A 115,343-nucleotide genomic window follows, 5' to 3' on the forward strand; every position below is an offset into this window, starting at 1 on the left:
CATGCGCGCATCGACCACGAAGAGTAGGCCTTGTCACCAATAACAAGTTCAAAGAAAGGTTTGTCGCTGTGGACGTGATAGGCCATGGGAACTCCTAAAGACGAACGCTAAGGCCGTCTTTCAATGCAAGCTTTTGCGCGCGAAGTGCGGGGATAAAACCAATCAATGTTCCACCAATGAAAGTCACTAACATGAAGTACACTTCCACCGAGGTCAAAGCAGGTCCCGCAAGATACAATCCAAATTCTGATTCAAGCCAAGGCTTCAAGCCCTCCATCAAACCGATGGAAACAGCCATGCCTAAAACGATTCCGCAAATCGTCAGCATCGCAGATTCAAAGACTAACAAGCCCACAATTTGATTGGGTCTGGCTCCAATAGCACGCAAGATCGCCATCTCGCGACGACGCTCGTTCAATGTCGTCGTCAGTGCGATCAACATTGCCATGAAACCAACAACGACCACCATCCACGAAACGATACGCAAAACATTTTCTGCGTAAGAAAGACCGCCCCACAGTTCAGACAATGCCACCCCTGGGATGATTGCCATCAAAGGTTCGTCCTTGTATTCATTGATCTGTCTTTGCATTTTCAAAACGTCCAAGCGAGATTTCGCCCCCACAAAGAACGCTGTGATCGCATGAATTTTCAAATCTTCTTTTTTAATTTTGCTAGCAGGAATTACCTTGTCAGCTGTCGGCATCGCGCCGTTTTGCCAATCGATGTGCAAAGCTTCCATGCCCTCAAGACTAATATAAACCGCGCGGTCTAACGGAGTCCCCGTTTGCTTCATCACGCCGACAACCTCAAAAGGCTTGTCGTCATGCTTAAGGATTGCCTCACCACGAGTCACACCATGAGAAATAATAATCTTATCGCCTAAACGGTAGTTCAACTTCCGTTGAACATCCGATCCAATCACAACATCCCAAAGGCCTTGAAGTCCGTGTCCTTCCTCAAGTTCAACACCATGATTGCCGCGATAGTGATAATGAGTAAAGAAGTTCTCGTCCGTTCCCACAACGCGGAAGCCGCGATGAGAATCACCCAGGGAATAAGGAATCGTCCAGTCAATGGCAGGATTCTTCTTTAAGTCTTGATAGCTTTCCCAACTGACATTGTTAGTAGCTGTTCCCATGTTAAACACAGAATACAAAAGCAACTGCAAAGAACCACTGCGCGCACCCACGATTAAATCTGTTTTCGAGATCGTTTGTGTAAAGCCTTCTTCGGCCGCACGTTTCGCTCGTTCTACGGATAACAACAAGGCCACACTCAAGGCGATCGAGATCACCGTTAAGATCGTTGCGAAAGCTCTATTCTTTAAAGATTTAAGTGCTAGCTTTAAGAATACCATCACACGGCCCTGTTGATAGTTTGCAAAGAAAGAGATCTAGAGAAGAGTTTTTCAATGGTGCGATCATGGGAGACAAACACAACAGTCGTTCCATAGAGCTCAGCCAACTCGAAAAGCAATTTCAAAAATTTCTCGCGGTGATCGGTATCAAGTGCTGATGTCGGCTCATCCGCAAGCAACAAAGCCGGTTTTCCCAGCAACGCACGGGCCACAGCCACGCGTTGTTGCTGTCCCACACTCAATTCGGTCACTTTGTTTTCAAGAAGATCACCGATACCCAGGTTTCCGCACAAAGCGCGGATCACCATTTCGTTATCGACACCACCTAAGCGAGCGCGACGTGCAGGGCTCAGATGTAAGGGCAATTCGATATTCTCGCGAACCGAAAGATAAGGAATCAGATTGAAGCTTTGGAAAATATATCCCAGGTTTTCAGCACGGAATGCGTCGCGGTCGGCGTCACTCATTTTTTCTAGGTCCTGACCCAAAATTCGAACGCTGCCTTGAGAAGGCTTTAAAACTCCCGCCAAACATTCAAGCAAAGTGGTTTTGCCTGTACCACTGGGACCATACAAGAAGAGCTCTTCGCCCTTTTGAACCGAAAATTCGGGAATCACCAGTGTCGGTTTTTGCTGTCCCGCATAGGTGAACTGTAAATCTCGAATTTCAATAAGGGCGCTACTTGAGTTCAATACTTTCTCCGCCTGTCTTCACTTCTTGAGATTTTTGAACTCCCTCGGCAATTACGTCAACCTGAACTGTCTTAATGCGTGGGAAAATTTTGGCAACATTAACCATTACACTTGTCCCCACAGGGGATTTCTCGCAATTGACGCGAAATTCAGCATCAATGTCGCTGTGATTCTCTCTTTGATCGACCTCAAAGATCTCTTTTTTGATCTCGCATTTCAACGAGGGATCCAAAACAAACATCTCTGCGATCTTGTCTTCGAGTTTTTGCAGGCCCGCTTCTTTGGCTTTTTTATCTTTGGCCGTTTTTGGCATGTACTCAAAGCCATAAATAGCCGAGGACGGCAGACTCATTTCAATTTTTCCAGTTTTACCCTCGAAAGCCAGGGCCGCTTTAGCCACGCCATGAACATGGGCTTTCTCTTCACGGGCCGCAAACGCCAACACAGAGAATAGAAGTACTTTAAACATAAAGGTCTCCCTTTGTTATTTGTACAGCTCAACACCCTCGCCGATGATTTCAAAAGAAGCATCGCCATACATTGATTTTTTCGTCACGATATTAAAAATTCCGTACACCCAAATCGGCTCTGAAACCGCTTGAGTTCCTTTTTTCATTTTCACGTAAATCATCTGATTCGGCGGCGGCGGTGGAACGTGGATGCAGGCCTGTGCATTCGGCACAAGTAAGAACTCCACCACGTCGCGCTGATTGTCTTCAAGGGGAACCATGAAGCCTGGAATTTTCACGGGCTTGCCATTCAGGGCTTCCAATTCCTTGGTACCGTGGCCGGTGATGTAATCCATCTCGCTTAGAAGTCTCCAGTCCACTTCTGTCCCAGAAAGCTGTGCCGAGTGCCCGCCCATGTTCTGATAAATCACGGCGCCAAGGACCACGGCCAAGATGAAAATGCCACCCAAAACCCAATTCTTCATATCCTTCTATTAAAGACCCGGGCCACCCTAAAAGCAATAGCTTTACCTCTATTACGCGTGTCTGATATAACCAGTTTTGCCTATCTAGAGGCACGAACAAAAGGTCAGAAAATTATGAGTGAAAAACTTCAAAGAGTTAGAGGCACAAGGGATCTTCTTCCAGAGGACAGTCTTGTTTTCCGTTTTGTCGAAGAATCAGCCTACGAGAAAGCTTTGCTTTACGGTTTCGGGGAAATTGAAACTCCGATTTTTGAATTTTCTGACGTTTTTCATCGCACTTTGGGCGAAACTAGCGACGTTGTAAATAAAGAGACTTATGACTTTAAAGACCGTGGCGGCGAAAGCCTCACTTTAAGACCTGAGGGAACAGCCGGTGTAGCTCGTGCTTTTATCTCGGAAGGCATGAGTCACAACCTTCCTTTAAAATTTTATTACTCGGGCCCGATGTTTCGTTATGAGAGACCTCAAAAAGGCCGCTACCGTCAGTTCTATCAATTAGGCGCAGAATGTCTAGGTTATGAATCCCCTTTGGCCGACGTAGAGTGCATCAGCTTTGCTTGGGACCTCTTGCAAAAAATCGGTATTTCTGCGGATTGCACTCTTGAGATCAACACTTTGGGCGATACAGAAAGTCGTGCCGCCTACCGCGATGCTTTGGTGCAATACTTCACGGCTCACCAAGACCAATTGTCTGCAGATTCAAAAATGCGTCTAGAGAAAAACCCTCTACGTATTTTGGATTCCAAAGATGAGGGCGATAAAAAATTGAACGCAACTGCACCGAAACTTGAACAGTATTTAAACGAAACCTCGCAAACATTCTTCAAAAAAGTTTTGGCAGGCATCGAACGTCTGGGCATCCCGTACAAAGTGAACGATCACTTGGTGCGCGGTCTTGATTACTACTGCCACACTGTTTTTGAATTCACGACTTCAAAATTGGGCGCGCAGGGAACCGTTCTTGCCGGGGGTCGCTACGATGGCTTGATCGAAACTATGGGAGGACCGAAAACTCCGGGTGTTGGTTGGGCTGCGGGCATTGACCGTCTGGCTGATCTGACTCCGAAAGAGCTTGCGGTAAAGAAAGAAGTTTTGATTGCTGTGATTGGAGCCGACGATCAAGGTGAAGACGAGGGCGTTAAAGTTGCTCACGAACTTCGCAGTCGTAACTTGAAAGTTGAAAATATTCTTTCAGGCAAGATGGGTAAGAAAATGCAGAAGGCCAACAAATTGGGTGCACACTATGCTCTGATCTTGGGTGGTTCTGAAGTGGAAAACAAACAAGTCACGATCAAAAACTTTGGTTCGGGCGAGCAAACAACAATTGCACGTGCGGATCTCGCCAACTACGAATTCACGATCTTATAGAAAAAGGGCCGAAAGGGCCCTTTTTAAAAAATTATTTGCGATTTAATTTAATTGATTGTCCCCGTCCCCAGCCAGGGATTTTCAGCGAACTTGCGCGAGTCCATACAAACATCAAAATCAAACCAACGCCGAACATCGTGATACTTAACCACTGACCGCGAGTCAGTCCTAGCCAACGGAAACCCAATTGCACGTCAGGCATACGGAAATATTCGTCTGTGATACGCACGACTGCATAAATCAAGACAAACGTGGCTGCGATAAATCCAGGCTTGCGTGGTTTTCTCCATAATAAGAAAAGAATCAAGAACGTTAGTAAGCCTTCCCCTACAGCTGCAAAAAGCTGAGACGGATAGCGAGGTGTCAACAAAGGAGCAATGGCTTCTTTCGCAGCCGTGTTGCCCGACTGAATTTGTTCGATGATCTTGTTCATGATAGCATAAACTTGATCACGCGCATTTTGATCAAAACGGAATTTACCAAGAAGCTCGAGCCAAGTTTCACGACTGACACCGATTTTTTCAGTCACGGAAGCCAAATCATTCATGCGACCGAATTCTTGGGACGGCCACAAGTAAATGTCTTGCGGGAATTTTACCGCCAATGGGAATGAAGGGTCACAAGGACGTCCTACCAATTCCCCGTTAATGAAATTCGCGATACGACCAAAGAACACTCCGATCGGCCCTGAGACTGCCACAAGGTCAAAAAGATAAAGAGCATTCACAGAGTACTTACGTGCAAACAGCAAAGCCGCAACCACGATACCGATCATACCACCGTGGCTCGCCATCCCACCTTCGTTCACGGCAAGGACTCCCCAGAACGGGAATGTGGATTTGAACTTAGTGAAAAGATCGGGTCCATAGAAAATCACATAACCCAAACGACCGCCCACCAAAGTACCGATGGCTGCATAGGTAACAAAGTCACCCACCATTTGCGGAGTCAAACCCGCACGTTGTCTGCGCGCCAACCACTTGATCATCAAGTACGCACAAATAAAACCCATCATGTAAGACAAACCATACCAACGAACACCGAAGTCGCCGGAAATTCTGAGTGCGAAAGGATCTAAATCGTGAACCACAGCCCATCCTTCTTACAGCGTTTTGCAACGCTTTGAGACGTTTTCCCTGTATCAACACGGGATTTTTTAGACGATGCACCAATTAAGCGAGAAAATGGGACTATGTCCAGAATTTCATCCCTGCTTCTGTCGTGCATTATCCTCTTTTTGGCCTCTGCTCCGGCGTTGGCTAAGACGGATTGGCTCACAGGATATGACTTCACTCAAAGGGCTGCGGACCGCGAAAAAGGCCGTTGGTCCCTTTCCGATTGGCTGGCGATTAAAGATCGCAGTCGTATGATGGATATGTGGTTGTCCTCCAATGCCCCTTCGCCATTCGAATTTATGCTCGGTGCCTCTTATCTGAGCTACAAAACAGACCTGCATGATGGCTCAGACCCGACCTCCCACACTTCTTTCGCGGGAGAAGTCTCTGCCTATGCCCAATTAGTGGGCTTAACTGGAGAGTACGAACACAATTCTGCTGAAAATTTCACCAATACCACCGGGCTCTTTAATTTGCGGGTTTTCGGGAACTCGATCCAGAATAGCTCGTTAGTTTTGTCCTATGGTCTGCGAACTCACGAATTCATAACCACCACAGGAACGTCAGATCGCATGGTGCAGCAACTCGCCCAAGTAGAGCTGCAATTATATTTCACGAAGTACTTTGGTTTTGATGGCAAGTATCGTTATTTCCTTCCCACCACCGACGATAACTTAGGTGATGTGAAGGGAGACTACTCCGAAGCGGGACTCTTTATAGACTTTAAAGCCCTGCGAGTTTTCGGAGCCTGGTATAAGGAGAACCAGAAAAACACCCCTGCATCTTCGACGACAGAGTCGACCACAGATCGCACGGGAATCAGGTCAGGCATCAAAATATTCTTTTGATGTATTCTTCGTATAGAAAGGAAAAAGGCCTGCTCTTGCAGGCCTTTTGTTATTGGCGGTCCTACTTCATTTCAATGAGCTTGTTATCGCCCGTAACGAAGTAACTCTCTGTCGATTCTTCATGAGCCAATGGAGAATCCACCCGCCATTGCATGTTCATCTGCATACCCGCATTCGGATCTTGTTTTGTTCCTTGATTGAATACCGCCGGAACATTCGCAGTCGCATCGAACTTAAAGCCCCATGCGACACTCAAGTTTGCAGGAACAAATGTTGCGTTCGTGATATATTTGCCGATGCCGTCCACATTACCGTTCGCTGTGAACATCACACGGTAAGTGAAATCAACAACTGTCATGCCATAAGCATTTTCGTATTGAACTTGATATGACTTCGATTTTGGTACAGACCAACCAGACATATCTGTCCAGCAAGTCACACCACGAGGAAGAGCATTTGCTGTTGTCATTTGTACGTTCACAACAGGTTTGCCAGCTTCAACAATAGCCCAGATTTTTTTACCGATGTTGATGATTTGATCCACCCAAACTTGAAGCTGATCAATCGGACTTAATGAAACAACCACTGGATCGCCCGTGCGAGAAATAAGAAGCGGACGGCTTGAACTGCAATCCTGAACTAAGCCCGTCGCAGCCAATGTGGATGCACCTGTATCTGCAACTTCTTTAACAGTGACCTTTTTGATCTGAAAATATGTTTTATCAACTGCGAATGCAGGCGACGTCATTCCCAAAACCAAAAGACAAGACATGAAAGAACGAACCATGGACCCCTCCTATGTTGGCTAGAAGTTGTATCAAGTTCGTTTTTTACATTTCAATGCAAATGCATTGTGTTACCAATCATTGGTAACACGTCATCTTTACCTTTTGTTAGATTAGTTGGCACTCAGGCGTTGCGCTTAAGAACAGCCGCAAAGAATCCGTCAAAGCCTTCGCGATCAGGACGTGTGTGAATCTGTTTTACCAGAGTCCAATCTTTACCGTGCTCAGCAATGAACTTCTCAACCTGCTTTTCATTTTCTGAAGGAAGAATCGAGCAAGTGGCGTAAACTAACACCCCACCCTTCTTCGTCATCTGACAATAGCTCGTCAGAATTTCATACTGAAGACCATGTAAACGTTCGATTTCTTCTGCGGTCAACTTCCATTTTGTATCTGGATTACGACGAAGAACCCCCATGCCAGAGCATGGTACATCAAGCAACACGCGGTCCGCTTGTTCAGCCATACGCTTGATCACTTTGCTAGAATCAATCAAACGAGTTTCAATGATGTCCACACCATCACGGCGGGCGCGCACCTTCAGTTCTTGCAATTTCCAGTCATGAATATCCATAGAGATAATACGACCTTTATTCTTCATTAACGAAGCCATGTGCAAAGACTTACCACCGGCACCGGCGCATGCATCAACAACGCGCATGCCAGGTTCAATTCCTAACAATGGAACCACCATTTGCGAAGCCGCATCTTGAACTTCGAACATGCCTTTTTTGAAGGGCTCTGTGATGAAAACGTTTTTGCGCTCTTTTAATTTTACAGCGTAAGGAAGATCCGGGCTTACCTTTTCAGCTTTGATCTCGATGGCATTCAAAGCATCGATGACTTGGTCAGCCGTCGCACGCAGAGCATTAGCGCGCAAGAAAACTTCAGCGGGCTTGTTCAACGCGGGAACAACTTTTTCCCACTCTTTATCGCCCAATTCTTTGCGACCGTAAGCATCCATCCAATCAGGAATAGAATTCGCCACCGCGAAATTGCCAGCGGCTTCTTTTTCCATGCGGCGGATGTAGTCGTAATCAAGACCCTTGAATTCTTCCCATGGAGGCAGGTCAAAACCTTGGCGCAACCACTGCACACCCACGATTCGCCAAGCATCGTCGGCCCCCGCCATGAATTCTAGCAAGCGATGCCAGCGCACCACTTCGTAAATTGTTTCAGCGAAAAACTTGCGATCTCTGGAGCCCCATTTGGGGTGAGCTTTCAGATTTCTTTGAATCACTTTATCAGCATACTTATCGTCGAGGAAAACCTCTTCCAGAGCTGTGATAACTGTTTCTACGAGATGTCTATGAATTTTCAAAATGTATCCTGTTAGAACGTGCTGCTAGAACATAACTTCTAGAATGTAAATACAAGGCCGCCGGCCAAGAACGTTCCATTCAATTGACCAGAGCTAGTTAAAAGAAGATGGTTCTTTAACCCGGCCTCAATGAAGAATCCAGTGTTTTCATAGATATCGAAAAATCTCGCACCCACCACCAATTGGTAGTCGAAAGACAGAGGAGATTTATCGTGAGCTTGCTTCAAGAAAACCCCTAGGCCAGCACCCGCTCCGAAGTAAAGCGGAAAGCGAGAGCTCGCATCTGGGAAGGTGATCATCGGCATGAATGAAAGCTTGCTCGCGTCCTCTCCGCCAACGTCGTATTCGTTGTAACCAATGCGCAAATTCAAATCCATGGACTTATACCACTCGCCCACGCGGTAAGTGACATCCAAACCATTTCCACCGACCCCGTTTTGTTGGCCGTCTTTACCCCAATCGTAAGATTGTGAGGAAACGTATCGACCGAAAGAGATCGCTAAATAGTGATCGCTCACTCCGGCAACTTGGGAGCCTGATCCCGAATCGTCCGAGTTGCCTTTTTGAAAATATTTTGCAGCGGCATCACGACCTACACGAGGTTGGTTCTGAGCCATAGCCGCCGAGCTGAAGAAGCCTAGGAAAATCAGGGGCAAAATTGCAGAAATCGTCGTCTTCACACGCACCTCTTTTGAAAGGGGATTTAACGGCTTTATCATACCTGGTTTTTACCTGGTCAAGTAAGTCCATGACGCATTGGGCAATTAACCCTTGTCCGTTGACTCGAAAGAGCCTGATCCATACTCTCCGTCCTAATTTAGCCGGGGAAGATCAATCATGAAATGCCCATTTTGTGGCCACGCCGATGACAGAGTTCTAGATACAAGAGTGCAGAAAGATGGCAGCATTCGCCGCCGTCGTGAATGCCTTGAGTGCAAGGCTCGTTTCTCTACTGTGGAAACAATCATGCTGGCGTACCCGTTCATCATCAAGAAAGACGGACGCCGCGAGCCTTTCGCGAAAGAAAAAATCTCTAAAGGGTTGCAGGCCGCAGTTCAAAAACGCCCTGTCAGCCTGGCTCAACTAGACGCCGTGGTGGAAAGAATTTCTGCCTGGGTGATCAACCGCGGGGAATCCGAAATTTCCTCTCGCTTGATCGGCAAAAAGGTCATGGCGGAGCTGAAGCAACTTGATGACGTTGCTTACATCCGTTTTGCCAGCGTTTATCGTACCTTCAAAGACGTTCAAGAATTTGTGGAGACACTTGAAGACGCCGAACTGCTTGATTTTGTCGATGCAAGTAATCCACAATTAAGCCTTACTGCGATGAACTTTGTTGAAAGCGAGAAAAAGCCAAACCATGAAACTGACAGCAAGACGCCAAGCCCGAGAACTCGCGCTACAAATCCTGTTTCAAACTGAGTTCGCACCTCAGATTAATATCCAAACCTTTCTAGCGGTTTTTGAACAAAGCTTCGATCCAGATGTGATCGATTATGCTGATCAATTGATCAATGGTGTGCTTAAAAACAAAGCTGCTATTGATAGCAAGCTTCAAGCATCTAGTGCTCACTGGAAAGTCGAACGTATGGCGACAATTGATCGCAATATCCTTCGCGTTGCGGTGTACGAAATGAAATTGGCTGCTGAACCGATCAAAGAAAATATCGCCATCAATGAAGCCGTTGAGATCGCGAAAAAATACGGAACATCTGAATCAGCCAGCTTTGTGAACGGTCTTCTTGATCAAGTGAGCAAGGTGAACTAATGGCCATGAGCGTGCTTTCCCAAGCGAGTGCATTTAATCCCGGATCGGATCTGTGGATTGTCCCTCACTTGGAAAAGTCCCAATGGACGGCACGCCTGGACTGGTATCTGAATTTTCAAATCTGCAAATCGTCTCGTCATAAGCATGCGCAGACGGATGCCTTTGTGAATGAAGTTCTTAAAGAAACCGAGCTTGAAAAGTTTTATCGCCCGGTTTCTGCGCAAGCCCCTTTGATGATTGCCTCTGAACAACTTCTTCCCAATAAGTGGGTTGTGGTTCTGCCATGGGCCGAGGACATGTCGTCATGGAGCAAAGAAGTTTTCCAAATTTGGAATGGCCTCAAAGAGCCGACTCTTCGCATATTCCTGCCACCTGGACAAAGTGCTGGGAACTTCCAGCAGTCTTGGGTGCGCAATTCAAGCTTCGAAGAATTCACTGTGGTGCTTGATTAAACGATAGTTTCCCCGTCAGAATAGAAGAGTATGGCACTTCGAAGGAATCGAAGTGTAAAGCTGACCTACTTCGGCAAAACCGAACTGCAGACCAGCAAAGGAACGTTTATGGAAAAACTATCACAAGCCTTAGCCTCTAAGATCACTCATTTTCAAAAAAGACTTCAGTCTTTCCTAGAAAATGATTTCGATCCCAACTCGGAAGAACACGAACGTCTCAGAAAAGAATTTGAAGTCTCTCGTGATGAAGCTTTAGTTCGCGGCATTTCGCAAGGTTTGCCTGAGGATCATATCGATCGCGCTATCGTCGTCTTTTCTCGCCTTGCGATGCTATTTGATGCGGGTGTTTTGCTGGAAAACAACGACAGCGAGTGGAAGGCTCAAGCGGCTTTTCATAAAGGCGTGACAGAGCTTCTGAAGAATAATTCTAAAAACGTATTGAAGCTTCCCGCTGTGAACTTGATGACTGTTCTAAAAACTGACGCGTCTTCATTGTTGCAAAAAATGAATTTACAACATCTAGATCCGCAACATCGCGATTCATGCTTGCTTATCAAAGTGACTCCGGATTTTGCTTTTGTTCTTCTTTCTAGTCTTCCGGATCTTTGGTTGAAAGAGCATATCGAAAATGTACGCCGCGCTTTAATCAATGGATTTGCTGACTGATGAGCGACCAACAAACCTATACAATCTATATTCTTTCAGATAGTACAGGCGAAACTGCTGCGACGATGATTCGCGCCGCCTCGGTTCAATACTCAACAAAAGATATCAATATCATTCGCTGCAAGAACGTACGCACGGAAGCGCAAGCAGAGGCCGTGGTCGAAGAGTGTTTCGAGCGCCGTGGAATGTTGGTTTATACTGTTGCCAGCGAAACTCTTCGCAACAAAATTCGCGAATTTGCGTCGGGCAAAGGAATTCCTTATTTTGATTTGCTGGGTCCTCTTCATGGCACTTTGGATACGTTCTTTGGCGAGCACTCAGAGTCTGCCGTAGGCGCCTTACGGGCCGTAGATGAAAGATACTTCAAACGCATTGAGGCTATCGAATACACAGTTAAACATGATGATGGCAAAACTTTTGCTGAACTAGACAAAGCCGACATCGTGCTTGTGGGAATTTCCCGCACCAGCAAAACGCCGCTGTCAATTTTCCTAAGCCACAAAGGCTGGAAAGTCGCCAATGTTCCGATGGTCTTGAACACACCGCTGCCTGAAGAGCTCTTTAAGATCGATCAGCGTCGTGTCGTGGGACTGATTATTGATATGGAATCACTACAAAGAATTCGCAAAAGCCGTCTTGAAAAATTTGGTCAAGATCCCGGAGGCTCCTATGCCTCTATGTCGAATATTGCGAAGGAAATCGAATATGCGGAATCGGTCTTTAAACAAAATCGTCGCTGGCCGGTCTTCAATGTCACAGAACGCGCCTTGGAGGAAACTGCCAGCGAGATTGTTCGCATTATCGCTGCCCGCCTTGGACTGCCGGACAGCGTGATTTTCTAAACCGCTTTTTGCAAAGATTCCTCTAACGGAAGACTCAAAACCGCATTCTTGTCGTGCGGTTCTTTTTTTGCTTCTCCATAGACAAACAAATTCAATTCTTCAGTGGCTGCTTTCATGATAGTCGCCTGGTCACTGATCTCACTTGCTGTGCCTGCGATTTCCTCTGAAGACGCGGCATTTGTTTGAACTGCTTGATCTAATTGGTTCATGGCTTTAGAAATCTGATGAATACCAGCAGATTGCTCTTCACTGGCCGTAGAAATTTCTAGATTCAAATCAGACACCTTCTTCACCGAAGACACGATGGATTTCAAAACTTCACCAGAACTGTCAGCTTTTTTTGTTCCGCGATCAATCTTCGCCACTGATTCTTGGATCAAGGAAGTAATATCCTTCGCTGCCACCGCGGATCGTTGCGCCAGGGTACGAACAGCTTCCGCGACAACCGCAAAGCCACGACCATGTTCGCCGGCCCTTGCTGCCTCCACTGATGCGTTAAGGGCCAGCAAATTTGTTTGAAAAGCGATGTCATCAATCACGTTAATGATCTCTTCGATTTTTTTCGATGAATCGGAGATTTCGCTCATCGCCTGAATAAGCTCTGTCATCTCAGCCTCACCACGAACCGCAGCATCAGAAGAGGCCAATGATAAGGCCGCTGCTTGCTTTGCATTTTCTGAATTCATTTTAACCATGGAAGACATTTCTTCCAAGGAAGCAACTGTCTCTTCCAGTGAAGCCGCGGAAGCACTTGCTGACTCAGATAAGTTTTGCCCCGCTTGGGACAATTGGTGAATTGCCGAGGTCACTTGCTCGCCGGATTGATGCAAACGATTTGAAAGAATGCCCACTGATTTCGCAATGTATTTCGCCATGAGCTGAACAGCTACCAGCAAAATCAAAGTTCCGATGATAGCGATGATCACTTGGGTCCACACCATGGTGCGCGCAGGTCCCATCACCGTACTCATAGGTGTACGGATCATCAAAGTCCATGTCTCGCCGGTTTCAGCGATCTTCATCGGAGTCACCACGAAAAGACAGTCTTCACCGACCTGTGGATCCATTCCTGTGATGACAAGCTCTGTTCCATCAGCCACAGCCTTTTTGAACTTCTCTGGCTCGAACGGAAACTTTGCTTCTTGAGTGATGAGCTTTTCATCAGGATGAGAGGCATAGTGATTTCCAGAAGAAAGAAGATAGGCTTCCGAAGTCGAGAACGGTTTGATAGCGGCCACTTTCTTTTGAACATCTTTTAATGACAAATCCACGCCGGCCACGCCAAGGAATTTGCCGTCATGGATGATTGGTACAACCGTTGAGGTCATTAAGACCATTTGACCGTCTATTTTATACAAATAGGGTTCGATCAATGACTCTTTCATTCGAGCTTTAGGAATGAGGTAATAATCACCGTCACCTGGCTTGTCGTAACCAAGAAGCGGAGTCAAAGAAGCCTTGCCACCTTCCCAATTCAAGTAAGGAACAAAACGCCCCGTTTGGTCATTACCTGGTGTACCTGCATATTGGGAATCTTTTCCATCCCATGCATTGGGCTCCCACCCTGTCCACGTGCCGACAAGGTTTTTATTTTGCTGAAGAAGTTCTTTCAAAACCTCATGAATAGGCTCACGAGATGTGTAACCGTGATTTTTGAATGCAGACAACTGATGAGCCATCGTGCGCGCAACATCGAAACCCCTATCAATTTCAAGACGCATTTCATTCGCATAAGAATGGGCTGTTGCCACAGTTTTATTGACGGCTTCCTCTTTGGCTGTCTTCAAACTGTTCTGCGCCACAAGGAAATTCATCGCCACAAAAACGAACAAGGCGATAAGAATAATTGGTACAGAAAGTTTCACTTGAATAGAGTGATGCTTCTTCATGGAGGGACCTCTTAATTCCGGTTTTTCAATTGAAGAAATATTCGGAAAATTAATTAATTCCCTAGAGACAAAATCCCCAGTGTTCACACGAATGTAGCATTAAAACTCGACCAAGATCCCTAAGCTTTTTCTTGTTGAGAAAGCGTTTGATAGAAGACCTCGACCAATGCCTTATTCTCGGAGTTTTTCTTATAATAGAACATCAAGTCCAACTCGTAATGCAGATCCTTGACGTACACACGATTCAAACGACCCGAACGAACTTGCTTTTTGATGGAATGTGCTGGAAGGAATCCCCATCCCAATCCTGACTCAATCACGCGCTTTAAAGTACCTACGTTTGATGATTCAAAGATCGCGGTGCTATTGCTCGCTCCTGCAAGCTTTTCCTGCAATAGACTGTTGAAGTGCGGAAATTCGTCTGTGAAATTGACGAGTGGGAATGCTCCCAAATCTTTGGATTGAATTTGTTGTGGCATTTTTTCGTCTTTACTGGAGCCGACAAGCCACATCTCTTCTTTCAATAGGAATTTTTGCTCGCTGTTTTCAACCTCAGCGTTAAATTCCGTTTTTGCGTCAGGCAATATGATAATGTCGTACAAAGATTTCTTAAAGGCCTTGATCAGTTCTTCACCGCGATCGTACTCAATTTTCAAACTGAGCTCTGGATTATGGCGCATCAAACGAGCCACGATCGGACTCATGAGTTGCAAACCAATTGAGTTCAAAGTTCCAATGCGAAGTTGTCCCTTCATCTGATTCCCTATGGATTTGATCGCGATCTCTGCCTGTTGAGTCAGATGAATAATCTTTTTCGCGTATTCGTAAAGGACTTCTCCTTGTGGGGTGGCCTTAATTTGGCGAACACCGCGAACAAGAAGCTCGACACCTAGATCTTCTTCTAGGTTTCGAATCTGCTGACTGACCGCCGGCTGAGTCAGATAAAGTTTGTCTGCCGCTGCTGTCATGCTGCCTTCGGCGATGACCGTCACAAAGGTTGTCAGTTGGTAAAGGTTCTTCACGAGAATTTTCTCCTTTGCTCTTTGATCCGCCGAGAAATTGTTATTATACTAATTTGCAGTAACCAACTTGAGGTCTGCATGAAGTATAAAGTATTCGCATCACTGGTCGTTATTCTACTCAGTTTTACAGCGCATGCAAAAGTCTTTCGTAATGCCTATATCGCATTCGAGATGCCAGAATCTTGGAAATGCAACCTAGAGCAAACGGAATGGGTCTGCCGAAGCGAACAATCCAAAGAATCTAAAGAGGCGATCATCATTTTGACCGCTAAAGAAGTGGGCCCAACGGACACCTTCCCTCTCTATGAATCGCACTTGAACACTCCCATCGCTATCAATGTGAAAGGTGTCACTCAAGAATCTAAGATCGTTTATAAAGCCAAGACAGTTCAAATTAATGATCAAAACTGGATTGATTCATTGCACTTGGGTTCTGAAGTTCCAAACTACTTCACTCGCTATCTTGCGACGATCAAAGATAAGATCGCGATTCTTGTCACATTCAGCGCTCACAAACAGTTTTATACAAAATATAGCCAAGACTTCTTCAAGGCTGTAATGAGCCTGCGCGTGATTGCAACAAAAAACATCACGGCGCGTCCCGACCTTGGTCCTATTCGCCCAGGTTCTGAAACTCTGGGTGCACCGATTGGCTCGGCCATGCCAGCTGATATGTACCAACAAGAAGATGGTCAGGGAAAAGGCGGCAACAAAGCTCTTCTTCTTGGCGGCGCTGTGATCCTTGCGGCCCTGGGAATTTTGATCTTCTTAAGAGCCAAGCGTAAAAAACGTAAAAAATAATTTCCAAATTCGGCGGCCTACCCTAGCGCCGCCGAAAACTCTGCCTCGGCCCTATCTTTTTTAAATACTGAATTTAGACACTCACCCACCGCTTTCCAAGTGACTGCGCGAAGGCCTATTTGCGCGTAAATCAAAAGCCCATAAAAACATGTATTAACTACAATTTTGTAGTAACTACACTTTTTTCTTTAAAAATCATCATGTCGTGGCGTATAACAAACAAAACATCAGTAGGAGTGACTCTAAAATGGGACTGCGTGAAACAAAGAAAGCCAAGACTCGCAAGTTGATCTCGGATATTGCCTGCGAACTTTTTCTCGAACGCGGTTATGCTAACGTCACAACCGCAGAAGTGGCCAAGAAAGCAGAAGTCGCGGTGACCACCCTCTTCAATTATTTCCCCACGAAAGAATCTCTGATCTTTGATCGCGAAGAAGAATACGACAAAGATATTCTTGCCGCTGTCCGTAACCGAAAAAAGGGCCAAACTATTCTAGATGGTCTTCACAAATACTTCCTTGAAAGCGGTCTCTTTAATCCGCCCAATAAAAAAATTGCAGCGGAATTCATGAAGCTAATCAAATCGTCTCCAGAACTTTCAGTTTATTTCCGTGCGATGTGGAGCCGATATGAACACACCTTGGCGAGGGAAATTCACAACGAGGCCGGTGTCAGCAAAACGGAGGCAGAATGCATTGCCAAGTTGGTTCTTGAGGGTGTCAGTTTCGCTAGCAATTCATCTTCTCCGAAAGAGGCCTTAAACCTGACGTTTAAAGTTCTTAAGAATGGGTGGAATAAATGAAGCCTGATCCATCAAAGTATGATGTGATTATTGCCGGGGCTGGCCCCGTGGGTCTTTTCTTAGCCTGCGAATTGGCTTTGGCAAAATGTTCAGTGCTGATCCTTGAAAAATCTGAAAATCCTCATTCTCTGTTAAAGAAGATTCCTTTCGGAATTCGCGGTCTTTCAGCTCCAAGTATCGAAGCTTTTTATCGCCGTGGCTTGCTTGATAAATTCAATCTGCATAAACAAGTCAAAAGCCCCCATATGAATTCGGGACAAGGGACTCGGCGCCAAGTAGGACATTTTGCGGGCATTCCACTACATGAAGATGACATAGACACCTCACAATGGAAATATCGCCTACCAAGCTCGACGCCGGCAAGTTTGATTTCCGAGATGGATGAAATCGAAACGATCCTAACTCACCATGCGGAAACTTTAAATATAGAAATCAAATATGGTCATCCCGTCTCCTCGGTTCAGCAAGACAAGACCATCACAACAGTTCAAGCAGGTGAAATAATATTCCAAGCTTTATGGGTTGTCGGTTGCGACGGCGCCCGCAGCATGGTTCGCAAAGCTGGAAGTTTTGAGTTTGCAGGAACAGAGCCTTATTTTACGGGCTACTCCACTTATATCGAAATTGCCGATCCAGAAAAATTAAAATCCGGTCGTGTAATGACCGAGCAAGGTATGTACTTGCAGTCACAACCCGGCTACGTCGTGATTCAAGATTTTGATGGTGGTGCCTTTCATGGTTCAGACCGGCCTCTTACATTGGAACACATTCAGAAAGTCCTGCGTCGTGTTTCAAATACCGATGTAACAATCAAAACCTTGCATACAGCAACCACATGGACTGACAGAGCAAGACAAGCCACCTCCTATCGCAACGGCAGAATTTTACTTGCCGGCGACGCCGCACACATTCACTCTCCACTAGGCGGCCAAGGCCTGAATCTTGGTTTAGGCGACGCGTTGAATTTGGGGTGGAAATTAGCCGCCACAATAAAAAAAACTGCACCAGAGGGACTGATCGATAGCTATCACCTAGAACGTCATCCCATCGGGGAAAAAGTTCTCGCTTGGTCTCGAGCGCAAGTAGCGATTATGAATCCAACTCCCGAGGCGCGTGCCTTGAATGCAATCTTTCGCGATATAATGAATACTCGCGACGGTGCCACTTATGTGGCGGGAAGAATCTGGGGTCTCTTGACTCGCTACGATCTGGATAGTGGTCATTCTCTAATAGGCTGCAGTGTTCCTAATTTTGAATTTATGGACGGCACCAAGCTCGGCGAGTTCATGCACGACGGCCACGGCGTCCTGCTTGACTTCCATTCTAATAAGTCACTAGAGAAAATCGCAGATGAGCACAGCACACAGCTGAAATATATTTCAGCTGTAGCAAAGGAGCAATTCGGCCTAAATGCTTTATTGATTCGACCCGACGGAATTGTTGCCTGGGTTGCTGAAGGCCCCGTGGATGAGTTATTACTTCAAAAATCGATGGCTCGTTGGTTTACGAAAGAATAAAAATTATTTCGCCCGCTCAATTAATATGGACTAATTCTTCGGCCAAAAAATTCATCGCGAGACGAGCAGAAGCCGATAAAGTCTTACGACTTGGATAAATAATTTGAATATTTTTGGTAAACGATTTTGAGTAACTCCACTTATACGCTGATAGTACTTGCGTAAGGGAACCATCTTCCAAATAGGGCCGGGCAAGCCATATTGGAACAAGGGCAATCCCAAGGCCCTGGCGTAAAGTTTCGATCAGGATATCTCCTTGATTGACCCTTAAGGAGCCGTCGATTTCAATGAATTGAATCGCAGTGCCTTTCGAGTAGTACCATCTTGGGCCTCTGTTTTTATAATCCGAAATTAAACAATTATGATCCTTTAAATCCGCAGGCTTTGCCGGCAGACCCATTCGATTTAAATATTGAGCGGAAGCGCATAAGACTTGTGTCGTCGAAGCCAAATTCTTGGCAACAAAATGAGAGCTTCGCCCTTCTCCGATGCGTAATGCAAAATCAAAGCCCTCAGCGGTTAAGTCCTCAAATTGGTTACTTGTTATCAAGGTGATTTTAATATCGGGAAAGCGCTGATGAAAACGTGCGATTGGCGACGCTAATAAGGCTCTTGCAAAACTGACCGGCGCCGCAATTTTGACGGTTCCCTTAGGGGTCTGCAGCGTCGAAGTTTCAGTCTTTGCCTCTTCGAGGTTGAGGAGCATCGCCTTGAACTTTCGCAAATATATTTCACCAGCGGCGGTCAGAGATACTGAACGTGTTGTGCGATGAAGAAGCTGAACGGCCAGTTCTTTCTCCAACTCCTCAATTTTGCGAGAGATAGAAGAGACATGAACCTTTTCCTTTTCCGCCACTTTAGAGAAACTTTTTTCCTGGGCGACAGAGATGAATATTTCGAAAGATTTAAGCTGCTGCATAGGATCAGGATGTCCTATATTTGCATATTTCGCAATAATGCCTTGCTTAGAGCATCGTTTATTGCGTCAAAAAAAGACTCTATAATGACTCAAGAAAGAGGAGATTTTTATGAGCCTAGAAGCCAACAAAAAAACGGTTCAACGATTCAATGATGAATGCATCGGCAAAGGAGTCTCATTTGAGGAACTTTTATCAGTGAACTTCATCAACAGAACGGCTCCGCCGGGCGCCGCAAATGGACCTGAGTCAATTCAGTCTTTTTTTAACGACAATATAAGACCAGGCCTTTCCAATCTTCACGTGGAAATTCACGATCAAATAGCAGAAGGCGACAAAGTCGTAACGCGTAAAACTATTCACGGAGTTCACACCGGATCTCTGATGGGAGTTGCTCCGACGGGACGCTCTGTCTCTATAAATGTTATTGATATTGTCAGACTTGAGGATGGCAAGTACGTCGAGCACTGGGGGATTAATAACTTAAAAGAAGTTATTGCGACATTGATCAGTTAATCCATTCCAGGAGGCTGCGGCATTAGACATCGAGCATGCCGCAGCTGGCTCTCTGAAAGGGGGATCAATGAAGCTTAATAATTTCTGGAGAATATTTTTGGAATTGAGGAATAATCGACTCATTTCCATAAATAACAGCTTTAAACTTAGATGGATCTAAATGACGTCGGAAAGCCTCGTTCAAAGCTTCTGTTTTGATGTCGGCAATATTCTTATTGAAATCCGTTAGGTAATCAAAAGAGATTCCATAAAAATCAAGCACCAACAAGTTGTATGCCAATCTATCTGAAGTTTCGATCGCGCGAGGGAATTGACCAATCATTTGATTCTTGCCGGCATCCACCTCTTTATCAGTAGCCCCTTTGTCTAGAAACTCGTGAACAACATTCAAGGACTCGTCAAAAGCTTTTCCAGCAGATTCATTTTTAGAGAATGTGCTGATCTCAAAGTCACCTCTGTCTTTACGAACATCAAAATAAGAAGAAATAGAATACGTCAAACCAAGGTCATCACGAACCTTTTGATTCAAACGACTGGAAAATCCTCCGCCCAAAACTTCATTCCCTAAACGCAGAGTGAGGTAGTCAGGATCCAAACGATCAATACTCACCTGAGCCATACGGATTTGAGTCTGCTGCAAGCCTTTCTTGACATAAAGACGAACTTGCAATTTATCGCTTGCAGGAGCCGCCGACACAGTCACATTTGGAATAGAACGCTTCGTCCATTTTCCGTAAGCCTCTTTAACTTTGTTTTCAAAATCGTCGTTGTACATTCCAACGACCGCTAACGTTGCGTTGTTCGGACGATAGAATGTTAGATAGTGTCGGATGATATCTTGTTTCTTGACGCTTTTAATTCCCTCTTCCGTTCCATTCACGTCGCGGCCATAAGGGTGATTTCCAAAAACAAAGGCATCCATTTTTTCATCAGCGTAAGCCGACGGGTTATCGATTTTCTTTTGCAAACCCGCAAGAATTTGCGAGCGCATTCTATGGATCTCGGAATCCGTAAATGCAGGATTCATTGTAATATCAGACAACAATTTCAACAGATCTTCCGCAGAATTACTTAAAGAGTCCGCATAAATCGTCGTCACGTCCGCGCCCGGAGTGATATCCAAAGTTGATCCCATGTCACCAAACTCATCGGCAATCACACTGGCGTTTCGAGTTTGTGTGCCCTGCTCTAGCAGGTATGCTGTCATCGCATTCAGACCTGGTTGCTCGGCGGGCTCTTGCATTGAACCTGTTCTAAGGAGCATTGTCATACTCACTCGAGGCAACGTGTTGTCACGGATGAAGATCACTTTGAGTCCATTCTCTAGAGTGACCTCCTTGAATGGACGAAGAGTGAACGACCCAGCGGATTTACTCACATAACCATCCGAAGAGGTTTGGGTCTTCTTTACACCCGTAGAGCATGCAATCAAACCGGAACACAAAAGTGGAAATGAAAGTGCGATTGTTAACTTCTTCATGTTTCGTTTCATGTCCTATTCCTTCTTCTTACCTTTTGGTTCCAACACGATAACTGAACGTTGAGTTTGATTTGTGTATTTATCTGCCGCTTTTTGGATGTCTTCCGCAGTCACAGCTTCGTATTTATCCAAATCTGTGAACAATGTTTCATAGCTGCCCGTCACAATTTCATTCACAGCCAGAGCACGTGCTTTACCATCCATTGTTTTCAAGCTGTCGACCAGATCCTTCATGACCTGTGTTTTTGCTTTTCTCAATTCCTTATCAGTCACTTTCTGGTTACGAAGCTTCCAAAGTTCATTGTAAGTGATATCCAACGCTTCTTGGACTCCTAAGCCTGGCTTCATATTCACACCCACGGCTAAAACACCAGCCTCCTTCATCGCATAATTGAATGAATAGGCCGAAGTAGCGATTTGTTTTTGATAGACCAAGCGTTTGTACAGACGGCTTGAAGTTCCATTTCCTAAGATATTAGCCGCAAGATCTAACGGATACATATCAGGCTCTCCTTGACGTGGGCTTTGGAAAGCCACGACGAAAGAGCTATTTTGCACATCCTTCTTCAATGTCGCATTCTCCTGAGCCTCTTGAAGTGGTTCACGAGGATAGTTACGACGCGGAAGCGGTTTATATTCAAGTTGTCCGTAATATTTCTCAATCAAACTTTTAACTTTGTCCGTCTTGAAGTCACCAACGATCACAAGGACAGCATTATTAGGAACATAGTAAGTGCTGTAGAAGAAACGAAGTTTATCAACATCATAGTTGTTGATATCCTTCATATACCCAATCACTGGCCAGTGATATGGATTGTATTTAAACACGGTGCTCATCATCAGTTCGCGAACCAACCCCATCGGATTGTTATCAACTCGCCAACGACGCTCTTCCTTAACGACTTCCTTCTCACTCTTCAGATCCACAGGATTTAAAGCCAAAGAGCTCATGCGATCCACTTCCATGTCCATCACAAGTTCTAGCTTTGAACTCGGTAGATTTTCAAAGAAGCCCGTATAATCATTTGTTGTAAACGCATTATTCACAATCCCATTCTCATGAAAAATGCGATCAAAGGATTTACCATCATATTTTTTCGCGCCCTTGAACATCATGTGCTCTAACATGTGAGCAGCCCCGGTCACACCCGGAGACTCGTCACGGGACCCCACACGATACCACGTGTGATAACTGACCATCGGCACAGAGTGATCCTCAGAAAGAAGAACTGTCAGACCATTTTTCAAAACCACCTTCGTTACCGGCAAAGAGATCTTCATATCTCCTTCTTTTTGCCATCCTTGGATAGCGCCAATGACATCAGTTTTTGGTCCTTTATCAGCATTCGGAATAGGCTCTACGGCATGTGCTGCAAGAGAAGCACAAAGGCCCACAAGCAAAGTAGAAAAAAGTCTCATAGTTGCTCTTTCGGTAGGAAGTTCAGAGCGCATCGCGCTCGACTTCAGTGTGAAACTGGCCCTGGCCGAAGACAACTATTAGAGAATTTTTAAGACTTACGACACGGGAAATTTTCGCCGAGAGTTGCTGGACTTAACTCCAGAGTAGCAACGAGGTTGCCACCCCCAGATATTTTAAACAGTTTATTGAACGACAAAGTCAGAGAAATAAACGTCCTTGACTACACCCTTGTGAAGGATGCCGTTTACTTCCATAGCAATCTTATCTTTAAGGAACAACTTACCTTGGATGCTTTCGAGGTTCCCGAAAGCTTCTTCATTAAGGATGCGAACAATCTTATCTCGAGCCTTGGCGCGATTTTCTGGTTCCATCACTTCTTCGAAACCATCCTTACCAAGCATTTGCAAATTCACTTCAAGACGGATTGTTCTTTTAGGTTCACCACCCAAATTCACCGTGAATTTATCCATGGTGTACACAAGAGGACCAACGTCGGCCGCACTTTCTGTGGATGCAAGCTCACGCTCCATCTGTTCTTCGGTAATCTTAGGACTTTCCCAGCCCATCGTTGATGCATAAACCATGTATGCGCCGCCACCCATGACTACTAGATTCACCACTGCAAAAACAATCTGCAATAGCATTCCTGTATTCTTTGGCTTCGGCGGAGCCGCCTGTTGCTGAGCTTCTGACATTTCGTAACCTCTTGCTAAGAAAGGTATCGGAGCATCGGCCCTAGGTCTTAACGCCAATAACTCAACTTTTTGATAGGGAATTTCACAGAAAGTGTTTAAGCTCTATACATATCGGCTCTGAGACTTGACAAAAACATAGGGTCTTCCGACATAATATAACTATGAGAATTTTCCTCTCGGGATGCCTACTATTACTTTCTGCCACGCCGGTATTTGCGGAACCCGCAAACCCTCCTGTATCTCAAGCTGAGACACCCCAGGAATTGTTTCCGGCTCCGTTACTTCAAATTTCCGAAACTGAAGCTTTCTCTAAATATGTTTTCTTAGTAGATAAAGAACAGCGCAAGCTTTCAGTTTTTGAAAGAGACGGCGAAGAAATCAAAAAAGTTGTCGAGTACCCGACGGATATCGGTAAAAATGGCGGCAACAAGACAAAGCGCGATGATGCGAGAACTCCTGAAGGCATCTACTTCCTTGAAAAAAGACTTACTCAGCCAGAAATTCCTTTCAATATGTACGGAGCTTTGGCCTTCACAACAAACTACCCAAACCTTTTTGACCGCCGACTGAATAAGACTGGTTCTGGTATTTGGCTTCATGCCATCCCCGATACAGTGGCATTGACTCGCGGTTCTCGCGGTTGCGTTGTCGTTCGCAATGATGTGATCAAAAAGCTAGCTGACTATATCAAGCTTCATGAGACCCCCATCTTGATCTTCGACCACGTGAACTATGTGACTAAGGCTGAACATGAAAAACGTCGTACTGCATTGACGAATTTCATCGAGGGCTGGCGTCAGTCTTGGGAATCCCAGGATATCGATAAATATATCAGTTATTACGATACGGATTTTAAAGCCCCAGGTTTTAATTTGAAAACCTGGAAAGCTCATAAAGCAAATTTGAAATCCAAATACGAATTCATCAAAGTTCACCTGTCTCAACCCTACATTGTTCAACACAACGATCAATTATTAGTTAAGACCCTTCAACGTTATGAATCTGACCAACATGTCGATTACGGTGTAAAAACAATTTATGCCATAAAATCGGGCGATACGTACAAAATCATCCGTGAAGAGTGGGCTCCATTCAGCCAAGAGAAAGTCACTGCAGCTATTGCCAAGGACAACTCGATAACGGCTCAAGCGACTCAACAAACTCAATAATCAGAATCCATGCTGTGCAGTCTTCTGCTTTTCAGTCTTTGGGGACACACTGCTGATTTGTTTAAATCGGAAGTGATCAGCAAGCCAGGTCTATTCAACAAAGGCATTGAAGGTCCCACCACAGACTTGGCCGGCAATGTTTATGCTGTGAATTTTTCCAAACTTGGAACTATTGGCATTATGAAGCCTGGCCAGCAGCCCGAGCTGTGGTTAGAGCTCCCCAAGGGCAGCATCGGCAACGCTCTCCACATGTCCCCTGCCGGCGATTTGCTGGTCGCTGATCGCAGCAAGCATCAGATATTAAAAATCGATCTTAGAACAAAAGCGATCTCTACCGTCGCCAGTCATAGCGAAATGAATCAACCCAATGATCTCACCATCGCAAAAAATGGAGACATCTATCTAAGTGATCCGTCATGGAGCTCCAAGCACGATGGAAAAATTTGGTTGCTTGATCAGAACAAAAAGTTCTCAATCCTTGCTTCGCACTTAAAAGCGGTGAACGGCATTGATTTAAGTCCTGATGAATCCAAACTTTATTTCACGGAATCCATTAGTGGCGGACTTTATGTCTTTGACCTCAAGGATCATAAGCTCACAAACAAGAGGCTGCTTTATCAGTTCAAGAAAGACACGGTAGATGGAATCAAAGTCGATGCCGCTGGCACTATTTATGTCGTGCGCATTGGCGAGGGAAAGGTCGATCGAATTTCTGCAGAAGGAAAACTGTTAACAACAATTTCCCTTAAGGGAAAAGAGCCCACAAATTTAACATTCGGAGGATCCGACGGGAAAACTTTATTTGTAACCCTTCGCGATCAAGGCACTCTTGAATCCTTCCAAGTTCCCGAGCCTGGCAGAGAGTGGAAAAATCCGACGTCACAAAATTCAGGCGTTTCACCCTAAATCAATTTTCCTCGCAAAGAAGCTTGCGAAAGAACTCTGGCTTATGAAAATTAGGTTTTATTTGCTTTGGAAGATACAAGCTCCAATAACTTCTATTCGGAGATTTTCCTAAAATTGAATAGGCATTCCCACGAATAACAGAAACATCACCTTTCCAGCCTAAATTGCGCAAAGGAATCGCAAGCGTGGCCTGCCACCCCTTATCCGAGCGCTCCACGTGATGCTGAATCCCCATATGCAATCCCTCGGCGAAGGCCTTTCTTAAGGAATCCACACGCACTTCAAAGGTATCATCAAAGGGACTTAATTCAAACTCATAATATGGAAGCGGATTGGTCGTATCTGAAACCGAAATAAATAGTTCTACCACATCACCTTGATAGGGATACTCCTTAGGGCCGAGTACGGGCTTCGCATTAATTTCATCACTGCGCACATCGAATTGTGCAAACAGCGTATCGCCCTCCAACTGAAATTGCACATCCACGGGCTGCACTAAAGCAGATTCAGCAGGGTAAGCCAAGGTCAACATTTGCGAATCACGTTTATCGACACACTCCCCAGCATGAGCAAAAGAGGTCGCCAGCAAAAGTGTTGCAGAAAAAAATTTCCAATTCATGTCTAGAATCCCTTCTTCAAAGGAATGCTTTGTGCGTGAGCGAAAAAATTTGTTGGATCATGTTGCAGTTTAATTTCCATTAAACGCTCAAGGTTATTGCCCCAATAAGCACGACCATAATCCTTAATATCAAGGTCACAATAATTGAAATAAGCAGATCCCGACATATACGGTCTAAGTGCATCGTGGAAAGTCTTCATCGTTTCAAGACGAGCTTTCGTATCCGCGTCCTTATACCACTGAGTATAATATTGCAAAGAACTGACAGTCCCCGCGCGATGAGCAAACGCTGTCTCATCGTCAGCCTTATCACGAATAGCTCCGCCATAAGAATCAAAAATAATATCAATACCCGTCGGCGCTTTTTGCAGCATTGCCTCGAGCCCTTCATCACTCATGACTTGCTTGATATAATCAGATTTACCCTTCATGAAAATATATTCGTGATCGAAGCTTCCGCCAAAGTGGCGCACGGATGACATGAAGTCTAAATCTTCCACCGTCATTTTTGTCGGCTGAGCAATGGCAGATAATCTGGCGAGCTCGCTGCGCAGAACATTCTCAGCTCCCAAGGACTGACCAATCGCACGCATGTTGATGGAACCATCTTTGGCTTTGCTGACTTTAAATAGCGACGTGATTTCACGTGGCGCTTCAGGTGCCCACTGCTGCCAAGCCTTCATTAACTCTGCCGCAATCTTTGATGTTACATTCCAACTCATTCCGTAAACTAAGACATGAGAGACAGGGTGGGTTTTGAATTGCAACTTCGTGACGATACCAAAACTGCCTGCACCGCCTCCGCGCAAAGCCCAGAATAATTCACTGTTTTCAGTTTCACTGACGCGAATAATTTTGCCTTCAGCATTTACCATTTCGACGGCCAATAAGCTATCACAAGCAAGCCCCAAAGGACGAGCCAGCAACCCATAACCGCCCCCTAGCGTATGACCGGTGATGCCCACCGTTGGACAGGAACCCGCAGGAACTACACGCCCCACTTGAGATAATTTTGTATAAACATTGCCGAGCATCGCACCAGCCCCCGACACAAAGGTATTTTTATCAGCGGATAGTTCAAATTGATCCATAGGACGAGTATCAATCACAAGACCCGTGCCCTGAGAAAGACCTTCGAAGGAATGCCCACCACTGCGCATAGCCAGCGGGACTTTATTAGCTTGAGCCCATTGCACAGCTGTGGCCACCGCTTGTGGAGTCGAACACACCACGCGTACCACCGGTGTCTTCAAAGTGCGCCTGTTAAAAGCCATCTGATAATTTGCGAATTGAGCGTCTTGAGGAACCAAGATCAGTGCTTGGTCTTGTGAGAGCGAATTTTTCAAGTCTCGAAGTGAGACACTTTGCCCGTGCGCCGTAGCCACAAAGACCGATTCAAGCAGGCCTGTCGCAAGGAAAGATTGAGTAGCAATAGCTCCAGAAAATTTTAAAAATTCGCGTCTTTTCATAAAGACCGAACGAAGCAAAAAGCATCGTCGGTCTTCTAAAACAGAGCAGAGCTAATAAACAAATAAGTCGTTCACACAAAAAAACGACACCACCTGTGAACTTGTTCGACAGCGTCCTCTGGCCCCTAGGCCTTCGCCGATTTCACTTTCTTGTAACAGAAGCAAGTCACTAAATGGTCGTTCACCATTCCCGTCGCCTGCATATGGGCGTACACCGTTGTGGCTCCTAAGAATTTAAATCCACGCTTTTTAAGATCCTTCGCTAAATCTTCAGAGATCTTTGTCGTTGCAGGTATTCTTTTTTTACCATCTTGTTTATTGTCGACCGGCTTGTAATTTACGAACGCCCAAATGTAATTCGAAAAACTTCCGAATTCTTTTTGCACTTCTAAAAATCTTTGAGCGTTATTAACTGCCGCACGAATCTTTGCTTCATTGCGAATGATTCCTTCATTTTTCAACAATGAGGCAATTTTCTTTTCGTTAAACTTAGCAACCTTTGCTGGGTCAAAGTCCGCAAACGCTATGCGGTAATTTTCCCGTTTTCTTAAAATTGTAATCCAGCTCAACCCCGCCTGGGCTGACTCTAAAACCAGGAATTCAAATAATTTCTGGTCATCTCGAACGGGAACTCCCCATTCTTTGTCGTGATATTCAGTATATAGCTCGTCCCCCTCGGGAACCCATCTGCATCGTGTTTTCATTTGGCCAGCTTAGCAGCGTTTTGTTGCGCGCGCCACTTTAGTACAAAAGAAAGATAGCCACTTGACAGTTTTTAAAAGCGGCATAGATTTTAAATAGAGAGGAGGTTATGTCTTATGAAATTGACGATGATTTCCCGCCAAGCAGTGAGCGAATTGGCTCATCATATTTTGTTTGGCTTAGCCACAACAGCACTTGTTGCTGTCGCTACAGGAGCTTACTCAAAAGTTCTTCCCCCTACCGAAATGGCGGAAGCGGCCCCGGTTCACGCAGCGAAACAATCAACCATTGAATATCAGTTAGCGCCTCAGTGTCGTGCTATTGTTCACGATGCAAAAGGCTTTCCTCGCTGCCAAGAACAGGCGAAGGAACATCTTCACTAAAGCTTAAAATAAAAAAAGCCCACAACATCGTTGCGGGCTTTTCAGTTTTTTATCTTTATCACACCTCTGAATATTCAGAGGTCGCAAGCAGACTAATGTGATTCATCAGCAGATGAATTGTTTTTTCCGTCCATTGTGAACGTTTCAACGTTGCTTGCTAGGTCAGGAAGTTGCTCAAGGTGCTTGTTCAACTCGTCCTTCTTTAATTCACCTACGTTGAGGTTTCTTTCAGTCAATCGAACATCCCATTTAAGGTTTTTGTTTGCTTCAGCCAAAGACATCGCAGGTATCCTTTCAAATATCAGAAGCCTCGGTTATAGCCCACCCAACCGCCCCCTGTCAAAGGGCCCATAGATGCTTCTGAAAAGAAAAAAGCCCCCAAAATATTGATTTTGAGGGCTTTTTTAGAGTTTAAATCGATTTGAGCTGTTTCAACCTCAGCGTCTCCGGCACTTCTGATCTGCCGGGATCCGCCGCGGCCATCAGTTCCAGTATTTCGGTGGCTTGTCGGATTTCTTCTCGTTGTCGACAACCAATCTTAGATTGCGCCCCTTATTCTTGGCCTTTTTCTTCCAATCCTGCCGGGTCATAAAGCCTTTGACCTGCAAGCAGATAAAGCCAGACACGATACCACCCAAGTGCGCAAGGTAAGCAACCTCACCGCCACTCACACCGGACGTCATCAATGAAGCCAATTGAATCAAGCCCATCACTGCGACAAACCATTTTGTCTTCATTGGGAAGAGCATAAAGAAATAGACGATTCTTTCACCGAACAAGATTCCCTGAGCAAGCAACAAACCAAAGATCGCACCCGAAGCTCCGATCACTGGAACGATCAAACCCGTTTGCGAACCTGTCGCCAAAGCCCAAATCCAAATGCCGACGCAATACAAAATCGCGGCGCCAATTCCACACGAGAAATAATAGATCAGGAAGAACTTTGTTCCCCATCTTTGTTCAAGCTCGGCACCGAAGAACCATAGCATCAGCATATTGAACAAAATATGTGTCACCTGCAACGAGTGCAGGAACATATAGGTCACCAACTGCCAAATCTGAAAATCAAAAATGACTTTGCCGGGATAAAGACCGAACAACGATGTGAACGGCACGTGCATAAAACCTTCCATCAAAACTTGAAGAAGGAACCACACGGCCACATTGATGATAAGCAACCACTTCACTGCAGGAGTAAGCGGTGCTGTCGCAAAACTTACGTTTCTATTCATATCTTCTTAAAATACCCCAATATCTTCTCGTAAGTCTGTTCAAGACTTTCAACCAAGACCTTTGTCTCAGCGATCAACGGAAAGAAATTTAAGTCCCCGGACCATCTCGGGATGATGTGATAATGCAAATGTTCAGGGATACCCGCGCCTGCCACTGAGCCATGATTTAAACCGACATTAAATCCACCTGGCTCATAGATCTCTTTAAGACCTTTCATCGTTAGGCGAATCGTATTCTGCACATCCATATGTTCAGCATCACTCAATGCGAGCAAATCTCCACAATGACGGCGAGGCAAAACTAAAACATGCCCGCTATTGTATGGGAATTTATTAAGAACAACCATGGCATGCTTCGTTTGATAAACGCACAAAGTCTCAAACGAAATTCCACCCTTCGAGGCAGTACAAAAAACACAGCCTTCAGATTTGATCAGCTTGCGCACGTACTTCATGCGATCGGGACGAATTAAAACATCACGCTCCATGGGCCAAATATCTTTGCCAATGTGAATTTCACCGTGAGGAATTGCTATGGCCTTAGATGCAGACTTCGCAACTTTTGCAGATTGCGATTTTGCTTTCGATGACTTCGGGGAAGTCTTTTTAGCAGAAGACTTCCCTGCAGTTTTTTTCGCTGCCATGATTACTCCGCGCTGCTGGTGAAAATACTTGGAAGTCCTACAAGAGTGTCTTCGACATAGAATAAAATTTCGCAATTCTTGTGAAGCTCCACGCCGATCTCTTCACCCTTGCCACCTGTCGGATTCATCAACAAGATTTCAGAAGTCGCTTCAGGATTTGCACATTGCTTTGCTCTTAATTCAAAGAACATCACAGGCACCAAGCCGCCGCCGCCAGTCACTTCCATGAAATCAAATTTCGTTCCCTCAGGGAAAGACACTTTTTCGTCGATCGGCAACACTTGAGTCAGATAGTAAATTCCAGCATCTGTTATATCACTCCACTTTTCAGGAACACGCGGAGACTGTTCAGAAGCTACGGCTGGAACTGCTGCGAATAAAGACAGAAGAACTAAAAGCTTTTTCATTCTTAGTCCCAATATCCAGGCATCATGTACAACGGTTGATTCAAGTATTGCGCTCGAAGAAGATACTTCATCGCACCTTCCATATTCATGCCGGCGCCCGTCGCTTTACCTTTTAGAAGATCCGCGTATTCAGCCAATGAATTGATATCATCGTCAGATTCTTTGTCGCCGAAATCTAAGATACTCATCTTCTTCTTCGGCACTTCGAAGACTTCATAGTTGTTGCCAAGCTTCGCAACATCAGCCGCCAACTTCACAGCGTCGTCAAAGAAACCCTCTTGATCCGCGAAACCCAACTTCACGGCAGAAGTTCCAGTGAATACACGACCATCAGCGTATTCGTTCATCACTTCTTCTTTGAGTTTACGTTCTTTCATCACAGTGCTTTTGAATTGACCGTAAACTTCGTTGATCATGCTTTGGAATAAAGCTTTCTCATCATCGCGCATGCCACGATACTCAGCACCCGAGTCTTTGAATTTTCCAGAAGTGATCGAATAGCGAGATACTTTTGCCCAATCATAAAGTTTTTCAAGATTTGCGAATTCCATGATCACGCCGATAGAACCTACAAGAGCGCCAGGAGCCACAACGATTTTGTCACAAGCTACTGCTGAATAGTAAGCTCCGCTGGCCATCACACCTGTCGTCACACAAATTACCGGCTTCTTCAGCTCATCGCGGACTTTTCTGATTTCGTGATAAATTTCTTGAGAAGGACCAACCGCCCCACCCGGAGAGTTGATATTGATCACGATTGCTTTTACACGGTCATTATCACGATACTTTTTTAGATTTTTAAGGAATTTCTTACCGTTAAGGATCACACCATTCATATCCAAATGAAGGATGGTATTTTTCGCTGTGACTTTTCTTTCGGATTCACCGAAGAAATCGCCGCCCATTTTAAGAAGTGCGCCGATGCCGACAAACACTAAGAAGATAATAAGAAGTTTTTTAAAGAAACTGCCGCCGCCGTTTTTCATGGACTGCCTCACACATCATGTTGAAACGTCCCTCTTTAGCTTCCACCATGAAGCACAAATAAAAAAAGGGACCCAACTAGGGTCCCTCTTAACGACTAAACAGTCAATCGAGCCGCGGCGCAGCTCGATTGTTCAGCAACTAAGCTTTGTCAGTCTTTACGCCTTTAAGTTGATCTGCAAACAAGTCACCGAAAGTAGACTTAGAAGTTGCAGTCGCTTTTTTAACGTAATCGTCAACATCAGCTTTTGCTTCGCGAAGTTTCACTAGTTTTGCAGACAAACCGATCTTACGAGCGTCTTTGTCGATAGAGATAACTTCAGCTTTGATTGATTGACCTGGTTTAATGAACTCTTCAACTGAACCGATTTTGTCAGTTGTAAGTTCAGAAATGTGGATCAAACCTTCGATATCAGATTCAAGCTCAACGAAAGCACCAAAATCAGCTGTTTTAGTTACTTTAACGTCGTGTTGTGTACCGATAGCGTATTTGTTTTCGATATTAGCCCATGGGTCAGATTCAAGTTGTTTGATACCCAAAGAGAATCTTTCGTTCTCGATATCAACACCTAGAACAACCGCACGTACTTTTTGGCCTTTAGTGTAAAGTTCATTTGGATGATTTACACGTTTAGTCCAAGAGAAGTCAGAGATGTGAACCAAACCATCGATGCCTTCTTCGATGCCGATGAAGATACCGAAGTCAGTTACAGATTTAACTTCACCTTCAATGATAGTTCCTGGAGCGTATGATTCTTTCAACTCGATCCAAGGATTTTGTTGAAGCTGTTTCATACCCAAGCTGATGCGACGGTTTTCAGTGTCTACTTCAAGTACAACAACTTCAACTTCGTCACCAACATTTACGACTTGAGAAGGGTGTTTCACGCGTTTAGTCCAAGACATTTCAGAAACGTGGATCAAACCTTCGATACCTTCGCCAAGCTCAACGAATGCACCGTATTCTGCCAATGAAACAACTTTACCTTTAAGCTTAGTGCCTGGAGGGTAAGAAGCCTTAACAGATTCCCAAGGATCGTTGTGCAACTGTTTCATGCCCAAAGATACGCGTTCTTTTTCTTTATCATACTTAAGAACTTTAACTTGGATTTCGTCACCAACGTTCAACATTTCAGAAGGGTGTTTTACACGGCCCCATGACATGTCAGTGATGTGCAACAAACCGTCCATGCCACCAAGATCGATGAATGCACCGTAGTCAGTGATGTTTTTAACAACACCAGTAACAACTGAACCTTCAGCCATAGTGTCAAGAGTTTGTGAACGCAAACTGTCGCGTTCTTCTTCAAGAAGCGCGCGGCGAGAAAGAACGATGTTGCCACGTTTCTTGTTGAATTTGATAACTTTGAATTTGAACTTTTTGCCCAAGTAAACGTCCATGTTGCGAACCGGACGAAGATCAATTTGAGATCCAGGCAAGAATGCTTTAACGCCGATATCAACGCTCAAGCCGCCTTTAACTTTAGCAACAACAGTACCTTCGATAACTTCTTCGTTCTCTGCTGCTTTAGAAATGTCAGTCCATGCGCGAAGCATGTCTGCTTTATCTTTAGAAAGAACGATCATACCGTTTTCGTTTTCGATACGGTCGATAAGAACTTCTACTTTATCTCCAGCTTTCACATCACGAACGCCGTCTACGATGCGGAATTCATTGATAGCGATCAAGCCTTCAGATTTGTAGTTGATGTCTACTAGAACATAGTCAGATTGAACTTCTACTACAGTACCAGTAACAACGTCGCCGACTTTGAAATCTTGCTCTTTCATGGACGCTTCGAATAGAGAATCGAATTCGCCTTTATCAGATTTTGTAGCACCATAGATGCCAGGATTCGCAGCAACTTTAGAGTCTTCTGCATCCAAGAAAGCTAGCACTTTCTGTTTTTCAAGTTCAGCCTTGTTCAATTGTTTTGTCATATCGTTTTTTAAAAACCTCCACGTAGTAAAACCTCTATCGTGGGCAACTGCAGATGCAGCTGACCTTGGGTCTTACCCGTACCTTTCTTCGCACTTCAGGCGAACCAATGGTTTAGCGAGCTAAGGCAGTGAAAGTCAAAGGTTTTGCGCGGGTCGTTAGGCTTTTCGCGCAAGCGAATTTGCGGAACTCTGTGAGAGGACATTTCGCCCCCGCCATCTCGAACATATTTGATTTGAAGGGGCTCTCCCCCGAGCACGATGGAAGACACTAAATAGGCTCCAGCCGGGGCTTTGAGCGACCTCTCATTTCGCAGGACCCCATCAGAGGTTAGAAAACAGAGGCGCTACTCCGACGAGTGTAAACCGATCTAGTTCTGATCAGCGTCGATCAAAGACTGAAGGTAAGTATGAACCTGTGCGCCCGTGAACGTGCGTGATTTGCGTGAAGCTGAATCCACCTCCACAACACCGCCCAGGGCTTTTGTTTTTCCCTGAGCAACCAAATCCAAAATACTTGCATAAGCTTCTGGCTGGTCCGACGGAATCACATGACCCGAGTTTTTCACTACGAACAACAAGGCCTTCGCATCTTTGTCGTAAAGAGTTTCAAAAGTCGCCACCTGATGAGTCAGTAAACTCTTGCTTTCGTTCTCTGCGAAAATGAAAACGCGATTTACATTTTTAGGCAAAGCAGACAAATCCCATTCGAAGCCCTCAACGGCGCGAGATAAAGTCGTGTAACCTTCAACCATTTGCGAGTGACGGTCTTCAGAGAATTTAAATTGCTCGGCCATGCTAGATACTTGTTTTTCCCATTCAGAACGATAAGCCGTATCCAAGAGAGAGCGTGTGATGCCTGGACCAAAAATAGGATTCCACAACTCGCCGGCTTTCAAACTTTGGCGATACGCTTCAAGTTGCGGATTTTCAGCCGCTGAAGAAGTCATCGGCACCGTTTCAATCACTAACGGGAAATCCTTCAACAACGGCGACACCGCCCCCGTGTAGGAAAGAGAAACTGGAATCACAACACCTGTTTGAAATTGCGTCTGAAGAGTTTTTGCAAGTTGCGCCACTTCATTTGCAAAATCTTGAAGTGAAGGGCTTGCACTCATAAAGAATGGAACTTCACCCGCCGGCAACGCATTCACAGAAAACGGCTGAACGCTGAAGTTCATACCGACAACGCCATAACCTTTCGCAATCAAAGCTTGCGGGCCTGGCTCAGACAAAAGGAACGCGCGGTTTACACCGGGCAATAACAAAAATGTAGGATAGCCCGCGCGTGTCGGCTTCGCCATTTCGAAGTACACCACACGCCCTGTGCCCAAAGTCATTTGATAAGGTTGAATCGCGGCGGCTGTCACTGCAGGAGCAGCTTGCACTGTTGAAGGAAGAATTCCTTCAGAAGCGATCAATATGAAAAAAGCGACAACGACATTGCGAAAGAAAAAGCGAATGATTGATTTCATGGCGAGGTTCTTACCTCGTCATTTTTATAAACCCAAGAGGATTTTCTAAATAATTTAAATTTGTAAGGATTCACAAAGATTTTAGAGTCACGGCTCTAGGTAAAATTACGATTATTTTCTTCTGACGAAAGTTTCGCCAACAAAGCAATTAGACGCTCTGAAGTTTCTTCAAGCTCTAGCGATTGCACCAGTCGAGATAGATGGTTTTATTTTTCACCACGTCCATCATCTGAACATCGATGGCTTTGCCTTTGCCGGTGCGATAATCAACTTCGATTGTTTGACGAGCGAGTACCATGCCCATACGTTTTCTTGCAGAAATAATATTCAGAGCTTCACCATCGTTTTGTAAAACCTGCTGAGTCTCGGAAGAGAGCAACACGCCGGAAGATGTTTTTGAAACGGGACGAACCGCCAAGTCGCCGTTATCAGATAAGGTAATATGATAAGTCTCGCTGCCCGTCATATCTGCAAAGGCAGAACCACGGCACGCCACCACCACTTGTTCAACAGCTTGAGCCGTTGAAACCAAAGAAAGCATCGCAGTTGTCAGAATAAGAATGTTTTTAAGCACCGAGGACTCCAGGGAAAATACGTCAACCCCCTGGAACTTTACAAACTCTGTGCCCGGTATAAGCGAATATATGGATTTAGGGAAAGGACCGCCTGACTAGATAATAGACAGCCCTGAAAAGAACAGAACTAGTTATCGATTTTAGAGTGAACGTAAGCTTCGATCTTGTCGACAACCTCAGACAAATTCAGCTCTGTTGAATCGATGACGAATGCGTTGTCTGGGATGGCCATCGGGGCCACTTTACGAGTAGAGTCTTGAAGGTCACGTTGCTTTTGCGCCTTCACCATTTCACCTTGATCAAGACCCAACTCAGTCGCACGGCGTGCGGCTCGATGTTCGCTGGAGGCTGTAAGATAAACCTTTGCTTCGGCTGTCGGGAAGACCACAGTTCCGCAGTCACGACCTTCAGCCACGAGTCCATCGGGACCACTGCTGCAGTTTCTTTGCGCATCCAAAAGAGCTTTGCGCACTTCTGGATAATGACTGATACGGCTTGCGAAATTACCGACGTCTTCGTGGGCAATTTGATCTGTCACATCTTGATCTTTGAAGAAGACTTTTGTGCGTTCAGATTCCAAACTGACATTCCATACTGGATTGTGTGTAAGCTCTGCCAACGTCTTCACGTCATCAAGATCCACATCCAATTGAAGAGCCGCATAGGCAAGGCCACGATAGAAGGCACCAGTGGAAACCCACTTCCAACCCAAACGACGGGCAAGCTCGCGACTTACTGAAGACTTCCCTGAAGCCGCTGGACCATCAATCGTAACAACCATTCCCATCATATCTTCCTGTCTACTTCTACTGCTTATTATACAGAGGAATTTCTTTAAGCACTTCTGCCAAAGCAGCCATTGCCGCTTCGTTTTCGTGCTCTAAGCCTACACTTATGCGCATGTGTGTTTTGAAACCGTAGTTCAAAATCGGGCGCATAATAATCCCACGACGTAGCAAAGCTTCATTCACCTTGGCGGCGTCACGAAGGGTGTCAAACATGACAAAATTTCCCTGGGATGGAATGTATGGCAGGCCTAATTCTTCTAATTTCTTGTAGAAGTAATCAAGTCCTTTCCAGCAAATCTGCTGCGAACGCTCAATAAATTCTTTATCTTGCAGAGCCGCATTTGCAGCGACCTGCGCTAAATCGTTGACATTGAACGGTTTGCGCACGCGGTTAAAAACTTCAACAACCTCAGGCGGAGCGATCATGCAGCCAACACGAAATCCCGCCAAACCGTAAATTTTTGAGAACGTGCGAAGAACGATCAAGTTCTTGTATTTACCTAAATAATTTTGCGCAGACACATAATCTTCAGCGCGCACGAATTCATTATAAGCTTCGTCAAAAACGATCATCACGTCATCGCGATTTCCAAGACGCGCCAAGAACTCTTCCACCTCCGCTTTTGTCGCGTGAGTTCCTGTAGGATTATTCGGATTTGAAATAAAGATCAGGCGAATGTTTTCTTCAGGGTGTGCAAAGAAATAATCCGCAATACCTTTCATATCAAAGGCATAGTTCGTCAAAAGAGGCACCTTGCGAATGACAGCACGATTGGCCTGGGCACTCACCTCATATGCATTGAATGCTGCTACGGAAGTCAAAACTCCTTCCTTGGGTTCACAGAAAATGCGAGTTAACAGATCAATGAGTTCATCACTCCCGTTGCCAATAGCCAATTGTTGGGTAGGAAATCCCCATAATTTCGAGATCGTGTGCAGCAATTCATAATGAGATGGATCCGGATATAGATTCTGATGATCGAGAGCCTTCTTCACAGCATCCACTGCTTTCGGGCTAGGACCTAAAGGATTTTCATTACTTGCAAGCTTGTAGACCTTGCTCAATCCGTACTCACGTTGAGTTTCAGAGATGGGTTTTCCTGGCTTATACGGAATCAAATTAAGAATTTCAGGAGAAATCTTCACGTAACAATCCTTTTCTTCAAGGCATCTTTTTGCTATATCTGTTCGTCTTTTCGTACATTGTAACGTTCATTTTATCAACCACTAGGATGTTGAATCCTGGCGATGTAAAATAATGTCATGTACACCCAGCACGCTGTGACAAAAATTACGGCGTACTGGCGGTCAACGTGGAGTTCGCCAAAGCGAATTCATAAGGTATAGAGAGCGTTTAAAAATGCAAAATCGTTTCTTGTTAGGCGTTAGTGTCGGCGAATCCTTCGCAGAGTACTGTCTTTTAGAGGGTACTCAAGTCATCGCTACAAAAAGAGCCTATCTGTCTAGAGAGAACCTAAAGAACTCCCTTCAGCAGTTTATATCAGGTCATAGTGATAAAAAAATCCAAAAGGCCGCCGTTAGCCTGCGAGTATCTGAAAAATTATTGGACTACCACTTAAATGGCGCTGTGGCTCACATTACGACCGAGGGTTTCGAGAACTGGTTGGATTTGCATAAATGCGAATACACGAGCCTAACGACCACAGACCTTAAGTTTTCTTTACGTGAACGCGTGCAGGCCGATGGAACAGTTTCCACTCCATTGTCCATGGAAGAGCTCGAGGCCATCGCTGCAAAATTGGAGATGGTACAAACCAAAAAAGTAGCTCTTCATCTTTTACATGCCTCCATCAATCCTTCCCATGAAACGGCTGCGAAGAATTATTTGATTGAAAAAGGCTTCGAAGTTTTTACTCCCGAAAGAACAGATAATGGTGATGAAGTTTCGAGATGGCGCAAAAACTCTTTGAATGCCACGGTTGCAGGTTTATTTAGCGATTTGAAAAAGGACATCACCGATGCTCTTCAAGGTGCGGTTGATTCTAAAGACATCCACTATCTGAACTCTCAGGGTGAATTCGTTCAAAATATTGAAAGCAATGCCGTCAGCAGTTTAGCCTCCGCTTACTCGGCATTGGCTTTGACTCAGAAAAAAGCAGAACGTGACGTGCTTTATCTGGGCCTCGAAAGCTTCGTTTTGATTTCTTCTAAGACTTGGAAAGCGCAGTGGAATGGTCCTTGGGGTTCTGTCGAAAATAAACACATTGCTTTCCGCGAACTTGCGATTCAACCGACGTTAGAAATCTCCTTGAATGACTTCCAGCGCTTCGATTTCAACTCGAACACTGAAGGTTGGGAACCAGGTCCGATGTTCTTGGGGCGCGGTCAGAAAGCGACATTGATCGACTTATGGGCTGAAAATCCAAAACTTGCTAAAACAGACGGCCTGCAAGATCGCATTATGCCCGCAGGTGTTCAAAAATTTAAAAACTCAATGTTTGCACTTTCTAAAATCAGTCGCGCCCGTGAAAAAGAACTTCCGGGCGTTGCAAAAGAATTGCAAAGTCTTGCAATTCAAAAAGTTGCCATGGAGTCTTTAATGTTCCGTGAAAACAAAGAGATCTTGGTCACAGGCCCTCTGGCAGAGCTTTTCGGCAATGGTTTCAAAAAAGATTCAAAGGCTTCTGTTGAGGCGGATGAGTTTGCACAATCTCATGCATTGGCGATGCTGGGCCAATCCTTGTTGAAAGGTTGATTTCATGTCTTATCAAATCGAGCTTTTTCATTCTTTACTTAATGACTTTCTTCAAGGTGAATCAGCCCTTCTAACTATTGAAGGCGAAGTTCTTGCGGTTCGCGGTGAACATCCAGCGACTTACGGTACACTTTCCGCTGCCGCGGGAGTTGTCGGCAAATATTTAAAACTTCAAGAGGGCGATATCGCTATTTTGAATGATCCTTACAGTGGCGGTAGCACTCTGGACGAGATGACTTTTGTCATGGCGATCTCTGAAGATCTTTTGTGGGTTTCTCGTCGTCCAATGATGAAATCCATAAAAAGTGGCAAGTCCGTCGAGGAAGAGGGTTTGCGTATTCCACCGACTCCCCTTCGTCAACATGGGAAAGTGAATGATGTGATCCTGTCGGCGATGCAGGCGCATCCAGCATGTCCTCCCCATTTTGCCGATTGGATCAAAGCTCAGTTTGCTGAGATGACTTTGAAAACTCAACGTCTGTTTGAGACTCTCGAGGCCACTGGATTTGATATCACCGCTGAATTGATTGAAGACTACCTCGAGCTTTCTAGGAATTTGGCGACACAAAGAATTTCCGAAAATGCTTCGGGTGAAACTCGTGTTGATATCGTTTTAGATAGTGGCGAATTGCTTCGCCTGAATTTGGAAATTCATGAAGGCCGTATTCGTATGGACTTCGGTGGTACTTCGAGTGCAAAAACGATTCATTTGACTGAATCAGCTGCTTTCGGGACGTGCTTCCACACGATCAGTCGTTATTACGGTTTCACTCAATACGCGAACAGCGGGACCTTCTCGACATTGCAGGTGACGAAACCTGCGGGTTGCTGGTTGATGGCGAAATATCCGGCTTCAACTTTAAAAGGTATGAATTCGGGGGTTGCAGCATTGCAAGCAGCCATTGAATTGGCCTTAACCCACATCCATACGAAACGTGAAAAAGCACTTTCGTCATACAGTCCTCTGTCTGTGCAATTGCAAAATCAATCTTCACAAGTCGTTTTCAAATTGAGCGGCGGTCAAGGTGCGAAAGCAACGAAAGATGGCGCCTGCGCGACCATTGAATCTTTGTCTATCGAAAAAATCGAGCGTGAACTTCCACTGAAAGTGATCCGCGCGGATCTCCGCCACTCTTTGGGTGGTAAAGGTAAACACAATGGCGGTCGTGGTTTAATCTTTAAAGTAGAAGCTCTTGAAGACATCCATGCCACTTGGTTATCGGATTTGACTCTGCACAAACCGCGTATTTCTAAAAATTGCTCTCACGGTGATCCTTGTGAGGTGTCCTTGGAATCTAATGGCTCTACAAAGGTCCTTCCAGTACTTGGAACACAATTGATTGCTAAAGGCGACGTGCTAACACTCTGCTCTGGCAGTGGTGGAGGCTTTGGCAAAGCCGAGTAATCTGATATTATAGCCACAAGCTGCTCCGGCGAAGTCGGAGTGCAACCGACCTTGGGGGTGTTTGTGGCTTCGGAAACTGCATATTTAGCTGGCGGATGTTTTTGGGGAATGGAAGATCTTATTCGCAAGCTTCCAGGTATCGAAGACGTTGATGTGGGTTATATGGGTGGCGAACTTAAAAACGCCACTTACAACGACGTCAAGAAGGGCCACACAGGTCATGCGGAAACGGTGAAGATTGTCTTTGATCCAAAGCAACTTACTTACGAACAGCTTCTTCTTTTCTTTTTTAAAATTCATGATCCGACAACGGCGAATCGCCAAGGCAACGATATTGGAACTCAATATCGCAGTGAAATTTTCTATACGTCAGAGGCTCAAAAAGCCACGGCTGAAAAAGTGAAAGAGCGGGTTGATAAATCCGGTGCCTGGGGAAAACCAGCCGCCACGATCATCGATAAGGCCGGTGACTTCTGGAAAGCGGAAGACTACCACCAGGATTATCTTGTGAAAAATCCTGGTGGTTACACTTGCCACTTTGTTCGTCGTGTCGAGTTCTAGTCTTTTTGCAGATCTGCGATCATTCCCAACAACTTAGTTTGGGAAGCAGCCATCGCAGGCGTTTGATTCGTTTTCGTATTCTTCACTTTCATGTTTTTAAGAAGGTGAAGAACTGTGCTGTCCATCACAGGTTTGATGCCGATCTTCTTTAAGAATGCTTTCGCTTCTAAAGCCTGACCAATCACTTCAGTTTGCAAATACTCAAGTTGAGTGGCGCTGTATTTATCGATTTCAAAATCCCAACCGACATAAGCCATTTTTGCTTGCTCGATTTTATTCATCTCGCCAAGTCTTGCAACCGCATCAATAAAGATCAATGGGAACATGCTGATACGAGTTTGAATAAGTTGTATCGCTTTATCTTCATGAGCTTGAATCTCACGAATGTAACCCGTTTGCTCTTGATCGTGAGATGCCATCAAGGCTTCTTGAGTCATTGTGTACATGCTCATTGTCTTCAAATCTTTTGTCATTGCTTGAGCGCGATTTTCTTTGCGATTGATTTGATGCATGCCTGCCGCCATCGCATTGAAAGAAGCCAAACGATTTTCTTTTGAAGAAATATCTTTAGGATCTGGTTGCGCTGTCACACTGATGCTTTTGTCACGAGGTCCAAGGCCTTCAATTTCCATATAGAACTCTTGAGCCGCCTGTTGACCTAGCTTTTGACGAGCCCCTTCATCCAAGTCCTGCCCTTGTGCATTCCAAAGTTGGAATTCAAAAGCCATAAAGTACTTATAAGCTTCAGATACTTTCTTATAGAGTGTCGGAGCTTCAAGAATAGCTTTGTAACCATCACGACGAAGTTGTGCCGCATTCCCCTGGCGAAGAGTATCGTACAACTCGTCCATCGTATTTTTCAAAGCCTGCATTTTATCCTGCAAGGTCTGCATCTTGTTGTTCATTTCGGCAGTGGTTTGATTCATCTCTGCCGTTGTCTTATTCATTTGTCCCGTCGTATCGTTCATTTGCGACGTGGTTTTACTCATCTTGCCCGTGGTCTCGGCCATCTTTTGAGTGTCGTCATGCATGTCATCGACTTTTTTAAGTTCGCCACAACCTGCAAGCATCGCCACCGTCAAACCTGAGATTAGAACTGTCTTCTTCATGGGACCACCTCGTAAAAGTGTTTAGAACTTCGACAGAGGCCCTCATTAGTCACGAGGGATCCTCTTAAAAAGCTCCGTATTGGATCTTATATTTCTTCGAGCAAGTACTCTAACCAGAGTCCAAATCGTGTGCCACTTCCTGTAGTTATCTTTCAATTGCGAGTCTTCGAATCTGCGGGGGCCTTCCTGCAAGGCAGGGGTAGGCTTTTATATTTATCCCCGTGCTTCGATCGGCACGCCTTCCGGGCTCGGTTGCCAGCACGACTTCGTCGTGGTGCGCGCCATCGTGGCGCCGGCAAAGGCCGCTCTTCGACGGGGATAAATATAAAAGCCTACCCCTGCCTTGTAGAAAGACCCCACTTCGATCGTGGATTCGAAGTTGGTGGGGATATGGGTGTGAGGAATAGAACGACAACCTTTGATTCTAGGAATGCACTGATTTTTTATTTTTATTCAAAGATGTGAACGAAAGGATAGAGGCATGGTTCCCTCTTCCTATCTCACCGAAGCGAGGCCTTTGCCGGGGCATGGATGCGCGAACCGCATCGCAGATGCGGCGGCAACAGAGCCACGAAGGCGTGCCTCGCGTAGCGTGGGATAGGAAGAGGGAACCATGCCTCTATCCTTTCATTCCCCCGCACTATGAACAAACGAACTTAAATAATTTTAGCGCCGATAGCTTCCAAAGCACGCTTGATGCGTTCAACGTGTTCGATACTTGATGTTTCCAAAGTGAAGTCGATGCGAGTTTCACGAAGAGCAAGTCCTTGCGATACACGATCGTGTTTCACTTCAAGAACGTTGGCCTTTTCAGTCGCAATCACTTGGGTCAGACGACTTAAGTTTCCCGGAAGGTCATCCACGATCACAGACAACTCACAAAGGCGACCGCGTAGGATTTGACCGCGATCGATGATTTTGCTGATGATATTCAAGTCGATGTTACCGCCGCTGATAATGATGCAGCATTTTTTCCCGAGACTGAGACCATGGTGCATAGCTGCTGCCAAGGCTGCGGCACCAGAACCTTCGGCTACGGTTTTAGTTCGCTCCATCAAGAACACGATGGCTTCAGCGATTTCGTCATCACTGACTGTAACAACTTGGTCCACGTACTTCGAGATAAAGCTTTCGTACATCACTGGCGATGGGTTTTTAATCGCGATACCGTCTGCGATTGTTGCGGCTCTTTTCTTTTGTGCTTCTGCGGGTTGTTTGTTGTAAAGGTTCGCCATTCCTGGCGAACGATCACTTTGCACACCGATCACGCGACATTTTGGATTGATCGCCTTCACCGCCAAAGAGATACCACTGATCAATCCTCCACCACCGATAGGAACAATCACACAATCAAGATCAGGAACTTTTTCCAGAATCTCGAGACCAATAGTCCCCTGACCAGCTATGACGTAAGGATCTTGATAAGGATGTACGAATGTATAGCCATGATTTTTTTCCAGGCTTTGAGCGTACTCATAGGCCTCATCATAGATTTCACCTTTGAGCACAACGTCAGCACCATACGAACGAGTCGCACTGGCCTTACTGATTGAGCAGTTTTCGGGCATCACGATGGTGGCTTTCACTCCGGCCAAAGAGGCTGAAAGAGCCACGCCTTGTGCGTGATTTCCTGCAGAGCTTGCAACCACTCCGCGGGCTTTTTCTTCGGCTGTTAGATTTGAAATTTTATTGTAAGCACCACGGAACTTGAAACTGCCCGTGCGCTGAGTATTTTCGAATTTAAAATAGACTTCGCTTCCCAGAAGCTTGCTCGCACTTATCGAGTGACTCATCTCTGTCGAACACATAACACCGTCTAATAACTTGCGAGCATTTTTGATATCTTCTAAGGAAACTTTCATTGAAGTCAGGACTCCCAATATACTGTTAACCCCCACACGGGCGGGTACTCTTTATGGGGCAGCACGGTCTCCGCCGTGGTGGAGTAATTACTTGAATTGGTGAGCCCCATGGCCCTACTCTCGTCGAAAAAATAAAACGGCGCAAGATGCTTTCCACAGCATTCGCAAGTCGTCACAAGTTTGCCTTCTAAGGAATTAGTCGCACCACAAATGTGGCAAACGCGGAAGTGTGTTTTAACGTTCATATTCTTCCCTTCGCTTTCACTTATCATAGAGGGATCACCATTCATCAGCAAGACGCCGTCTCAATTTAAGTTATTGAATTTACGAATGAATCTGTCTAATGACTTTTCGCGAAAGACACAAAAAGGAGGCCTTTTGCCCACTTAGGACCAAAGCCGGGATTTTCTCGGCTAGCCTTAGATTTTACTCATAAACACCGACAAGACTATTAGGAGTATCAATTTGAGTTTATTCAGTCGCATTCTACGTATTCTGATTGTCCTGGCACTGCTTCCAAGCTTTGCCCTCGCTGATATTCCTCAGGAACTTCAAACTGTCATCCTTGAAGGAAATTTGTACGGTCACTCGTCTGTTGATTTTAGAAAAAATGCGAAGAACATCACGTCTTTAATTCCAGAAGGAACTGAAGGTACCGTTTTAGAAACCCGCAAGCTTTCTCGCACAGGATCTTACGGCGTTCGTATTCGCATTAATAATGTCAGCAAAAACCTTGGAAAAACAACGGCCAAAAAAGATGACGAAGTGTGGGTTTACTATTCACAAAAAGATCCTTGGCTGAGCTTTCAGGATAAAGCTGGCGAAGACATTCAAGACCCGGAAGAAGCATTAACAAGCAGAGCAAAACGCGATGGCGTCGCTTTGTCTACCGAAGGCATCGTTCAAAATCCAAAACTTCCAACTAAAAAAGAAGTTCAAGCGCGCACCCAGCAGATTGAAAAAGAAGTTGATGCTCGTGCCGCAGAAAAAAAAATCGACCCTAATTTGTTCATGACAACCGATAAGACCTTCACTGAAGGTGGCTTCCTCGAAGTATGCAAAACCTGCTCTAAGAATGGCGAAGTGATAGATAAGAATTTAAGCGATATCAAAGACGTTGCCACCGTGACTTCGGGTCGCGAGCCAGCCCGCGATCCCGGCAATTTGTGGGCAGACGATCCTTATATTTCTGCCTATTCAAATAGCCAGAATGTTGCAGATATGATTAAGGCTGCAAAAAAATCAAAGTCCGCAAAATCCAGAAAGCTTTGCTATCGCTATGTGAAAAATGCGATGCTTGCTGGAAGTATCATCGATAGATACCCTCCTGGCGGTCGAGCGAAAGATGCCGTTGCTGACTTAAAAGCGCAGGGCATGACGAATTTGCTCGATAATCCAAAATACAAAGACTTGATTAAAACTCCTGCGGACGTTCCAAAGGGTGCTATCATTGTTTATAGCACTGGTGAAAGCAAAGAGGCTGGTCACATTGAAATCAAAACTGATAACGGTGACAAAGGGACTTACATCAGCGACTACGAATCTAAAAATAGCGTTCAACAATCTGTTAAGGGTTTGTATAAGCAAAAAATTGGCAAGCCTTATAAAATTATTGGCGTTATGATTACTCCACCGGAGGATTTATGATCAGAATCAGTCTTTTGATCATCACCCTGCTTTTTTCTGGAGTGGTGTTTGCCGAATACAAAACACAAGACGCTATTCTCAGTGACTTTAAAAAATATTCTGCTGCAGATGCTAAAATGGGCAATGAACATCTTGCAGATATGGTTGTAAAGGTTCAGCAGGCTGTCGACTTCGCAATGAAAAACAAATCGACCTCAAATGATTTGCTTCGTGAAATCGGTCGAGTGTCGTCAATTACTTTAAAAAATGATCCAAGTGCCGCAGTAGGTGAAGTTCTTGTGCCACTTTACAAAAGAGATCCCGCTGCTTTTGAGAAATCTTTAAAATCTCTACCTAAAACAGATGCCCGTGAAGTGATCCGCGCAGTCAAGGACGCAGTCAAAGAACAAGACTCAGGGAACGGCTAAGTTCCCTCTCTGTTTGTCTTCATCGAAGACGCAGAGATCCTTTCCTTCTTGCCACTCTAATGCTGAAATAATCAGGTGAGAAAAATATTTTTCATCGCCTTGGTTTTGACTTCATTTCATTTTGGTCTTCCCACATTTGCGACGACCATCGACACTTCATTGCCTAAACGAAAATTGCGGATGGCCTATACAGATTTTCCGCCCTTTCAGGAGGAAACTCCTCAAGGTCCCCGGGGCATTATTGTCGATCAAGCCAAAAAGATCGCCGAACAAGCCGGGTACGAGGTTGAGATGATTCACGTCCCCTTTAAACGCATGCAATCAGAGCTTGCCTCAGGCAACGTCGATATTTGGATTGGGCTCACCCACTACAAAGAATTCAAAGGCAACACGTTGATCGGAAGAAAGACCGTACTGAGTTTAGAATTGATGACATATTCGATGAATCAAGAAATCATGGCGAAAGATTTGAGCGAGCTAAAAAAATATCGTCTTATTACTTTCTATGGTTACACTTACGGTGGCTTGGCGGACGAAATTCACGATCCCAAGAATCATTTCAATTTCATTGAAGTGAAAGACAACGACCAGGCCTTGCATCTTTTAAAGAGCCGGCGCGCCGATGTCTTTTTAAACTATCGCCCTGTGATGGAGACCTGGCTAAAGGACTCTCCCCAGCCTCAATTGAAAAGTCATCTTTTCAAAGCTTTCCAAGCCCATATCGCGGTTTCTCAAAAAACTCCGGATGGACCGGAAATTTTAAAAAATCTCGAACAGGTGCTTCCGAGTCCCGTAGCTAATGCTCCGTAGCCTTGATCTTCCTTTACCTGCAGTGATAGGCTTTGGGCTCACACAAAGGAAGAACTATGAAAAAGATTTTTGCTGCCAACTGGAAGCTTTTTAAAACTCCCGCTGAAACACGCGCTTTCTTCAAAGCTTTCAAAGAGGTTTCATCAAAAGCCACAGGTCAGTTAGTCTTCTTCCCTTCTGCTATTTCATTGGAAGCGGCTCTTGAGACGGTTCAAGGTTCTAATATCAATATCGGCGCACAAAACTGCTATTCGCAAATGCAAGGTGCCTTTACTGGCGAAAACTCTGCACAAGTTGTGAAAGAGCTTGGTGGAAAATATATTTTAATCGGTCACAGTGAACGTCGCCAAATTTTTGGCGAGTCAGATGCATTGATCGCCGACAAAGTGGCAGCGGTCCAAAACTTAGGCTTAATACCGATGTTGTGCATTGGTGAAACTTTGCAAGAGCGTGAAGCCACTCACACCTTCCGTGTCCTTGAAACGCAATTATTACTGGGACTTTCAAAGGCAGATAAGACAAAACCCATCGTGATCGCCTACGAACCGGTATGGGCTATCGGCACTGGCAAAGTGGCGACTCCTGAACAAGTGGCAGAGACTCACACCGATGTTCAAAACATCCTGACGAAGATGGGCTTCTCGGCCCCGATTCTTTATGGCGGCAGCGTCAAACCAGACAACGCAGAAACTTTAATAAAGCAACCTCACGTCAGTGGCTTCTTAGTTGGTGGCGCTTCTTTGGAAGTCGATTCATTTATCAAAATCGCTTCGGTTTAGACGGCGGATGCTGGCAGAGCTAGGGCGGCTAAGGTCCGCGCTAGCTAATGCAACTTCAAATAAAAAAGGCTGAGATTTCTCTCAGCCTTTTTTCGTTTTAACTTTTAAAAAATCTTATCTTACGCGAGTGCGCAGGATTTCAAGGCCTGGAAGTTTATCACCTTGAAGGTATTCAAGACTTGCACCACCACCCGTCGAGATGTGAGTCATCTTGTCAGCAAAGCCGGAAGCCTCTGCTGCCGCTGCTGAATCACCACCACCAACGATCTTGATCGCTTCACTTTCAGCGATAGCTTGAGCCACACCGAAAGTTCCCTTTGCAAATGCCGGATTTTCGAAAACGCCCATGGGGCCATTCCAGAAAATGGTGCCAGCAGATTTCAAAGCCGCAGAATAATTTCGGATCGTTTGAGGACCGATATCAAGCCCCATCTCGCCTTCTGGAATATTCACATCTTTAGTTGTGTGGGCATTTGCCACATCACCAAAAGCTTTCGAAGCGACGTGATCTACTGGAAGCAAGATCGTTTTGTCGCGAGCCTGAATACGTTCGATCATCTCTTTAGCGTATTTAACTTTGTCAGTTTCTACCAAAGAGTTTCCAACTGCGTTGCCTTGGCCCTTCAAGAATGTATAAGCCATTGCACCGCCGATGACGAAACCGTCGACGATGTCCATCAATCTTTCGATGACAGCGATTTTGTCAGAAACTTTGGAGCCGCCCATAACCGCTATGTACGGACGCTTTGGATTCTGCAACAACGAGTCTAGCATTGTGATTTCTTTTTCGATCAAGAAACCAATACCTTTCTCTTTCATCACAGAAGGAAGTGCATGGATCGTCGCATGGGCACGGTGTGAGGCACCGAACGCATCATTGATGTACACTTGCGCGTAGTTGGCGATTTTTTGTGCGAATTCGATAGAATCCTTTGTCTCGCCCTCTTCATAACGAACGTTTTCGAGCATGATCAATTGATTCTTTTTCAAGGAAGGAAGCAAATGAACCGGAGCATCTGAATCTGGCTCTTCAACCAGAATCACTTCCGCGTCCAACAAAGTTTGCAAACGCTTCGCTACGGGCTCAAGAGAGAACTCTTTGTCGTCTTTAGATTTTGGGCGACCTAAGTGAGAAGCCAAAACAAGCTTCGCACCTTTTTCCATACAGTAACGAATTGTTGGCAAAGAGGCAGTGATACGATTTTCATCCGTGATCTTGCCGTTCTCCATTGGAACGTTCAAATCAAGACGAAGGAAAACCACTTTTCCTTCAAGTTCAAAATCGCGAACTGTCTTAATACCTTTAAGTCCGTTGGAAGACATTCTTACAGACCTTTCTTAGCCATATGAAGAGCGACATCAACCATGCGGTTTGAGAAGCCTGTTTCGTTGTCGTACCAAGAAAGAACTTTCACCATGCGAGGACCAACAACCATTGTTGTTGCAAGGTCTACGATAGAAGAGTTTTTGTTGCCATTAAAGTCAACGCTGACAAGTTCCTCTTTTTCTACAGCCAAGACACCTTTCAATGCGCCTTCGGAAGCTTTAATCAAAGCAGCATTGACTGCTTCTTTCGTCACGTCTGTTTTCGCTTGGAATGTGAAGTCCACCAAGCTCACGTTTGGAGTTGGAACACGTACAGAGATACCGTCGATACGACCTTTCAGCTCTGGCAAGACCAAGCCTACGTTTTTCGCCGCCCCTGTTGTTGTCGGGATCATGCTAACCGCTGCAGCACGTGCACGACGCAAGTCACTGTGAGGAGCATCCAGGATTTTCTGGTCATTTGTGTAAGAGTGAACAGTCATCATTGTACCGTGTTCGATACCGAATGTTTCGTTCAATACTTTCGCCAAAGGAGCCAAGCAGTTCGTTGTGCAAGATGCATTTGAAACTACGTGGTGAATAGCGGGATCATAGGCCTCGTGGTTGATACCGTACACCATTGTGATGTCGGCACCTTTTTCAGCAGGGCCTGAAACTAAAACGCGTTTCGCGCCGGCTTTAATGTGTTGCATGAAATCGTCTTTAGTTTTGAAGACGCCTGTGCACTCAAGAACCAAGTCAACTCCCCAGTCTTTCCAAGGAATGTCTGCTGGATTTTTGTGTTTAGTTACGTGAATTTTTTTGCCGTTCACGATCAAGTTTTCGCCGTCAGTTTTCACATCAGCATCGAAACGACCATGGGCAGAATCGTATTTCAACAAGTGCGCATTGCCTTCAAGGCTATCCAAAGAGTTGATTCCGACAACATCAAATTGTTCGAAACCTGCGCGGAAAAGAACACGGCCGATACGACCAAAACCATTAATACCAACACGAAGTTTTGCCATGGGTAAGCTCCTTTATTTTAAACGAACCCAATATCAGGCTTTGGATAAAAAAAAGCCAGTCTAGACACTGTGTCCTAGACTGGCTTTGCTATAATTACAAGGCTTTGACGCCGATTCCGAGAGCTAATCGGTCTTAGTAGCGAGATACGCTCAATGATGGGTACTCTCGAGAAAGAACTGTGACTAAGATGTCAGCACTGCCGCCCATAGACTCCACGCTGATATCAATTGTTGTTACACGATCACGCAAGTTCAACACTTCAGACACGGCTTTGTCGCCCGCATAGAAAGTTGGAGTTTCACGGTATTCACGAACATCAATTTGACGACCTGACTCTGTATAGACCGTTGCGGCATGAATTCTAACACCAGCCGACAACGCACGAACTTCGAGTTGGTCTACGTGAACTGGGCGAGCCAAAGTTAGGCGAACCCACTCACCGCCGGAGCGACGTGTGATGCTTGAAACTTGAACAGAGCCGTCGCGGTTAGAAACTGGCGGTGGAGGTGGAACCGGACGAACTGGTGCCGGTGGTTGAATAGGAGCTGGATTGTAAGGAGCTGGACGACCGCCTCCCATTCCCATGTCTCTGCCACCCCAACGAACTTGAGTTTCTCGCGTTTCATACCAAGAACCGTCAGGACGAGTGCAAGCCACTCCACGAGTGTCCTCAGTACGATTATCAAGATAAATGATGCTGCGGTATTCACGGCAGTATTCGCCTGTGTATTGATTGTAACCTTCACGAGTTGTCGTGATACGACCACGAGCTCCCGTGCGAGATCCGTAAGAACGGCCATCCCAATCGCAGTTGCTGTTAAGACCACCGGTCAAAGCGCGATTTTGCGCATCCGCCAAGGCACGACGGTCGTTGTCGTCCATATTGGCGCCAACTTTATTACCAATCAAAGAACCCGCAACAGCGCCCACGATAATAGCTGCTGTTTTACCGTTACCTTTACCGATATTGGAACCAGCAAGACCACCGATAACACCACCGATGATTGTTCCGATATCAGCTTTAGAAGCATGAGCAACGCTGGCAGTTTGCGCAACAGTCGTTACAAGCAAGGCACCTACGATCATTCTTTTCTTCATAATAGACTCCTTAAGTGTCTAGATAATTTGAAAACGAAAACCCATAATCCAAAAGATATGCCACCCTAACTGGTAGCAAATCGCCCTCGAGATTTTTTACTCGAGCGAGCATGTGCGTTGTCATCACAGGTGTTAAGAATGGACGTAGCAAAGAAAATAGAAGGCGCACAGCGTGAGCCGGCGACGTTCCACAAACACTCCATGAAAAGACTCCGGAATGCCTAATCCAAACTTCGTGCCGGGTGGTTTTCGAGACCACTCTCAATTTATAAGAGTTTAGGGTCAAAGTGCCCTGTCTCAGAATTAGACAGAGCAGCCAAAGAGGTCACTTTCAAAGACAGCAAAGCCCCCAAAGTCACAAGATTTTGACCGTTCGAGAAGAACCGCCGAAGGGGGTGGGACAATGGAAAAGAGGAGGCATCCTCAAAGCTAGACGACGTACATGAGAAGGCAAAGATATTGGCAAAGGCTTCCACCAATAACAAACATGTGCCAGATACCGTGGGCGTGAGGGATCTTTTCATCATTCAAGAAGAAATAAAACCCAACCACGTAAGACAAGAATCCCACCATGATCAGCCCGAATCCAAATGGAGGCACAGACGCGAATAAGATATGCAAGACCGGAATCACCGTTGAGCTCATCGTCAGGTAAATCAGATTTGGAACAAGACGACTTTCAGGTTTGAAAAATAATTCTACGAAAATGCCAATCGCTGCTAACGTCCATACGGTTGAAAGCACGGACCAACCACGGAATCCCTGAATTGCCAAAATCATATACGGAGTATAATTCCCCGCGATCTTCAAATAAATTCCGATGTAGTCCAAACGCTGAAAGAATCTTTTCGATGGTCCATGCGAGGCGTGATAAAGCACTGAAAGAATATAAATGCCGACTGTTGAAATGCTATAAATCGAGCATGTGATCACGCGAGACATGTCGTGCTTGGCCACTGCCGAGAACATCAATAGGCAAACTCCGCACGCGGCACCCAGTGCTGCTGCCAAATGGCTAAAGGTATTAAAACGTTCTCCGTCTTGGACTGCGATTTTTAACATTAAATTAAAGTTAAAGCTCTTGCGTCCAGAGCGCAAGATGCTTCAGGACTCCTTGGAAATTTTTTTTGTGTTTTCGCAATCGCCCCCAGGCCGTGATTCTCTTTTTCCCTCGAAGAAAGATATGGTTCTCGCTTTGGAGGTTGATGTGATTCGCGCGTTTTCATTTCCGATGTTCTTCGCCTTGGTCTTGGGTCTTGCAGCTTGCAGTCCTCACTCATTTAACTCGTCGGAAAATCTTGACGGGTCTGCTGGAATTTTAAACGGTGAGCTGAAAACCAATCGAGATACGCCAGCTTCTCGGTCCGTTGTTTTGATCGAACTATTGAATCGCTTCGACCAGAGTCTCACATTTTGTTCGGCCGCCCTGATTGGGCCCCACACTCTTATGACAGCTGGCCACTGTTTTGATCCAAGGGTGGCTGGACCCGTCACAAAATTTCGGGTGTTGTTTGAAAGCCACTATTCTTCGTGGGGAAATCACTTGATGCTGAATGGGACCGCCTTTAAGCAACATCCACTTTATAATTCGACGAGATTGTACGACCACGACGTGGCCATAGGCTTGTTCTCGGGAAATATTCCTCCAGGATTTGCTCCGGTGGCCATTGATACGGATACAACCGCAAATTATTCCAACGAAACCGTTTATGCCTATGGGTATGGGCGCACGAAAGACTATACCGGTATCCCTGGCGAAGATCTTCGCGACTCCACGGGAACTTTGTATCGAGGGGCCCTGCGCATCACCTCTTACAATGATTTAGCGGATCGGTATTGGACCTCTCCGAACACACGTGCTCATTTATGCCAAGGCGATTCGGGAGGGCCGCAGTTCCTGGAAAAAAACGGCACTCTGAAAATTGTCGGTGTTAATTCCGCTTCATGGGGCGAGATGCTGCCCAACGGAGTTCGCAGTTGCGCAGGAAAATCCCAAGCAACAAAGGTAGCCCCCGCTTCGGGCTGGATCAGATCGACTGAAAAAGAATTATTGCAGACAGCGCACTACCACTGAATTTTAGGGAACATTTTTAAAGCGTTGAGCTTGGTCTGCTCGGCCAATTGCTCTTCGCTGATGCCTTTAAGTTCTGCAACGAACTTCGCAGTGTGCACCACAAATGCCGGAGTATTTTTCTTCCCACGCATCGGAATCGGAGCCAGGAATGGCGAATCTGTTTCAACGTGAATACGATCTAGCGGCAACATCTTCACAATGGCACGAAGTGAATCCGCATTTTTGAAAGTCACGACACCACTGATAGAGATATTAAATCCCAGATCCAAAGACTCGCGCGCTAGCATTTCTGTGCCGGTGAAACAATGAATGATTCCGGTGACGTCTCCTTTGAACTCTTTTAAAATTTCAACGGTGTCTTCATCAGCATCGCGAGTATGAATTTGCACAGGCATCTTTGTGCGTTTCGCAATTTCAAGTTGGGCACGGAAGGCCTCACGTTGTTCTTCACGCGGCGATTGATCGTAGTAATAATCAAGCCCGATTTCACCGATGGCGACAACCACTGGATCACTCACGTGATCTTCAATAAATTTACCAATTTCCGGCGTGTACACCTTGCCGTCGTGAGGGTGAACTCCCAACGTACAATACACTTCAGGATAATATTTGTGTGCGATGTCCAAAACAGTCTGAAAATCACCAGGCTCGGTCCCGATCGTGATCAAACGACGAACGCCCGCAGCCTTCGCATTTTGAATCGCGGCATCGACGCCTTCTTCCAACATATTCAAGTGAGAGTGAACATCAATCCATTGTTGCATGGTTTAAGTTTACCTTAATTCCTTGGAATGCACAAAGTACTCTTCCATCACAAGCTGAGGGTCTCTGTTTGCAGACAGGGCTTGTTCTGCTTGAAAGGCCATTTGGATTAACTTTAAAAGCATCTCGCGATTGCATTCGGCCAAGGTCTTAATCAATGGAGCTTGATCAATATTGGAAATTTGAGACTTCGCATTTTCCTGCAAAAAGATCGCATCCTTAAAGAAGCCCGCCCAGTATGACAACAAACGCTGACCTTGAAGACGATCTTTGAATTCAGATCTCCACATGTCATTCACGATAAAATCGTCGTCTTTCAAAAAGACATTTAAAATATCGACAGATTTTTGGCGAAGTTCTAGTTCCGGGCCATCTTGCAATTGATTCAACTTTTCGAAACTACCACCGGCAGATTTCAAAGCCCACGCGGGCGCTTTCACACGTCGCCCCAGATCTTCAATGCTTAAGGGTTTGAATCGCACGATGCGAGAACGCGAACGAATCGTCGGTAAGATTCCTGCGACACTTGGCGCGATTAAAAAGAAGAATGTGCCTTCAGGCGGCTCTTCCAAGGTTTTCAAAAGAGCATTCGAAGTTTGTGGATTCATGGTATTGGCTTGATCAAAAATGATCACACGATTGCCACCCAAACTTTTAAGACTTAGGAATTCCAAAACTTCTTTAGCTTGTTCCATCTTAATGCTGGCACCAGAAGGTTCGATGATGCGCAAGTTTTCATGTTGGCCATTTGCCACACGGAAACAAGAAGGGCATTTGCCGCAACCGCTTTTGGATTGCGGGCACAACAAGGCTTGCGCCAAACCGATGGCCGTCGTTCTTTTACCGATGCCACTGGGACCGACGAACAAATAAGTCTGCCCGGGCTTTCCAGCTTCAAAGGATTCAATCATCTTTTGGATGATGCCTTGATGTCCTAGAATAAAATCCACGAGCCTTTTCACGACTGAAAATTCCTTATTTCAAAATACCACGCTCTTGCAGAGCATTCAAAAGTTGTAAGTACAATCCATCTGGAGTTTCTCGCGCATCCAATACCAACCATCCTTGCGGATCATCTTTGGCTTGCTTTAAGAATGAACGACGAACTTTTTCGTGGAAAGAATCGGCCTCAGACTCGATACGATCCTCTGACTCGCCGGTTTGTTGACCACGACCTTGACGGCGTTTGCGAGACTCCTCAACGGAAAGATCTAGCAAAACTGTGAGGTCTGCTTTCAAGTTTCCAGTGGCGAAGTTATTCAATGCTACAACATCGGCCTCAGAAATTTCTCGGCCGCCACCTTGGAAAGCCACAGAGCTTGCCGCGAAACGATCACAAAGAACCCAGACATTTTGTTGAAGTTTAGGACGAATGATTTCTTCGACGTGTTGAGCGCGGCTTGCTTCATAAAGCAAAAGCTCTGCGCGGGAAACTGGAGCCGGTCCATCCGTACGAAGAATCATATTGCGAATTTCATCGCCTAGCGGAGTGCCACCGGGTTCGCGAGTTCTATGGAAAAGGATGTTTCGTTTTTGCAGCTCTTTTTCAAGTGCCAGCATCAACGAACTTTTACCAGATCCATCGAGTCCCTCAAAAACTAGAAACGCCATTCCCACCCCTTCTTCAGAGGCTGTTGTCGGCGATCCCCCGTTCTGGGTCAACTAAGATTATTCCTCTAACAACCAGTTGCCGGATGAATTTTTATGATACTTAAAAACTCCCGCATCTTGCTTAGCAGTAGAAGTAGATCCGCCTGTTTGTTGAGCAATCAATTGCAAGGCGTTGCCGAAGTTAAATTGACGAGCCTTGCTAGGGTCCACAGTGCCCGCGATCTTCGCCAAAGTTTTTCGCATGGCCGCAGGGTATGTGGTGACTGTGACCTTGGCGATGGCGAAATTCTCTCCTTCGATTTTGACGTCTTCCGTTTCAAATTCGCTGTGTTTTTTGAGATAATCCACATAACCCTGGCGAAGGAAATCAGATTGCGGGATCATATCTTCTGCTTCTTTTTTGAGCATTTCATCATACTTGGATTCAGCCTGGGCTGCGGCGAGTTTTTTCACCGCTCCTTCATTGGAAGTGCACGAAGTTAGAATCAAGGCCGCCGACACAAAGATTAAACCTAGGATTTTTCTCATAACCCATTTTACGGACACCACTCACATTCTGCCAAGGCCTAGGTACGCCGTACCTTTTTGCGATGCATTGCATTAGTTGGGTTTGGGGGTGGACGAAAAGGTCTCTTTATCTTTATATTCTGGGATCTTTGGGAGATCTGATAAATGAATACTTTCGTTGGAATTGTGCACATTCTAGTAGCTCTTGTTTTGATCGTTCTTGTTTTGATCCAAGACTCTAAAAGTGACGGCGCTTTGGGAATCGGTGGCGGCTCAGGTTCAAAATCTTTGTTGGGCGCGACTGGTGCACAAACTTTGGCTGGTAAAATGACAGTTTGGGCCTCGATCATCTTCGCTGTGACTTGTTTGACCCTTTCTGTTTTGACTTCTTCAAATACAAAATCAGTAGTTGATACGATGCCTGCAACAACAGCTCCTGCTCCTGCAGCAACTGCAGTACCAGCCGCGCCGACTACGGCGACAGCTCCGGCTGCTGCAACAGCGGCGCCTGCGGCCTCTGCAACTCCAGCAGCTTCTCCTGCAGCAACGACAGCACCTGCTGCTCCTGCTACAAAGTAATTTAACTACTTTCTCAAAAAGTTCTTCGTTATAGTTTTACTATGACGAAGAACAACCGGATTATTCTCGCTCTTATTCTCTTAGGTGTTATCAGCTTAGCGCTGTCACTGCTCATTGCTTCTCGTACTGAAAAACAAAGACCCGGCGAAACGGCCTTAGCGCGCATTGAGCTGAATCTCGGCAAAGTTTTTATTCTTCGCAAAGACATGACTCAAAAGGAAACTCTTTCAAAAAGGGCTTCTCTTTACCCACTGGATTCCGTTGAAACTTCTGGTGATGGCGATGCCACGTTAGAGTTTGACTCTGCTTATCGTATCCGTGTGGAAGAAAACTCCCTCGTCACATTGGATGAAGAAAACGATCGTATCGTGATCATTATCAAACGCGGCGATGTTCAGGTAGAGAACTTTGGTCGCGAAGGCAGCGTCTATGTTTCCCGTGATGGCGTTCGCTGGACTGCCACAGACTACGAAAACAGTTACAAGAAGCAGCCTCAGCCGCAGACTCTTCCCGACCTGGCGCCAGCGGGCGAGGCATCGCCAACAGCAATCGGTAGCGCTCAACCAGGTTTAACATCTGACTTCATTCAAGAGACCTTGCGCCTACAACGGGCCTCATTCTTTAAATGCTATACACAGTTGCTGCAAAGAACCCCAGGAGTTGTGGGACAAGCTTCCATTAGCTTCACTATCGAAAGATCCGGCAAAGTATATAACGCCGAAATCGCCTCATCGTCGATTAACGATAGTACTTTTAAAAAATGCCTGATCGATGCGATTCGCAGAGTCGAATTTAAGTCCTTCTCGGGCGATGCCATCTCGACAGTCTTCCCACTTAAATTTGAATAACAAAAAAGCCAGCATCAAGCTGGCTTCTCGATTAATGTTTTAGAACCCGATCGAAAAGCTCGAACAATGTTTTCCAATGTTTTTGTTCGCCTTCAGCGTTGTACATCGGCATGTCTTTCATCGTCCAACCATGTGGGCAATGCGGATAAAGTTCTGTTTTGTGCCTGATGTGATTTTCAGTCAAAAACATTTCCACTTGCTCCATCTGAGCTGGTGGCATGTGTTGATCGTTATCAGCATGGCCCATATAAACTTCGGCTTTAATTTTGGGGAACCAGTGATGCGGGCTCGAAGGATCATTCCAAACTGCATTTCCAACATGGTAAGTGGCAACAGCCTGGAAGGTATCTGGAAAATTTCCAGCGGTTCTTAAAGCGTGAGCCCCGCCCATGCAATAACCGACAGTGCCCATTTTCTTTATATTCACTTGCGGCTGAGCTTTGATGAAGTCAATAAAAGCGCGAGCATCTCTTTCAGCCATGTCTGTTTTTAATTGCGATGCCACTGGCATAATTTGTTCAAATAACTTCGCACGATCCGGCAAAACGGAGTAATCAAAAACAGGCGCGCGACGTGTGCGATAGAAAAGATTTGGCGCAATAACGAAATAACCTTTCGCGGCCATTTGATCTGCCATCTCTTCAATGCGCGGACGTAAACCAATGGCATCGATGTAAAGCAAAATAGCCGGCAGATTTTTCTGTCCTTCTGGATAAGACACGTAAGTGTCACAAATGCCATCTTGCGTTTTTAGATCGATTGTTTTCTTATTCATAAACGTCCTATCGATAATCGTGAAGATAATCAATGCGCTCGGGAATCCACGGTTCGTGAGCTCCCTCCATTTCATACACTCGCCCGTCGACAATTGTTTTTTCTTTCAACGGTGCGACTGTTGGATTGTACGATGGATATAACAAACCTTTTTCGATAAAGAAGGTGCGCGCTTCTTCGTACGCGGCTTGACCGAGCACCCCACGACGGATGAATTCGTCGAAACTTTTCATCAATTCTTCCGGAGTATAGCCATAGTTATAAACCATGTCTTGAATGACACTATAAAGACCCTCAAGACCGATACGACGATCTTGGAAAAGATCTAAAGCCACTTGAAACGTATTGTAAGTCGCAAGAGTTCTGCGACCAAATTTTAAGTAATAATCAGGATCTGTATCTGTCGCAAGATTGATGTAGATTTTTTCAACCGGATCATTTTCTGGAATGCTTGCCTGCAATTCCAAAATAGTATCCACTTGCTCGCCAGATACATTGAGTTTCTCAAGAGTCATACGAATCTCGTGGGCGCTCAAACGACGTGAACAGATATCAGAGTATAAATTATAAATGATGGCGTCTGTTTCGCTGTCATCTCCCCAACAGATTTGTCGAAGATTTTCAGCCAAACGAGTTCTTAGCTGCAAGAGAGCTTGCAGCTTATAACCCACCTGTTTCGTCAAACGCCAGAAACGACCTGGGCGGATATTTGCTAAATTATCTTTATAGAAACAACCGAAAGGACGAATGTTATCAAGAGCGAATTTTTCCGAAATTCTTTCTTCCATCTGCGGCGGTGAAGCCGTAATGAAATAGATTGGGAAATACATATAGCCTTTTTGGGCTTTGCGATACTCTGACAGAGACTGCAATAAAGCGTTTGTGCCCGGAACGTTTTTCTTATTCAGCGCTTTTTCAAGAACGGTCGTCAACAGACCTGAAAGCGAATCGATGGTTGTATCAAGATATGTTTTATCGAGGTCCCACAAAAAGACCTCGTCATGACTCTTTTCCATTCCCTCGGAAACGTAACGGAAAAAAACCACATCGCCATTCATTTCACTTCGTTCTCGCCAATCAGCCATGATCTGATCTTTACAGCGAATGGCGACCTTGGCAAGATTTGACTAGAATGCGCAGCCAGTTCCTGGAGCTGGGTCCACCATCTGACGGCAACGGACCTGCGCTTGCGAACACTTCACTCGCATGTGGAAGTGATTATAATGACTTTTCTCAGGACGCAGACGGCGCAAAGTCTCATATACAACGCCAGCCTTATCATTTTGTTTGATCTCACCATTTTTGATGGCAAGTTGACACAAGCTCGCTTTCAACGTCGGGTGAATAAAGATACGGTCTACATAATTTGAGCTTACTGCATATTTCAAAAGCTTCCATTGTTCATCGACGTTCCAAGCAGGAATCGGAGTGCCCGAAGAACCCGACGACAGCGCCGAATAAAGGTTTCCTTGCAACTTAGGATCTTTGAAATAAAACGCAATGTCGGCATCCAAGCCATTCGTATGAGAGGCATGACTTCCTAAAGCCCCACCCTTTTGCCTCGATAGATCGCCAATCGGTAAAACATAGCCCGGCATTTCCTTCTGAGTGAACAGACCCATTCGAGAAATCATATACACAAGCTCTGCCGAACCATAATAAGTCTTACGACGTGGATTGACGACATTGAAGCCCGCCGGCGAATGGTCTTGCTCATATGCTAGTAAGTTCGATGCATTTTCCAAACGACCGCTGCTTGTCGGGCCAATAACCTGATCCAACTTCTGCGGATTGCTATTTTTAATATCCATCGGAGTCGTCGGCTTTACTTTCAAAATTTTCTCGATGTCGCCTGGAATATCACCCACGTAACGACCGCGCGACTCTTTATCATCATCGACATCTTCATCTTGGATTTTTGGCTTCGGCATCACCTTTTTCAGAGTTGGCTTATCCGCAGGTTTTGTCTCTGTCTTTGGCACCTCTGCTTTAGGCGGCTTCGGAGTTGGTGCCGCTGGTGTTGCCGGCTTCGCTGGCGCTTCTACCTTGGGAGGTTTGGGCTGTACTGGCACCGGAGTCACCGGCTTCGCAGGAGCTGGCTTGTTAGCCTCTGGCGGTGTGGCTGGAAGCGGTTCTTTTTTTGGTGTCTCGTTTGACTGGTGCTCGTCATTTTGTTGATCACCACGGTGAATAGCATGATTTGGCTTCGTTTCTTCTTTTGCAGGCTCGCGAGCTTCAACTTGATGGTGGTAGATCTTACTACGATATTGAACATAAATATCAACGAATGAATCGGCACAAGATTGATTCTCGGCCAAGCACGTTGCTTTCACACCAACTTTCACATCAGGCGGCAATGAGGGTTGATTTTTCGTTCCATTCATCACCACAAAACCGTCTTTATCAACTTGGCCTTCGAGATCTAAATCCACTACAATAGGATTTGCTCCATCAATAGGCTTCACATTGACTTTACCATGAAGAAGCAAAAGCTTCTCGCCACCGTCGTATTGAACCGCCATATCTTCGATAGACGTAGCACCATGAATAACTTCATAAGAGCCTTCTTTATTCACAATAGGCTTCGGCGGAGAATAAGTGGTATTTACCGTCGGTTGATTATCAGCAGTGTGATTTGCAACAGCAACATTGGAAGACGCTCCCCCGTTTTTACTTGGGGAACAAGCTGCGAGCGTCAGTAAAAAAAGAAAAGGCCAGCGAGTGAACTTCATCCTACTGGCCTTCTTGCAGGATCTATGCTTCTTTATTTTGGATTCGGAAGCGATAGATCCGTTTTGAGATGTCGAACTTTTAGATACTGCCCCTATTTGCGATTACAAAGTAGGCTGAGGGCAGTTCAAAGCATCAACTTTCTTTTTAAGGAAAAGAGCCCACTCAGATGAGTGATCTTTCACTAAAGCATCCTTCATAGTTTGAAGAGTCGACACAGTTGATTGCGATCCGCCATACATGGAGTATGAATTCGTCAAACCACGACACATTTGAACAAGAGTTTGATCCTCTGCGCGGTTGTCGTAGATATACGGAGAGATCATGCTACAGAATGACTCAATAGCAGAAAGATGATCTACAGCCGACGTCCAACGATTCCAAACGTCCTGCAACTCGCGGCACGCATTATCGTAAGCTGCCGTTCCCTGCTTCAAGTTGGCGGCGTTATATGACACGAGATTTAGAGCATCGTTCCAGTCTTTGTCCATCTGTTTCTTATTTAAGAACAAGCCACCAATCGTGTTGTTCACAGGATTCTGCCCAGACGCAGATTTCGCGTAAGCCGCTTGACGAAGAGAGTTCAAACCATCTTTGAACTTCTGCACCGCCGCTTTATGCAAGCCCTGAGTATAAGTGAACCACGCCATCACTGGAGAGTTAATGCCCATCGTACGTTGACCGAAAAGGCCCACGCGAAGACGATCCATTTCTGAATCAATTTCTGATTGAGTGAACGTGTTCGCATATTTCTTCAAGTTATCCAAAGAACTAGTCACGCGCTCCGCTTGCAATTGTTTTTGATTCAAAGCAGCCAAGTGAGTTTGGAATTGACCATAATCCGGACTCGCTTTCAAAGCTTTATCCAAGTTGTCCTGAGCCAATTTGATAATGCGCTTCGAAAGAGCCGCCGATTGCTCGACCGTTTCTACGAATGAACGGGTCGCTTTCGCACAGCTTGAAAAATCAGAGTTGATTGTAAACTGTTGTGAAGCCATTTGCACAAGGCTGTTCATCGCAATATTGCCAGAGAACTTCAACGCATTCGCTTCAGCAATACTTGTTGAACCATAAGCCACCATAGCTTTATTCACGCTGTCCAACATAATTTCCACGTAAGAGTTTGGTTGCTGCGCAATGCTCGCCAATTGAATACCGATTTGGCAGACTTTGATGTCATCGCTTGTGCTAGTGATAAATTGTTTATCCAAAGCCAACTGAGCAGAAGCTGAAGCCACGTCTTTATCGATATCAAGAGATGTGTTACTCAAAGCATTTTTCTGAGTCACAAGATTGTTAGTCATCTTTGACAAGTTGTGAATCTTGGCACTGAACAAAGATTGAGATTGAGAAATCTCTTGCGAGATTCTGCTAACTTGCTCATCACGGTTTTTGATCAAGAATTTATATTTTTGATCTAAACGAATAAATTGGCAGGTATTCTCAACTACGGCACGACGAGTTTGTGCATCTGAAATCTTTGTTGAGTTTTCAGTGACGATCTTATTCATAGAACTGATCGCGCTCGTGATCACCGAACCACCCACGATGAATGGAACTGCGGCTGTACCGCCTGTCATTGATGCCGCCATCAAAGCATAAGGAGTCAAACCGTTGACAATGTCATTCAACGCGAGAGCCACCTGACCGCCACTCATTTGGTCGCGGCAGTTCTTATTCATCACGTCCGTATTTGCAAATGTTGTCGCCAAAGAATTGGCAGCACGGATCGCCACGTCAACGTTATTCACGATTGTCGCTGCATTCTCTGGTTTTACAGAGTCTGGATTCTCGAGGAATCCATTCAGTGCCGTCACTGCATCAGAGATTTTTTTATTGTTATCTTGAACACCCTGAACGTTAATACCACTGCCGCCACCGCAAGATGGGGATCCCACCGCCGCATTTAAAGAGTTCACAGCACTCAAGATGTCTACGGCATCTGAGTTTTCAAACAAACTACATTTAAAGTCTGCTTTCATGTTTGCAACTGTCGTCATAGTAACGCCGCTGCCACCCTTTTGCTGTGTCGAGCCTGTGGTCGAACCAGAACTAGAGCCTCCACCAATCGTACCACCAGTAATTCCACCCGTTTGACTACCACCAGGAGTGATTCTTGGTGTTGTTGGAAACAAGTCATCCACGGATGTGCCTGTGGTGGGACTTGTTTCGATTGGGAAAAGGCTGGTATCAATGCCTTCCACTTTCGCTTGTCCAGTCTTTAAGCTCGCAGTCGCATGAACTTGCAAGGCTTGGAACTGGAGGGCGGTAATCATTGCGATACCGAGTCGACCCCATTTCATTAGGTACTCCTTGGCTAAAGGTTTTTTATCCGTTGAACTCTTGTGCAGATAAAATGCCAGGAACCAAGGCCCCTGAAAGACTCTTAAACTTGAGCTGATCTTTAGACGACTGTCTCATCTTTAGACAGAGTTATGAAAAACGGCGCCGGGCCTCATATATAGAGACCTCCAAATTTACATTAGTGATTCAAATATAGCAGGAGACGTTGACGAAGCTGGCCGTTGCGTTGTTCATAAAGATCTCCGTGTCGGCCGGGCACCATCCAAATTTCTTTGGGATCTTTTGCGGCTTCATAAAGCTCTTCCGAACTTTCTTGTTCAATCACGTGATCTTCTGTTCCGTGAATGAACAACATGGGAATCGGCGCAATCTGGGAAATCGGTTCTGGGGAATACTTATCGCTCACGAAAACATAAGTGACCGGTTGCAACCACCACGTCCACCATTGACGACTTAGAACTCGACGGCCCATTTTTTTATAAGAAGAAAAACTGGCTTCAATAATCACATTGCGAATCGGCACAGAGGATTTCATTTCCTCTACGGCGCGCATCGCGATGATTCCGCCCAAACTATGGCCATAAATAATCAAAGGTCTTTGATCTTTTTTTTCATGCAACCACTCGGCCGCAGCAATACCCGCCTCCACTGTATTTTCAGGATTTGGTTTTCCCGTAGAAAGACCATAGCCAGGATAATCGAAAATGAAATAGTTGTAGCCCGCATCCGGCAACCAACGAAGCATCAAGAAATGCGACGTGATGTTTTCGGCATTTCCATGAAAAAATAGAACAGTCCCCTTCACATCTTTTTGTGTCGAGGCAAAATACCAACCATGAATCTTATTTCCAGAAATCGTTGATAAAAATACGTCATCGGGATGCATATTGATCTTTGCGGGATCAAAGATTTTATTTTGCAACGGCATATAGAAAAATGACTGACAGCCTGTCAACAGAAGCAATGTGCAGTATTGCAAAATAATGAACAGCCAATTTCTATTCCAGAAATGACGTTCCTTCGAAAATATCGTCATATTCAAATGATGAAGTGATGTGAACATCAATGGCAAGACTTTAAGTGGCTATGTTCGGGCTCTGGCTTGCACAAATGAATAAAAGAATACGGCGTTGGGATCATTTGCAACCTTCGCCATTTCTTCTTTCATGCCTTCAACCACTTCTTCACTGACAAGCTTGGCACTGATCAATTGTTCGCTAGCGCTGAGAAGAAGTTCTGCCCAATATTCAATGCACTCTTTACGAGCTTGCGGATAGCGATTGTCTAAGAACCACGTTTTAATTTCTGTGTGAATGTCGTGATAACCGAGTTGCATAAAGAAGTTGCCAAGCTTTGCGCCAACGAAAGGATCACCTTTCTGTTCTAATTGATATTCATTGAACGCCATCCAGTATTTCCACACATTGGGTGAATAGGGATCGAGAAAGAACGAGGCGTTCATCACTTCGGTCGCATAGACAACCGAACCGGGACGAAGCACGCGGCGCACTTCAGAAAGAACACGAATAGGCTCTGGAACGTGTTCAAGGATCCAACACAAATAAGCACCATCGAAAGAATTTGCTGCGAATTCCATGTTGGTCGCATCCATTTCTTTCAAATCAAAACGACCTGCATAACCGGGGATTTGAGAAAGGTGATGTCTTGCTGCTGACAATTGCTTGGTACTGCGATCAATACCCGTCAGCTTGATATCAGGAAATCTGCGCAGAATGATTTCACTTTGCGCGCCGACGCCACAACCGACTTCTAGTAAATCTTTGACGTTTGAAAGATTCACGTTTTGGTAGACTGTGTATTCACCAAAACGAGCTTGTTTACGAAGACGTTCTTGCTCGTCTTTAGAAAAACCATGAAGATAAGGGAAATCCGCCGCCATAACCACCTCAAATTCTAGTAGTAATTAAATAACTGGAGCGAATATTCCTCAAGGAATCTCTGATTGTCATACACAGCGCGCAGCCCCCAAGTCTTTGTAAAGCTGTATTGAGTCTGTACGGAGGTCTTAAAATAATCTTTCACAACCCATGATGAGTCGCGGCGATACTCAACACTTGCCTGGGACAAAAGATACGGACTCCATTGGTAATGAGCCTCAAGCAAAGGTCCTAATCCTGCCCACAACTGATTTTCCGAATGAGCACCTGCATAGTGGACCTCCCCAGAAAGCTGTGCACTGACATCCAGATCAGCGAATTGGAAGGTCCAACCGCCCGCCATTCTTAAGATACCCTCTTGAATCGGAGCGAAGTTTTCGTTGTATGTACGCTCGATGCCCAATTTGAATCTCCAGGAATGATCCGGCATCAAGGACGACCAAGGCGATGCAGAAACCAACTCGAAAGCCGCAAAATTTTCCAATTGGAATTCTTTTCCATTATTGTCACCGGAATAGGAATTGCCGTAAGAAAAATCCAAATCAAAAAATGAAATCTGTGACGGACGTGGATAACCTATGGCTGGATCCAAACGATCATGCAAAGCAAATCGATGGGATATCAAACCAAAATCCTTGTCCTCTGTGGTGTGACGATATCCCACTCCCCAACGACCCGATGGATGGGCCAGATGAGGGCGGTCTTCCGGCGCTGGATCAATTTCAATTTTTTCTGGTTCTACAGCCAACTGACTGCGCTTTTCCAAGATACGCAACTTCAGCTGCAACTCTCGCCCAGCTTGCTGCACTTCCTTTGAATAGCGGAAATCAATATAATCAATGAACGCATCCAAAATTTTGGCTTGTGATTCCGGAGACATCTTGCTGTAAGCATCTGAAAAAACAAACTCATCTTGCACACGAATTTGCCGAGCCAGCTCTTTCAGTTCTTTTTCCTCGGCAGCATTGAGTAGCTTTTCCCTTTGCAAAAAAACCTGACGAATCGAAGGACGATACTTATAACCTTCAACAAGATCTGTCTTATTCCACAGAACACGAACGGTATCTGCAGGGATCACGTACTGATCTAACTTCGACAAGACATCTACTGATGGATCGGCGGCTTCTAAAATACTCAGCATGTGATAGGAACAATTTTCAGTCAGATACCAATAATCGATCTGCGCAGGTCCAAGCTCCCAGACATGAGCAATGACCATATCCACCGCTTCAGGCTTCAAACGCAGCTGATACTCCCACAGATCCCGAGACTCTGCGTTGTTGTATTCACGCACCTTAAAGTAATAGGGAATGGCTTTGAATTTCCCCTGAAACAATCCAAACAGCCCCTTAAAACCGTACAGGAATGCATTGTTAGTATCAGCTTCCGCAGCATAGTTGAGACCGTAATCCAAAAGCTCATAGCGCTGCCCATCCTGTGCCGGGGCCTTATTCACACGCAAGAACGTATGACCAAAAGCCGACGAGGGGTTATTCAGATAGTAACTGGAAAAAACGAGTGAAATCGATTGGCCTTTCATTCCTTTTGCAAAAGCAAGATAACGCTCGCAGATAGCATCGGGCCACTGAATTTTTTCAGACGCCAAATGCTTTTTTAACCAAGCATAGCGCGCAGGAAAACGACACTGAGCCTTATCATATGAATCTTTGATTTCATCGTCATGGAAGAACGCCGTGATTGTCGAGGTAAGCTCTGCATGCAGATCTTTTTTTCCATCCTTTGCAAAAAAGAAGTTGCGACTGTCGACCTGACTTTCTGTCGTACGAAAAAAATCTGTCTCGAAGTGCATCAACTTGCGCCACTGACGATCTTTATATAGTTGAGTGTCCTCAGAAAATTTCAAAACCTTATCGAGATCCGCCTTGGAACTCAAAGCCCAGCTTGAAGAACAAAATAGTGAACTTAAGATAAAAGCACTTAGCGCAGAGACAATCTTCATCGCTGAAAAGACTATCTGGTGTGGGTGCCGAAAGAAATAAAAAACGCAGTGGGTTTAGCACTGCGTTTTTATTTTTACTTGAAAAAGTAAGTTTAGATAAGACTACGCACCGCAAACGTTGTTTGCAGCAACAACTTGATTGATGTTTGCTTCAATAGCTGCAGGTTGCATATTCGTTTCAACGAAGATTTTGCTATAGTTCTTTTTCATAACTGGGCCCATAGCTTTGGCATCGCATTTCATCAAGTTTGCAAGACCAGCCAAAGTCTCACCTTGACCGCGTGCAGAGTCATTTGCCAATGCCACTTTGTTCACTTCGATGAACGCTGGAACTTCTTTACCAGATTTGAAGATAGCATCTTGCTGGCAGTTCAACGTACCAGTAGAGATACCGAAAGTTTGCGAACCAGAAGTGCCATTTGTCGTCGCAGCAAGAACTTGGTTACCATCTTGACCCATCAAGATTGAACCGAAACCGCAACCCGCTGATCCATAACCTTGGCCAGAAACTTCTGACAACAAACCTTTTTTACCTGCAGCGTGAGCAGCACCAGAAACCAAAAGAGCGATAACAACGTACTTTGCAAATTTCACGAAAAACCTCCGTATGTGAATTATGTGATTTCAAATTGTGTTCTTTTCAGCTGACACAGGCAAACAAAAACACATGGAGTCGATCTGGGCAATGGTCCAGTTTGAAAACCATTTTTAGAAATTATTCCACTTAATCGACGGAAGTGGAAATTCGATCCAATCCTCTGACTCAGGGAAACCAGCAGGACGAGGTTCTGTCAGACCTTTGAATTGTAAAAAGGCGGTTAATGCGCAGATGAATGACTCAAAAGCATGATTATTTTCAATCATAAGCTTCACGTCCTGATCATAAACGAACGCAACATTGTGGGTGCTAAGTGCATTTAAAATCACACGACGACTTTCATCCCCACCGATGGCGTGTTTATGGAAAAGCAAATGACTTTTCATTACATGAAGCGACCGACCAATCCTCCACACCGAAAGTTTCGGAAAGACTTCAATACATGGGGTACTCAAGCGTCGCTTGATGTACATTGCGCGAGCAAGCAAAGGTGCGCAGTTTGCTCCCATGGCATGCTGAAGAATGAACGGCTCCTCAATTTCTGTAGATAGATACATTTCCACGCAGCGCTGCGTGTAGGGAGTGAATAGCTTGCGTGGCTTCTTCCTCTTATGAAGTTTGCGCGTATAATCCCACATCCACTGAACATGAGGCTGAGGACAGGCCTCTATACCCGGACACTTTGGATCACACTGAACACAGAATGGTAAACGAAAAGGTACATCGAAGGCCACGGTATCAATGGTATTGTGATACTGATCGATGATCTCTTGAATTTTAAAATCCGCGGAATGCACTTCGTCGCTTTTAATTTTTTCAACCAAACGCGATAGAAAAACTTTTTTGTGCTTAGGATAGTATTCAACGATGGCAACACAGGCCTTATCCGTCTTGCCACCACCTAAAGAGATGCCAATGAAACGATGAACCTCACCAGCGTGAGTAGATTCGACTGCGGCTGCCGTCGTCTTTGAAGGCGCAAGCTTTTTGGTTGTCGCAACTTTTTTTGTTGCGACTTTCCCCTTCGACTTTTTCTGAATCGATTTCTTAGCGGTCTTCTTTTTTACAGCGGATTGACGGGTTTTGCGTCCATCACCTGAAAGCCGGCTTTTTGGCATGCGCTTGCCACTCCTTGTTTTTTCTCGGGAGGACACCAAACGAGAACACAGCCACCGCCTCCAGCTCCACAAATCTTAACAGCCTCAGCCCCATTCTGCAAAGAGAGTTCCTGCAAACGATGGATCTCAGGACTTGAAAACTCTGGTGCCAAGCGAACACGGGCCTCAAACTCTCGTCTAAAAAGCGAGCCGATTTCATTCCATTTCTCAGCGCGAACAGCATGTTCTGTTTCAATTGCAATTACTTTTAAATCCTTCAACGCTTGAATCGTTGTCGGATCTTTCGCAACAGAGTCTTTCATCACTTCAAAGTTATTTAATCCCGAGTGATGAGCGCGTCCCGTGTAAACAAGCATGAACTTTTCTGACAAAGGAGTATTTGTGACATTCAAAACTTCTTGCTTAATTCCATCATAGTCATAGTGAAGAATATTAAGCCCACCGGAAGCGGCTGGATAATAATCCTGCGTTCCCGTCGGAGTATTTAAAATCTCGGCCTCAATATTATGAGCCACCTGCGCCAGGTGATGAGCGTCCTTAAAAGGTTTTTCACAAAACTGCGCGAAAGCTTTCATCAAACCAATTGTCAGGCTTGAGCTTCCTCCCAATCCCCCGCCCACCGGGCTGTCAGAAGAAGTCTTTAAAGTGAATCCTTTTTTAGGTTTCCAGTAGCGAAGCTGAGTTTGCAACAAGATCATTTTTGGATCTGTATCAGCCAAAGCATCCATCAGATCCGTATAAGCTTTGCGGAGTTTCAAATCCGAAGCTTCAAGCACGATAGAGCCATCTTCGTGCGGAGTTAATTCCACCGTCGTGTACACATCAATGGCAACATTTACTGTAGAAGCTCCATTGATAAACAAATAAAGAGGCCACAAATCCAATGTGCCCCCTGCCAAATCGACTCGCGTCGGTGATTTAACTACGATCTTTTGCATTATCTTTTTTCTTTCCCTGCAAGCTGAGCCTGATCCTTATTATTATCATGCGAAGGTGAGCTTGGTTTCAAGTCCTCAATGCTGGCTTTAATATATTTATCCAAAGCCCCTGGCTCTAACTTCAAAGAAAACTCTGGATCAGAGACTTGCGCATAGATTTTCATATCCGCAGCCTGCCCCACCGAGGCATTCCAAGTTTTATCGCCTAACTTTAAATTCAGGGTAAATAATGACTTTAAGACTGGCATCTTATCGACAAACTCACTGGCTTTGGCATCTACCAGAACCTGAAGAAACTCACGAACCTTGTTCTGATCAAGGACGAAATCTTTCTTATTTGGCACAATCCATTTACCATCTTTCAGAGCAACTTCTAACGTCCCCGCTTTATTTTTGAGTTTGAAATCGTCGATAGAGGCAATCTTATGGCGAAGAACGCGGCGGTCGCGGAAATCTGTCACCTCTTTGCGTGCCCGATTTTGCCAAATTGAATTCACTATCAGAACACGGTTCTCGCCATCGCGGCGGGCAAAGGCATTTTCTTCAAAGTTCCTTTTTTCGGAAATCTCGAAAGAATTTTTTGCACCAGATGTTGTCATGAAAGTGATCTTTGCCAAAGGTTTGTCCAGACCGAAAGTGGACCAATCAATTTTGCCACCCTCTCTCGCAACGTCGATGATTTTCTCTGTGGCAACATTCTTAACAAAATCATCCGCCACCACATTGTCCGCCTGATCATGCAGCGGTGACGTCACATCCCAGCCATCCACAGAACGTTTCAATGAAATCACTTGGCCGCCACGATCAATCGTCACCTGATCGATCTGCTCAAAGTTCACCGTCAGCAATTGCGAATCAGTGAGTTTTTTATCTTCGATTTTTTTATCCTGCATATAATCGTAAACGGCATATCCACCAAACAATAGCAATGCCAAGACAAGAAGCGTGCGGCCTTTGAGTTTCATTACGCGTTTCTCCTTTTAACAAAGAGTCCAATACTGATCCCTAATAGCAAGATAGGGAATGGAATAATGAAAGCGAACAAGAAAACGGAAAACTTGGTTTCAGTCAAAAGAAGCTGTGTCGATTGAGGCTCTTTTGGCGTGATGCTGATCAAATTCTCTTCCTTCGCCAAAGCAGCAATGGAGTTTAGAATTAAATCACGGTTCAAGTTCTGGTACAGCATCTGGTTCGTCATAAAGTCAACGTCACCAGCAACTATCACTGTGAAGTCCTTCGCCTTCGCATCGTTTTGCCACTTGCCCGTGGCCTCATCAACCAAGGCAAAGCTTCCTTGGGCCGCATCACCTTTCAAGGCGATATTGTTGAAAGCCGCCGAGTTCGCAGCTGTCCGAACCAACTCGTCAACCGTCACGCCTTCGACTCCTTCAATCTTTTTTAGACCTTGAGGATAGCGGAAGAGTGTAAATTCATTCTGACCAAAACTTTTTGTAATCTGATTGGTGGGCGAGAAAATCGGCGCTGCTGTCGGGCCTTGGTTCACGCCTTTCCCCATCACTGTATCAACAACATTCATGACATAGTTGTTCTGAAGCTGAATGCCGACCTTTTTAATAAGCTTATCAAGTCCCATAGACATTTCCGGTTCCACGGCAATGAACAAGCTTCCACCACGTTTCAAATAATCTTCCAAGGCATTCACTTCAAACTCTTGAAAACTTTGAGAGGGACCAGCAACAATCACAACATCAGCATCGGCCGGAACCTTCGGAGCTTGCACCAAAGGCAACATTTTCACCGTGTAGCGATTGTTTTCTAACATTGATTTTAAAGAGTTCAATCCCAGCGCTTCTTTTGCATCGTCCAGATTTTTCTCGCCATGGCCGACCGTAAAGTAAATAGTCTTCGTCGAAGTGCGAGTCACCTTTACAAGAGCACTCGTAAATTCCTGCTCATCAATTTTTTCGATACGGTTGCGACGACCCTTGTAATCTAGGAATACAACGCCGCTGCCTTTATCAACTCCGAACTCTTTTGCAAGATCGGGTCTTTCATTGACTTCAACAAACTCAAGCTGAACTCGCGGGCTTTCATCCTGGTATTTTTTTATCAGCTCGCGGAAAGAACGACGATTGTCCTCGTTTCCTTCAACTCCTTTTTTATAGAAGAAATAAACTTTAAGATCCGAATTTAGACTTTTCACAAGTTGAATAGACTGTGGCGACAGAGTGTTAGTCTGCGCAGTCGAGAAATCCCAAGTCTTATAGTGCTTTCCACCTAAATAATTCACAACAATCAACAAGGCGAGCATCAAAAGGATCAACATCCCCATGCTCATGCCCTGTTTGGTCGTTTTCATCGTGAAGAACTCTTTGAGGAAGTGGCGATCCCAAACAATCGTCAACGCCAAAAAGAAAATGGCCAACGCCAAAGACACCCAGCAGAATGGAACCCACACGCCGATGATGTAACGAATGATAGACATCGAAACGAGAGAGATACCTGCAAATAACAGTGAAATTTTTCCGAGTTTACTCATCACTTATCTCCAACGGGAAGATTCAACTACGCGTTCCGCCAAAAAGCAGAACAACACGATCACACTCAGAAGGAAAATCAATCCGTTCGTGCGGATTGTTCCCTCCATCAAACTAGAAAGGTGCGAACTTAAAGAGATGTGCTCAAAGATCTTGCGAGCCGTCTCACTATCCATGGCATCAGCCCCAACACCGATAAACCAGATTGACACGTTAAAGATCACCGAAGCCACATAGGCGATCAGACTGTTTTCCGTCAGTGACGAGCAGAACAAATCCATCGCCGCATAAACAGCACCGACCGTAAAGATACCGAAGAAGGAAATAATCAGCGGAGGCCAGTTCAACTTCGCCAAAGCCGCCGTCGCCAGCGGATACATAAAGGCAACCACTGTCAGCCCCAAGACCGCACCAAGAGCCGCTGCATATTTACCCACAACGATTTGCAAAGAAGTCACCGGCGACGTCAAAAGCAGATCAAAAGTGCGCATTTTCTTTTCCTCTGCAAAAAGCTTCATCGTCAGAGCCGGCACAACGAAAATCAGCAGAAGATTTAAGTAAGAAATTAAACGAAGGAACACGCCGTAATGAATATTCAATTGATTTGCCGGAACGTTTGCTTGCATCACATAGTTCATCAGCAACTGCGCAAACATATTCAACTGAATCGGATACACCCAACTAAAAACAAGGCTCACCAGGAAACAGATCACCCAGAATGTTGGACTCAAGAAAAAGCCCTTCATTTCTTTTTTGAAGATCGTCATTGTACCGCTCATGGTTGGCCCTCCTCTTGTCCGTAGGTCAATTTCAGGAAGACATCTTCCAAATCCAGTTTTGATGGGCTCAGCTCAAGCAATCCCAATCCTTTGCTCACAAGAGCTGAGGAAACCGCGTCAACTGCCTCCTCGCCCCCCTGAAGGTCAATGCGCCACTCTTTACGAGACGCGCCTTCCGAGACTGCAACGACTTCACGAATGTTTGAAAGAACTGTTTTCATATCTTCGACATCTTTGCGCAAACGAACATGCAAATGACTTTGACCTTTTTCCATTGTCGAAAGCCTATGAATGCTATCCTGCGCGACGATTTTGCCTTTGTTGATGATGATGATCTTTTCACAAGTGGCTTGCACTTCCGGCAAGATGTGTGTGGAAAGAATGATCGTGTGCTGACCTTTCAGCGCCTTGATCAAATCGCGGATCTCTGCCACTTGCTTCGGATCAAGGCCCACAGTCGGTTCATCTAAAATCAGGACCTCAGGGTCAGACACTAAAGCCTGAGCAATGCCTACGCGCTGCTTGAAACCTTTTGAAAGATGTTGGATCAAACGCTTTTGCACCTCGCCCAGGTTCGTTTTCTCGATAGCGCCGTTCACCAGCGATTCGATTCTTTCTTTTGGAACCTGTTTAAGGGCGGCGACATAGCGCAAATAATCACGCACATACATATCGCCATAAACTGGAGGACTTTCTGGCAAATAGCCAATGCGTTTTTTTACTTCTAAAGGGCTTTCAAAAACGTCGAAACCCGCTACAGAAGCAGTTCCGCTTGTCGGGGCCATGAAGCCTGTGATGATTTTCATCGTCGTTGATTTGCCAGCGCCATTCGGCCCCAAGAAACCGACGACGTCGCCTTTGTTCACAGAAAAATTAAGATGGTCAATCGCGCGGCGCGGACCATATTCTTTGGTGAGATCTTTTACTTCAATCATCGAAAACGTCCTTCGAGAGATAAGAATACATTTGTCCCGAAGAAATTCTAAACCGGAGGTCGGGTCAGTCAAGACTCTTGACGCAAAGTAAAATGAAACGTCTTCTCAGAGTGATATGTGACTCGCCCCAGCTTATCCCCCTTGATCGGTCGAACAAAGCGACATTCAACCATAACCACGGCGACTTTTTGCCCCACCATCAGAGATTTTGACGACAACGACTCCCGAGCCACCCAAGCGGCAACCTCTTGCACCTCGCTTTGCGGGATTTCTTGATCGCGCTGACGATGAATAATTGCGTGAGCCCCCGGGTAATCTTTCAAGTGCAGCCAATAATCCCAAGCTTTTGCCTGACGAAGCAATGCCAAATTATCTGCTGCCGACTTTCCGCAATAAGCGATCGCCCCTGAATCCAAATGGAATTTGCGACCACGGGCCTGGGTCTTTTGCATCAAATCCACAAGCTGATTCTTTTGAGTCTTTTCGCTGTAACGAGATTTTTCCAGCTTCGCAATTTCTTCGCTCAACTCGATCAGACGCTCTCGCGCGCCCTCTTTTTTACCTGCCAATTGTTTCGCTTTGCCAAAAGTATTTTCAATATTCCAGCTCAGCGACTGTTTGCGATCAATGCAGGCTTCAAGCTCTGATGGAACATCGAACGTGCCATGGGTTTTCAAAAAAGTTCCGGCTTGCTGCCACAAAACTTCCTTATCGCTTTCAATTTGCTTTTGAATCTCGCCCAATGCTTTGCGTTTTTTCTCGAGATCCTTTTGCTTTTGTTTTTCCCACTGGGCCACTGGATCTAACGAAGGTTTTTGCTTCGAACCCTGCTCGGCCAGCCATTCTTCATGGAGCTCTTCCAATGAGCGCGGCTCTGGAGGATTTTCCACATAAGGTGGTTCACTTAAATCCAATGGTTTTTCCCAGGAAATTTGTTTTCCATCCGCTTTCACAATTAAATTGCATTGCTTGGGAATCAGGCGAATTTCAAGTTCACATTCTTTATGAGAGTTTTTAAGAATGATTTTAACGACACGGCCCCATTGTTCTTCGATAAAAATGTCGACGAGATATAAATTTCTGCCGTGGGAGTTTAAAAACAGGCTGACTGGTTTGGTCTTCGGTCCCTTCTTGAAGGGATTGCTTTCCTCAAAAAGCAGCATCATGGGATTGTTGGGAAGCAGGTCCAGGATCAGCCACAAAGATGTCTCACGATGAAATCCCAAAGCCAGCCCTCGGTCGTTCACTAGAACCTCTTGTAACTGCGCCCCCTCGAGAACAGGCTTGAAGGTGCTGACAAAGGTCTGAAGTTCTTGTTGAGTAAGGGCTTTCATTGGTCCTATTTTGTCATTCTTTGGACCAAATTTCTATGTCTAATACTTAGGTTCGAAAATGTTGCGCCGATAAAACTGAGGTATGCACAAAGATAACTTGTTTAAATTAATCGACACGCAACTTAAAGAGGCCACAAACACTCGCGAGACGACGACAGAGTTTGTTCGTAAAATCGTGAATATTTATGTTCTTCAACTGATGAGCCGAGGCAACATTCCCATGGAGTTCCATGAGGAAGTTATGGCCGATGTTGAAGCGGAAGTGATCGAAATTTATCGCAAGAAGACTTATGGCTTTTTGACTCTTGAAGAGTACCGCCGCCACGCCTACCGTCAAAAAAACGACAACTGAGAGTTGCCGATTAAGACTGAGCGACAATAACCAAAGTTGTCGCTAGCAAGAACACTGCAATCGCAAAAGCTGATCTCATATCATCCCCCTCGATGTCTCGAGGATAGACGAAAAAAATCACCAACGTTAATTTCAGTTTTGATATCTACGAATTTAGCAGATTACGTTTTTTCAATCACAGCAAAGTACAAAGGACCAAAGCCGCAGCGGTCTGGAAGGTACGCAACACCAAATTCCGTGCGCTCTCCACCAATACCCGGTGATGCTTCAACCAATTTCACTACAGTTTTTTTCTTTTTCAAAAGTTTGCGAATCACTTCGTCGTTTTCCTCAGGGCTGATGGAACAGGTTGAGTAAACAATGCGCCCCCCCGATTTTACGGCAAGCAATGCCGCCGCTAAAAGTGAGTATTGTCTTGTTGCTAGGTGTTCCGTGCGACGAGGACTCCATTCAGATTGTGCCGTTGGATTCTCTAAAATGTGCCGTTCCCCAGAACATGGAGCATCCAAAAGAATGCGATCGAAACTTTCCGCTTCTTTCAAACCAAATTGCACACCATCTTTGCCCGTCACCCATACGCGATCACGAATGTCGCGCGGAACATATTGCTGAATGACTTTCTTTAAACGCTCACGACGCTCGGGAGAAAGATCGTTGCAGAAGATCTCCCCGTCGTTTTTTAAAGCTTCAATCATTACAAGACTTTTTCCACCCGGCGCCGCGCACATGTCTAAGACTCGATCACCCTCTTGAACGTCCAAAGCACGGGCCACCATGACACTGGCTGGGTCCATGACATAGACATCTAACAATTCATCCGCATTTCTTTCGGGTTGCACACTTCCGGATTCAGGAAGCCAATAACAGTTTGGAAGCTCCGGCTTTACTTCAAATGAAGACCAATTCTTTGAAGAATCATCCGACGCACTGAGTATATTTTTACGAGCAACCTGCTGCTCTTTGTGCTGCAGAGCTTCAAAGAGACGGGGCCATCTTGCTCCGTAAATTTTTTCGAAGTGTAAATAGAAAGGGTGCGTCGTATTCATAGAGAAAAACTAAGTCAATATGACCCCAAAGTCACGGGTATGATTTCTGCAGTTCATGCGAATGAATAAAGTTTAGAATCAAAATGACACTAAAAGGGAGAACCACATGAAGAATCTATTGATCGCCATGTTTGCACTTGTTGCGTTTGCACAGGTAGCACATGCGGATGTTATCGATGCTCAACAAGACGAAAGCATCTCTTACTCAAACCAAAATTCCGACAATGAATGGATCAGACCGGGAGTTCCAGGTCCGCGTCCATATCCAGCTCCAGGTCCACGCCCTGCGCCTTATCCAGGTCCCGGCCCAGGACACGGTCCCGGTCACGGCGGCCCAGGTTACCCTGGTCCTTACCCACACCCACACCCATATCCAGGCCCTGCACCTCGCCCATACCCACCAGCACCAGTTCCTGGCCCAGGCTACCCAGGCCCTGCTGTAGAGTATGTTCGTTGTGATTCATACAACTATCAATATCAAGAGTGCTTCTTCCCAAGCTATCGTGTTGCACGTGTAGATTTGTATCAAGTGTTCTCATACAACGCTTGTATTCAAAATCAAACATTCGGCGTTTACGCGGATCGCGTTTGGGTAACTGGCGGTTGCTCTGCAACTTTCGCGATCACTCACTTCTAATTTTTTTCGAAAATTTTAGAAATAAAAAACCCACAGTTGGAAGACTGTGGGTTTTTTATTGAGTCGACTGCTACGCAACCGTTAAAACGGCTGCGGTCTCAATTGTGTAGAACTTGGATTTCTTCCTGTGGCCACCGAATCCTTATTATCCACCAATGAATTTTCAGGATGCGCACACAAAGGACTGAGATTAAATGTATCTGGTGGATCGTAAGTTTTGTCGTTGTAGGCATCGATGCCCATTCCAATCAGACCTCCGAAAACAACATTTCCTAAAATTCCAGCGACGGCATCATATTTCGTCTCTATCACTCCATCGCGAGTTTCCTGATTGCATGTTACAGTGACGGGAATGTCCGTTTTAGAGCGGGAAACCAGCACTGTTGTCTGACCATTCTTTAATGTGAATTGACCGTCAGGCAAATTGATTTGCGTATCGCCATTTTTCAATCCACCAACAAAATGCACGGGAATCTTTTCGGACTTTACAAGCGTGGCACATGCCCCCAAAGAAACAAATGACAGAATCACCAGAGCTTTGAAACATTCCTTCACGTCTCCTCCCATCGGATCGTTCAGGATCTTTCGGGTCACGAAAAAGGATTCTTGAATGTCCCATTTTGAACAAACAAAAATAAGTTTTTACATTCAAGGCTTTAGATCCGATGTAAATTTTCAGTGAATTTCCGATTAAGAAATAAAAATGCTGCCGAGCTCTTTATTTTCTCTGAATCACTTCTAGAATTTGTGGAGCCAACCACTCGGCGGCAAGCTTTTGACCAAAAGGAGTCATATGCACAATATCCCACCAGATCATTCCCTTTTGCGCTATTTTTGGATCATTCAAATAATCATGCAAAGTAAGAACAGGCACTTGCAGTTTTAATCCAATCTGCGCCAAGGTTTTTCTATCGGGGCTATTATCAAGAGGCTCTTCATTAGTTGTCGCCTCTTGAATCAAGATCACTTTCTTTCCGTCATGAAGAAGTTCGGTGATGAACGGTGGCAGTTGTTCTTCCATTTGCGCAGACTGATCATTGAAGGCCAAATCAATGATGACAATATCAGCAGCAAATGGCTGATACACATCATGATATTTCTGAATCAGCTCTTTTGCATGAGAGCCAGAAATGGCCATATTCATAGATTCCACGGGTGTCTTCAAATGACTTTGCAAATATTGATGAATCAGCGCGAAGAAGGTCTGATGAATATTCTCTGCCCCAGCCCCCACAGTCTGTGACGTTCCAATGAACAAGGTGCGCAGTCCTCTTTTAGAGCTGTGTACGACAGTGTTGTTTTGGTCAGGGCTTAAAGCTGTGCAATCAGAAGAGTCGCAATAGAAAGGTCCTTCCCCATATCGGCGGCCCGGATATCCCATCGCCACGACCCCCTCATGAGTGACGGGATGAACACCCGCTAAACCTGAAAGGCCTTGAAAGAAATTGTAGCGAGCGATTTCAAAAACATTTGGTTCAAGGCCCGCTTGCTGATGAAGTGCTCGAGTCATGTGACTTTGCTGAATCGAAGACCAGACAAAAAAATCGAATAGATAATAGCCGACTCCCATCACCGTCACGGTTAACAGGACAGTGATATAAGCAAAAAGTGCCGCCTTCTTGTCTCTTCTAAAGAAAAATAAAAGACCAATAAGTAAAAACAACACCGCGATCTCACAGAAAATCTGAATTCTATTTTCAGAATTTCCAAAGCTAATATCACGAACACCGCCGTCACGTTCTTCGATGAGCACTCGATTCACCCGAACATCTTCGCGGCCCCCGCGAAGATTCAGCTGACCTTTTTCTGGAAAACCCGGGACTTCATCAATAACGACTTGATCAATGGAAATTTTGGTCAGCTCCGTTGTCCATTCAAGTTGAATTTCGTGACGACCTTCCTTGATTTTTTGATCTAAAATTTTCTCTTCAAAAATCTCGCCTTGCGATGAGGTTTTCACAAAAGCTGTGGGCTTGTCCGCCTTGGCACTGATACGAAGACCGCTTCGATTCTTAGAATCTCCGAACAACACATATAGGTAGGAATTTGGATCTAAGGTCGCATGGATAGCTATCTTCTTGGGCGTTAATAGAGGTTTGTAGGTAAGACTGTGAAAGCCCCACCACTTTCCAAGGTGCAGTTGATTTTGAGCCAACGACGAGCGCGAGATTAAATACTCATCCGACCCGACGACAAAAACACCTAACATTCTTTTTTCAACGATCCATTCCGGGTGACGATAAAGACTGTTTTCAGAATATAAAACAATTCCGGTCCAAACCAGAACACAAGGAAGAAAACAAAAAAGGCTTAGGACAGATCTGCTTAACATCCGCTAGATCCTGCCCCTAGACAGAGCGTATCGGAAACGTACAAGTGAACTCAGCACCTTGATTTTCAGCACTCTTCACTGACACACTTCCACCATGGCTTTGCATGATGTGCTTTACAATGGCAAGGCCCAAACCCGTGCCACCGACATCACGGCTGCGGCCCTTGTCAATGCGATAGAATCTTTCAAACAAGCGATCCAGGTGTTCCGGTGGAATCCCCAAACCGTCATCGATCACTCGCAAAATCACATTATTGCGAGCGTCTTTTTCCCAACGCACTTGAACACTTTTTCCTGAAGGAATGTATTTCACAGCATTGGAAACAAGATTGCGCAAAACTTGCTCGACCTTGCGTGAATCCGCCATGAACGGAGGAACTTCACCAATCACGCGGATACTGATATTTTTTTCCGCAGCCAACATCGCCAATTCAGCGACAACGTGTTCTGAAATCTGCAGCGGATGAATCAATTCCAATTTTAATTCTGAATTCGTTGAAGATTCCAAAGTGCTGATACTTAGAAGATCGTTTACAAGATCCATCAAACGATCCACGTTTCTTGAAACGATATCAAGGAAGCGACCGGCTTGTTGAATCTGTCCCGTCTTTACATCCTCTTTCAAAGTGTCAACATAACCTTTGATCGAGGTCAGTGGCGTTCGCAATTCGTGGGACGCATTGCCAACGAAATCGATACGAATCTGCTCGGCCTTTTTTAGTTCGGTGATATCATGGAAGATGCCGACAACGCCGTACATGACTTTCGTTTTTTCGTTGCGGATCGGATTCACAGAAACTGCGAAGTAACGGGGTTGATTGTCGATCAAAGTCGCAAGCTTCACCGTGAAGCGATTGCCCTTGCCCTCACGAATGGTTTTTTCAAAACCTTCAAGGACATCAGAAGAACGAATGGCATCTTTCAAACGCAAATTTTCTTGGCTTAACTGCGGACCTGTTAAAAATTGAGCCGCGAATTGCGAATTCGAATAAAGAATTTTTTCATCAAGACTTACGCTGACAAGTCCTTCGGCAACCGCGCTCATGAAGGCTTGAGATTCTTCTTGCGCTTGCAGGTACTGGGCCTTACGCCGTTTCATTTTTTTGTGGATTTTATTCAAGACAATTTCAAGCTCTGACAAATCGGTGTCTTCGTCTTCAAGCAGGTCTTCTTCACGAGAATCCACAAGTTCACCGTAAGCGCGCTTGTTGGAAATACGTAAAGTTTTAAGAATGACTTTATGAATCGGTCTTGCGAATCGGTAGGCTGTGAACAGCGCTACCAAAAGGCTCATGAAGAAGAAGTAAACGAGGGCTTCGTTATATACGAAGGCTCTGACGTGATAAAGACTGTCGATCAAAGTCAAAGAAGCCAAATGCAAAAGATTGAAGGCTATGACCTGATAAAGAAAGGACTTCCAAAATAAACGCCAAGGGAATCTGACAAATCGACTCATACGGAGTCTATCTTAACCCTATAACCCACACCACGGATAGTCTCAATACGGTCTCCCCACTCACCTAACTTCTTGCGTAAACCGAAAACGTGGGTGTCGATGGTGCGTCCAACGACATTAATGCCCTCACCTTGGATGTTTTCGATCAATTGTTCGCGGGTTAAGACCACACCACGGTTTTGCACCAAAGCTCCCAAAAGCTTGAACTCGGAAGGAGTCAAATGCAAAGGATCGTTATTATAAGACACTTCGTATGATTTGAAGTTTACGCGAAGACCAGAAATTGCAACTTCGTCTTCGTTTCTTGGCGCCACATCATCTTGATTTTGTGAACGGCGAACAAGAGCTTTTACGCGGGCTACGAAAACACTGGGGTTGAACGGCTTTGTCAGATAATCATCGGCGCCTTTTTCAAGCCCCATCACGATATCGTGAGGCTCGGTCTTTGCCGTGACCATCAAGATCCCGGCACTTTTATTTTTTGCTTTAATTTTATCGACGATTTCGACACCGCTTAGACCAGGCAGCATCCAATCCAGAACGAAAACTTGGTAGTTGTTTTTGTTTAGCTCACTCAGTGCCTCTTCTGCGGAACTGCATTCAGTGACGCGGAAACCTTGTCTTAGAAGATGGAGAGCCATCAGCTCTCTGATTTCTTGTTCATCTTCTACGACTAGCACATTTACAGAGTTATCAGCCAAACTTTCCACCATGTCGCACGTCCTTGCCTGTAAAGGCGAAGATCACGTCTTCGGCGATATTTGTAGCGTGGTCGCCGAGACGCTCTAAATTTCTTGCTATCAAAATCAAATCAAGTCCCGCTTCCACATCATCCGGATTGGATTTCATGTGGATCATGGCATCTTGAAGAACCTTGTTCTTCAAAGAGTCCAACTCGTCATCCATCAGAAGAATTTGTTTTGCTTCTTCCACGTCACCGCGAACGAAACAATCCAAAGAACCCTTCACCATATGACCCGCAATTTCCGACATTCTTTGCACATCGCTCAATTGGGCTTGAATCGGTTTACGACCCAAGTAGTCTTTGCCAGAGTAGGAGATATTCACAGTCTGATCGCCCATTCTTTCAAGATCGTTGTTGATCTTAAGAACAGAGATGATCAAGCGCAGGTCATTGGCTACAGGACCTTGCTTTGCCAAAATGTTCATGCAGACGTTATCGACTCGGATGTGGTCTTCGTTGATACGTTTTTCAATCGCATGAACTTCATCGAACAAACTAACATCTCGGGAAAGAATAGCCGCCGTAACTTTTGAAAGTGATTTTTCAACATGACCACCCATCAGAAGAATCATTTTCTTAAGGTCTTCAAGTTGAGTATCGATGGCTCTTTCCATCCATTTCCCCCGTGCAATCGTTTATATGTTTTGTGTGGTATTGACACCGATTAACACGGCATCTCTTTCCATTCTAACAGAATCCTAACATTTTAAAACAAAACCTGAGCCGCTATTTCAACTTTGGCTGTGTCTCGCACGCCCAGACCGTAATCGGAGGCGTATCGAGAATACTCTACCTCAAACGCGGTCTTCACGTCTTCGGTAATATCGTAGGTCAAAGCAGATAAAAGTGTATTCATTTCTTTCCCGCTGCGCCCAACAGCCGCATTGAGATAATCCCAACGCAGCATCCACTCGGCCTGGGGGCCCGTGCTCACGATAGCGTAAACACTGCCGCCCTGCCCATGAATTGAGCTTCCGGTGAAATCTTCAACATTCACGCCATCTGCCATTTTTAATGCAGTGATGGCATCCGCCGGATCATGGGTGTCTAAAAGTTCAGCTCCTAGACGCCAGTGCTCATCTTCGGTGCTCCATAAAACAGAGGCCTGAATCCGTTCGCGCAAATTCGTATCGCTTTCATACTGATCATAACTGCCACGGCTGTAGCCCAAAGAGAACGTCAGAGGGTTCCATCTGGTGAAACGCATAAACAGAGACCAATCCTTATGGGGTGTGGGATTTTCTGAGTCACGACCTTGTCCATTGACGGCCGCAAGAGCCCATTCGCCCAGGTCCCAGGGAAGCTCTGACATAAATGAAGCACCCAAATCTGAATAGTAAACATACTTCCACTTTTCCGTGATCACCCAGCCCGTCGGCCCCAAAAAACGATAATCCCAGTCCTCATACTGAGCTTGTTGCCATGAGCTGGGAATCAAACCGAGACGAAACCCATGCAGCCCCTGAAAGATGCTCACCAAATCCAAATAAGCTTCACGTGTTTGAACAGTAAAAGGTTTCGAGTTTTCATCACGACGTTCCGCGCCCTCAAAAGAGACAAAAAGAAGATTCCCCTCTTTCAAAGGCACATTAAAGTTAACCAAGAGCGATGGAATGCTAAAGACACTGTCACCTTGGTTGGAGGTAGGTAGGTTATAAAGACTCGCGTTGATGTCGGCCTCGCCAGTGATCTCGATATCAGTCAATGCAAAAGCCTGAGCCCCCACAAAAAGCGCAAATAAAGACGGCAAAATCAATTTTTTCATGTCTCTGATGCTCGCATTTTTATATACTATTGCCAAAGGAGAGTGTTGCGTGTCACGCCGAGTATCTGCCATCGACATTGGATCAAATGCCATTCGCATGATGGTTGCTGATATTTCAGATCAAGCTCCTCTTCTTCACGTCGAGAAAAAATTCCGTGCCCCTGTTCGTCTTGGCCACGACGTTTTCATGTCAGGCTCTATCGGACCGGAAGTCATGGAGGTTGCCAAAGCCACCTTCCGCCGTTTCGCCGAGACCAATCGAAAACTGCAAGTGCAAAAATGCCGAGCTGTTGCCACCAGCGCGTGTCGCGAAGCCAAGAACCGTAATGACTTTGTAAATGAAATTCGCAAAGCATCAGGCATCGACATCGACATCATCGACGGAACTGAAGAAGGACGTTTGATTCACTTAGCGGTTCGTAAAGAGGTGGATCTCGACAGCAAAAAAACAATGCTTATCGATATCGGCGGCGGCAGTGTCGAGGTGACTTTCTCGAAAGGCTCTAAGCTGCTCGCAACGAAATCTTTTCCTATGGGTACGGTTCGCATCTTGGAAAATCTGGCAAAGCGTAAAATGAACGAAAGCCATTTGAATATTATCATGGGCGAGTTCTTAAGTGATTTGGGTGAACATATATATAAAAACACCGACAATGAACCTGTGGATTTCGCTATCGGAACCGGCGGAAACTTAGAATGCATCGGTCAACTGAAAGTACAACTCCTGAAACGCACACCGAATACCTTTGTCACTTTGACTGAACTCACCAGTATCATCGACAAACTGCGCAGCCTTTCAATTCGCGATCGTATTGAACATTTGGGTCTTCGTCCCGACCGGGCTGACGTGATCGTCCCCGCATCCATGCTCGTTCAAACCATTATGCGCCAGGCTGAGACTGAAAAACTAGTCATCCCTGCGGTGGGCCTTCGCGATGGTTTGATCTGGTCAATGTTTTAAAAAAATTATTCAGCTAAAAATTTCGGAGGAATCGAGTACAGCAATTGAGCAGCACCGACTTCAGCCTGTGCAAAAGACTCGACTTCAAGAGCGATTATGCCACTTTTCTTTAAATCGATGAAGCTTTCTGCCTTTCCCGTTAAAAGATAGCTCGCAAAAGTGCTTAAATGCGGCTCATGTCCCACAATGGCAATGCGCTTGTAGTTGCGACCTTGAGTACGAATCCACTTCAGCAATGCTTGTGGTGGACTTTGCGGAACCAATTCAGGAATCTCGATCACTTTTGTTTCGAAATAAATCTGCGAGACAATCTCGGCGGTTTGCCGTGCACGGGTGAAAGGGCTTGAAACGATGACGTCGAAGTTTTTCACATAATCACGCAAGCGCACCGCAACCTTTTGCATTTTCTTTCGTCCCTTGAGGGTCAAAGGACGCAATTGGTCCTCTTGCCCCTTCTTGGCGAAATCTTCGCGTTCTTCTGCGACTGCATGACGAATGATAATCAACTCCACGAAAATCTATCCTGTGCTATTCCAAATGTGTTTCAGTTTCTTCAGTCACTTTAGCGCGACTCTTCGCAGTTTGCATCAATGTTTGATGGATTCCGATATCTTCAGACGGTTTTTTCGAATAAGAACCATCCGAGGTCATTTTCCAAGCCTGACGCTGCTCTTTAAGGTAAAGTTGCAAGATCTCCCACAACTTTTCTTTCAAAGTGCGATCTAAAATCGGCACAATCGCTTCAACACGAGCATGCAAATTACGATACATCCAATCTGCTGAACCAATGAAGAATTCTCCATCAATAGGGTCTGCGGCCCCGTTTCTAAAATAGAATACACGGGAATGTTCAAGGAATCGGCCAATCACAGATGTCACGCGCAAGTTTTCACTCATCCCTGGAACACCGGGGCGGATACAACAGAAGCCGCGCACGATCATATCAATCTGCGTGCCTTTCTGTGAAGCCGCGTACAAAGCCACCGCCAAATCATTTTCTTCAAAGTTATTAAACTTAGCAATGATCTGTGCAGGCTTTCCCGCTTTGGCGTGCTCGGCTTCACGCTCAATCATGGCTTTAAACTTCGAGAACATATTCACAGGCGCAATCAAAAGATGCTGATAGTTGTTCTTCAAAGAACGCCCTGTCAGGAAATGGAAGAATTCAACGATATCCGCTGTGATTTCTTCTCTGGCAGTTAACAATCCCAAATCAGTATAGAACCGAGACGTCGCCACGTTGTAATTTCCTGTCCCGATATGGGCATAACAACGAAGGCCATCTTGTTCTTGACGGACTACCAGGGCTGTCTTCGCATGAGTTTTCAAACCAACAACGCCATATACGACGTGAACACCCGCATTTTCTAGTTCTGTCGCCCAATAGATATTACGTTCTTCATCAAAGCGCGCTTTCAACTCAACCAGGCAAACAACTTGCTTTCCTTGTTCAGCGGCGCGAATCAAAGAACGAATGAATGGACTATTATCGCCCGTGCGATACAAAGTCATCTTAATCGCTAGAACCTTGGGATCTTCACTGGCGACGCGAATGAATTTCTCGACAGAGGCAGAAAAACTTTCGAATGGATGATGAACCATTTGGTCTGCAAGCTTTAAAGAATTGAAAAGCCCCACACCCTCTTCCATCAAAGCCGGCGTCACCACCGGAGTGTAAGGTTCAAATTTCAATTTCGGCAAATTCAAATCAGCGATGGCAGTAAGATCTGTATAATCAAGTTCGCCCGGAAGTTCATAGATATCCTCTTCCGTCAGTTCTAACTCTTCCATTAAGAATTTCAACATCCATGGATCTGGATTGGGCCCGTGCTCGAGACGCACCACTTCGGCAAAACGACGCTGACGCAATTCTTCTTCGATGGCCTCAAGCAAGTCTTCTGCATCTTCTGGATCTTGATCTGAATCCGCATTGCGAGTCAGACGGAATGACATCGCCTCTAAAACCTGCATTGACGGAAATAGGTCCGCCAGGTTTTCTTTGATCACCTCTTGAAGACTTACAAATTTAAACACACTGGATTCAGGATCTACGCGAATCCACTGAGGCAAAACTTTCGGAACCTTCAGCCGAGCGAAAAGTTTTTCATCGTTGTTCGGATACTTCAAGGTCACACCCAAAGAAATCGACAAATTCGAAATAAATGGGAACGGATGCCCAGGGTCCACCGACAGCGGAGTCAAAACCGGAAATACGTTTTTATTGTAGTATTTCTTAACCTGCTCCTTTTCTTTTTCGCTGAGGTCTTTCCATGAAACGAGGAAAATATTTTCTTTCTCTAAAGCAGGCTTCAAGCTTTTGTTAAAACAGTTCGATTGATCCTGAAGCATCGGCATCACGGATTGACGAATTTCCTGCAACTGCATCAACGGAGTTTTCCCGTCCGCAGATTTTGGAGAAATGCCATAAGCCACATGACGCTTCAAGCCGCCCACGCGCTTCATGAAAAATTCATCAAGATTCGAACCCGAAATACTTAGAAAGCGAACACGCTCCAACAACGGATTGCGTGCATCTTCCGCTTCAGCCAAAACACGGCGATTGAAATTCAACCAGCCCGTTTCGCGGCTTGTGAAAAGACTTTCGGATGACAAGGGATGCTCAACAACTGTCGGCTTGCGCGTTGATTTTTTCTTTGAGGTGCGTTTCGGCGACGTCGCCTTCGGTGTAACCAAGAATCCTCCTTGACTCCATGATGTTCTATTTCACAATAGAGCCTTGAATTTAGCAACGCCCTTCTCGAGGCAATAATATGCAGAACACTCCCAAAGAATGGAACCGGATCGACAGAATAAGATCTCTCGTCCAGCGTCATAATCCTCATACAGTTGTCGCATTGGGTGATGACGGTTTTGTTTTCAGAAACTTTCCCGGACTTTCTGTTATTGCTCAAGACATGATGGTGGAAGAAGTTCACTTTTCTCTCGAATACATGACCGCGTTTGATATCGGCCACAAACTTCTCGCAGTAAATTTAAGCGACCTTGCAGCTATGGGAGCACAACCTCGATTTGCGCAGGTGTCACTAGCTCTTCCAAAACATCTGACAGAATCTTGGCTTGACGATTTTTACAAGGGCATGACGAACTTGGCCGATCAGTTTCATGTTGAAATTGTTGGCGGCGATCTTTGCGCTTCGCCAAGCATTGTGGTTGGCGACCTGAGCGCTTATGGCACTTGTGACATCCCCCTCACACGAACAGGGGCCCGGGTTGGCGACTTGTTATTATCTAGCGGCTATTTGGGTCTTTCCTACGCAGGCTTGTGCGCTTTGCAAAACAGTTGGGAAGAAAAGTTTCCAGAGAGCAGCAATCACCACAAACGACCACGACCTCGTTTAGATCTAGTTCATCACTTACAAAGTCATCACGACAAAGTGCATGCCTTGATGGATTGCAGTGATGGATTGATTAACGACACTTTGATTTTATCTCGCGGCGAATTAGGTTTTGATGTCTATGCAGATGCTCTGCCGATCCATGAAGAGACCGCAAAAATTGCCATCGATCTTGATAAAACTCCATTAGATTTGGCCCTTTGGGGCGGCGAAGATTATCAGCTTCTGATGGCCATTGCTCCACAAGACTTGCATCTTTTCCCGGGATGGCACGTCGTTGGCGAGTTTACGGATCACAAGGATTTCTATCTTCAACAAAGTGGACAGAGAACCCTTTTGAATAGCTTTAAAGGCTGGAAGCACTTCTAACCCAAGTCTTTAGTCTAGCTTGAAATCCTTCAGAGCTTTCACATTTTTTCCGATACGAAAGCTATGAAATTGGATTACGGCCCTTTGGCAGCACTTATCACAGATACGACAATCACGGAAATTATGGTGAACTCACCAGATCAAGTTTTCGCTGAACATCGTGGCATGCTTGTCGAAACCGGCCTTCGTTTTATCGATGAACGCGCATTGTGGGATTTTATCTTTGCGGTATTGCATGCGGACAGCAAAGACAAATCACAGGGGACTGCTTTCGATGGAACCCTTCCCGATGGCAGTCGCTACAGCATTGTATTGCCACCAATGACGCCAAAATATCCGTGCATCGCTATTCGTAAGTTTCAAACAAAACGTATGAACCTAACGGATCTTGTGAATAACAAATCTTTGAATGACAAAGCCGCGCACTTTTTATCACAAGCTGTAAAAGCAAAAATGAATATTATAGTTTCCGGCGGCACGGGCTCGGGGAAAACTTCTTTTCTACAAGCTTTGACGTTTGAAATTCCGTCAGAAGAACGTATTGTCACAATCGAAGATGTGACCGAGCTTAAAATCCAACATAAAAACTGGGTGCAACTTTTGGCTGTGAAAAACGGACCAAATCCGGTTTCAACCCGTGACTGTCTTGTAAGCTCTTTACGCCTTCGCCCTGATCGTATTTTGGTCGGCGAATGTCGCAGAGAAGAAACCTTCGACATGCTTCAAGCAATGAACACAGGTCATGAAGGTTCGATGACGACGGTGCATTCAAATTCTCCACAAGAATGTCTGACTCGTCTTGAAAATCTGCTCTATATGGCGAATCTCGATTTACCTTTAAAGGCACTTCGTACACAAATCGCCAATTCAATTAATTTTATTGTGCAAGTAAAACGACTTTCGAATGGACAGCGTATTGTCTCGGAAATCATGGAAGTCTCGGGCATGGAGGGTGACGTGATCACTCGCGGTCCTGTCTTTACTTTGGACAACAAAGGCGAGCTTGTTCCAGCTGGCTATGTTCCTCGCTGCATAAAAACTATGCAGGCTCGCGGACTTAATTTCCCCGAAGGATTCTTTGATCCTAGCAAGCAATTCAAACGCGCGGCTTAATTTGAGACATGAAAAATTCATTTCTCTCGAGGAAAAACCCGTTCAAGCGTCAAGAGCCCGACCTTTTTTGCCGAAAAGTTTCGTATGACAAGTCTTGCTCGCTATCACGGTCGCTCTCCTAGATACATTCTCGATACCGAGGATGAGAGTCTCGTCCGTGTTGCAGGTCCCAAACAAGTTCCGTGGGAAGAAGGCACACAAATCAAAAATGTGTCGCTGACAGGTCTTGCCTTTACAGCTCCTGATGATTTGTGTCCACTTTTGGGTGAGGTGATTAAAATCCAATTCACCCCACCGGGCACAAGACAGATGGCATGTTATGGAATCGTGACTCGCTTAGAAAATATCACGGACTCACGGACATTGGTTGGCGTGCACTTCTATAAGATGGAAATGTCCCATCGAATTGCTCTGGCTCAAGGCTTGGCAAGACGTTTTAAAGAAGCTCAAGATCGCGGTCATATTGATGATCTGCTAAATCGCCCTTCTTCGAAAATCAGTCTTAGCAATTTCCCCCAGCTTGTCATGATGGGATTGCTTGCTGGATTATGGTGTATGACGATCTTCTCGCTCTTCCACTTACAATACGAAGGCATTTACAAACTGTTCTTTAAGTTGTTCTAAACCTCTTCGAACTGATCTTTCAGACGTTTCGCTGCGAACTCCACAAACTTTTTGATTTTCAAAGGAACTTCTTTTTGTTCAGGAGTCACCAAGCTAATGGGAACCTCTTCACTATGCAAATTGCGATGCAAGTGCACCAGGCGCCCTGCACGAATATGCTCTTTACAAATAAATTCTGGAATAAATGCGATTCCCCAACCTGCTAAGGCCATGGACAGCATCATTGTTGGATTATTACTTCCAAAAATAGCATTCATTTTTAAATTCATCTTTTTTCCATCACTGCTGCGAACAACATTGATTTGATTTTGCGAGATGAACCCAAGGAATGGCAGCTTCGTTAATTGTGCCAGGTCCTCTGCATCCTTATAGCGCTCAACAAATCCCGCAGAGGCCACAAAGATACTTTTAACCGCAGAGACTTTCTTCACTCGTAAAGAGCTGTCCTTCAAACGCCCAATACGCAATGCCACATCAATCGATTCTTTCACCAAATCCACATAAGCTTGAGTCAGCAAAACCTCGAAACGAATGCGTGGATACAATTTACGAAAATCATCTAGAACACCGGCAAAGCGGGGGCCACTCATATCATCAGGGGCCGTCACTTTGATGACCCCTGAAATTTCCGAGGTCGCGTCACTCATTTCTGTTGTGAGGTTTTCCAAACCTTCAATCAAACCGCGACAACGCTCGTAATAAATGCGCCCATTTTCTGTGAGCTGAAACTGTCTCGTTGTGCGATAGATGAGCTGGATTCCCAACTCCTTCTCTAAGGCTGCCAAGCGGCGACTGACGCGGGACTTTGGTTGACGCAAAAGCTCTGCCGCTTTGGTAAAGCTTCCCGCCTGGACGATTCTCACAAAGGTACGAATTTGATTGAGGTCTAATTGTTCCATAGTTGCAACAGTATATCTCATATATGTCACCTACCGCAACAACGGCTTTCGCTCGATACTAAGTTCATCCAATAAACTTATAAAAGGAGAAAACCCCATGACTAAACTTTTGACCTCAGCCTTCGTCACATTGCTAGCTTCTGTGTCTTTCGCAAAGACAATTCCAGCGGGAACATACGCTATCGATACAGCCCACTCTAAAATCGGCTTTGAAGTTCCCCACTTAGTAATCGCAACAGTAGAAGGTCGCTTCACAAAGTTCGACGGCTCTATCACAATCGATCCTACTTTGAATAAATCCAAAGCAACTTTGAATGTGGATGTTGGCAGTGTCGATACTGACAATAAAGACCGTGATGCTCACCTGAAAAGCCCAGACTTCTTTGACGCAGCAAAAAATCCTAAGATGACTTTTGTCACTAAAAAGATCGTTGGCAGCGCTGATGATTTGAAACTGGTTGGCGATTTGACAATCAGAGGTAAAACTAAAGAAGTGACTCTTGATGTGAAATACTTGGGTGATGTGAACGATCCATTTGGAAATCACAAAATCGTGTTCAATGCTTCTGGTAAAATCAACCGTAAAGACTTCGGTTTGAACTGGAGCAAAGCAGTTGAAGCAGGCCCTGTTGTTGGCGACGAAGTGACTTTGTCTATCAAAGTTGAAGCTAACAAGCCTGTTGATAAGAAAGGTTAATTTTTATGACTCGCATGCCTGTGCTCTTTGTGGGGCACGGGTCTCCGATGAACGCTCTAGATAAGAATGCTTTCACGGAGTCCCTTGCAACTCTCGGAACAAAACTTCCAAGACCTCAGGCGATTCTTTGTGTCTCTGCTCATTGGGAGACACAGGGAACACAAATTCTCTACAATGCCGCTCCTCCGACGATTCATGACTTCTATGGTTTTCCAAAACCATTATTTGACATGCAATACCCTGCCCGAGGACCAATGAGCCTGGCTCGTGACACACAGAAACTTCTGCCCGGCTCAACATTGAACGAGAAATGGGGCTTGGATCACGGAACTTGGTCAGTCTTGGTACATATGTATCCACACGCTGATATCCCTGTGTACCAACTGAGTATCGACGTGACGAAAACTCCTGGACAGCATTTGGAAATTGGCAAATTGCTAAAACCACTTCGCGACCAAGGAGTTTTGATTCTCGGCAGTGGTAACATCGTCCATAACTTGCGACTGATCAATTGGCGCGAACCCAAATCAGCTTATGATTGGGCAAAGGAATTCGACGCTGATATCAAAGTAGCCCTTGAAAATCGTGACGCGGACTCTCTGGCGCATTATGAACAAAAATTCGGTTCTGTGGCAGAGAAATCTGCTCCCACGCCAGAACATTACTATCCGCTGCTCTATACCTTTGGCGCCACGGATGAAAAGGATCAACTTTCATACCCTTACGAGGGCTTTGAAATGGGATCTCTGTCCATGCGCAACGTTCTTTGGTCATAACCATTAAGCCCGCTTTTCATAGCGGGCTTTCTTTATCTCCCATTAGCCGTTCTTATAAGTGCCATCGACCCAACTCGCGGTGTCGTTGCCTTCGTTTTTCTTCGACAAGCTCACAAATGTTTAATACAGATTTGGGGCAGAGGGGGAAACAATGAAGGGATTTATCTTTTCGTTACTTATTTTAGGGGGACTAACTGCGAAGGCGGATTTGCAATTCGATCGCAGCATTTCAGCAGCTACTAAGGCGCAAATTCTTCAAGACCTGGATTTCGTCAAATCAATGCAAGGAAGTGGTGGCTCTGCATTCTACAAAACAATCTTTGAAAAACCGGTTTTGAATGGAACTGATCTGCTGGCTTTCTTTAACCAACGTATCACGACATTCAACACAAATTCCTGTGGTGGTGGCAATGCAGTTGCGGCCTGTGTGATTCCTTGGATGGATTCAAACACAATGTGGATCACACCAAACTATGTGAAAAACAGTCTTCCACAAATCTATCGCATCAGCATTATCTTCCACGAATCTCGTCACACGGAAGACGAGCACAACAACTGGGGTCATGTGAACTGTCCAGTTCCTTACTTGGATGACAACGGTAAAGACATCGTCGGCATCATCTCAGGAACAAAAATGGAGGGTTTGCCTGCCTGTGATTCTACGAATATCGGCGCTTACGGCCTTCAGGCTGTTCTTTTGAAAAACGTAGAAAAGAACTGCAGCAACTGTAATCAGAAAACTCAAATGGATGCGCAATTGTTCGGTGACGACACCATCAACCGCATCAGCAATTTGACAGCAAGAAAACAATTGCAAAATGACCTCTAAAAAATTCAATCCCGTCGCCATTGCGATCTTCATGATCCTAGCTGCGGGAATGATTTTTTATGCATTAAGATCTCTTCAGCCAGATTCAGGGAAGAATTCATCTGAAGAGATTGCCTCACCAACACCCGAACAAACTCAAATACCTGTCACCACGACCGTTCCGCCGAATCAAGACAACGTACCGGTGAGCAACGAAACAGCCAGCGATTCACAAACGCAAAAACAATTGCAAATCTTAGAAGAAATTCTCGCCAGTCATAACGACAACGATCCACGCATGGATCACGACTTGATGATTCTTGGCGAAAACACAAAGGCAAAGTTCCGCGAAAAATATAAAAGCTTGCCTGTTGAAAAACGCAACGATCGCGGCACTATTGTTTTTCTATTAGGTCGTAATATGACCTCTGCCGCAGATTTCGATTTTATGAAAGATGTTTTAAGCGAGCCGCCTTGCTTAAGTCTTTCTGATTGCTCGACTATAGAAGTGGGCGGCGACAACAAAGACCATGACGAACACCAAGGCAGCGGCTTTGCAATGGTACTTGCTTATCCGCAAATCGTGGCTCTTCATTCTTTGCAGGGTTATCTCAATAACAAATCTGCTGATGCCGCGATGTCTGATCGCGCTCGCGATCTTATTAGCGACGCAAAACACTCTCGCGTAAATGAAGTTTCCAAGATGGCTGAATCTATCGAGTCGAAATTAACTCACTAGATAAAACAGTTTGGCAGAAGGCCCCGGGCTATCCAAGGGCTTCATCACCTACAGCCGCAAAGGCCTGTTTCGTTTTCTCGCGAATCTCATCGCGTTTTCTGAATTTATCCAACAACGAATAAATACAAGGAACGACGAATAATGTCAGAGCCGTTGAAACCAAAACACCACCGATCAAGCAGATGGCCATGGGGCGCATCGTTTCAGAACCCGCACCCTTTGCTAAGGCTGAAGGAACTGCCGCCGCCATTGTTGCGATGGATGTCATAATGATCGGGCGAAGACGAATTGGGCATGCTTCTGTCAACGCCTCAATAGCATCTTCAGTCCCACGGTCACGAACGGTGTTGGTAAATTCAATCAATAAGATCGAGTTCTTCTTCACAATCCCCATCAAAAGAAGCAAACCGATCATCGAATACATATTCAATGTTTGTCCCGAAATCAAAAGCGCAAAGAAGGCTCCGCTAAAGCTGAAAGGCAATGCCATTAAAATCGCAATCGGGTCAATGAACGAATTGAACTGGCTCGCCAAGACCATATAGGCAATCACAAGCCCCATGACTAATGCAAAGATCAAGCTCTCGAAAGATTCCTGGAAGGATTTCGCATTACCTGATTGATTGATCATGTAACCTGGTTCCAAAGTCTTCTCTGCAATTTTTCCAATTTCCTGCATTGCCACTTGCTGACTGACGCCTGGTTTTAAGTTCGCCGTGATCGTAATCGCACGCTGACGATTCTGCCGGGAAATCTGTTGCAAGCTGGGGTTTGTTTCCTGAGTTGTCACTTTGGGAAGTGGAATTAGGTTTCCTTTAGCATTGCTGATGAATAAAGTTTTGATTTGTTCCATCGGACGACCCTCGTCGTTTAGCTTTACGCGGATATCGTAACGATGACCACCTTGCGGATACTCCCCAACTTTCACGCCACCGATCAACGCATTCACTGTTGTACCAATAGAAGAAACACTGACGCCGTGTTGAGCTGAGGCCTCACGGGTTGGCTTAATTTGAATTTCTGGCATCCCCAACAAGTAATCAGTGTCGATATCCGCCATCAAACCGGTTTTATCCATTTGGGTCATAATACTTTGCGAGAACTTCGCAAGCTTATCCCAATCCGTCCCTACGACCGTAAATTCAATCGGATAACCTCTACCAGATGAAAAACCACGTTGTGACAAATCCATCAAGATCGGGCGCACATCTTGAATTGTCAGCATAAACTTACGAACCTCTTGCATAAACTCTTGTTGAGTCAGCACGTGCCCTGCCGCTGCGTCTTTAGGACGATCATCAAAATCTTTCATCGAAATAAACATCATCGACTGATTAGCGTCGGAAGATGACTTCTGTGTACCCGACCCAAAACCTCCGACAGCAACATAGACTTGCTTCACCTCCGGACGCTTTAACAGCCACTCTTCAATCTTCTTCGTCTGTTGATCTGTGTAAGCTAACGAAGTTCCTACGGGCATCATAATACGCGCAATAAAAACGCTTTGATCCTGCACCGGGGTCATCTCTTTACCTAAGAACTTCACCGAAATGAACGACATACAGACAAACACGATAGAAGTGATCACGACAGTCCAGCGATATTGAAGAGTCTTACGAAGAAGCGCATCGTATTTTCTTCGCAACAAATCCATGAAGGACTCAAACGCTTTGCCAATCTTTGTGGTTCTTTCGCCATGATGAACAAAGCTTGCACAACGCATAGGAGTGATCGTCAAAGACTCTAACAACGAAAGTGCAACTGCGATCGAAATCGTCACACCAAACTGCATGAAGAACTTCCCGATGATCCCCTTCATGAATGCCACTGGAAGAAAGATTGCGATAACCGCCGCTGTCGCCGCCATCGCCGCAAAACCAATTTCGCGCGCGCCGATAATCGCAGATTCAATTTGCCCACGACCTTCTTCATTATACCGGAAGATATTTTCCAAAACCATGATCGCATCGTCGACAACGATACCGATGGCCAGGGTCAATCCAAGAAGAGTGAATGTATTTAAAGTATAACCAAGGAAGTACAAACCAATGAAAGCTCCAAGCAGCGAGGTCGGAATCGACAGCAAGACGTTAAACGTCGCCGAAAAACTTCCTAAGAACATCCAACACACAAGTGAGGTCAACAAAACCGCCATCATTAACTCGTGAGTCAACTCATGCACAGAGTCCTCGATGAACTTGGTACTGTCGAAGTTCACCCACACTTGCATACCCTTCGGCATTACTTTATTTAGCTCGACAATTTTTTCTTTTACAGAGCGAGCTACCGCTACGGCATTCGTTCCACGTTGTTTTCTAATGCCGATACCCAATGCCGGTTTCCCATTGAAACGAGACAAACGACGAACTTCATAAAGACCAAAATTCGCATCGGCGACCTGACTTATCTTCACCATGTTTGTCGGGTCTTGAATCGCTTGACCGCCGCGACGACTGATCACAATAGAGCGGAATTCAGAAACGGTCTTCGCCTCTCCCATCGTACGAACATTGAAAGATTTTTTGTCAGTCTCGAGGAAACCACCCGGAATTTCCGAATGCTCGTTAGAAACGGCATCCATCACGTCATTGACCGCGATATTATATTTCATCAGATCTTTAGGACGAACCATGACTTCCATCACAGGATCCGTATAACCCCCTAAGCTGATGTCCCCTACACCCGCCACCGTCGAGAAACGATCCTTCAAAAAGTCACGCGCATACTGAGCCATGAACAGTGGATCACCATCATAAGTCACCGCCAGCCACAAAATCGGCTGGTCATCAGGATTTGTTTTTGAAATTGTTGGCGCGTCGATCTCTTTCGGCAAAATTTTTTGAGTCGCAGCCACACGCGCCTGCACATCTTGCAAAGCCACGTCGATGTTACGATCCAAATCAAACTCCACCGTGATATTTGCAGAACCGGATTTACTGCTAGAGGTAATATTTTGAACCCCTTCAACGGCCATCAACGCGGATTCGATAGGATCAACAACTTGGGTCTCCATAACTTCTGGAGCTGCCCCATCCATTGTGACTGAAACGTTTACAGTCGGAAAATCGACGTCAGGCAATTGACTGAGTCCCATGCGCGAGAAAGAGATCAAACCAAAGATCATCAGGCCGAACATCAACATCCACGCAAAGACGGGATTTTTAATCGAAATATCCGATAGTCTCATGTACTTATAGCTCCTTGGTCCGCAAATTTAGGTAAACTTACTTGTTTAATCCACCGCAAACAAACAATACATTGCCCATAACCTATTGATTTTTGTGAATTCTTAAGCAACCTTAGCATCCTAATCGGTTGTTGACACAGCCCCGCCGAAAGACTATTCCTGACGCCGTTTTTACAAACAATTTAGGGATGCATCATCATACCTCGACGGAAGTGATTTCCCAAAGGGTCCAGTGCGGATTTGGGCTCAAGTCGCGACAGATGAGTGCATGATTCTCTTCAAATCCGGGGTGACTATGAAATCGATCCTTCTTGCAAGTTTGCTTCTTTCCTCTGCAGCGATGGCTGAGACTTCATCTCTGAGCTTGAAACAACAAGCAATGGCAGAAAATAAAATCGATGGACAAGCACAAAAAACAGCATCGGATGCACAAGTTGCTCCAGGCATGCTGTCTCTTAAAGATCCTCGTCCGGAAGTTATCACTCGCACATGGGTTTACTTTGCTGGCTTCACTGCGGAAAACTTCCAACCTCGCGGAACAGTTGCTACGGACGAAGTGGGTAACTTCAATCTTGGTAACAACGGCAGCACCTTCATGCCTGGTCTGACAGTGGGGTTCTTGACTCCTGAAATGACGACAGGCCCTCTTGCCTGGAAAGTCGGCGTGCGTGGGAACGGCGCCTTCTCTTCTCAAGGTGTGTCTTTGACTTATCCAAACGGTTATCATGTCAGTGATGCTCGTTTGAACACAATGTTATTGGGTGTAGGTCCGACAATGAGTTTGTCATGGACTCGCTACAACTGGTTGGCGTTCACATTCACGCCTCAATACGGTTCAGTAAATTACACACAAACTTCTTCGAATGACTTCGCCCGCTTCTCGAAACAATCTTCTTATCTTGGTTTGAACTTCGGTTTAGACTTCCAAGTCGCGAAGAAATGGTCCGTGTTCACAGAGTATCAAAACAGAAACATGCGTGATTCCAATCAAGATATCGCACTACAAAAAGACAACTTTGAATTAGGAACAAAAGTCACATGGTAAAAAGCCTTATTGCACTTCTTAGTACGACAGCAGCCTCTGTGGCGATTGCCGCAGACCCAACTGCGACAACAGCGTCGGCTAAAGAGATTATTTTGAATCAAAAGACTGTGGCAGAGCTCGCTCTGTCTCAAGGTTATCAGACAAAACAGGTCAACCTTCAATACCAGACTTATCGTTTGGCTGTTGCTCAAGTGCTTTCAACTTACGACTGGAATGTAGCCGCGGCGACCGGTTACCAATACGACAAGAGTGTTAGTCTGCTGAATATTGGTAATGCCGAGCTCGACAATAAACTTCAGCAGTACCAAACGACCATCAGCTTACAAAAGCCATTCACCTCAGGCACATTGCTCGGGGTTGAATTAAGCCGTCTTTCACAGCAAGCGGATCTTGACCCTGCAAGTCCCTTCACCGCGCCAGACAACCAAACTGCTGATTTGGCAGGGATCACTCTCGAGCAATCACTGTGGGGCAACTTCTTCGGTAATGCCGATCGCGCGACCGTAAACGCTGCAAACTACAATTACGATGCCCAGTCCATCTTGCGCGCTAACGATTTAGAGAATGTCGTTCTCGATGCCATCCGCCAATATTGGACAACATACACAGCTCAAGAAAATTTCAAAGAAGCTATCACTTCGCGCGATCGTTATAAAAAGCTTGTCGATGCGGTGAAACGTAAAACGTCTTTGGGCTATTCAAATCCTGGTGACTTGCCACAGGCACAAGCAGAGTTTGAAACTCGCGAGCAAGCCGTTAAAACCGCTTCAACTGATTACTTGAACAACTTGACGACTCTTGTGACTCAACTGAATTTGGATCCAAATGCAGATATCAAATTCATGCCGACAACTTTATTGCCGCCAGTTCCGAAGCTTCCACCGAAAAATGTCGAAGACTTGCGCGCTATCCGTTCGCAAAAACTAAAGGTCTCTGCGGCGAAAGAGTCTCTGGATGCTTCGAAATCGTTGAGCTATCCGACCTTGAACCTCGTGGGTAAAGCCTACACGTCAGGTTGGGGCGAAAACTCAAGAGATTCATACTCACAGCTGACTTCTGGCGACAAACCGAAGTACTACATCGGCTTGCGCTTTGCTTACCATTTCGGATCTGATGTTCAAAACGAAGATGTTGTGAATAAAAAGATCAACAAGGATTTGGAAGAGACTCGCTTGAGTTTACAAACTCTGCAGGCGACTGATGCTCAAACGCAAGCTGAACGACGAGTGCAAGAAACTTATGCCGTTGCGTTGAGCGCAGAAAAACAAAAGAGTTTCCGTGAAAAAGCGGCGCAAGAATTGAACCGCTCTTATGCGCAAGGAAGAACTGATATTTCAATTTTGATCACTGCGATGAATAACTTCGTAGCAGCTGAGGTTGCATACATTCAAGCTGTGGGTAACTACCACATTGCCCTGAATGAATGGGCTTCGACTCGTGACGAACTTATTCCAGACACGTCTTCAGAAAACCGCTAGTTAGGGGAAGGTTTATATGATGAAAAAATTAATTCTTACAGTTGCTTTGCTTGGCCTTGCATCTTGTGCTTATGATCAAGATAAATCAGGATCGTCTGCACAAACCAAAAGGCTCCAAGAACAAAATGCGCAGGTTCAACAGAACTTCTCTAAAATAGCTGGCGTTTATTCCGGCATTTTGAAAACTGTCACTGGTGACGAGAAAATCCAAATCAATCTGAGCATCTTGGCTCAGGATGCTGGAACTCAAAATTCTGATGGCACAGAAGTTATCCGTTACGTTCAATCTGCTACTTACATCAAGATCAATCCATTGGGTGCCCCCTTGGTGAACTTTTCTGTCAGCTACATTCCAGAGACTGGCGATATCACTTTAGTGAACCAGACAAAGTCGACTGATATCGATGAGGTGCACACTGTATTTGCTCGTATCGTAAACGGCCACATGACTGGCACAGTCAGATCGACTGCGGGTATTCGCGGCACTTTGAACCTTGATTTGTCTGCAAATCAAACTGCAAATCCACCAAATGGCGCACAAGAAGAATACAACGAACGTCGCCGTCAACAATTCGCCGCTCTTGCGGGTTCTTATGTTGGTTGCGTTCTTCCAACAGACGACGGCAGTGTAAAAGCTGGTTACACAGTTTCTATGAGTCTTTCTTTGTATGAAGATGGCACGGACGAATCAAACACGGTTCCTCGTCTGGCGGGTTCCTTCCACCGCGATTACGATACAACTGGTGGTTTGGATGCAGCCTTGAGCGCGACTTATCGTCCTGATCTGACTCCTGCGACTTTGAACATCGTTGGTAAACCATTCATCGCGACGACTGGTTATGTTTCAACGTTCCAAGGCACTTACGCTGATGGAAGCTACACAGGTACTTTCACTTCTACGAAAAAAGGTCTTGAAGGAAGCATCTTCCTTCAAAAAGGAAAAGCATACCCTACTCAATGTGCTGACCTAGTGAAGTAATTTGAAATTTAGATTCTAAAAACTAAAAGAGCCAGGATAATGTCCTGGCTCTTTTTTTGTATCCTGTTTCAATTCTTACTTTTGTTCCAGCTCAGCCCAGCGAGCATAAAGTCTTTCAATTTCCGCCTGAAGCTTGGCGATCTCGGTATAAAGCTCTTGCACCTTCCCTGCATCACTTACGATATGAGGCAATGTTGACTCTGTCTGAGCCGCTGCCAAACGATCTTCCAGACCCAAGATGGTGCTTTCCATGTTTTCAAGTTCGAACTTCTCTTTAAAGCTCAATTTTTTGGGTTTTCCAGAGGCAGCCTTGGCTTCTTCTTTCGCTTCCACTTTCTTTTGGTTTTCTAGGTCCTTTTGTTCCTCGAACCATTCTTCCCATTGCAAGTAGCCAGCGAATCTTTCTAGCGTATTATTACCGTCAGAATTTTTATGGAAATAGATGATCTCTTTTGCGACCTGATCCATGAAGTAACGGTCATGGGTTACAAGAATCACGGCGCCATTGAAGTCGCGAAGTGACTCCTCAAGAACGCCCAAGGTTGCCACGTCCAAATCGTTCGTTGGCTCATCCAATACAAGCACTTGCGCTTCATTCAACATCAACTGAGCAATACGTAAACGTGCCTGCTCACCACCCGATAGTTTTTCTACCGGCAAATCCATTTGCTGACGATTGAATTGAAAACGCTCTAGGTAGCTGCGAGCGAAAACATAAGTGCCTTGGTAGTGGACGTAATCCCCATCCGGGCAGATATTTTTTAACACGGACTGTTTTGGGTTCAGCGTTTCGCGATTTTGCTCGAAGTAAGCAACTTTTAAACGTTCAGCCTGCTTAACTTCACCCATGTCAGGAACTTCTTGACCAAGCAAGATACGAATCAATGTTGATTTTCCGGAACCGTTATCACCCAACAAAGCCATACGTGTTTTCGGAGTCACCATGTAAGTGAAGTCCTTAAACAGAATGCGACCATCATAAGCTTTTGTGATGTGACTCACTTCCATCAATTTCTGCGGATTGCGATCGGCATCCTTGAACTCGATTTTTACCGTGCGAGCTGCATTTTTCGATGAAAGCTCTTCCACGTCTGCTTTCAAAGTTCCCGCACGATCAATGCGGGCTTTTTGTTTCGTCAGACGGGCTTTTGCTCCACGACGAAGCCATTCCGTCTCGCGACGAAGAGTGTTCTTCATCGTCAGTTCTTTGGCTTCTTGACCTGCCATCATCAACTCTTTTGATTCAAGATACTGAAGATAACCGCCATTGCTTGCGAAAAGATAGTTTGGATTTTTTGGATCAAGGTCAAAGATCTTGTTCGTCACGCGTTGAAGAAACAAACGATCGTGGGTGATGATCAATGTTGCGAACTGCGCTTTTTCGAGGAACTCCTCGAGCCACAGAATACTGCTTACGTCCAAGTGATTCGTCGGCTCATCCAGAAGTAAAAGCTCTGGCGACAAGATCAACTCGCGCGCTAAAGCTACGCGCTTCTTCCAACCACCGGATAAATCTTCAACTAAGAATTGATCGCCGAATTGAGACAGCTCAAGACGAGCCATCCACTCATAGGCTGGGCCGATATGTTCGTTGTAGTCACCACGACTTAAGATCGCATCAAGAATTGTTTCACCAGGATTGAAAGTGGGCGTCTGTTCAAGAAAACCAATACGCAAACCTTTTTTACCAGTAACATCCCCAGAGTCAGCATCCATTTGCCCCGAAAGGATTCTAAGAAGAGTCGACTTACCAGCTCCGTTGGGTCCAACCAGACCAATACGATCCCCTTCTTCAATGCCTAGACTGACATTTTTAAAGAGAACTTTTCCAGCGAAAGCTTTTTCGAGTTTGTGGGTATTAATTAAAAGCATGGGCCCACTCTATACAAGTTAGGCCCATTTTTCATTGATTTTTATTCGTTAGATGCGTTTGCAGTGCGAATTCTGATAGTATCCGCGATTTGCTTTTTCAATCTGCTGATCTCATCGGCATTTTGTCTGCTGTTAACCTGAAGCGCTCTCACTTGAGCTTCCATAGCGCAAACCTCGGGTCCCACTGGAACTAGTTCGGGCTTTGTCAACTGCGGCATAAGGCTATAAAAATCCACTTTCGCTTTAAATGCAGAACTATCATAAACTTGTCCATCTGCAGTACGCGGAGGAAGTATTTGAGACATAGAAATTCCGTGTGAGTGCATATATTGATCCGCTTGCTCTACCACAGTACTTCTCTCATGACGATAGTTAGCCGATGTCAAAAGGACTACTTTATAACCATTGTCAGCCAAATAATTCAAAATTAGCGGAAGAGTATCCACAGTTTGTTGATGGATATCGTGGAATAATACGATTCCTCTGTCCTTCATGCTAGCCGGTTTTTCCTGGAAGATCACATGGCCCGTATTATCTACAACCTTCTCGCCCTTTAACTCCATCACAAAGGTGCGAAGAATTGTTTGACGACGTTTTTCATAATCAGAGATTACGCCCGGAGAGTAAAACCAATCATGACTGTCAGCGTTCCAGCGGAAATCTTTAAGACCTAACTCTTTTACGTTACGTCTCATATCAGAGTCGGCATCACCGTTAGGAAAACGGAAAAAAGGATCAACATAGTTTTGAGCGTTATAAACTCCAATGTGTCCTGAAATCATCTCTGCTAAGAATTGATCGTAAGAGATTTTGCCGCATCTTACTTTTGAGGCCATCATCAAAGTGTGAGTAAACGTATGAGATCCAAGGATATGACCTTCCTCTAATACACGCGACACAAGTTTTTTATTTGAAAGCGCATTACTTCCTAAATTAAAGAAAGCAGCCTTCACACCTGCTTTTTTCAACATATCCAAAATATGCGGTGTTGTTGATGCTCGTGGACCATCGTCAAATGATAACATGACCTCTTTAGGGCCTAGACCCTCATAACTAAAACGATCTCTATTTTCATCTACTTCGCGAATTTCAAAGGCAATTGGGCGAATGTTGGCAATGTCCGATTCCATATCGAAAGATGCATGACGATTTTTTAGGTTGAATTGAATCTTATTTAATAAGGCCGTACGGCATCCCGCCAAGGATTTCGAAGTGGCATCAGATTCGATAATACTGCCAACATATTCTAATTCGTTAGCATCTATGGTCTTGAGATGATCACACAGAGCCTGATTTGATAATGCACTCGGACCTGGGGAACCCATGAATCCTTGCAATTGATGATAGCGCTCATCCCATTCATTGCCATTCTTAGCGGCGGCGATCTGCTTCATACCTTTAGAGTATTCAGCTTTAATGCGCTTCATTTCTTTTAAGTATTCTGTAGATTGCACATTTTGCGCAAAACTGCCGGAACTGTAAAGGCCTGCAACAGCAAGAACAGACAATAAAGACTTGATACTTCTAGAAGTCATATGTTCACCTCGCTTGCTCATCATGCTAGAGCTGTACCAATTCGAGTCGCCTTCTTTTGGATATGAGATAAAAAGTAAAGGCCAAAGAACAATTTATGCGTCACTATGTCTAACTTTTAGACTACTGTAAGTTCTCTTGTGTCATCGTTCGCAAGGCTGCCTCTTGGAAGTCTTTTGCAGGAATAGCTTCACCCTTCATATAATGAACAACTAAGTCAGCAAAACTATGTTCAAAATATCGGACTACCTGAAATGCTGAAGTGCGAGCTATCAATTTCCCATCTACGATGATTTTTAATTCTTCTCCGTAAGGATCAAGTCCTAACTCTGTCGCGAAATCATTGTCTTTCTTTTTTTTCGCCTCATCTGAAAAATCAAGATGTTCACACCACAAAAACTCATCGCTCTGTTCGGGATTTTTATTATATTCGCAGGCAATCCAGATCCTACGCAAGACTACCGGACTGACGGATACACCGCTCTCACCTAGTGGAACCATAGTAACTCCATCAAAGTGATCGTTCTTCAGAACGAATTTCAACAAGGACAGATCATCAAATTGTCTCAGAAACTGCCTTCTCATCTCCAATAAATATATAGAATGCAAAGATTCCGAAGATACCTTCGAGCAGCTCACCTTTTTCAGAACATCTATGATAGGCGAGAAGTTACTTCCATTAGCCCTAATAAACTTCAACATCAATGAAACCTGGATATCTTCGCATTGTAGATTACTTTTAACGAAAGCAATACTTGCATCGTTCAAAGCGCCTGACTGAGCTTTGCTGTAAATTTCATCAATAGCCTTAGCATATTCAGTATAATTATTCGGCAAATCTGATTGGATAGATTTCCCTAATACAGAAGCTTCAGCCATCTCACGTTCGATGACGTGAATTTGCTTATACGTCACTTCTGCAGCAGAAGGCTCAGCATCTGCTTTATCGTATGTGATAACCTTAGCTGTCGTCTTACCTAGATTTTCAGATCGCGTCTGGTCTTTTGAAAAACTGCAACCTGATATTATGAAAAGAAATACCGCACATACACATGAAAGCTTCATTATTCGTCGCCTCCAGTGTCGTCTTCAGAACCTGTATTGTAATAGAATATTTCATGCTTGAGAACAGCATTAATTCTTTTGCATGGTCGCATTGATGAAAGCGTTAACTGATAGTAGAAAATATCGGTTGCCCGATGCTTTTCGACCAATGAGTTCCATTTGTCTCTGTCTGTCTGAGATAGCTTGGTACTGCAGCTAATTAAGGCTTGAGGGTCAACCCTCAGCTTCATTCCATTTTCATAAATCTCTATCGATAAATTCTCTACGGACCCGAGATCGAAAATAAGTGAAAGCATTGTCGAGCTTGAGAAATCACTCATGAAATCACTGGCAAGTTCATTTTCAGCCCAGCGTTGCAATGTTTCTGTCGATATATTGCCGCGAAGTGAGCTGCATACAGGTGACTGCATGACCCCTTTAATTGCTGATTGGGGATCAGACAACGGACTCACATCAGGTATATAGTCTCCCGCATCTGGGTCAGATTTATATGTTTTATAATATTCCATATCTAAAATGGTCGCGATTAGATCAATGCATCCGTGGATTTGGAAATTCTTAGATCGTAACTCAGAGTCCAGACTTCCCTTTTTCATAAGATCAGGAATCTGACTCGTGAGCTTTAAAAGCAACGGACGTTCGAAGCTTCCAATTAAATCTTTGAGATTTCCATTTAGTCTTAGCTCATCTGCCGATTTTTCATTGTACAAAAACGGGTTATAATCTTTTGATAGTAAGAATTCGATGACCTTTGTTTTCTTTAAACCAATTGCCAAATCCAATAGGCTTTCGTCATTCGTCGACTTGATGGCCTCAAGATAGCTCATCGGTTGTTCTTTAATTTTTTCGATAAATGCATCTTCCGACATGCTTGAAATAACAGCTAAAGGCTGTGCTATCAATTTATCTTGCTCTTGCAGGACAACTACTTCCGGAGCGGGTTTTTCGGGGTCTTTTTTGAATGAGCAGGCACTTACGGCGAGGAGTACTGCCGCAAGGGTGCATTGTCTCAAAATGAGAAACAGTTGACGCTTGTTCATTCGACACTTTGAGGTGCAAAACGGAATCCCGATTGGGCTTCGTTTAGTGGAATTTGGACGCTCAAAAAGTTGACACTTCCAATTTAGGGCATACAGGCTATTCGACGGCTAATTGCTGATGGCGCTCTTCGAGCATTTGCAAGAAGTCTTCGCGCTCGACGTATTTGCCACCCATAGACTCGATCACCGGAGTCACCATCTGAACATCAATCCAACTGTGACCAAGATTCGAAAGATGATCGACCATCGCCCAAAGCGCAAGCTTCGAGGCATTTGGTTTTTTATAGAACATGCTTTCACCACTGAAAACACCTTGAACAAGAACGCCGTACATTCCACCGATTAGAATATTGTTTTCGCGAACCTCGGCAGAAATACAGAAACCTGCTTTAAAGAAATCCAAGTATGCGCGCTTCATGATTGGTAAAATCCACGTGCCTTCTTGTCCTGGACGAGGCTGCTTCGCGCACTCTTCGATGACTTGATGGAAGTCACGATTGAATGTCACTTGAAGTTGTGGATTTTTACGACGGAAGCGACGCAAACTTTCTGGAACATGGAAATCATTGAAATCTAAAATCCCACGACGTTCTGGTGAAAACCACAACATCGGAAAGCCCGCTTGAGGCCAAGGGAAAATACCTTTCGAATAAGCAGAATACAAAGTGCCCACATCAAGCTTTCCGCCCACGGCAAGAACTCCTTCTGCCATGGTGTCACGCGGATTTGGAAAATCGACTGAGGAAAGCAACTTCACGAACTATTTTCCTTTGTAAGTTACACGATATATAACGCCCGCCTTGTCGTCAGAAACTAAAAGCGATCCATCTTTTAAAACTTCAACATCAACAGGACGCCCCCAGGCTTCATCACCTTGCAACCATCCCTCGATGAATCCTTCAACCTTAATAGGCTTACCATCTTTCAATTTCACAAAGGTCAAACGATAACCTTGAGGTTGGGTGCGGTTCCAAGAGCCGTGCTCTGCCAATATTATGCCGTTGCGATATTCGGGTGGGAACATCGAGCCTGTATAAAATCTCATCCCTAAAGCTGCCACGTGCGCACGCAACTCAACAACCGGCGGGGTAAACTGCGCGCAATCTTTTTTGCCAAACTCGGGATCTTTTAAATTTTTGCCGTGGCAATAAGGATATCCAAAGTGTTCGCCCACTTTCGTCAGATGATTCACCTCATCCGGAGGCATGTCATCACCCAACATGTCTCGACCGTTATCAGTGAACCATAAATCCTTTGTTTGTGGATCCCAATCAAAGCCCACGGTGTTGCGCACACCTTGTGCAACCATCTCTTTAGATTTTCCATTGACGTCAATGCGATAGATGCGACCGTAATCAGTCCCCGTTTCGCAGATATTGCAATTAGCACCCACTGGAACATACAACTGACCATCAGGGCCGAAACGAATAAACTTCCAACCATGATGCTCATCAGAAGGAAATGTTTGCGGCAATGCGCGCAGAGGTTTTTGCGGTCTCGTAATTTTCCGTGGCAAGTTGAATTCTAGAATGCGCGGAATTTCTGCAACATACAGTTTGCCATCTTTGACAGCAACGCCATTGGGCTCTTTAAGACCTTCGGCAAAAACAGAAACTTTGCCGTTTTCAATCATATAAACTTTGTCGCCCGTTCGAGTTCCAACAAAGATGCGACCGTCTGGAGATTGCGCAATCGACCGTGCGTTAGGAACTTCCGCAAATACAGAGATATGAAAACCCGGAGGCATTTTCAATTTTGCCAACGGCAATTTCACCGCCGCAAAACTGATAGAAGACATCAATGCTATTGCAAAAAATAAAGATGCGTTCACCTTTGCCTCCGTTTTAGAAATTACTTCTGAGCTTTCTCTTCTTTCACTTTTTGTGCATGTCTCGCTTCAGAATTTTTCTTCATCATATCGACTAACTTCTGTGTTTCTGGAGAATTGGGCTTATCCAATTCCGCCAAAAGTTGGGCCACGCGATTTACGTTCGAGCTCCAGTCGTTAATAATCAATTGATTCTTTGGCATGAAGCTGTTCATTTCGCCATCCCGAGAAGGCAAAATGCGCAAATCACGATTCAAAACGTCCACAGTCAAATACTTAGGCGTATAGATATAAGATACCATACGTTCAGGCTTCAAGGCTGGCACTTGTGTTGTGACTTCCAACAAATTTCTTTGTATATTACGTGCTGTCATGATGACCATTGTGTCACCCTGTTTTGAAATCGCAAAACCATTCACCGCCAAAGCGGAAGATAGTTGATTGAATGCTTCTTCAACTGAAATTTTTTCTGGCATTAAGATTGTCACGCGACCACGAACACCCGGATCAAGAATAAATTTCTGACCAGACGCTTTCGAATAAGCTTCGATCACTTTCGACAACTCTTCATTCTGAAAAGTGAATGGAATAGTGTCAGCAGCCTTAACCGCGATAGCTTGCAACACGAGTGCAAAAATCAAGAGTCCCTTTTTCATGTTCTCTCCTACATGTCTAAATATTCTTTGAGTTCTTTCATGTGGAACGTCCATCCCACTTTAAAATCTTTAAAAACTTTCTCGCGACGATCTTCAGGCAAGGTTTCCCAGCCCGTGTGCTTTAGTTTCAAAGTGCTCTTCTTACCTTCTTCCGTGATTTCGAAAGAGCACTCTGTCGTTGCATTTTTGGGCCAACTTTTTTCACGCCACGTAAAAGTGATGTGCTTCATTTTTTTTAAAGCTAAAACTTTTCCGGAAGCCATTTGTTCGTTGCCGGCGTCGTCTTCCCAGTATTCGTAAAACTTGCCATTCACTTTCGGTTCAAGCTTTACGTCTTCGCCCCACCAGTTTTCAAGTTCATCAGCGTCTGTCAGCGCATTCCAAACTTCGCCCACTGTAGCTTTCACCGTAATCGACATTTCAATTGCTTTACCCATTTGCATTCCTTTGACAGATATCGCACTTTCCACATGGAGTTTCGTGCTGGTGTCCAAAATAATGATAAATTCTATTTAAGCGACATTCTGTATCCTGTGTCGCCCACTGAACCATCTCTAAAAGTTTGGTGTTTTGTGCGCGTAAGATCAAGTCACCATTTTCAACCGAGAACTGCTCTTCTGTCGGCTCGTGAATACAAGCATACGGAAATGGATCATCTGACTTTTCAAGACAGCCCCAGCGTTCTAAAATACTGACCGCAGCTTCCACGCGGAAGTCGCGACGGTTTTTAAAATTCATTTGTTCACGCAAGAAATCAAAGCCCTCTTGATTCACACGCAGGCGGTTGTCGTTGATAAGCTGATAAACTTTGCGAATGAAAGAAGCATCAGGATGGGACCATTTTAAGAACTCCATCTGGATGCTGACGTCGTCTTGGTCGTACAAAAGATGACAAGAGGATTCTTTGCCATCACGCCCCGCACGTCCTACTTCCTGGAAGTAAGATTCAATGGCGCTTGGAAGCTCAACGTGTACAAGCAAGCGCACATTATTTTTATCAATCCCCAAACCAAATGCTGGAGTCGCCAACATCAATGGTGCCTCGCCGCTGATGAAACTTTTTTGATTGCGCTTACGGTCTTGAGGGGAAAGATCCCCGTGATAAACCAAGTGCTGGATGCCCAATCGATTGAGCGAGCCTGAGATCTTTTTCAAAGTTTGTATGAGCGAACAATACACAATCGCCGTTCCATCATGCTGATGACGAAGAGCTACGATGGCGCGGATTTTTTCGTCGATGCCGTAAACATCGTGCACGTTCAAAGACAAGTTTGTGCGCTCGATGCCTGCGGAAATAATTTCGGCATCAGGGATGTTCAACTTTTGCAGAATATCTTTTTGTACGGAGGGCGTTGCAGTCGCTGTGAGCGCCAAAGTGGGCGGATTACCTAGCAAGGTACGGAACTCCCCCACCCGAGAATAGTCCGGGCGGAAGTCATGACCCCATTGGGAAATACAGTGCGCCTCATCTACTGCCAAAAGTTGAATCTTGCGACCCTCGATGGCTTTAAGGAATTCAGGCTTGCGGAAACGCTCTGGCGTCACATAAAGGAGTTTATAGTCCCCCTTGGCTAGACGGTCCTGGCGCTGTTCACGCTCATCTCGAGTTAAAGTGGAATTGAGGCACGTCGCGGAGATTCCAAGATCTTTTGCTTTCAGAACTTGATCCTGCATGAGCGCGATCAGAGGAGAAATCACGATCACAAGTCCCTCTCGGATCTTTGCAGGGAATTGAAAACAAAGGCTTTTCCCCATTCCCGTCGGCATTAATGCGAGGAGATTTTCATTTGCCCAAACCTTGCGCAAAATCTCTTCTTGCTCGCCTCGAAAAGATGTAAACTCAAAGTTCTGTTTTAGGAGATCGCGGAGGTCATTCATGCCACCAAGCTTACGTTAAGCCAGAGTCGGAAGGTACGCCGTACCTTTTTGCGATGCTTTGCATCATTGATCTGGCCTATTCTTTTTTTGCATCTATATGTAATTGATGGTACTTCGAGTACTTTCATAAAAGTAACTTTTAAAACAAGTGGCTAAATCCTTTGGCGAAAAAGCCGAAGCGCAAAGAAATCACTACAGATAACGAAGGGTAAGTTATGTCCAAAAAATGGAATATTGATATGGTCAGAAATATCGGTATCTCGGCTCACATCGACTCGGGAAAAACCACACTTTCTGAGCGTATTCTGTTCTATGGAGGTAAGATCCACGCTATCCACGAAGTTCGTGGTAAAGACGGCGTCGGCGCTACAATGGACTCCATGGATCTAGAGAGAGAAAAAGGTATCACGATTCAATCTGCTGCAACTCAGGTTCAGTGGAAAGACTACACAATTAACTTGATCGATACACCGGGGCACGTGGACTTCACAGTAGAAGTTGAACGTTCTCTTCGCGTTCTTGACGGTGCGATCCTAGTTCTTTGCGGTGTTTCTGGTGTTCAATCTCAGTCCATCACAGTTGACCGTCAAATGAAACGTTACGGCGTTCCTCGTTTGGCATTCGTGAACAAATTGGACCGTCAAGGTGCCAACCCGTTCCGCGTTAAAGATGCTTTGGTTGAGAAACTTCGTTTGAACGCAGTTATGGTTCAAATCCCAATCGGTTTGGAAGACCAACACCGTGGTATCGTTGACCTTGTGCAAATGAAAGCTTTCATCAATGAGGGTGAAGACGGTGAGAAAATCACTGAAATCGAAATCCCAGCTGATCTAGTTGATCAAGCAAAAGAATACCGTCAAACATTGATCGGTGCTTTGGCTGATATCGACGATTCAATCGGCGAAAAATTCTTGATGGAAGAAGAACCAACTGTAGACGAAATCAAAGCGGCAATCCGTAAAGGTGTTATCGCATTGAAATTCGTTCCAGTATTCTGCGGTTCTGCTTACAAAAATAAAAACGTTCAGCATTTGTTGGATGGCGTAACTTATTACTTGCCAACTCCAGCGGAAAAACGCGAACAAGCTCTTGACCTTAACAAAGGCGAAGAGAAGTTCGATCTATTCCCAGATGCTAACAAACCGACTGTTGCCTTGGCGTTTAAACTTCAAGAGACTCCATTCGGTCAGTTGACGTACATGCGTGTTTACCAAGGTAAACTTGCTAAAGGTGCTTTCATCACGAATCAAACGAACAAGAAAGCCGTTAAGATTCCTCGTCTAGTGCGTATGCACTCTGACAAGATGGAAGATATCGAAACAGCTTACGCTGGTGACATCGTTGCATTGTTCGGTATTGACTGTGCTTCGGGCGATACTTTCTGCTCTGAAGACATCAATGCTTCTATGCAATCTATGCACGTACCAGACGCAGTTATCAGCTTGGCAGTTGCTCCAAAAGATAAAGCTGCAGCTAATAACTTCTCTAAAGCGTTGCAGAAGTTCCGTAAGGAAGACCCTACTTTCCGCGTTCACCGTGACGAGGAATCAAATGAGACTATCATCTCTGGTATGGGTGAGTTGCACTTGGAAATCTATGTTGAGCGTATGAAGCGTGAATTCAACTGTGAAGTTATCGTTGGTCAACCTCAGGTTGCTTACCGCGAAACTATCTCTCAGTTGGCTGAATTCGATTACACTCACAAAAAACAAACGGGTGGTTCGGGTCAATACGCGAAGATCGTTGGTAAAATCCAACCTCTTCCACCACAAGAAGATGGCGCAGTCTTCAAATTCGACAACAAAGTTGTCGGTGGTCGTATCCCTAAAGAATTTATCCCAGCTGTTGAAGAAGGTTTCAAAGAGCAAACTGTTAAAGGTCCATTGATCGGCTTCCCGATCGTTGGCGTTGAAGTTGTTCTTGAAGACGGCGCGTACCATGATGTCGACTCATCATACATGGCGTTTAAAATCGCTGGTATGGCGGCTCTTCGTGAAGTTTACGCTGCTGCGAAACCAACAGTTCTTGAGCCGATCATGAAGCTTGAGACTGTCGTTCCAGATGAATATCAAGGTTCAGCGGTTGGTCAAATCAACCAACGCCGTGGTACTATCGTTGGAACAACTGCTTTTGATGGCAACTGCGTGATCGAAGCTGAAGTACCATTGACAGAAATGTTCGGTTACTCAACTGATCTACGTTCTGCTACTAAAGGTAAAGGTGAGTTCTCTATGGAATTCGCGAAGTACATGCCAGTACCTCGTAACATCCAAGACGAACTTGCGAAGAAATACCAAGCGAAGCGCGCAGCTGAGCAGAAGTAGTTCTGATTTAAGATTTTTCTTAAATAAAAAAGCCCGATGGAAACATCGGGCTTTTTTTTGCTCAAAATTCACTGCTCGATTCTTTAGAGCGGCCAGTTGTTGCAGAACGTGTCACTATCTTGCGAAAGAACCTTCTTAGAAGCTTTATCCAGCACTGTGCGAGTGATCGTTGTGCAGGTCTCTGAGGCACTCATATCCTCATAACTGATTTCTGTATAAACTAATGTTGTGCCGCGATCTTCGACTTTCACACCCGGGGCCAGTTTCTTGCCTTGGTTCTTCACATAAAAAACTTCGCCAATCATTCCACCTTCAGAGCCGCTGTCATAGCCGCCGCCATCAAAGGAACCACCGCGTGAATTTCCCTCGTAAGTTTCCTCGCGAGGATCTGGGCGCTCCTCCCCGTTCTTTCTTTCATCACGATCTTTCGGTGCAGGTTCTGATTTCTTCGCAATCATATCGGAAACTGCCAACGTTGCAGAAGGGGCTGCCAATGAAAATGCAACCAGGGCTGTAAGAACAAGTGCTTTCATAAAACTCCTTTATGGATGGGAAAGGTGCTTTGATAGCACAGACGATGGCTCTCGCCCTAGTTTCGAAAGAGAAATTGCGAAAGTTTCATCACTGCCAACAACAGTGACAAAACTTCACGGAAGTGAAACTCTTGTGACGAAAATCACAATTGAGAAATTTATTTTGTAAGTACCGAATCAAAGGATTTTTTTCGCAAAGAAACTCTGAAGAGGAAATTCACAAATTAAAGAAAAAACTTTTGTGAATTTGACCTCGACGCAATCTCTGTAGCAACTTCAGCGGCAGGCTCTCAATACTCTTTCGGATGTTTGCCTGTGGCAGATTTTTTTAATCCCACATGAACAGATTTTTTGGGTTTGCGCCCACTAATTTTGCCGAGTTGTGTAGCCTTTTTGGATTCAAGTTTTTTATAGAGTCTTTGGTTTTTCATAAACCCTCTCAGCATGATGACTTCTTTAGAATAAACCTGGGAGCAAAGCTTGAACAGTTTCTAAAAAAACTCCTGCCTCAATACACATTTTCGGTTCAGCTAGACTAGCTTCTTGGCTGATCTTTTTGAAAAAACCAGTGCTTCCAAATTTGGAAAATTAAAATGCTCAACATAGCAGCCAAGATAGAAATACCTACGTCGTCCCAATGCAGGACTGAGAAGTGGAATATCCTTCGCAAGGAAGGTACATATAACACCAACATAAGAGCGCAAAAGGATATCAAAAGAATCGGCCATAGATACTTATTGCGCAAAGAGCTTTTAACGCTTTCGCGATGGTATCTATTCATGTAGATCAAAGCCAAATTGGCGAAAATTAGAATCGTAAATGCCAGGGCGCGAGCATCGAGGTCGCCTTGTCCTCGATGCAGAGCCATTGCGAAAGCAACGAAAATCACTGCATAGAGTATCAGCCCTTGAATCATACTTTGTACCAACATTGTCTTTGAGAAAATGGGTTCATTCTTTCTTCGGGGCGGCCGCATCATCAGATGTCTTGAGGCTGGTTCGGCCTCGAAAACTAATGAACAAGTGGGCTCTATGATAAGATGCAAAAATGCAACATGAACTGGCATCAAAATGATCGGAAGTTTAAGCAGGACCGGTAAAATAGAAATTCCAGCAATAGGTATGTGAACCGCAACTAAGTAGCTCATCGCTGACTTTAGATTTTCGTAGATCCCGCGACCGGTTTTTATCCCCTCCACAATGGTGGTAAAATTATCATCGAGCAAAACAATTGCGGCTGATTCACGAGCAACGTCAGTTCCTTTCTTACCCATTGCAATTCCAATATTCGCCGCCTTCAGTGCCGGGGCATCATTCACACCGTCACCGGTCATAGCAACCACCTCGCCTTGAGCCTGAAGGATTTTTACAATGCGCAATTTTTGCTCGGGAATCATGCGCGAAAAGCAATTGGTGGTTTGAAGATGTTGCGAAAGTTCGCTATCTGATAACTTTTCAAGAGAAGCTCCGGTCAAAACATCCAAAGGATTTTTCAGGCCGATCTGTTGCCCAACGGAGCTAGCTGTTTGAGAGTGATCGCCCGTCATCATGATAACCCGTATTCCTGCCTCATAGCACTGTTTAACCGCGCTCGGAACTCCTTCTCTGACAGGATCTGCAAAGCCAATAAGTCCAACAAATTCTAGCGAGAGTTCTTCTTGAGACGAGGGGACTGAAGATTTGTCGAATCGCCCTTGAGCAACTCCCAAAACACGAAGTCCCGAGAGGGCCATCCTTTCAACCTCCTCATGAATTCTTCGCGTGTCGACGAGATC

The 115,343-nt window shown here is 45.1% G+C and carries 113 protein-coding genes (1 of these 113 running past the window's edge); 38 read left to right on the forward strand and 75 right to left on the reverse strand.

Going from position 1 to position 115,343, the window contains the following annotated elements; all coding sequences use genetic code 11:
- Positions 1–94: 94 nt before the first annotated feature.
- Genes VF412_RS11875 through VF412_RS11890 form a run of 4 tightly spaced genes read right to left on the reverse strand, consistent with a single transcriptional unit; the run spans position 95 to position 2,986 of the window.
- On the reverse strand, positions 95–1,360 hold the full coding sequence (locus VF412_RS11875) for an ABC transporter permease (protein WP_331339580.1): 1,266 nt from the start codon (positions 1,358–1,360) through the stop codon (positions 95–97).
- On the reverse strand, positions 1,360–2,052 hold the full coding sequence (locus VF412_RS11880; RefSeq protein WP_331339462.1) for an ABC transporter ATP-binding protein: 693 nt from the start codon (positions 2,050–2,052) through the stop codon (positions 1,360–1,362). The genes VF412_RS11875 and VF412_RS11880 overlap by 1 nt, the downstream gene beginning before the upstream one ends.
- Positions 2,039–2,521: a ZrgA family zinc uptake protein gene (locus VF412_RS11885; protein ID WP_331339463.1), complete on the reverse strand. Its 483-nt coding sequence runs from the start codon at positions 2,519–2,521 to the stop codon at positions 2,039–2,041. Before VF412_RS11885 ends, VF412_RS11880 begins: the two co-directional genes overlap by 14 nt.
- A gap of 15 nt (positions 2,522–2,536) precedes the next feature.
- A complete protein-coding gene (locus VF412_RS11890) occupies positions 2,537–2,986 on the reverse strand; it encodes a DUF3299 domain-containing protein (RefSeq protein ID WP_331339464.1) in 450 nt (149 codons plus the stop codon).
- A gap of 114 nt (positions 2,987–3,100) precedes the next feature.
- On the opposite strand from VF412_RS11890, the gene hisS reads away from it, so the two are divergent.
- Positions 3,101–4,354, forward strand: a complete 1,254-nt coding sequence (gene hisS, locus VF412_RS11895; RefSeq protein ID WP_331339465.1) for a histidine--tRNA ligase — start codon at positions 3,101–3,103, stop codon at positions 4,352–4,354.
- Positions 4,355–4,385: 31 nt separating this feature from the next.
- Here hisS and lgt read toward each other — a convergent pair whose 3' ends face one another.
- Complete coding sequence (gene lgt / locus VF412_RS11900) at positions 4,386–5,444, reverse strand: prolipoprotein diacylglyceryl transferase (protein ID WP_331339466.1); 1,059 nt, start codon at positions 5,442–5,444, stop codon at positions 4,386–4,388.
- A 102-nt stretch (positions 5,445–5,546) separates the two neighbouring features.
- On the opposite strand from lgt, the gene VF412_RS11905 reads away from it, so the two are divergent.
- Positions 5,547–6,317, forward strand: a complete 771-nt coding sequence (locus VF412_RS11905; RefSeq protein WP_331339467.1) for a hypothetical protein — start codon at positions 5,547–5,549, stop codon at positions 6,315–6,317.
- Positions 6,318–6,378: 61 nt separating this feature from the next.
- Here VF412_RS11905 and VF412_RS11910 read toward each other — a convergent pair whose 3' ends face one another.
- The 3 genes from VF412_RS11910 to VF412_RS11920 all read right to left on the reverse strand — a co-directional run bounded on the left by VF412_RS11910 (position 6,379) and on the right by VF412_RS11920 (position 9,142).
- Entirely contained in the window at positions 6,379–7,104 is a 726-nt protein-coding gene (locus tag VF412_RS11910; protein ID WP_331339468.1) for a hypothetical protein, read from the reverse strand.
- Positions 7,105–7,226: 122 nt separating this feature from the next.
- On the reverse strand, positions 7,227–8,423 hold the full coding sequence (locus tag VF412_RS11915; protein WP_331339469.1) for an RsmB/NOP family class I SAM-dependent RNA methyltransferase: 1,197 nt from the start codon (positions 8,421–8,423) through the stop codon (positions 7,227–7,229).
- 38 nt (positions 8,424–8,461) lie between these two features.
- Complete coding sequence (locus tag VF412_RS11920; RefSeq protein ID WP_331339470.1) at positions 8,462–9,142, reverse strand: hypothetical protein; 681 nt, start codon at positions 9,140–9,142, stop codon at positions 8,462–8,464.
- 118 nt (positions 9,143–9,260) lie between these two features.
- Between VF412_RS11920 and nrdR the strand changes: the two genes are divergently transcribed.
- The 5 genes from nrdR to VF412_RS11945 all read left to right on the forward strand — a co-directional run bounded on the left by nrdR (position 9,261) and on the right by VF412_RS11945 (position 12,151).
- Positions 9,261–9,845, forward strand: coding sequence for a transcriptional regulator NrdR (nrdR, locus tag VF412_RS11925; RefSeq protein WP_331339471.1), 585 nt, complete (start codon positions 9,261–9,263; stop codon positions 9,843–9,845).
- A complete protein-coding gene (nusB, locus tag VF412_RS11930; RefSeq protein WP_331339472.1) occupies positions 9,784–10,191 on the forward strand; it encodes a transcription antitermination factor NusB in 408 nt (135 codons plus the stop codon). The genes nrdR and nusB overlap by 62 nt, the downstream gene beginning before the upstream one ends.
- On the forward strand, positions 10,191–10,643 hold the full coding sequence (locus tag VF412_RS11935; RefSeq protein ID WP_331339473.1) for a hypothetical protein: 453 nt from the start codon (positions 10,191–10,193) through the stop codon (positions 10,641–10,643). Before nusB ends, VF412_RS11935 begins: the two co-directional genes overlap by 1 nt.
- 108 nt (positions 10,644–10,751) lie before the next feature.
- On the forward strand, positions 10,752–11,309 hold the full coding sequence (locus VF412_RS11940) for a GTP cyclohydrolase (protein WP_331339474.1): 558 nt from the start codon (positions 10,752–10,754) through the stop codon (positions 11,307–11,309).
- Positions 11,309–12,151 carry a pyruvate, water dikinase regulatory protein gene (locus VF412_RS11945; protein WP_331339475.1) on the forward strand — a complete coding sequence of 281 codons (843 nt, stop codon included), beginning with the start codon at positions 11,309–11,311 and terminating at the stop codon, positions 12,149–12,151. The genes VF412_RS11940 and VF412_RS11945 overlap by 1 nt, the downstream gene beginning before the upstream one ends.
- Here the strand turns inward: VF412_RS11945 and VF412_RS11950 are convergent.
- A complete protein-coding gene (locus tag VF412_RS11950) occupies positions 12,148–14,040 on the reverse strand; it encodes a methyl-accepting chemotaxis protein (protein WP_331339476.1) in 1,893 nt (630 codons plus the stop codon). The genes VF412_RS11945 and VF412_RS11950 overlap by 4 nt on opposite strands.
- A 119-nt stretch (positions 14,041–14,159) precedes the next feature.
- Positions 14,160–15,062: a LysR family transcriptional regulator gene (locus tag VF412_RS11955; RefSeq protein WP_331339477.1), complete on the reverse strand. Its 903-nt coding sequence runs from the start codon at positions 15,060–15,062 to the stop codon at positions 14,160–14,162.
- A 78-nt stretch (positions 15,063–15,140) separates the two neighbouring features.
- Between VF412_RS11955 and VF412_RS11960 the strand changes: the two genes are divergently transcribed.
- From VF412_RS11960 to VF412_RS11970, 3 genes are all read left to right on the forward strand, one after another.
- Complete coding sequence (locus VF412_RS11960; protein ID WP_331339478.1) at positions 15,141–15,863, forward strand: hypothetical protein; 723 nt, start codon at positions 15,141–15,143, stop codon at positions 15,861–15,863.
- A gap of 247 nt (positions 15,864–16,110) precedes the next feature.
- Positions 16,111–16,665 carry a TetR/AcrR family transcriptional regulator gene (locus tag VF412_RS11965; RefSeq protein WP_331339479.1) on the forward strand — a complete coding sequence of 185 codons (555 nt, stop codon included), beginning with the start codon at positions 16,111–16,113 and terminating at the stop codon, positions 16,663–16,665.
- Complete coding sequence (locus VF412_RS11970) at positions 16,662–18,182, forward strand: FAD-dependent monooxygenase (RefSeq protein WP_331339480.1); 1,521 nt, start codon at positions 16,662–16,664, stop codon at positions 18,180–18,182. Before VF412_RS11965 ends, VF412_RS11970 begins: the two co-directional genes overlap by 4 nt.
- Before the next feature lie 16 nt (positions 18,183–18,198).
- Here VF412_RS11970 and VF412_RS11975 read toward each other — a convergent pair whose 3' ends face one another.
- A complete protein-coding gene (locus tag VF412_RS11975; RefSeq protein ID WP_331339481.1) occupies positions 18,199–19,101 on the reverse strand; it encodes a LysR family transcriptional regulator in 903 nt (300 codons plus the stop codon).
- Between the two features lie 109 nt (positions 19,102–19,210).
- On the opposite strand from VF412_RS11975, the gene VF412_RS11980 reads away from it, so the two are divergent.
- Positions 19,211–19,615 carry an ester cyclase gene (locus VF412_RS11980; protein WP_331339482.1) on the forward strand — a complete coding sequence of 135 codons (405 nt, stop codon included), beginning with the start codon at positions 19,211–19,213 and terminating at the stop codon, positions 19,613–19,615.
- Positions 19,616–19,679: 64 nt separating this feature from the next.
- Here VF412_RS11980 and VF412_RS11985 read toward each other — a convergent pair whose 3' ends face one another.
- The 3 genes from VF412_RS11985 to VF412_RS11995 all read right to left on the reverse strand — a co-directional run bounded on the left by VF412_RS11985 (position 19,680) and on the right by VF412_RS11995 (position 23,210).
- The gene (locus VF412_RS11985) at positions 19,680–21,107 is read right to left on the reverse strand and encodes a pitrilysin family protein (RefSeq protein WP_331339483.1); all 1,428 of its coding nucleotides are present in this window, start codon (positions 21,105–21,107) and stop codon (positions 19,680–19,682) included.
- 3 nt (positions 21,108–21,110) lie between these two features.
- On the reverse strand, positions 21,111–22,514 hold the full coding sequence (locus VF412_RS11990) for a pitrilysin family protein (protein ID WP_331339484.1): 1,404 nt from the start codon (positions 22,512–22,514) through the stop codon (positions 21,111–21,113).
- A 183-nt stretch (positions 22,515–22,697) separates the two neighbouring features.
- Positions 22,698–23,210 (reverse strand): flagellar basal body-associated FliL family protein, encoded by a 513-nt coding sequence (locus VF412_RS11995; protein WP_331339485.1) that lies wholly within the window; start codon positions 23,208–23,210, stop codon positions 22,698–22,700.
- 161 nt (positions 23,211–23,371) lie between these two features.
- On the opposite strand from VF412_RS11995, the gene VF412_RS12000 reads away from it, so the two are divergent.
- Together VF412_RS12000 and VF412_RS12005 are read left to right on the forward strand one after the other, a co-directional pair.
- On the forward strand, positions 23,372–24,379 hold the full coding sequence (locus tag VF412_RS12000) for a L,D-transpeptidase family protein (protein WP_331339486.1): 1,008 nt from the start codon (positions 23,372–23,374) through the stop codon (positions 24,377–24,379).
- A 57-nt stretch (positions 24,380–24,436) separates the two neighbouring features.
- Positions 24,437–25,285: an SMP-30/gluconolactonase/LRE family protein gene (locus tag VF412_RS12005; protein ID WP_331339487.1), complete on the forward strand. Its 849-nt coding sequence runs from the start codon at positions 24,437–24,439 to the stop codon at positions 25,283–25,285.
- Between the two features lies 1 nt (position 25,286).
- On the opposite strand, the gene VF412_RS12010 is transcribed toward VF412_RS12005, so the two are convergent.
- From VF412_RS12010 to VF412_RS12020, 3 genes are all read right to left on the reverse strand, one after another.
- Positions 25,287–25,904, reverse strand: a complete 618-nt coding sequence (locus tag VF412_RS12010; RefSeq protein ID WP_331339488.1) for a carbohydrate-binding family 9-like protein — start codon at positions 25,902–25,904, stop codon at positions 25,287–25,289.
- 2 nt (positions 25,905–25,906) lie between these two features.
- The gene (locus VF412_RS12015; protein WP_331339489.1) at positions 25,907–27,373 is read right to left on the reverse strand and encodes an FAD-binding oxidoreductase; all 1,467 of its coding nucleotides are present in this window, start codon (positions 27,371–27,373) and stop codon (positions 25,907–25,909) included.
- A 125-nt stretch (positions 27,374–27,498) separates the two neighbouring features.
- Positions 27,499–28,077 carry a DNA-3-methyladenine glycosylase I gene (locus VF412_RS12020; RefSeq protein ID WP_331339490.1) on the reverse strand — a complete coding sequence of 193 codons (579 nt, stop codon included), beginning with the start codon at positions 28,075–28,077 and terminating at the stop codon, positions 27,499–27,501.
- Between the two features lie 114 nt (positions 28,078–28,191).
- Here VF412_RS12020 and VF412_RS12025 point away from each other — a divergent pair, with 114 nt between their 5' ends.
- Positions 28,192–28,458, forward strand: coding sequence for a hypothetical protein (locus VF412_RS12025; RefSeq protein ID WP_331339491.1), 267 nt, complete (start codon positions 28,192–28,194; stop codon positions 28,456–28,458).
- A gap of 92 nt (positions 28,459–28,550) precedes the next feature.
- On the opposite strand, the gene VF412_RS12030 is transcribed toward VF412_RS12025, so the two are convergent.
- The 10 genes from VF412_RS12030 to hisC form a co-directional block, all read right to left on the reverse strand.
- Complete coding sequence (locus VF412_RS12030) at positions 28,551–28,739, reverse strand: hypothetical protein (RefSeq protein ID WP_331339492.1); 189 nt, start codon at positions 28,737–28,739, stop codon at positions 28,551–28,553.
- A gap of 201 nt (positions 28,740–28,940) precedes the next feature.
- Entirely contained in the window at positions 28,941–29,690 is a 750-nt protein-coding gene (locus tag VF412_RS12035; protein ID WP_331339493.1) for a rhomboid family intramembrane serine protease, read from the reverse strand.
- A complete protein-coding gene (locus VF412_RS12040) occupies positions 29,687–30,334 on the reverse strand; it encodes an HIT domain-containing protein (RefSeq protein ID WP_331339494.1) in 648 nt (215 codons plus the stop codon). Before VF412_RS12040 ends, VF412_RS12035 begins: the two co-directional genes overlap by 4 nt.
- Before the next feature lie 2 nt (positions 30,335–30,336).
- Entirely contained in the window at positions 30,337–30,741 is a 405-nt protein-coding gene (locus tag VF412_RS12045) for a hypothetical protein (protein ID WP_331339495.1), read from the reverse strand.
- 2 nt (positions 30,742–30,743) lie between these two features.
- Positions 30,744–31,727, reverse strand: a complete 984-nt coding sequence (sppA, locus tag VF412_RS12050) for a signal peptide peptidase SppA (protein WP_331339496.1) — start codon at positions 31,725–31,727, stop codon at positions 30,744–30,746.
- Between the two features lie 139 nt (positions 31,728–31,866).
- Complete coding sequence (locus VF412_RS12055; RefSeq protein WP_331339497.1) at positions 31,867–33,666, reverse strand: 30S ribosomal protein S1; 1,800 nt, start codon at positions 33,664–33,666, stop codon at positions 31,867–31,869.
- A 368-nt stretch (positions 33,667–34,034) separates the two neighbouring features.
- Positions 34,035–35,138 carry a hypothetical protein gene (locus VF412_RS12060; RefSeq protein ID WP_331339498.1) on the reverse strand — a complete coding sequence of 368 codons (1,104 nt, stop codon included), beginning with the start codon at positions 35,136–35,138 and terminating at the stop codon, positions 34,035–34,037.
- A gap of 175 nt (positions 35,139–35,313) precedes the next feature.
- Positions 35,314–35,712 carry a hypothetical protein gene (locus tag VF412_RS12065; protein ID WP_331339499.1) on the reverse strand — a complete coding sequence of 133 codons (399 nt, stop codon included), beginning with the start codon at positions 35,710–35,712 and terminating at the stop codon, positions 35,314–35,316.
- A gap of 128 nt (positions 35,713–35,840) precedes the next feature.
- Complete coding sequence (gene cmk / locus VF412_RS12070) at positions 35,841–36,503, reverse strand: (d)CMP kinase (protein WP_331339500.1); 663 nt, start codon at positions 36,501–36,503, stop codon at positions 35,841–35,843.
- Between the two features lie 16 nt (positions 36,504–36,519).
- Entirely contained in the window at positions 36,520–37,647 is a 1,128-nt protein-coding gene (gene hisC / locus VF412_RS12075; protein WP_331339501.1) for a histidinol-phosphate transaminase, read from the reverse strand.
- Between the two features lie 214 nt (positions 37,648–37,861).
- Between hisC and VF412_RS12080 the strand changes: the two genes are divergently transcribed.
- The 3 genes from VF412_RS12080 to msrA all read left to right on the forward strand — a co-directional run bounded on the left by VF412_RS12080 (position 37,862) and on the right by msrA (position 41,183).
- On the forward strand, positions 37,862–39,217 hold the full coding sequence (locus VF412_RS12080; RefSeq protein ID WP_331339502.1) for a hydantoinase/oxoprolinase N-terminal domain-containing protein: 1,356 nt from the start codon (positions 37,862–37,864) through the stop codon (positions 39,215–39,217).
- A 4-nt stretch (positions 39,218–39,221) separates the two neighbouring features.
- Positions 39,222–40,622, forward strand: a complete 1,401-nt coding sequence (locus VF412_RS12085; protein ID WP_331339503.1) for a hydantoinase B/oxoprolinase family protein — start codon at positions 39,222–39,224, stop codon at positions 40,620–40,622.
- Positions 40,623–40,685: 63 nt separating this feature from the next.
- Complete coding sequence (msrA, locus tag VF412_RS12090; protein WP_331339504.1) at positions 40,686–41,183, forward strand: peptide-methionine (S)-S-oxide reductase MsrA; 498 nt, start codon at positions 40,686–40,688, stop codon at positions 41,181–41,183.
- Here the strand turns inward: msrA and VF412_RS12095 are convergent.
- Positions 41,180–42,292, reverse strand: a complete 1,113-nt coding sequence (locus tag VF412_RS12095; RefSeq protein WP_331339505.1) for a DUF948 domain-containing protein — start codon at positions 42,290–42,292, stop codon at positions 41,180–41,182. The two genes, msrA and VF412_RS12095, sit on opposite strands and share 4 nt — an antisense overlap.
- A 656-nt stretch (positions 42,293–42,948) precedes the next feature.
- Positions 42,949–44,154, reverse strand: a complete 1,206-nt coding sequence (gene ilvA / locus VF412_RS12100) for a threonine ammonia-lyase (RefSeq protein WP_331339506.1) — start codon at positions 44,152–44,154, stop codon at positions 42,949–42,951.
- Between the two features lie 465 nt (positions 44,155–44,619).
- Between ilvA and VF412_RS12105 the strand changes: the two genes are divergently transcribed.
- The 4 genes from VF412_RS12105 to tpiA all read left to right on the forward strand — a co-directional run bounded on the left by VF412_RS12105 (position 44,620) and on the right by tpiA (position 47,797).
- Positions 44,620–45,801 (forward strand): hypothetical protein, encoded by a 1,182-nt coding sequence (locus tag VF412_RS12105; RefSeq protein WP_331339507.1) that lies wholly within the window; start codon positions 44,620–44,622, stop codon positions 45,799–45,801.
- Complete coding sequence (locus VF412_RS12110) at positions 45,798–46,208, forward strand: hypothetical protein (protein ID WP_331339508.1); 411 nt, start codon at positions 45,798–45,800, stop codon at positions 46,206–46,208. The genes VF412_RS12105 and VF412_RS12110 overlap by 4 nt, the downstream gene beginning before the upstream one ends.
- Before the next feature lie 75 nt (positions 46,209–46,283).
- Positions 46,284–47,018, forward strand: a complete 735-nt coding sequence (locus tag VF412_RS12115) for a substrate-binding periplasmic protein (RefSeq protein ID WP_331339509.1) — start codon at positions 46,284–46,286, stop codon at positions 47,016–47,018.
- A gap of 56 nt (positions 47,019–47,074) precedes the next feature.
- Positions 47,075–47,797 carry a triose-phosphate isomerase gene (gene tpiA / locus VF412_RS12120; RefSeq protein ID WP_331339510.1) on the forward strand — a complete coding sequence of 241 codons (723 nt, stop codon included), beginning with the start codon at positions 47,075–47,077 and terminating at the stop codon, positions 47,795–47,797.
- Positions 47,798–47,911: 114 nt separating this feature from the next.
- Here the strand turns inward: tpiA and VF412_RS12125 are convergent, their stop codons facing one another.
- From VF412_RS12125 to trhA, 4 genes are all read right to left on the reverse strand, one after another.
- Entirely contained in the window at positions 47,912–49,120 is a 1,209-nt protein-coding gene (locus VF412_RS12125; RefSeq protein ID WP_331339511.1) for a phosphoglycerate kinase, read from the reverse strand.
- Positions 49,121–49,122: 2 nt separating this feature from the next.
- Complete coding sequence (gene gap / locus VF412_RS12130; RefSeq protein WP_331339512.1) at positions 49,123–50,130, reverse strand: type I glyceraldehyde-3-phosphate dehydrogenase; 1,008 nt, start codon at positions 50,128–50,130, stop codon at positions 49,123–49,125.
- 133 nt (positions 50,131–50,263) lie between these two features.
- The gene (locus tag VF412_RS12135; protein WP_331339513.1) at positions 50,264–51,229 is read right to left on the reverse strand and encodes a beta-sandwich domain-containing protein; all 966 of its coding nucleotides are present in this window, start codon (positions 51,227–51,229) and stop codon (positions 50,264–50,266) included.
- 429 nt (positions 51,230–51,658) lie between these two features.
- A complete protein-coding gene (gene trhA / locus VF412_RS12140; protein ID WP_331339514.1) occupies positions 51,659–52,291 on the reverse strand; it encodes a PAQR family membrane homeostasis protein TrhA in 633 nt (210 codons plus the stop codon).
- Positions 52,292–52,412: 121 nt separating this feature from the next.
- Between trhA and VF412_RS12145 the strand changes: the two genes are divergently transcribed.
- On the forward strand, positions 52,413–53,303 hold the full coding sequence (locus VF412_RS12145) for a S1 family peptidase (protein WP_331339515.1): 891 nt from the start codon (positions 52,413–52,415) through the stop codon (positions 53,301–53,303).
- Here VF412_RS12145 and VF412_RS12150 read toward each other — a convergent pair.
- From VF412_RS12150 to VF412_RS12165, 4 genes are read right to left on the reverse strand one after another with little or no spacing between them, the layout of a single operon-like run.
- The gene (locus tag VF412_RS12150) at positions 53,294–54,067 is read right to left on the reverse strand and encodes a TatD family hydrolase (RefSeq protein WP_331339516.1); all 774 of its coding nucleotides are present in this window, start codon (positions 54,065–54,067) and stop codon (positions 53,294–53,296) included. The genes VF412_RS12145 and VF412_RS12150 overlap by 10 nt on opposite strands.
- Positions 54,068–54,076: 9 nt before the next feature.
- Entirely contained in the window at positions 54,077–55,027 is a 951-nt protein-coding gene (locus VF412_RS12155) for a DNA polymerase III subunit delta' (RefSeq protein WP_331339517.1), read from the reverse strand.
- 13 nt (positions 55,028–55,040) lie between these two features.
- Positions 55,041–55,676, reverse strand: a complete 636-nt coding sequence (tmk, locus tag VF412_RS12160) for a dTMP kinase (protein WP_331339518.1) — start codon at positions 55,674–55,676, stop codon at positions 55,041–55,043.
- A gap of 57 nt (positions 55,677–55,733) precedes the next feature.
- A complete protein-coding gene (locus VF412_RS12165; protein ID WP_331339519.1) occupies positions 55,734–56,204 on the reverse strand; it encodes a hypothetical protein in 471 nt (156 codons plus the stop codon).
- A gap of 144 nt (positions 56,205–56,348) precedes the next feature.
- Between VF412_RS12165 and secG the strand changes: the two genes are divergently transcribed.
- Both secG and VF412_RS12175 read left to right on the forward strand, forming a co-directional pair.
- On the forward strand, positions 56,349–56,762 hold the full coding sequence (gene secG / locus VF412_RS12170) for a preprotein translocase subunit SecG (RefSeq protein ID WP_331339520.1): 414 nt from the start codon (positions 56,349–56,351) through the stop codon (positions 56,760–56,762).
- Between the two features lie 41 nt (positions 56,763–56,803).
- Entirely contained in the window at positions 56,804–57,610 is an 807-nt protein-coding gene (locus VF412_RS12175) for an AgmX/PglI C-terminal domain-containing protein (RefSeq protein ID WP_331339521.1), read from the forward strand.
- A 31-nt stretch (positions 57,611–57,641) separates the two neighbouring features.
- Here the strand turns inward: VF412_RS12175 and VF412_RS12180 are convergent, their stop codons facing one another.
- From VF412_RS12180 to VF412_RS12250, 15 genes are all read right to left on the reverse strand, one after another.
- Positions 57,642–58,385 (reverse strand): dienelactone hydrolase family protein, encoded by a 744-nt coding sequence (locus tag VF412_RS12180; RefSeq protein WP_331339522.1) that lies wholly within the window; start codon positions 58,383–58,385, stop codon positions 57,642–57,644.
- Positions 58,386–58,392: 7 nt separating this feature from the next.
- Positions 58,393–59,469: a phosphatase domain-containing protein gene (locus tag VF412_RS12185; RefSeq protein ID WP_331339523.1), complete on the reverse strand. Its 1,077-nt coding sequence runs from the start codon at positions 59,467–59,469 to the stop codon at positions 58,393–58,395.
- Positions 59,470–59,511: 42 nt separating this feature from the next.
- On the reverse strand, positions 59,512–61,116 hold the full coding sequence (locus tag VF412_RS12190) for a penicillin-insensitive murein endopeptidase (protein ID WP_331339524.1): 1,605 nt from the start codon (positions 61,114–61,116) through the stop codon (positions 59,512–59,514).
- 102 nt (positions 61,117–61,218) lie between these two features.
- Positions 61,219–63,417, reverse strand: a complete 2,199-nt coding sequence (locus VF412_RS12195) for a hypothetical protein (protein WP_331339525.1) — start codon at positions 63,415–63,417, stop codon at positions 61,219–61,221.
- 179 nt (positions 63,418–63,596) lie between these two features.
- Positions 63,597–64,481, reverse strand: coding sequence for an alpha/beta hydrolase (locus VF412_RS12200; RefSeq protein ID WP_331339526.1), 885 nt, complete (start codon positions 64,479–64,481; stop codon positions 63,597–63,599).
- A gap of 21 nt (positions 64,482–64,502) precedes the next feature.
- Positions 64,503–65,318 (reverse strand): class I SAM-dependent methyltransferase, encoded by an 816-nt coding sequence (locus tag VF412_RS12205; RefSeq protein WP_331339527.1) that lies wholly within the window; start codon positions 65,316–65,318, stop codon positions 64,503–64,505.
- A 14-nt stretch (positions 65,319–65,332) separates the two neighbouring features.
- Complete coding sequence (locus VF412_RS12210) at positions 65,333–67,276, reverse strand: DUF4105 domain-containing protein (RefSeq protein ID WP_331339528.1); 1,944 nt, start codon at positions 67,274–67,276, stop codon at positions 65,333–65,335.
- Between the two features lie 102 nt (positions 67,277–67,378).
- Positions 67,379–67,870 carry a DUF3015 family protein gene (locus tag VF412_RS12215; protein WP_331339529.1) on the reverse strand — a complete coding sequence of 164 codons (492 nt, stop codon included), beginning with the start codon at positions 67,868–67,870 and terminating at the stop codon, positions 67,379–67,381.
- 114 nt (positions 67,871–67,984) lie between these two features.
- Complete coding sequence (locus tag VF412_RS12220) at positions 67,985–68,992, reverse strand: DUF429 domain-containing protein (protein ID WP_331339530.1); 1,008 nt, start codon at positions 68,990–68,992, stop codon at positions 67,985–67,987.
- Positions 68,938–69,930 carry a galactokinase gene (locus tag VF412_RS12225; RefSeq protein WP_331339531.1) on the reverse strand — a complete coding sequence of 331 codons (993 nt, stop codon included), beginning with the start codon at positions 69,928–69,930 and terminating at the stop codon, positions 68,938–68,940. The genes VF412_RS12220 and VF412_RS12225 overlap by 55 nt, the downstream gene beginning before the upstream one ends.
- Positions 69,930–70,895 carry a DUF4340 domain-containing protein gene (locus VF412_RS12230; RefSeq protein ID WP_331339532.1) on the reverse strand — a complete coding sequence of 322 codons (966 nt, stop codon included), beginning with the start codon at positions 70,893–70,895 and terminating at the stop codon, positions 69,930–69,932. The genes VF412_RS12225 and VF412_RS12230 overlap by 1 nt, the downstream gene beginning before the upstream one ends.
- Positions 70,895–72,430 carry a GldG family protein gene (locus VF412_RS12235; protein WP_331339533.1) on the reverse strand — a complete coding sequence of 512 codons (1,536 nt, stop codon included), beginning with the start codon at positions 72,428–72,430 and terminating at the stop codon, positions 70,895–70,897. Before VF412_RS12235 ends, VF412_RS12230 begins: the two co-directional genes overlap by 1 nt.
- A gap of 3 nt (positions 72,431–72,433) precedes the next feature.
- A complete protein-coding gene (locus VF412_RS12240; RefSeq protein WP_331339534.1) occupies positions 72,434–73,207 on the reverse strand; it encodes an ABC transporter permease in 774 nt (257 codons plus the stop codon).
- On the reverse strand, positions 73,204–74,142 hold the full coding sequence (locus VF412_RS12245) for an ABC transporter ATP-binding protein (RefSeq protein ID WP_331339535.1): 939 nt from the start codon (positions 74,140–74,142) through the stop codon (positions 73,204–73,206). Before VF412_RS12245 ends, VF412_RS12240 begins: the two co-directional genes overlap by 4 nt.
- Before the next feature lie 68 nt (positions 74,143–74,210).
- A complete protein-coding gene (locus VF412_RS12250) occupies positions 74,211–75,476 on the reverse strand; it encodes a DUF814 domain-containing protein (protein ID WP_331339536.1) in 1,266 nt (421 codons plus the stop codon).
- An 82-nt stretch (positions 75,477–75,558) separates the two neighbouring features.
- Between VF412_RS12250 and VF412_RS12255 the strand changes: the two genes are divergently transcribed.
- The gene (locus VF412_RS12255; protein WP_331339537.1) at positions 75,559–75,828 is read left to right on the forward strand and encodes a DNA-dependent DNA polymerase; all 270 of its coding nucleotides are present in this window, start codon (positions 75,559–75,561) and stop codon (positions 75,826–75,828) included.
- 161 nt (positions 75,829–75,989) lie between these two features.
- On the opposite strand, the gene VF412_RS12260 is transcribed toward VF412_RS12255, so the two are convergent.
- Positions 75,990–76,874, reverse strand: a complete 885-nt coding sequence (locus VF412_RS12260) for an RsmB/NOP family class I SAM-dependent RNA methyltransferase (protein WP_331339538.1) — start codon at positions 76,872–76,874, stop codon at positions 75,990–75,992.
- 106 nt (positions 76,875–76,980) lie between these two features.
- Here VF412_RS12260 and VF412_RS12265 point away from each other — a divergent pair, with 106 nt between their 5' ends.
- Complete coding sequence (locus VF412_RS12265) at positions 76,981–77,511, forward strand: DUF3011 domain-containing protein (RefSeq protein ID WP_331339539.1); 531 nt, start codon at positions 76,981–76,983, stop codon at positions 77,509–77,511.
- A gap of 81 nt (positions 77,512–77,592) precedes the next feature.
- Here the strand turns inward: VF412_RS12265 and VF412_RS12270 are convergent, their stop codons facing one another.
- From VF412_RS12270 to VF412_RS12295, 6 genes are all read right to left on the reverse strand, one after another.
- Positions 77,593–78,066 (reverse strand): hypothetical protein, encoded by a 474-nt coding sequence (locus VF412_RS12270; protein ID WP_331339540.1) that lies wholly within the window; start codon positions 78,064–78,066, stop codon positions 77,593–77,595.
- Positions 78,067–78,229: 163 nt separating this feature from the next.
- Positions 78,230–79,843: an SGNH/GDSL hydrolase family protein gene (locus VF412_RS12275; protein WP_331339541.1), complete on the reverse strand. Its 1,614-nt coding sequence runs from the start codon at positions 79,841–79,843 to the stop codon at positions 78,230–78,232.
- Positions 79,844–79,859: 16 nt separating this feature from the next.
- Positions 79,860–81,299 carry a sensor histidine kinase gene (locus VF412_RS12280; protein WP_331339542.1) on the reverse strand — a complete coding sequence of 480 codons (1,440 nt, stop codon included), beginning with the start codon at positions 81,297–81,299 and terminating at the stop codon, positions 79,860–79,862.
- Positions 81,296–82,012 carry a response regulator transcription factor gene (locus tag VF412_RS12285; RefSeq protein ID WP_331339543.1) on the reverse strand — a complete coding sequence of 239 codons (717 nt, stop codon included), beginning with the start codon at positions 82,010–82,012 and terminating at the stop codon, positions 81,296–81,298. The genes VF412_RS12280 and VF412_RS12285 overlap by 4 nt, the downstream gene beginning before the upstream one ends.
- A complete protein-coding gene (gene phoU / locus VF412_RS12290) occupies positions 81,993–82,658 on the reverse strand; it encodes a phosphate signaling complex protein PhoU (protein WP_331339544.1) in 666 nt (221 codons plus the stop codon). The genes VF412_RS12285 and phoU overlap by 20 nt, the downstream gene beginning before the upstream one ends.
- 92 nt (positions 82,659–82,750) lie before the next feature.
- Positions 82,751–83,809: a hypothetical protein gene (locus VF412_RS12295; RefSeq protein WP_331339545.1), complete on the reverse strand. Its 1,059-nt coding sequence runs from the start codon at positions 83,807–83,809 to the stop codon at positions 82,751–82,753.
- Between the two features lie 49 nt (positions 83,810–83,858).
- On the opposite strand from VF412_RS12295, the gene VF412_RS12300 reads away from it, so the two are divergent.
- Positions 83,859–84,770 carry a hypothetical protein gene (locus VF412_RS12300; RefSeq protein ID WP_331339546.1) on the forward strand — a complete coding sequence of 304 codons (912 nt, stop codon included), beginning with the start codon at positions 83,859–83,861 and terminating at the stop codon, positions 84,768–84,770.
- 5 nt (positions 84,771–84,775) lie between these two features.
- Here VF412_RS12300 and sixA read toward each other — a convergent pair whose 3' ends face one another.
- Entirely contained in the window at positions 84,776–85,282 is a 507-nt protein-coding gene (sixA, locus tag VF412_RS12305) for a phosphohistidine phosphatase SixA (protein ID WP_331339547.1), read from the reverse strand.
- 16 nt (positions 85,283–85,298) lie between these two features.
- The gene (gene ppk1 / locus VF412_RS12310) at positions 85,299–87,464 is read right to left on the reverse strand and encodes a polyphosphate kinase 1 (RefSeq protein ID WP_331339548.1); all 2,166 of its coding nucleotides are present in this window, start codon (positions 87,462–87,464) and stop codon (positions 85,299–85,301) included.
- A 77-nt stretch (positions 87,465–87,541) separates the two neighbouring features.
- On the opposite strand from ppk1, the gene thiL reads away from it, so the two are divergent.
- The 3 genes from thiL (at position 87,542) to VF412_RS12325 (ending at position 90,232) form a co-directional block, all read left to right on the forward strand.
- Positions 87,542–88,495, forward strand: coding sequence for a thiamine-phosphate kinase (thiL, locus tag VF412_RS12315; protein ID WP_331339549.1), 954 nt, complete (start codon positions 87,542–87,544; stop codon positions 88,493–88,495).
- Between the two features lie 63 nt (positions 88,496–88,558).
- Positions 88,559–89,608 (forward strand): CpaF family protein, encoded by a 1,050-nt coding sequence (locus VF412_RS12320; protein WP_331339550.1) that lies wholly within the window; start codon positions 88,559–88,561, stop codon positions 89,606–89,608.
- A gap of 84 nt (positions 89,609–89,692) precedes the next feature.
- On the forward strand, positions 89,693–90,232 hold the full coding sequence (locus VF412_RS12325) for a PilZ domain-containing protein (RefSeq protein ID WP_331339551.1): 540 nt from the start codon (positions 89,693–89,695) through the stop codon (positions 90,230–90,232).
- On the opposite strand, the gene VF412_RS12330 is transcribed toward VF412_RS12325, so the two are convergent.
- Positions 90,229–91,152 (reverse strand): LysR family transcriptional regulator, encoded by a 924-nt coding sequence (locus VF412_RS12330; protein ID WP_331339552.1) that lies wholly within the window; start codon positions 91,150–91,152, stop codon positions 90,229–90,231. The two genes, VF412_RS12325 and VF412_RS12330, sit on opposite strands and share 4 nt — an antisense overlap.
- Before the next feature lie 76 nt (positions 91,153–91,228).
- Between VF412_RS12330 and VF412_RS12335 the strand changes: the two genes are divergently transcribed.
- The 4 genes from VF412_RS12335 (at position 91,229) to VF412_RS12350 (ending at position 94,151) form a co-directional block, all read left to right on the forward strand.
- Positions 91,229–91,828 (forward strand): YceI family protein, encoded by a 600-nt coding sequence (locus VF412_RS12335; RefSeq protein ID WP_331339553.1) that lies wholly within the window; start codon positions 91,229–91,231, stop codon positions 91,826–91,828.
- 5 nt (positions 91,829–91,833) lie between these two features.
- Positions 91,834–92,604: a 4,5-DOPA dioxygenase extradiol gene (ygiD, locus tag VF412_RS12340; RefSeq protein ID WP_331339554.1), complete on the forward strand. Its 771-nt coding sequence runs from the start codon at positions 91,834–91,836 to the stop codon at positions 92,602–92,604.
- 151 nt (positions 92,605–92,755) lie between these two features.
- Positions 92,756–93,433: a hypothetical protein gene (locus tag VF412_RS12345; protein ID WP_331339555.1), complete on the forward strand. Its 678-nt coding sequence runs from the start codon at positions 92,756–92,758 to the stop codon at positions 93,431–93,433.
- Positions 93,423–94,151, forward strand: coding sequence for a hypothetical protein (locus VF412_RS12350; protein WP_331339556.1), 729 nt, complete (start codon positions 93,423–93,425; stop codon positions 94,149–94,151). The genes VF412_RS12345 and VF412_RS12350 overlap by 11 nt, the downstream gene beginning before the upstream one ends.
- Positions 94,152–94,179: 28 nt before the next feature.
- Here the strand turns inward: VF412_RS12350 and VF412_RS12355 are convergent, their stop codons facing one another.
- The gene (locus VF412_RS12355; RefSeq protein ID WP_331339557.1) at positions 94,180–97,338 is read right to left on the reverse strand and encodes an efflux RND transporter permease subunit; all 3,159 of its coding nucleotides are present in this window, start codon (positions 97,336–97,338) and stop codon (positions 94,180–94,182) included.
- 295 nt (positions 97,339–97,633) lie between these two features.
- On the opposite strand from VF412_RS12355, the gene VF412_RS12360 reads away from it, so the two are divergent.
- From VF412_RS12360 to VF412_RS12370, 3 genes are read left to right on the forward strand one after another with little or no spacing between them, the layout of a single operon-like run.
- Complete coding sequence (locus VF412_RS12360) at positions 97,634–98,383, forward strand: hypothetical protein (RefSeq protein WP_331339558.1); 750 nt, start codon at positions 97,634–97,636, stop codon at positions 98,381–98,383.
- On the forward strand, positions 98,377–99,861 hold the full coding sequence (locus tag VF412_RS12365) for a TolC family protein (RefSeq protein WP_331339559.1): 1,485 nt from the start codon (positions 98,377–98,379) through the stop codon (positions 99,859–99,861). Before VF412_RS12360 ends, VF412_RS12365 begins: the two co-directional genes overlap by 7 nt.
- A 16-nt stretch (positions 99,862–99,877) precedes the next feature.
- Positions 99,878–100,840 (forward strand): hypothetical protein, encoded by a 963-nt coding sequence (locus VF412_RS12370; protein WP_331339560.1) that lies wholly within the window; start codon positions 99,878–99,880, stop codon positions 100,838–100,840.
- Between the two features lie 75 nt (positions 100,841–100,915).
- Here VF412_RS12370 and VF412_RS12375 read toward each other — a convergent pair whose 3' ends face one another.
- The 9 genes from VF412_RS12375 to VF412_RS12415 all read right to left on the reverse strand — a co-directional run bounded on the left by VF412_RS12375 (position 100,916) and on the right by VF412_RS12415 (position 110,712).
- Positions 100,916–102,712: an ABC-F family ATP-binding cassette domain-containing protein gene (locus VF412_RS12375; RefSeq protein ID WP_331339561.1), complete on the reverse strand. Its 1,797-nt coding sequence runs from the start codon at positions 102,710–102,712 to the stop codon at positions 100,916–100,918.
- Between the two features lie 41 nt (positions 102,713–102,753).
- Complete coding sequence (locus VF412_RS12380; RefSeq protein ID WP_331339562.1) at positions 102,754–104,247, reverse strand: polysaccharide deacetylase family protein; 1,494 nt, start codon at positions 104,245–104,247, stop codon at positions 102,754–102,756.
- Positions 104,248–104,368: 121 nt separating this feature from the next.
- Positions 104,369–105,310 (reverse strand): hypothetical protein, encoded by a 942-nt coding sequence (locus tag VF412_RS12385; RefSeq protein ID WP_331339563.1) that lies wholly within the window; start codon positions 105,308–105,310, stop codon positions 104,369–104,371.
- Positions 105,310–106,350, reverse strand: a complete 1,041-nt coding sequence (locus VF412_RS12390; RefSeq protein ID WP_331339564.1) for a hypothetical protein — start codon at positions 106,348–106,350, stop codon at positions 105,310–105,312. The genes VF412_RS12385 and VF412_RS12390 overlap by 1 nt, the downstream gene beginning before the upstream one ends.
- Before the next feature lie 97 nt (positions 106,351–106,447).
- A complete protein-coding gene (gene aat / locus VF412_RS12395; protein ID WP_331339565.1) occupies positions 106,448–107,107 on the reverse strand; it encodes a leucyl/phenylalanyl-tRNA--protein transferase in 660 nt (219 codons plus the stop codon).
- A gap of 3 nt (positions 107,108–107,110) precedes the next feature.
- Entirely contained in the window at positions 107,111–108,181 is a 1,071-nt protein-coding gene (locus VF412_RS12400; RefSeq protein ID WP_331339566.1) for a PQQ-dependent sugar dehydrogenase, read from the reverse strand.
- Positions 108,182–108,201: 20 nt separating this feature from the next.
- Positions 108,202–108,834, reverse strand: a complete 633-nt coding sequence (locus VF412_RS12405) for a hypothetical protein (protein ID WP_331339567.1) — start codon at positions 108,832–108,834, stop codon at positions 108,202–108,204.
- Between the two features lie 8 nt (positions 108,835–108,842).
- Positions 108,843–109,271: an SRPBCC domain-containing protein gene (locus VF412_RS12410; protein WP_331339568.1), complete on the reverse strand. Its 429-nt coding sequence runs from the start codon at positions 109,269–109,271 to the stop codon at positions 108,843–108,845.
- Entirely contained in the window at positions 109,264–110,712 is a 1,449-nt protein-coding gene (locus VF412_RS12415; RefSeq protein ID WP_331339569.1) for a RecQ family ATP-dependent DNA helicase, read from the reverse strand. The genes VF412_RS12410 and VF412_RS12415 overlap by 8 nt, the downstream gene beginning before the upstream one ends.
- Before the next feature lie 215 nt (positions 110,713–110,927).
- On the opposite strand from VF412_RS12415, the gene fusA reads away from it, so the two are divergent.
- A complete protein-coding gene (gene fusA / locus VF412_RS12420) occupies positions 110,928–113,036 on the forward strand; it encodes an elongation factor G (protein WP_331339570.1) in 2,109 nt (702 codons plus the stop codon).
- 83 nt (positions 113,037–113,119) lie between these two features.
- Here the strand turns inward: fusA and VF412_RS12425 are convergent, their stop codons facing one another.
- From VF412_RS12425 to VF412_RS12435, 3 genes are all read right to left on the reverse strand, one after another.
- Entirely contained in the window at positions 113,120–113,569 is a 450-nt protein-coding gene (locus VF412_RS12425) for a hypothetical protein (protein ID WP_331339571.1), read from the reverse strand.
- 290 nt (positions 113,570–113,859) lie between these two features.
- Positions 113,860–114,000 carry a hypothetical protein gene (locus tag VF412_RS12430; RefSeq protein ID WP_331339572.1) on the reverse strand — a complete coding sequence of 47 codons (141 nt, stop codon included), beginning with the start codon at positions 113,998–114,000 and terminating at the stop codon, positions 113,860–113,862.
- A gap of 104 nt (positions 114,001–114,104) precedes the next feature.
- Positions 114,105–115,343, reverse strand: partial view of a cation-translocating P-type ATPase gene (locus VF412_RS12435; protein ID WP_331339573.1) — the 3' portion only. It continues 1,194 nt past the right edge of the window; the window shows 1,239 of its 2,433 coding nt (coding positions 1,195–2,433); its start codon lies beyond the right edge, outside the window — the gene reads right to left on this strand; the stop codon is at positions 114,105–114,107.

Source organism: Bdellovibrio sp., assembly GCF_036384735.1.
Taxonomy (GTDB): Bacteria; Bdellovibrionota; Bdellovibrionia; order Bdellovibrionales; family Bdellovibrionaceae; genus Bdellovibrio.

What these genes read in the sequence shown, in the direction of transcription:
- gap (WP_331339512.1), bottom strand. Translation starts at nt 50,130, where the DNA reads ATGGCAAAACTTCGTGTTGGTATTAATGGTTTTGGTCGTATCGGCCGT.
- tmk (WP_331339518.1), bottom strand. Translation starts at nt 55,676, where the DNA reads ATGGCGTTTCTAGTTTTTGAGGGACTCGATGGATCTGGTAAAAGTTCG.
- VF412_RS11950 (WP_331339476.1), bottom strand. Translation starts at nt 14,040, where the DNA reads ATGAAGAAGCATCACTCTATTCAAGTGAAACTTTCTGTACCAATTATT.
- VF412_RS11965 (WP_331339479.1), top strand. Translation starts at nt 16,111, where the DNA reads ATGGGACTGCGTGAAACAAAGAAAGCCAAGACTCGCAAGTTGATCTCG.
- VF412_RS12210 (WP_331339528.1), bottom strand. Translation starts at nt 67,276, where the DNA reads ATGAAGATTGTCTCTGCGCTAAGTGCTTTTATCTTAAGTTCACTATTT.
- VF412_RS12020 (WP_331339490.1), bottom strand. Translation starts at nt 28,077, where the DNA reads ATGAAAACACGATGCAGATGGGTTCCCGAGGGGGACGAGCTATATACT.
- sppA (WP_331339496.1), bottom strand. Translation starts at nt 31,727, where the DNA reads ATGAAAAACGGCGGCGGCAGTTTCTTTAAAAAACTTCTTATTATCTTC.
- VF412_RS11995 (WP_331339485.1), bottom strand. Translation starts at nt 23,210, where the DNA reads ATGTCAGAAGCTCAGCAACAGGCGGCTCCGCCGAAGCCAAAGAATACA.
- VF412_RS11905 (WP_331339467.1), top strand. Translation starts at nt 5,547, where the DNA reads ATGTCCAGAATTTCATCCCTGCTTCTGTCGTGCATTATCCTCTTTTTG.
- VF412_RS12080 (WP_331339502.1), top strand. Translation starts at nt 37,862, where the DNA reads ATGCAAAATCGTTTCTTGTTAGGCGTTAGTGTCGGCGAATCCTTCGCA.
- VF412_RS12025 (WP_331339491.1), top strand. Translation starts at nt 28,192, where the DNA reads ATGAAATTGACGATGATTTCCCGCCAAGCAGTGAGCGAATTGGCTCAT.
- VF412_RS12410 (WP_331339568.1), bottom strand. Translation starts at nt 109,271, where the DNA reads ATGGGTAAAGCAATTGAAATGTCGATTACGGTGAAAGCTACAGTGGGC.
- VF412_RS11985 (WP_331339483.1), bottom strand. Translation starts at nt 21,107, where the DNA reads ATGAAACGAAACATGAAGAAGTTAACAATCGCACTTTCATTTCCACTT.
- VF412_RS12175 (WP_331339521.1), top strand. Translation starts at nt 56,804, where the DNA reads ATGACGAAGAACAACCGGATTATTCTCGCTCTTATTCTCTTAGGTGTT.
- hisS (WP_331339465.1), top strand. Translation starts at nt 3,101, where the DNA reads ATGAGTGAAAAACTTCAAAGAGTTAGAGGCACAAGGGATCTTCTTCCA.
- VF412_RS12365 (WP_331339559.1), top strand. Translation starts at nt 98,377, where the DNA reads ATGGTAAAAAGCCTTATTGCACTTCTTAGTACGACAGCAGCCTCTGTG.
- VF412_RS11970 (WP_331339480.1), top strand. Translation starts at nt 16,662, where the DNA reads ATGAAGCCTGATCCATCAAAGTATGATGTGATTATTGCCGGGGCTGGC.
- VF412_RS12335 (WP_331339553.1), top strand. Translation starts at nt 91,229, where the DNA reads ATGACTAAACTTTTGACCTCAGCCTTCGTCACATTGCTAGCTTCTGTG.
- VF412_RS12360 (WP_331339558.1), top strand. Translation starts at nt 97,634, where the DNA reads ATGAAATCGATCCTTCTTGCAAGTTTGCTTCTTTCCTCTGCAGCGATG.
- VF412_RS12085 (WP_331339503.1), top strand. Translation starts at nt 39,222, where the DNA reads ATGTCTTATCAAATCGAGCTTTTTCATTCTTTACTTAATGACTTTCTT.
- VF412_RS12320 (WP_331339550.1), top strand. Translation starts at nt 88,559, where the DNA reads ATGAAATTGGATTACGGCCCTTTGGCAGCACTTATCACAGATACGACA.
- fusA (WP_331339570.1), top strand. Translation starts at nt 110,928, where the DNA reads ATGTCCAAAAAATGGAATATTGATATGGTCAGAAATATCGGTATCTCG.
- VF412_RS12060 (WP_331339498.1), bottom strand. Translation starts at nt 35,138, where the DNA reads ATGAAATCAATCATTCGCTTTTTCTTTCGCAATGTCGTTGTCGCTTTT.
- VF412_RS12415 (WP_331339569.1), bottom strand. Translation starts at nt 110,712, where the DNA reads ATGAATGACCTCCGCGATCTCCTAAAACAGAACTTTGAGTTTACATCT.
- VF412_RS12135 (WP_331339513.1), bottom strand. Translation starts at nt 51,229, where the DNA reads ATGAAGAAAAGAATGATCGTAGGTGCCTTGCTTGTAACGACTGTTGCG.
- VF412_RS11890 (WP_331339464.1), bottom strand. Translation starts at nt 2,986, where the DNA reads ATGAAGAATTGGGTTTTGGGTGGCATTTTCATCTTGGCCGTGGTCCTT.
- VF412_RS12260 (WP_331339538.1), bottom strand. Translation starts at nt 76,874, where the DNA reads ATGAATACGACGCACCCTTTCTATTTACACTTCGAAAAAATTTACGGA.
- thiL (WP_331339549.1), top strand. Translation starts at nt 87,542, where the DNA reads ATGCAGAACACTCCCAAAGAATGGAACCGGATCGACAGAATAAGATCT.
- VF412_RS12045 (WP_331339495.1), bottom strand. Translation starts at nt 30,741, where the DNA reads ATGAAAAAGCTTTTAGTTCTTCTGTCTTTATTCGCAGCAGTTCCAGCC.
- VF412_RS11975 (WP_331339481.1), bottom strand. Translation starts at nt 19,101, where the DNA reads ATGCAGCAGCTTAAATCTTTCGAAATATTCATCTCTGTCGCCCAGGAA.
- VF412_RS12280 (WP_331339542.1), bottom strand. Translation starts at nt 81,299, where the DNA reads ATGAGTCGATTTGTCAGATTCCCTTGGCGTTTATTTTGGAAGTCCTTT.
- VF412_RS12220 (WP_331339530.1), bottom strand. Translation starts at nt 68,992, where the DNA reads ATGCCAAAAAGCCGGCTTTCAGGTGATGGACGCAAAACCCGTCAATCC.
- VF412_RS11920 (WP_331339470.1), bottom strand. Translation starts at nt 9,142, where the DNA reads ATGATAAAGCCGTTAAATCCCCTTTCAAAAGAGGTGCGTGTGAAGACG.
- VF412_RS12225 (WP_331339531.1), bottom strand. Translation starts at nt 69,930, where the DNA reads ATGCAAAAGATCGTAGTTAAATCACCGACGCGAGTCGATTTGGCAGGG.
- VF412_RS12380 (WP_331339562.1), bottom strand. Translation starts at nt 104,247, where the DNA reads ATGACTTCTAGAAGTATCAAGTCTTTATTGTCTGTTCTTGCTGTTGCA.
- ygiD (WP_331339554.1), top strand. Translation starts at nt 91,834, where the DNA reads ATGACTCGCATGCCTGTGCTCTTTGTGGGGCACGGGTCTCCGATGAAC.
- tpiA (WP_331339510.1), top strand. Translation starts at nt 47,075, where the DNA reads ATGAAAAAGATTTTTGCTGCCAACTGGAAGCTTTTTAAAACTCCCGCT.
- VF412_RS12030 (WP_331339492.1), bottom strand. Translation starts at nt 28,739, where the DNA reads ATGTCTTTGGCTGAAGCAAACAAAAACCTTAAATGGGATGTTCGATTG.
- VF412_RS12385 (WP_331339563.1), bottom strand. Translation starts at nt 105,310, where the DNA reads ATGAAGCTTTCATGTGTATGTGCGGTATTTCTTTTCATAATATCAGGT.
- VF412_RS11875 (WP_331339580.1), bottom strand. Translation starts at nt 1,360, where the DNA reads ATGGTATTCTTAAAGCTAGCACTTAAATCTTTAAAGAATAGAGCTTTC.
- cmk (WP_331339500.1), bottom strand. Translation starts at nt 36,503, where the DNA reads ATGATGGGAATGGTTGTTACGATTGATGGTCCAGCGGCTTCAGGGAAG.
- nusB (WP_331339472.1), top strand. Translation starts at nt 9,784, where the DNA reads ATGAAACTGACAGCAAGACGCCAAGCCCGAGAACTCGCGCTACAAATC.
- VF412_RS12095 (WP_331339505.1), bottom strand. Translation starts at nt 42,292, where the DNA reads ATGAAGAAGACAGTTCTAATCTCAGGTTTGACGGTGGCGATGCTTGCA.
- VF412_RS12405 (WP_331339567.1), bottom strand. Translation starts at nt 108,834, where the DNA reads ATGAAAAAGGGACTCTTGATTTTTGCACTCGTGTTGCAAGCTATCGCG.
- VF412_RS11990 (WP_331339484.1), bottom strand. Translation starts at nt 22,514, where the DNA reads ATGAGACTTTTTTCTACTTTGCTTGTGGGCCTTTGTGCTTCTCTTGCA.
- VF412_RS12295 (WP_331339545.1), bottom strand. Translation starts at nt 83,809, where the DNA reads ATGAAAAAATTGATTTTGCCGTCTTTATTTGCGCTTTTTGTGGGGGCT.
- VF412_RS12180 (WP_331339522.1), bottom strand. Translation starts at nt 58,385, where the DNA reads ATGAATAAGAAAACAATCGATCTAAAAACGCAAGATGGCATTTGTGAC.
- VF412_RS12355 (WP_331339557.1), bottom strand. Translation starts at nt 97,338, where the DNA reads ATGAGACTATCGGATATTTCGATTAAAAATCCCGTCTTTGCGTGGATG.
- VF412_RS12370 (WP_331339560.1), top strand. Translation starts at nt 99,878, where the DNA reads ATGATGAAAAAATTAATTCTTACAGTTGCTTTGCTTGGCCTTGCATCT.
- VF412_RS12275 (WP_331339541.1), bottom strand. Translation starts at nt 79,843, where the DNA reads ATGTTAAGCAGATCTGTCCTAAGCCTTTTTTGTTTTCTTCCTTGTGTT.
- VF412_RS12035 (WP_331339493.1), bottom strand. Translation starts at nt 29,690, where the DNA reads ATGAATAGAAACGTAAGTTTTGCGACAGCACCGCTTACTCCTGCAGTG.
- VF412_RS12145 (WP_331339515.1), top strand. Translation starts at nt 52,413, where the DNA reads ATGGTTCTCGCTTTGGAGGTTGATGTGATTCGCGCGTTTTCATTTCCG.
- VF412_RS12010 (WP_331339488.1), bottom strand. Translation starts at nt 25,904, where the DNA reads ATGAATTGGAAATTTTTTTCTGCAACACTTTTGCTGGCGACCTCTTTT.
- VF412_RS12055 (WP_331339497.1), bottom strand. Translation starts at nt 33,666, where the DNA reads ATGACAAAACAATTGAACAAGGCTGAACTTGAAAAACAGAAAGTGCTA.
- VF412_RS12245 (WP_331339535.1), bottom strand. Translation starts at nt 74,142, where the DNA reads ATGATTGAAGTAAAAGATCTCACCAAAGAATATGGTCCGCGCCGCGCG.
- VF412_RS11945 (WP_331339475.1), top strand. Translation starts at nt 11,309, where the DNA reads ATGAGCGACCAACAAACCTATACAATCTATATTCTTTCAGATAGTACA.
- VF412_RS11910 (WP_331339468.1), bottom strand. Translation starts at nt 7,104, where the DNA reads ATGGTTCGTTCTTTCATGTCTTGTCTTTTGGTTTTGGGAATGACGTCG.
- VF412_RS12150 (WP_331339516.1), bottom strand. Translation starts at nt 54,067, where the DNA reads ATGCAACAATGGATTGATGTTCACTCTCACTTGAATATGTTGGAAGAA.
- phoU (WP_331339544.1), bottom strand. Translation starts at nt 82,658, where the DNA reads ATGGAAAGAGCCATCGATACTCAACTTGAAGACCTTAAGAAAATGATT.
- VF412_RS12240 (WP_331339534.1), bottom strand. Translation starts at nt 73,207, where the DNA reads ATGAGCGGTACAATGACGATCTTCAAAAAAGAAATGAAGGGCTTTTTC.
- VF412_RS12195 (WP_331339525.1), bottom strand. Translation starts at nt 63,417, where the DNA reads ATGAAATGGGGTCGACTCGGTATCGCAATGATTACCGCCCTCCAGTTC.
- VF412_RS12325 (WP_331339551.1), top strand. Translation starts at nt 89,693, where the DNA reads ATGACAAGTCTTGCTCGCTATCACGGTCGCTCTCCTAGATACATTCTC.
- ilvA (WP_331339506.1), bottom strand. Translation starts at nt 44,154, where the DNA reads ATGAAAGTTTCCTTAGAAGATATCAAAAATGCTCGCAAGTTATTAGAC.
- VF412_RS12040 (WP_331339494.1), bottom strand. Translation starts at nt 30,334, where the DNA reads ATGGCAGCGAAAAAAACTGCAGGGAAGTCTTCTGCTAAAAAGACTTCC.
- VF412_RS12165 (WP_331339519.1), bottom strand. Translation starts at nt 56,204, where the DNA reads ATGAGAAAAATCCTAGGTTTAATCTTTGTGTCGGCGGCCTTGATTCTA.
- VF412_RS12000 (WP_331339486.1), top strand. Translation starts at nt 23,372, where the DNA reads ATGAGAATTTTCCTCTCGGGATGCCTACTATTACTTTCTGCCACGCCG.
- VF412_RS11960 (WP_331339478.1), top strand. Translation starts at nt 15,141, where the DNA reads ATGAAGTATAAAGTATTCGCATCACTGGTCGTTATTCTACTCAGTTTT.
- VF412_RS12345 (WP_331339555.1), top strand. Translation starts at nt 92,756, where the DNA reads ATGAAGGGATTTATCTTTTCGTTACTTATTTTAGGGGGACTAACTGCG.
- VF412_RS11980 (WP_331339482.1), top strand. Translation starts at nt 19,211, where the DNA reads ATGAGCCTAGAAGCCAACAAAAAAACGGTTCAACGATTCAATGATGAA.
- VF412_RS12190 (WP_331339524.1), bottom strand. Translation starts at nt 61,116, where the DNA reads ATGAAGTTCACTCGCTGGCCTTTTCTTTTTTTACTGACGCTCGCAGCT.
- secG (WP_331339520.1), top strand. Translation starts at nt 56,349, where the DNA reads ATGAATACTTTCGTTGGAATTGTGCACATTCTAGTAGCTCTTGTTTTG.
- VF412_RS12235 (WP_331339533.1), bottom strand. Translation starts at nt 72,430, where the DNA reads ATGAGTAAACTCGGAAAAATTTCACTGTTATTTGCAGGTATCTCTCTC.
- VF412_RS12110 (WP_331339508.1), top strand. Translation starts at nt 45,798, where the DNA reads ATGATCAGAATCAGTCTTTTGATCATCACCCTGCTTTTTTCTGGAGTG.
- VF412_RS12390 (WP_331339564.1), bottom strand. Translation starts at nt 106,350, where the DNA reads ATGAACAAGCGTCAACTGTTTCTCATTTTGAGACAATGCACCCTTGCG.
- VF412_RS12285 (WP_331339543.1), bottom strand. Translation starts at nt 82,012, where the DNA reads ATGGTGGAAAGTTTGGCTGATAACTCTGTAAATGTGCTAGTCGTAGAA.
- VF412_RS12185 (WP_331339523.1), bottom strand. Translation starts at nt 59,469, where the DNA reads ATGGCTGATTGGCGAGAACGAAGTGAAATGAATGGCGATGTGGTTTTT.
- VF412_RS12200 (WP_331339526.1), bottom strand. Translation starts at nt 64,481, where the DNA reads ATGTTCACATCACTTCATCATTTGAATATGACGATATTTTCGAAGGAA.
- VF412_RS12430 (WP_331339572.1), bottom strand. Translation starts at nt 114,000, where the DNA reads ATGAAAAACCAAAGACTCTATAAAAAACTTGAATCCAAAAAGGCTACA.
- VF412_RS12230 (WP_331339532.1), bottom strand. Translation starts at nt 70,895, where the DNA reads ATGAAACTCAAAGGCCGCACGCTTCTTGTCTTGGCATTGCTATTGTTT.
- VF412_RS11940 (WP_331339474.1), top strand. Translation starts at nt 10,752, where the DNA reads ATGGAAAAACTATCACAAGCCTTAGCCTCTAAGATCACTCATTTTCAA.
- VF412_RS12375 (WP_331339561.1), bottom strand. Translation starts at nt 102,712, where the DNA reads ATGCTTTTAATTAATACCCACAAACTCGAAAAAGCTTTCGCTGGAAAA.
- VF412_RS12015 (WP_331339489.1), bottom strand. Translation starts at nt 27,373, where the DNA reads ATGAAAAGACGCGAATTTTTAAAATTTTCTGGAGCTATTGCTACTCAA.
- VF412_RS12265 (WP_331339539.1), top strand. Translation starts at nt 76,981, where the DNA reads ATGAAGAATCTATTGATCGCCATGTTTGCACTTGTTGCGTTTGCACAG.
- trhA (WP_331339514.1), bottom strand. Translation starts at nt 52,291, where the DNA reads ATGTTAAAAATCGCAGTCCAAGACGGAGAACGTTTTAATACCTTTAGC.
- VF412_RS12125 (WP_331339511.1), bottom strand. Translation starts at nt 49,120, where the DNA reads ATGTCTTCCAACGGACTTAAAGGTATTAAGACAGTTCGCGATTTTGAA.
- VF412_RS12255 (WP_331339537.1), top strand. Translation starts at nt 75,559, where the DNA reads ATGCACAAAGATAACTTGTTTAAATTAATCGACACGCAACTTAAAGAG.
- VF412_RS11935 (WP_331339473.1), top strand. Translation starts at nt 10,191, where the DNA reads ATGGCCATGAGCGTGCTTTCCCAAGCGAGTGCATTTAATCCCGGATCG.
- VF412_RS11885 (WP_331339463.1), bottom strand. Translation starts at nt 2,521, where the DNA reads ATGTTTAAAGTACTTCTATTCTCTGTGTTGGCGTTTGCGGCCCGTGAA.
- VF412_RS12330 (WP_331339552.1), bottom strand. Translation starts at nt 91,152, where the DNA reads ATGAGATATACTGTTGCAACTATGGAACAATTAGACCTCAATCAAATT.
- VF412_RS12205 (WP_331339527.1), bottom strand. Translation starts at nt 65,318, where the DNA reads ATGGCGGCGGATTTCCCTTATCTTCATGGTTTTTCTAAAGACGAGCAA.
- VF412_RS12250 (WP_331339536.1), bottom strand. Translation starts at nt 75,476, where the DNA reads ATGAAAGCCCTTACTCAACAAGAACTTCAGACCTTTGTCAGCACCTTC.
- VF412_RS12425 (WP_331339571.1), bottom strand. Translation starts at nt 113,569, where the DNA reads ATGAAAGCACTTGTTCTTACAGCCCTGGTTGCATTTTCATTGGCAGCC.
- nrdR (WP_331339471.1), top strand. Translation starts at nt 9,261, where the DNA reads ATGAAATGCCCATTTTGTGGCCACGCCGATGACAGAGTTCTAGATACA.
- VF412_RS12350 (WP_331339556.1), top strand. Translation starts at nt 93,423, where the DNA reads ATGACCTCTAAAAAATTCAATCCCGTCGCCATTGCGATCTTCATGATC.